This is a genomic window from Nocardia exalbida NBRC 100660 (assembly GCF_000308575.1).
GTDB lineage: Bacteria > Actinomycetota > Actinomycetes > Mycobacteriales > Mycobacteriaceae > Nocardia > Nocardia exalbida.
The window spans coordinates 57,255-170,253 of the sequence record NZ_BAFZ01000165.1; the positions used below are offsets into that span (position 1 = coordinate 57,255).

109 protein-coding genes and 2 pseudogenes (1 of these 111 running past the window's edge) are annotated in these 112,999 nt (G+C 68.5%); 45 read left to right on the top strand and 66 right to left on the bottom strand.

The features are described from left to right. Positions 1–72 carry the 5' portion of a TetR/AcrR family transcriptional regulator gene (locus ON29_RS32920; protein ID WP_040872341.1) on the bottom strand. It extends 591 nt beyond the left edge of the window, so only the first 72 of its 663 coding nucleotides appear in the window; it begins with the start codon at positions 70–72; its stop codon lies beyond the left edge, outside the window. 109 nt (positions 73–181) lie between these two features. Between ON29_RS32920 and ON29_RS37940 the strand changes: the two are divergent. Both ON29_RS37940 and ON29_RS37410 read left to right on the top strand, forming a co-directional pair. Further along, positions 182–526: pseudogene (locus tag ON29_RS37940) on the top strand (LppA family lipoprotein); the annotation flags it as partial. Positions 527–570: 44 nt separating this feature from the next. Then, entirely contained in the window at positions 571–756 is a 186-nt protein-coding gene (locus tag ON29_RS37410; RefSeq protein WP_245549315.1) for a hypothetical protein, read from the top strand. 128 nt (positions 757–884) lie between these two features. Here ON29_RS37410 and ON29_RS32925 read toward each other — a convergent pair whose 3' ends face one another. Next, positions 885–1,820 (bottom strand): GlxA family transcriptional regulator, encoded by a 936-nt coding sequence (locus ON29_RS32925; protein WP_040872158.1) that lies wholly within the window; start codon positions 1,818–1,820, stop codon positions 885–887. A 71-nt stretch (positions 1,821–1,891) separates the two neighbouring features. Between ON29_RS32925 and ON29_RS32930 the strand changes: the two genes are divergently transcribed. Then, positions 1,892–2,227 carry a cupin domain-containing protein gene (locus tag ON29_RS32930; RefSeq protein ID WP_040872161.1) on the top strand — a complete coding sequence of 112 codons (336 nt, stop codon included), beginning with the start codon at positions 1,892–1,894 and terminating at the stop codon, positions 2,225–2,227. Here the strand turns inward: ON29_RS32930 and helR are convergent. The 6 genes from helR to ON29_RS32960 form a co-directional block, all read right to left on the bottom strand. Further along, positions 2,212–4,419 (bottom strand): RNA polymerase recycling motor ATPase HelR, encoded by a 2,208-nt coding sequence (gene helR, locus ON29_RS32935; RefSeq protein WP_217999378.1) that lies wholly within the window; start codon positions 4,417–4,419, stop codon positions 2,212–2,214. The genes ON29_RS32930 and helR overlap by 16 nt on opposite strands. A 120-nt stretch (positions 4,420–4,539) precedes the next feature. Beyond that, positions 4,540–5,523: a glycine betaine ABC transporter substrate-binding protein gene (locus tag ON29_RS32940; RefSeq protein WP_040872162.1), complete on the bottom strand. Its 984-nt coding sequence runs from the start codon at positions 5,521–5,523 to the stop codon at positions 4,540–4,542. After that, complete coding sequence (locus ON29_RS32945) at positions 5,520–6,257, bottom strand: ABC transporter permease (protein ID WP_040872164.1); 738 nt, start codon at positions 6,255–6,257, stop codon at positions 5,520–5,522. The genes ON29_RS32940 and ON29_RS32945 overlap by 4 nt, the downstream gene beginning before the upstream one ends. Then, a complete protein-coding gene (locus tag ON29_RS32950) occupies positions 6,254–7,537 on the bottom strand; it encodes an ATP-binding cassette domain-containing protein (RefSeq protein ID WP_040872165.1) in 1,284 nt (427 codons plus the stop codon). The genes ON29_RS32945 and ON29_RS32950 overlap by 4 nt, the downstream gene beginning before the upstream one ends. Next, positions 7,534–8,178 (bottom strand): ABC transporter permease, encoded by a 645-nt coding sequence (locus tag ON29_RS32955; protein WP_040872167.1) that lies wholly within the window; start codon positions 8,176–8,178, stop codon positions 7,534–7,536. The genes ON29_RS32950 and ON29_RS32955 overlap by 4 nt, the downstream gene beginning before the upstream one ends. Before the next feature lie 466 nt (positions 8,179–8,644). Next, positions 8,645–9,211, bottom strand: a complete 567-nt coding sequence (locus ON29_RS32960) for a TetR/AcrR family transcriptional regulator (protein ID WP_040872168.1) — start codon at positions 9,209–9,211, stop codon at positions 8,645–8,647. Positions 9,212–9,302: 91 nt separating this feature from the next. On the opposite strand from ON29_RS32960, the gene ON29_RS32965 reads away from it, so the two are divergent. Beyond that, complete coding sequence (locus ON29_RS32965) at positions 9,303–10,241, top strand: SDR family NAD(P)-dependent oxidoreductase (RefSeq protein ID WP_040872170.1); 939 nt, start codon at positions 9,303–9,305, stop codon at positions 10,239–10,241. Positions 10,242–10,271: 30 nt separating this feature from the next. Here the strand turns inward: ON29_RS32965 and ON29_RS32970 are convergent, their stop codons facing one another. Both ON29_RS32970 and ON29_RS32975 read right to left on the bottom strand, forming a co-directional pair. Further along, entirely contained in the window at positions 10,272–12,047 is a 1,776-nt protein-coding gene (locus ON29_RS32970; RefSeq protein ID WP_245549317.1) for a hypothetical protein, read from the bottom strand. Positions 12,048–12,225: 178 nt separating this feature from the next. Continuing rightward, positions 12,226–12,579: a YrdB family protein gene (locus tag ON29_RS32975; RefSeq protein WP_040872171.1), complete on the bottom strand. Its 354-nt coding sequence runs from the start codon at positions 12,577–12,579 to the stop codon at positions 12,226–12,228. A 475-nt stretch (positions 12,580–13,054) separates the two neighbouring features. Between ON29_RS32975 and ON29_RS32980 the strand changes: the two genes are divergently transcribed. Continuing rightward, positions 13,055–13,750 (top strand): NAD(P)-dependent oxidoreductase, encoded by a 696-nt coding sequence (locus tag ON29_RS32980; RefSeq protein WP_040872173.1) that lies wholly within the window; start codon positions 13,055–13,057, stop codon positions 13,748–13,750. Continuing rightward, entirely contained in the window at positions 13,747–14,106 is a 360-nt protein-coding gene (locus ON29_RS32985; RefSeq protein WP_157173001.1) for a hypothetical protein, read from the top strand. The genes ON29_RS32980 and ON29_RS32985 overlap by 4 nt, the downstream gene beginning before the upstream one ends. 169 nt (positions 14,107–14,275) lie before the next feature. Here the strand turns inward: ON29_RS32985 and ON29_RS32990 are convergent, their stop codons facing one another. The 6 genes from ON29_RS32990 to ON29_RS33015 form a co-directional block, all read right to left on the bottom strand. After that, positions 14,276–15,127 carry a class I SAM-dependent methyltransferase gene (locus tag ON29_RS32990; RefSeq protein ID WP_040872177.1) on the bottom strand — a complete coding sequence of 284 codons (852 nt, stop codon included), beginning with the start codon at positions 15,125–15,127 and terminating at the stop codon, positions 14,276–14,278. A 4-nt stretch (positions 15,128–15,131) separates the two neighbouring features. Next, positions 15,132–15,473: a glyoxalase gene (locus tag ON29_RS32995; protein ID WP_040872179.1), complete on the bottom strand. Its 342-nt coding sequence runs from the start codon at positions 15,471–15,473 to the stop codon at positions 15,132–15,134. Further along, positions 15,470–15,643, bottom strand: a complete 174-nt coding sequence (locus ON29_RS33000) for a ribbon-helix-helix domain-containing protein (RefSeq protein WP_040872181.1) — start codon at positions 15,641–15,643, stop codon at positions 15,470–15,472. Before ON29_RS33000 ends, ON29_RS32995 begins: the two co-directional genes overlap by 4 nt. A 128-nt stretch (positions 15,644–15,771) precedes the next feature. Then, the gene (locus ON29_RS33005) at positions 15,772–17,247 is read right to left on the bottom strand and encodes a purine-cytosine permease family protein (protein WP_040872346.1); all 1,476 of its coding nucleotides are present in this window, start codon (positions 17,245–17,247) and stop codon (positions 15,772–15,774) included. 307 nt (positions 17,248–17,554) lie between these two features. Further along, a complete protein-coding gene (locus tag ON29_RS33010; protein WP_051175882.1) occupies positions 17,555–20,008 on the bottom strand; it encodes an FHA domain-containing protein in 2,454 nt (817 codons plus the stop codon). A gap of 630 nt (positions 20,009–20,638) precedes the next feature. After that, positions 20,639–20,938 carry a hypothetical protein gene (locus ON29_RS33015; RefSeq protein WP_051175883.1) on the bottom strand — a complete coding sequence of 100 codons (300 nt, stop codon included), beginning with the start codon at positions 20,936–20,938 and terminating at the stop codon, positions 20,639–20,641. A 393-nt stretch (positions 20,939–21,331) separates the two neighbouring features. On the opposite strand from ON29_RS33015, the gene ON29_RS33020 reads away from it, so the two are divergent. Beyond that, positions 21,332–22,954, top strand: a complete 1,623-nt coding sequence (locus ON29_RS33020; protein ID WP_040872182.1) for an ABC-F family ATP-binding cassette domain-containing protein — start codon at positions 21,332–21,334, stop codon at positions 22,952–22,954. A gap of 120 nt (positions 22,955–23,074) precedes the next feature. Here the strand turns inward: ON29_RS33020 and ON29_RS33025 are convergent, their stop codons facing one another. Then, on the bottom strand, positions 23,075–25,786 hold the full coding sequence (locus ON29_RS33025; protein ID WP_040872184.1) for an ATP-binding protein: 2,712 nt from the start codon (positions 25,784–25,786) through the stop codon (positions 23,075–23,077). A gap of 145 nt (positions 25,787–25,931) precedes the next feature. Next, the gene (locus ON29_RS33030) at positions 25,932–26,417 is read right to left on the bottom strand and encodes an HAD domain-containing protein (protein ID WP_217999374.1); all 486 of its coding nucleotides are present in this window, start codon (positions 26,415–26,417) and stop codon (positions 25,932–25,934) included. Positions 26,418–26,699: 282 nt separating this feature from the next. On the opposite strand from ON29_RS33030, the gene ON29_RS33040 reads away from it, so the two are divergent. Together ON29_RS33040 and ON29_RS33045 are read left to right on the top strand one after the other, a co-directional pair. After that, entirely contained in the window at positions 26,700–27,269 is a 570-nt protein-coding gene (locus ON29_RS33040) for an RNA polymerase sigma factor (RefSeq protein WP_040872190.1), read from the top strand. Beyond that, positions 27,259–27,621 (top strand): hypothetical protein, encoded by a 363-nt coding sequence (locus tag ON29_RS33045; protein WP_217999375.1) that lies wholly within the window; start codon positions 27,259–27,261, stop codon positions 27,619–27,621. Before ON29_RS33040 ends, ON29_RS33045 begins: the two co-directional genes overlap by 11 nt. A gap of 224 nt (positions 27,622–27,845) precedes the next feature. Here ON29_RS33045 and ON29_RS33050 read toward each other — a convergent pair whose 3' ends face one another. The 16 genes from ON29_RS33050 to ON29_RS33125 all read right to left on the bottom strand — a co-directional run bounded on the left by ON29_RS33050 (position 27,846) and on the right by ON29_RS33125 (position 44,079). Next, positions 27,846–28,124 carry an ANTAR domain-containing protein gene (locus tag ON29_RS33050; RefSeq protein ID WP_245549319.1) on the bottom strand — a complete coding sequence of 93 codons (279 nt, stop codon included), beginning with the start codon at positions 28,122–28,124 and terminating at the stop codon, positions 27,846–27,848. A 75-nt stretch (positions 28,125–28,199) separates the two neighbouring features. Continuing rightward, positions 28,200–28,628, bottom strand: coding sequence for an ANTAR domain-containing protein (locus tag ON29_RS33055; RefSeq protein ID WP_051175885.1), 429 nt, complete (start codon positions 28,626–28,628; stop codon positions 28,200–28,202). 65 nt (positions 28,629–28,693) lie between these two features. Continuing rightward, the gene (locus ON29_RS33060) at positions 28,694–29,695 is read right to left on the bottom strand and encodes an alpha/beta hydrolase (RefSeq protein WP_083864239.1); all 1,002 of its coding nucleotides are present in this window, start codon (positions 29,693–29,695) and stop codon (positions 28,694–28,696) included. A 570-nt stretch (positions 29,696–30,265) separates the two neighbouring features. Beyond that, the gene (locus tag ON29_RS33065; RefSeq protein ID WP_051175886.1) at positions 30,266–30,832 is read right to left on the bottom strand and encodes an LLM class flavin-dependent oxidoreductase; all 567 of its coding nucleotides are present in this window, start codon (positions 30,830–30,832) and stop codon (positions 30,266–30,268) included. Between the two features lie 24 nt (positions 30,833–30,856). Continuing rightward, entirely contained in the window at positions 30,857–31,138 is a 282-nt protein-coding gene (locus ON29_RS33070) for a hypothetical protein (protein WP_040872193.1), read from the bottom strand. A gap of 479 nt (positions 31,139–31,617) precedes the next feature. After that, the gene (locus tag ON29_RS33075) at positions 31,618–32,934 is read right to left on the bottom strand and encodes a UDP-glucose dehydrogenase family protein (protein ID WP_040872195.1); all 1,317 of its coding nucleotides are present in this window, start codon (positions 32,932–32,934) and stop codon (positions 31,618–31,620) included. Further along, positions 32,927–33,877, bottom strand: a complete 951-nt coding sequence (locus tag ON29_RS33080) for a glycosyltransferase family 9 protein (protein ID WP_040872197.1) — start codon at positions 33,875–33,877, stop codon at positions 32,927–32,929. Before ON29_RS33080 ends, ON29_RS33075 begins: the two co-directional genes overlap by 8 nt. Continuing rightward, positions 33,868–34,557: an SDR family oxidoreductase gene (locus ON29_RS33085; protein ID WP_040872199.1), complete on the bottom strand. Its 690-nt coding sequence runs from the start codon at positions 34,555–34,557 to the stop codon at positions 33,868–33,870. The genes ON29_RS33080 and ON29_RS33085 overlap by 10 nt, the downstream gene beginning before the upstream one ends. Positions 34,558–34,575: 18 nt before the next feature. Beyond that, on the bottom strand, positions 34,576–35,958 hold the full coding sequence (gene rfaE2 / locus ON29_RS33090; protein ID WP_040872200.1) for a D-glycero-beta-D-manno-heptose 1-phosphate adenylyltransferase: 1,383 nt from the start codon (positions 35,956–35,958) through the stop codon (positions 34,576–34,578). Continuing rightward, positions 35,955–36,518, bottom strand: coding sequence for a D-sedoheptulose-7-phosphate isomerase (locus ON29_RS33095; protein WP_040872202.1), 564 nt, complete (start codon positions 36,516–36,518; stop codon positions 35,955–35,957). Before ON29_RS33095 ends, rfaE2 begins: the two co-directional genes overlap by 4 nt. After that, entirely contained in the window at positions 36,515–37,558 is a 1,044-nt protein-coding gene (locus ON29_RS33100; RefSeq protein ID WP_040872204.1) for a glycosyltransferase family 9 protein, read from the bottom strand. Before ON29_RS33100 ends, ON29_RS33095 begins: the two co-directional genes overlap by 4 nt. Then, positions 37,555–39,054: an HAD-IIIA family hydrolase gene (locus tag ON29_RS33105; protein ID WP_040872207.1), complete on the bottom strand. Its 1,500-nt coding sequence runs from the start codon at positions 39,052–39,054 to the stop codon at positions 37,555–37,557. Before ON29_RS33105 ends, ON29_RS33100 begins: the two co-directional genes overlap by 4 nt. Then, entirely contained in the window at positions 39,051–40,673 is a 1,623-nt protein-coding gene (locus tag ON29_RS33110) for a carbamoyltransferase family protein (RefSeq protein ID WP_040872209.1), read from the bottom strand. The genes ON29_RS33105 and ON29_RS33110 overlap by 4 nt, the downstream gene beginning before the upstream one ends. 103 nt (positions 40,674–40,776) lie before the next feature. Then, positions 40,777–41,751 (bottom strand): UDP-glucuronic acid decarboxylase family protein, encoded by a 975-nt coding sequence (locus ON29_RS33115; RefSeq protein WP_040872210.1) that lies wholly within the window; start codon positions 41,749–41,751, stop codon positions 40,777–40,779. 8 nt (positions 41,752–41,759) lie between these two features. After that, positions 41,760–43,070 carry a glycosyltransferase gene (locus ON29_RS33120; protein WP_063825399.1) on the bottom strand — a complete coding sequence of 437 codons (1,311 nt, stop codon included), beginning with the start codon at positions 43,068–43,070 and terminating at the stop codon, positions 41,760–41,762. A gap of 31 nt (positions 43,071–43,101) precedes the next feature. Then, on the bottom strand, positions 43,102–44,079 hold the full coding sequence (locus ON29_RS33125) for a glycosyltransferase (protein WP_040872212.1): 978 nt from the start codon (positions 44,077–44,079) through the stop codon (positions 43,102–43,104). A gap of 161 nt (positions 44,080–44,240) precedes the next feature. Here ON29_RS33125 and ON29_RS33130 point away from each other — a divergent pair, with 161 nt between their 5' ends. The 3 genes from ON29_RS33130 (at position 44,241) to ON29_RS33140 (ending at position 47,810) form a co-directional block, all read left to right on the top strand. Next, positions 44,241–45,632: an aldehyde dehydrogenase family protein gene (locus ON29_RS33130; RefSeq protein ID WP_083864246.1), complete on the top strand. Its 1,392-nt coding sequence runs from the start codon at positions 44,241–44,243 to the stop codon at positions 45,630–45,632. Positions 45,633–45,982: 350 nt separating this feature from the next. Continuing rightward, on the top strand, positions 45,983–46,909 hold the full coding sequence (locus ON29_RS33135) for a glycosyltransferase family 2 protein (RefSeq protein ID WP_217999376.1): 927 nt from the start codon (positions 45,983–45,985) through the stop codon (positions 46,907–46,909). A gap of 4 nt (positions 46,910–46,913) precedes the next feature. Then, positions 46,914–47,810, top strand: a complete 897-nt coding sequence (locus ON29_RS33140; protein ID WP_040872214.1) for a glycosyltransferase family 2 protein — start codon at positions 46,914–46,916, stop codon at positions 47,808–47,810. Positions 47,811–47,829: 19 nt separating this feature from the next. Here ON29_RS33140 and ON29_RS33145 read toward each other — a convergent pair whose 3' ends face one another. Continuing rightward, positions 47,830–48,486, bottom strand: coding sequence for a hypothetical protein (locus ON29_RS33145; protein WP_040872216.1), 657 nt, complete (start codon positions 48,484–48,486; stop codon positions 47,830–47,832). A 697-nt stretch (positions 48,487–49,183) separates the two neighbouring features. On the opposite strand from ON29_RS33145, the gene ON29_RS34220 reads away from it, so the two are divergent. After that, positions 49,184–49,732: an SLATT domain-containing protein gene (locus tag ON29_RS34220; protein ID WP_051175887.1), complete on the top strand. Its 549-nt coding sequence runs from the start codon at positions 49,184–49,186 to the stop codon at positions 49,730–49,732. Positions 49,733–49,844: 112 nt separating this feature from the next. Continuing rightward, positions 49,845–51,089, top strand: coding sequence for a TIGR03618 family F420-dependent PPOX class oxidoreductase (locus tag ON29_RS33155; RefSeq protein ID WP_040872218.1), 1,245 nt, complete (start codon positions 49,845–49,847; stop codon positions 51,087–51,089). A gap of 192 nt (positions 51,090–51,281) precedes the next feature. Here the strand turns inward: ON29_RS33155 and ON29_RS33160 are convergent, their stop codons facing one another. Further along, entirely contained in the window at positions 51,282–52,574 is a 1,293-nt protein-coding gene (locus ON29_RS33160) for an oxygenase MpaB family protein (RefSeq protein WP_051175888.1), read from the bottom strand. A gap of 263 nt (positions 52,575–52,837) precedes the next feature. Between ON29_RS33160 and ON29_RS33165 the strand changes: the two genes are divergently transcribed. Next, positions 52,838–53,515, top strand: coding sequence for a TetR/AcrR family transcriptional regulator (locus ON29_RS33165; RefSeq protein WP_083864240.1), 678 nt, complete (start codon positions 52,838–52,840; stop codon positions 53,513–53,515). On the opposite strand, the gene ON29_RS33170 is transcribed toward ON29_RS33165, so the two are convergent. Both ON29_RS33170 and ON29_RS33175 read right to left on the bottom strand, forming a co-directional pair. Then, complete coding sequence (locus ON29_RS33170) at positions 53,516–55,063, bottom strand: subtype B tannase (protein ID WP_083864247.1); 1,548 nt, start codon at positions 55,061–55,063, stop codon at positions 53,516–53,518. It lies immediately after the preceding gene. Between the two features lie 32 nt (positions 55,064–55,095). Further along, the gene (locus ON29_RS33175) at positions 55,096–55,455 is read right to left on the bottom strand and encodes a DUF2218 domain-containing protein (RefSeq protein ID WP_040872220.1); all 360 of its coding nucleotides are present in this window, start codon (positions 55,453–55,455) and stop codon (positions 55,096–55,098) included. Positions 55,456–55,805: 350 nt separating this feature from the next. Here ON29_RS33175 and ON29_RS33180 point away from each other — a divergent pair, with 350 nt between their 5' ends. Further along, a complete protein-coding gene (locus tag ON29_RS33180; RefSeq protein WP_040872221.1) occupies positions 55,806–56,249 on the top strand; it encodes a pyridoxamine 5'-phosphate oxidase family protein in 444 nt (147 codons plus the stop codon). Positions 56,250–56,277: 28 nt separating this feature from the next. Here the strand turns inward: ON29_RS33180 and ON29_RS33185 are convergent, their stop codons facing one another. Beyond that, positions 56,278–56,505, bottom strand: a complete 228-nt coding sequence (locus ON29_RS33185) for a hypothetical protein (RefSeq protein ID WP_040872223.1) — start codon at positions 56,503–56,505, stop codon at positions 56,278–56,280. A gap of 445 nt (positions 56,506–56,950) precedes the next feature. On the opposite strand from ON29_RS33185, the gene ON29_RS33190 reads away from it, so the two are divergent. Beyond that, positions 56,951–57,385 (top strand): RICIN domain-containing protein, encoded by a 435-nt coding sequence (locus ON29_RS33190; RefSeq protein ID WP_157173002.1) that lies wholly within the window; start codon positions 56,951–56,953, stop codon positions 57,383–57,385. A 30-nt stretch (positions 57,386–57,415) separates the two neighbouring features. On the opposite strand, the gene ON29_RS33195 is transcribed toward ON29_RS33190, so the two are convergent. Next, on the bottom strand, positions 57,416–58,018 hold the full coding sequence (locus ON29_RS33195) for a TetR/AcrR family transcriptional regulator (RefSeq protein WP_040872227.1): 603 nt from the start codon (positions 58,016–58,018) through the stop codon (positions 57,416–57,418). Positions 58,019–58,148: 130 nt separating this feature from the next. Here ON29_RS33195 and ON29_RS33200 point away from each other — a divergent pair, with 130 nt between their 5' ends. The 3 genes from ON29_RS33200 (at position 58,149) to ON29_RS33210 (ending at position 61,321) form a co-directional block, all read left to right on the top strand. Continuing rightward, positions 58,149–58,601 (top strand): anti-sigma factor antagonist, encoded by a 453-nt coding sequence (locus ON29_RS33200; protein ID WP_051175889.1) that lies wholly within the window; start codon positions 58,149–58,151, stop codon positions 58,599–58,601. A 233-nt stretch (positions 58,602–58,834) separates the two neighbouring features. Continuing rightward, positions 58,835–59,740 carry a cyclase family protein gene (locus ON29_RS33205; RefSeq protein ID WP_040872229.1) on the top strand — a complete coding sequence of 302 codons (906 nt, stop codon included), beginning with the start codon at positions 58,835–58,837 and terminating at the stop codon, positions 59,738–59,740. A 51-nt stretch (positions 59,741–59,791) separates the two neighbouring features. Next, entirely contained in the window at positions 59,792–61,321 is a 1,530-nt protein-coding gene (locus ON29_RS33210; RefSeq protein ID WP_051175890.1) for a long-chain-fatty-acid--CoA ligase, read from the top strand. A 98-nt stretch (positions 61,322–61,419) separates the two neighbouring features. Here the strand turns inward: ON29_RS33210 and ON29_RS33215 are convergent, their stop codons facing one another. The 6 genes from ON29_RS33215 to ON29_RS33240 all read right to left on the bottom strand — a co-directional run bounded on the left by ON29_RS33215 (position 61,420) and on the right by ON29_RS33240 (position 67,316). Continuing rightward, the gene (locus ON29_RS33215) at positions 61,420–62,787 is read right to left on the bottom strand and encodes a phosphotransferase (RefSeq protein WP_040872231.1); all 1,368 of its coding nucleotides are present in this window, start codon (positions 62,785–62,787) and stop codon (positions 61,420–61,422) included. Next, positions 62,778–63,962: an acyl-CoA dehydrogenase family protein gene (locus tag ON29_RS33220; RefSeq protein WP_174371889.1), complete on the bottom strand. Its 1,185-nt coding sequence runs from the start codon at positions 63,960–63,962 to the stop codon at positions 62,778–62,780. Before ON29_RS33220 ends, ON29_RS33215 begins: the two co-directional genes overlap by 10 nt. Continuing rightward, positions 63,959–64,351: a nuclear transport factor 2 family protein gene (locus tag ON29_RS33225; RefSeq protein WP_040872232.1), complete on the bottom strand. Its 393-nt coding sequence runs from the start codon at positions 64,349–64,351 to the stop codon at positions 63,959–63,961. The genes ON29_RS33220 and ON29_RS33225 overlap by 4 nt, the downstream gene beginning before the upstream one ends. 34 nt (positions 64,352–64,385) lie before the next feature. Beyond that, positions 64,386–65,303: a hydroxymethylglutaryl-CoA lyase gene (locus ON29_RS33230; RefSeq protein ID WP_040872235.1), complete on the bottom strand. Its 918-nt coding sequence runs from the start codon at positions 65,301–65,303 to the stop codon at positions 64,386–64,388. Continuing rightward, positions 65,300–66,556, bottom strand: a complete 1,257-nt coding sequence (locus ON29_RS33235) for a CaiB/BaiF CoA transferase family protein (RefSeq protein WP_040872237.1) — start codon at positions 66,554–66,556, stop codon at positions 65,300–65,302. The genes ON29_RS33230 and ON29_RS33235 overlap by 4 nt, the downstream gene beginning before the upstream one ends. A gap of 127 nt (positions 66,557–66,683) precedes the next feature. Further along, positions 66,684–67,316, bottom strand: coding sequence for a TetR/AcrR family transcriptional regulator (locus ON29_RS33240; protein WP_040872239.1), 633 nt, complete (start codon positions 67,314–67,316; stop codon positions 66,684–66,686). A 107-nt stretch (positions 67,317–67,423) separates the two neighbouring features. Between ON29_RS33240 and ON29_RS33245 the strand changes: the two genes are divergently transcribed. The 5 genes and pseudogenes from ON29_RS33245 to ON29_RS33265 all read left to right on the top strand — a co-directional run bounded on the left by ON29_RS33245 (position 67,424) and on the right by ON29_RS33265 (position 71,354). Continuing rightward, positions 67,424–67,990 (top strand): VOC family protein, encoded by a 567-nt coding sequence (locus tag ON29_RS33245; protein WP_040872241.1) that lies wholly within the window; start codon positions 67,424–67,426, stop codon positions 67,988–67,990. An 18-nt stretch (positions 67,991–68,008) separates the two neighbouring features. Then, a complete protein-coding gene (locus tag ON29_RS33250) occupies positions 68,009–68,650 on the top strand; it encodes a carboxymuconolactone decarboxylase family protein (protein ID WP_040872243.1) in 642 nt (213 codons plus the stop codon). Positions 68,651–68,743: 93 nt separating this feature from the next. Further along, a pseudogene (locus ON29_RS35285) lies at positions 68,744–69,031 on the top strand (SDR family oxidoreductase); the annotation flags it as partial. A 422-nt stretch (positions 69,032–69,453) separates the two neighbouring features. Then, positions 69,454–70,284: a DUF1684 domain-containing protein gene (locus ON29_RS33260; protein WP_040872244.1), complete on the top strand. Its 831-nt coding sequence runs from the start codon at positions 69,454–69,456 to the stop codon at positions 70,282–70,284. Beyond that, positions 70,281–71,354: an LLM class flavin-dependent oxidoreductase gene (locus ON29_RS33265; RefSeq protein WP_051175893.1), complete on the top strand. Its 1,074-nt coding sequence runs from the start codon at positions 70,281–70,283 to the stop codon at positions 71,352–71,354. The genes ON29_RS33260 and ON29_RS33265 overlap by 4 nt, the downstream gene beginning before the upstream one ends. A gap of 5 nt (positions 71,355–71,359) precedes the next feature. Here the strand turns inward: ON29_RS33265 and ON29_RS33270 are convergent, their stop codons facing one another. The 3 genes from ON29_RS33270 to ON29_RS33280 all read right to left on the bottom strand — a co-directional run bounded on the left by ON29_RS33270 (position 71,360) and on the right by ON29_RS33280 (position 73,618). Then, on the bottom strand, positions 71,360–72,421 hold the full coding sequence (locus tag ON29_RS33270) for an alpha/beta hydrolase (protein WP_373283954.1): 1,062 nt from the start codon (positions 72,419–72,421) through the stop codon (positions 71,360–71,362). Between the two features lie 171 nt (positions 72,422–72,592). Next, entirely contained in the window at positions 72,593–73,078 is a 486-nt protein-coding gene (locus tag ON29_RS33275; RefSeq protein ID WP_040872246.1) for a DUF2505 domain-containing protein, read from the bottom strand. A 333-nt stretch (positions 73,079–73,411) separates the two neighbouring features. After that, a complete protein-coding gene (locus tag ON29_RS33280) occupies positions 73,412–73,618 on the bottom strand; it encodes a hypothetical protein (protein WP_040872248.1) in 207 nt (68 codons plus the stop codon). A 143-nt stretch (positions 73,619–73,761) separates the two neighbouring features. Between ON29_RS33280 and ON29_RS33285 the strand changes: the two genes are divergently transcribed. After that, positions 73,762–74,433 (top strand): cyclase family protein, encoded by a 672-nt coding sequence (locus tag ON29_RS33285; protein WP_040872250.1) that lies wholly within the window; start codon positions 73,762–73,764, stop codon positions 74,431–74,433. Between the two features lie 55 nt (positions 74,434–74,488). On the opposite strand, the gene ON29_RS33290 is transcribed toward ON29_RS33285, so the two are convergent. Next, a complete protein-coding gene (locus ON29_RS33290; protein ID WP_040872252.1) occupies positions 74,489–75,355 on the bottom strand; it encodes a crotonase/enoyl-CoA hydratase family protein in 867 nt (288 codons plus the stop codon). 238 nt (positions 75,356–75,593) lie between these two features. Here ON29_RS33290 and ON29_RS33295 point away from each other — a divergent pair, with 238 nt between their 5' ends. Beyond that, on the top strand, positions 75,594–76,355 hold the full coding sequence (locus tag ON29_RS33295; RefSeq protein WP_040872253.1) for a 3-hydroxyacyl-CoA dehydrogenase: 762 nt from the start codon (positions 75,594–75,596) through the stop codon (positions 76,353–76,355). Between the two features lie 56 nt (positions 76,356–76,411). On the opposite strand, the gene ON29_RS33300 is transcribed toward ON29_RS33295, so the two are convergent. Continuing rightward, on the bottom strand, positions 76,412–77,380 hold the full coding sequence (locus tag ON29_RS33300) for a hypothetical protein (protein WP_157173003.1): 969 nt from the start codon (positions 77,378–77,380) through the stop codon (positions 76,412–76,414). A gap of 75 nt (positions 77,381–77,455) precedes the next feature. Beyond that, positions 77,456–78,217: a bestrophin-like domain gene (locus tag ON29_RS33305; protein WP_040872257.1), complete on the bottom strand. Its 762-nt coding sequence runs from the start codon at positions 78,215–78,217 to the stop codon at positions 77,456–77,458. Positions 78,218–78,929: 712 nt separating this feature from the next. Here ON29_RS33305 and ON29_RS33310 point away from each other — a divergent pair. The 5 genes from ON29_RS33310 to ON29_RS33330 all read left to right on the top strand — a co-directional run bounded on the left by ON29_RS33310 (position 78,930) and on the right by ON29_RS33330 (position 84,970). Continuing rightward, complete coding sequence (locus tag ON29_RS33310) at positions 78,930–80,045, top strand: hypothetical protein (RefSeq protein ID WP_040872259.1); 1,116 nt, start codon at positions 78,930–78,932, stop codon at positions 80,043–80,045. Positions 80,046–80,403: 358 nt separating this feature from the next. Further along, a complete protein-coding gene (locus ON29_RS33315) occupies positions 80,404–81,675 on the top strand; it encodes a cytochrome P450 family protein (RefSeq protein ID WP_040872261.1) in 1,272 nt (423 codons plus the stop codon). A 168-nt stretch (positions 81,676–81,843) separates the two neighbouring features. Beyond that, positions 81,844–83,277, top strand: coding sequence for a hypothetical protein (locus tag ON29_RS33320; RefSeq protein ID WP_040872263.1), 1,434 nt, complete (start codon positions 81,844–81,846; stop codon positions 83,275–83,277). A 132-nt stretch (positions 83,278–83,409) separates the two neighbouring features. Continuing rightward, complete coding sequence (locus tag ON29_RS33325; protein WP_040872265.1) at positions 83,410–84,285, top strand: DUF4231 domain-containing protein; 876 nt, start codon at positions 83,410–83,412, stop codon at positions 84,283–84,285. 301 nt (positions 84,286–84,586) lie between these two features. Next, positions 84,587–84,970 carry a VOC family protein gene (locus ON29_RS33330; protein ID WP_040872267.1) on the top strand — a complete coding sequence of 128 codons (384 nt, stop codon included), beginning with the start codon at positions 84,587–84,589 and terminating at the stop codon, positions 84,968–84,970. 132 nt (positions 84,971–85,102) lie between these two features. On the opposite strand, the gene ON29_RS33335 is transcribed toward ON29_RS33330, so the two are convergent. The 3 genes from ON29_RS33335 to ON29_RS33345 form a co-directional block, all read right to left on the bottom strand. Then, entirely contained in the window at positions 85,103–85,543 is a 441-nt protein-coding gene (locus tag ON29_RS33335; protein ID WP_040872269.1) for a hypothetical protein, read from the bottom strand. Positions 85,544–85,669: 126 nt separating this feature from the next. Continuing rightward, positions 85,670–87,229, bottom strand: a complete 1,560-nt coding sequence (locus tag ON29_RS33340) for a serine hydrolase (RefSeq protein WP_051175894.1) — start codon at positions 87,227–87,229, stop codon at positions 85,670–85,672. 139 nt (positions 87,230–87,368) lie between these two features. Next, complete coding sequence (locus ON29_RS33345) at positions 87,369–89,090, bottom strand: FAD-dependent oxidoreductase (RefSeq protein ID WP_040872273.1); 1,722 nt, start codon at positions 89,088–89,090, stop codon at positions 87,369–87,371. Between the two features lie 186 nt (positions 89,091–89,276). Between ON29_RS33345 and ON29_RS33350 the strand changes: the two genes are divergently transcribed. Beyond that, entirely contained in the window at positions 89,277–89,972 is a 696-nt protein-coding gene (locus ON29_RS33350; protein ID WP_040872377.1) for a TetR/AcrR family transcriptional regulator, read from the top strand. Positions 89,973–90,108: 136 nt separating this feature from the next. After that, positions 90,109–91,017 (top strand): NAD(P)H-dependent flavin oxidoreductase, encoded by a 909-nt coding sequence (locus ON29_RS33355; protein ID WP_083864250.1) that lies wholly within the window; start codon positions 90,109–90,111, stop codon positions 91,015–91,017. Between the two features lie 5 nt (positions 91,018–91,022). Here ON29_RS33355 and ON29_RS33360 read toward each other — a convergent pair whose 3' ends face one another. The 5 genes from ON29_RS33360 to ON29_RS33380 all read right to left on the bottom strand — a co-directional run bounded on the left by ON29_RS33360 (position 91,023) and on the right by ON29_RS33380 (position 95,040). Further along, positions 91,023–91,217: a hypothetical protein gene (locus ON29_RS33360; protein ID WP_040872275.1), complete on the bottom strand. Its 195-nt coding sequence runs from the start codon at positions 91,215–91,217 to the stop codon at positions 91,023–91,025. 35 nt (positions 91,218–91,252) lie between these two features. Next, positions 91,253–92,572: a glycoside hydrolase family 1 protein gene (locus ON29_RS33365; protein WP_040872277.1), complete on the bottom strand. Its 1,320-nt coding sequence runs from the start codon at positions 92,570–92,572 to the stop codon at positions 91,253–91,255. Positions 92,573–92,886: 314 nt separating this feature from the next. After that, positions 92,887–93,372 carry a MarR family winged helix-turn-helix transcriptional regulator gene (locus ON29_RS33370; protein WP_051175896.1) on the bottom strand — a complete coding sequence of 162 codons (486 nt, stop codon included), beginning with the start codon at positions 93,370–93,372 and terminating at the stop codon, positions 92,887–92,889. Positions 93,373–93,448: 76 nt separating this feature from the next. Then, positions 93,449–94,144, bottom strand: a complete 696-nt coding sequence (locus ON29_RS33375; RefSeq protein ID WP_040872281.1) for an NAD(P)-dependent oxidoreductase — start codon at positions 94,142–94,144, stop codon at positions 93,449–93,451. 62 nt (positions 94,145–94,206) lie between these two features. After that, positions 94,207–95,040 (bottom strand): NAD(P)H-binding protein, encoded by an 834-nt coding sequence (locus tag ON29_RS33380; RefSeq protein WP_040872283.1) that lies wholly within the window; start codon positions 95,038–95,040, stop codon positions 94,207–94,209. Positions 95,041–95,214: 174 nt separating this feature from the next. Here ON29_RS33380 and ON29_RS33385 point away from each other — a divergent pair, with 174 nt between their 5' ends. The 11 genes from ON29_RS33385 to ON29_RS33435 all read left to right on the top strand — a co-directional run bounded on the left by ON29_RS33385 (position 95,215) and on the right by ON29_RS33435 (position 106,322). Next, on the top strand, positions 95,215–95,697 hold the full coding sequence (locus ON29_RS33385; RefSeq protein WP_051175897.1) for a nitroreductase family deazaflavin-dependent oxidoreductase: 483 nt from the start codon (positions 95,215–95,217) through the stop codon (positions 95,695–95,697). A gap of 58 nt (positions 95,698–95,755) precedes the next feature. Next, positions 95,756–98,056 carry a molybdopterin guanine dinucleotide-containing S/N-oxide reductase gene (locus ON29_RS33390; protein WP_040872383.1) on the top strand — a complete coding sequence of 767 codons (2,301 nt, stop codon included), beginning with the start codon at positions 95,756–95,758 and terminating at the stop codon, positions 98,054–98,056. A gap of 110 nt (positions 98,057–98,166) precedes the next feature. Further along, the gene (locus ON29_RS33395; RefSeq protein ID WP_040872284.1) at positions 98,167–99,132 is read left to right on the top strand and encodes a LysR family transcriptional regulator; all 966 of its coding nucleotides are present in this window, start codon (positions 98,167–98,169) and stop codon (positions 99,130–99,132) included. A gap of 29 nt (positions 99,133–99,161) precedes the next feature. Then, positions 99,162–99,824 (top strand): transcriptional repressor LexA, encoded by a 663-nt coding sequence (gene lexA, locus ON29_RS33400; protein ID WP_040872286.1) that lies wholly within the window; start codon positions 99,162–99,164, stop codon positions 99,822–99,824. Positions 99,825–99,896: 72 nt separating this feature from the next. Continuing rightward, positions 99,897–100,805: an NAD-dependent protein deacetylase gene (locus ON29_RS33405; RefSeq protein WP_051175898.1), complete on the top strand. Its 909-nt coding sequence runs from the start codon at positions 99,897–99,899 to the stop codon at positions 100,803–100,805. A 192-nt stretch (positions 100,806–100,997) separates the two neighbouring features. Then, a complete protein-coding gene (locus ON29_RS33410) occupies positions 100,998–101,840 on the top strand; it encodes an ABC transporter permease (protein ID WP_040872288.1) in 843 nt (280 codons plus the stop codon). Beyond that, the gene (locus ON29_RS33415; RefSeq protein WP_040872290.1) at positions 101,841–102,569 is read left to right on the top strand and encodes an ABC transporter ATP-binding protein; all 729 of its coding nucleotides are present in this window, start codon (positions 101,841–101,843) and stop codon (positions 102,567–102,569) included. It begins immediately after the preceding gene. Next, on the top strand, positions 102,566–104,158 hold the full coding sequence (locus ON29_RS33420; protein ID WP_040872292.1) for an FAD-dependent oxidoreductase: 1,593 nt from the start codon (positions 102,566–102,568) through the stop codon (positions 104,156–104,158). The genes ON29_RS33415 and ON29_RS33420 overlap by 4 nt, the downstream gene beginning before the upstream one ends. After that, positions 104,155–104,496 carry a 4Fe-4S dicluster domain-containing protein gene (locus tag ON29_RS33425; protein ID WP_040872387.1) on the top strand — a complete coding sequence of 114 codons (342 nt, stop codon included), beginning with the start codon at positions 104,155–104,157 and terminating at the stop codon, positions 104,494–104,496. Before ON29_RS33420 ends, ON29_RS33425 begins: the two co-directional genes overlap by 4 nt. A gap of 16 nt (positions 104,497–104,512) precedes the next feature. Beyond that, positions 104,513–105,514, top strand: a complete 1,002-nt coding sequence (locus ON29_RS33430; RefSeq protein ID WP_040872293.1) for an ABC transporter substrate-binding protein — start codon at positions 104,513–104,515, stop codon at positions 105,512–105,514. 40 nt (positions 105,515–105,554) lie between these two features. Further along, on the top strand, positions 105,555–106,322 hold the full coding sequence (locus ON29_RS33435; RefSeq protein WP_174371890.1) for a 2-phosphosulfolactate phosphatase: 768 nt from the start codon (positions 105,555–105,557) through the stop codon (positions 106,320–106,322). A 20-nt stretch (positions 106,323–106,342) separates the two neighbouring features. Here ON29_RS33435 and ON29_RS33440 read toward each other — a convergent pair whose 3' ends face one another. From ON29_RS33440 to thrS, 6 genes are all read right to left on the bottom strand, one after another. After that, entirely contained in the window at positions 106,343–106,960 is a 618-nt protein-coding gene (locus ON29_RS33440) for a TetR/AcrR family transcriptional regulator (RefSeq protein WP_040872295.1), read from the bottom strand. 83 nt (positions 106,961–107,043) lie between these two features. Continuing rightward, the gene (locus ON29_RS33445) at positions 107,044–108,552 is read right to left on the bottom strand and encodes a flavin-containing monooxygenase (protein WP_040872297.1); all 1,509 of its coding nucleotides are present in this window, start codon (positions 108,550–108,552) and stop codon (positions 107,044–107,046) included. After that, positions 108,549–109,406, bottom strand: a complete 858-nt coding sequence (locus ON29_RS33450) for an SDR family NAD(P)-dependent oxidoreductase (RefSeq protein WP_040872299.1) — start codon at positions 109,404–109,406, stop codon at positions 108,549–108,551. The genes ON29_RS33445 and ON29_RS33450 overlap by 4 nt, the downstream gene beginning before the upstream one ends. Further along, complete coding sequence (locus ON29_RS33455; RefSeq protein ID WP_040872301.1) at positions 109,390–110,295, bottom strand: alpha/beta fold hydrolase; 906 nt, start codon at positions 110,293–110,295, stop codon at positions 109,390–109,392. Before ON29_RS33455 ends, ON29_RS33450 begins: the two co-directional genes overlap by 17 nt. Further along, positions 110,292–111,635: a cytochrome P450 gene (locus tag ON29_RS33460; protein ID WP_040872303.1), complete on the bottom strand. Its 1,344-nt coding sequence runs from the start codon at positions 111,633–111,635 to the stop codon at positions 110,292–110,294. Before ON29_RS33460 ends, ON29_RS33455 begins: the two co-directional genes overlap by 4 nt. Positions 111,636–111,740: 105 nt before the next feature. Beyond that, positions 111,741–112,961, bottom strand: coding sequence for a threonine--tRNA ligase (gene thrS / locus ON29_RS33465; RefSeq protein WP_040872305.1), 1,221 nt, complete (start codon positions 112,959–112,961; stop codon positions 111,741–111,743). Positions 112,962–112,999: the final 38 nt, after the last annotated feature.

A 112,999-nucleotide genomic window follows, 5' to 3' on the forward strand; every position in this document is an offset into this window, starting at 1 on the left:
CCCGACCTGGAGGATGCGTTCCAGCGCGGCGTCCATGATCCTCTCGTCGACGCCGTCGCTGCCCTCGGTCATGATGCAAAGGTACAAAGATTGTTTCATTGTGTCAATGGATCGCGAGATAACACGATTGCGGGGAAAGCGCGCTCACGATGTGTGGCCGCGGGGATGGCGGGAGGCGACGATGACCGGACGGCGCGGGCCTGCCGCCGCACTGCGCTGGTCCGCCGCACTCGCGGTGGTGGTTTCGACGGGCGGATGCGCCACCCTGCTCGGTGAACCCGCGCCGCCGCCGTCCGCCGAGGAGATCGCCATGGCGACAGCCGAATTGGCCGCCTTGCCGCCTTCGGAAGTAGCGGAGCAGCAGGTGGCGGCGGTGGTCGAGCAGATCGCCGCCGCTGCCTCGGCGATCGAACCGGCGCTGCGGTGGACCCGCGGCGAGGAGCGAGCCCTCGGCCCTTGTTACGGCCCGTATGAGCACACCGGCGGCAGGCGCGTCGTCCTGCCGCGCTACCGAGCCGACGGCTCGCTGCCCGAGGGAGTCAGGAGACGGCCCGCGACCTGGCCGCGTCGGTGGGTGCGCCGGACATGCTGCCCGGCGGTAGTTTCTCGCCGGACCGGCACGTCACGTTCGAGGGTGCCGATGGTGCCAAGTGGGACAGCAACACCGAGCTGTCGGTGTTCGCGGACACCCGGTCGATGACGATCACCGCGACCGTGGGCTGCCGGCTGCCCGCGAGCGAGCGCCCGGCTGGGTAACGCTGCCACCGCGTCGTCTGCGATGCCGGGAACCGCTCCAGCGCAACTCTTCCGGCCGCACACTCCGCGCGCCGACCGCGTCTACCGGCAGTCTGTGCTGACCGAGCGGTGTGCACGTCGACGGGGTGCTACGGGCTTCGGAACGCTCGCCGGTAGGCGCCCGGGGTGGTGCCCACCTGGGCACGGAAGCGGCGGCGCAGATTCACCGCCGAGGTGAGGCCGACGCGTGCCGCGATCGCCTCCACCGGCAGGTCGGTTTCCTCGAGCAGGAGGCGCGCCTCGGCCACCCGGCGCGACAGCAGCCATGCGCCGGGGCTCGTGCCGAGCTGATCGGCGAAGCGCCGGGCCAGCGTGCGGGGCGAGACGCTGAGGCGCGCGGCCAGATCGCCCACCGACAGCGGTGTTGCCAGGCGCGCTCCGGCCCATTCGAGGAGGCCGTCCAGCGCGTCGGCGGGCGGTGGGGGCGGCGCGTACTGTACCTGGCCGCCTTCGCGGTGCGGGGGCATCACCATATGCCGCGCGATGAGCGCGGCGTGGGCGGCGCCGTGGTCGCGCCGGACCAAGTGCAGGCACAGGTCGATACCCGCGCCCGCACCGGCGCTGGTAGCGACATCGCCGTGGTCCACGTAGAGCACATCCGGTTCCACGCGAACCTCGGGAAACTCCCGTGCCAGCTGGGCGGCACGGGCCCAGTGCGTTGTCGCCGAACGCCCGTCCAGCAGCCCCGTGCGGGCCAGCGCGAACACCCCGGAGCAGATCGTGACGAGCCGCGCCCCACGAGCGTGCGCCCGCAGCAGCGCGCGGCGCACGCGGTCGGGCAGCGGTGCGTCCACCGGTGCCCAGCCGGGGATGAGCACGGTGTCCGCGGAGGCCAGTGCCGAGAGTCCCCGCGACACCGACAGCGCGTAGCCGGAGGTCGTCGCGACCGGGCCCGGTGTCTCCGCGCACACCTCGAACTCGTAGTACTGCGGCACACCGGCCCGCTCGGTCCCGAATACTTCGGCGGCGCAGCCGAGTTCGAACGTCGACTGCACCGGACGCACCAGGGCCACCACACGATGCATGGCACAAAAGTACCCTGTGATGACCGACCGGACACTTACCCTGTGTCGCCGCGCGCGGCACCGTGGGAGGCATGCACCCCGAGATCCTCGCCCAGGAGGGCTACACCTCCGTCTCCGTCACCGAATCCCCGGTCCGCGAACTCTTCCCCGGCATCCGGCTACGTCACCTCTGGAAAGGCCCCTCCGGAGCGCAGGCCAACGTGCTGGAGATGGACCCGGGTACCTCGTGGCCGCGCCGCGATGTCCACGAGCCCGGCCCGGAGGAGGTCTACGTGGTCGCGGGCACGTTCAACGACGGCGCACGCGACTACCCGGCCGGGACCTTTCTGCACGCCCCGGCCGGGTCCTGGCATGTGCCCGCGACCACGACCGGCTGCACGCTGTTCGTCTTCTACCCGGAAGGGTAGGAGTGCGAGAGGTCGTGGTCGCGGCCGCCCGCCGCACCGTATTCGGCCAGCCCGGTCAGGGCCTGCGGCAATGGACCCCGGTGCAGGACGCCGAGACGCTGGGTGGCGCGGGTGAGGGCGACGTAGAGCTCGGCCGCGCCGCGTGGTCCTTCGGCGAGGATCCGTTCCGGTTCCACGACCAGGACGGCGTCGTACTCCAGGCCTTTGGTCTCCGACGCCGCCACCGCGCCCGGTACATCCGGCGGCCCGATCACGACACTGGTACCTTCGCGACCGGCTTCCGCGCGGACGAAATCCTCGATGGCCGTGACAGATTCGTGCTCGGTGACCCGCCTGGACCACGGCTGGACGCCGCACGCGCGAACCGACTCCGGTGGTCGCACCCCGGGCGCGAACTCGGTGAGCAGCGCGGCGGCGACGGACATGATCTCGGCCGGGGTGCGGTAGTTCACCGACAGCGACCGATAGACCCAGCGGCCGGGCACATACGGCTCGAGCATCGTGTGCCACGAGGTCGCTCCGGCGACCGACCGGCGTTGGGCGAGGTCGCCGACCACCGTGAAGGAGTGGCCGGGGCAGCGCCGCATCAGCACTCGCCAGTCCATTTCGGACAGTTCCTGGGCCTCGTCGACCACGACGTGCCGGTAGGTCCAGTCCCGGTCCGCGGCGGCGCGTTCGGCGAGTTCGCGAGTGTCGCGCTCGAGGAAGCGATCGGCCAGATCGTGCCCGTAGAGCATGTCCTGGGCCAGCAGGTGGTCCTCGTCGTCCATCAGGTCCTCACGGCTGACGAGGAGGTCCAGCACCCCGGCGGCGTACGCGGCCTCGGCCTGCTGTTCCCGCTCCGCCGCGCGGTCGTCCGACTTGTCGCGGCCGAGCAGATCGACCAACTCGTCGAGCAGCGGCACGTCCGACACCGTCCAGGCATCGCCGTCGGCGCGCCACAGAGCATCGTCGGCACCCGCCGCCGCCAACCGCTCCGGGGACTCGTACAGCTGCGCCAACAGAGTTTCCGGCGTCAGGATCGGCCAGAGTTCGTCGAGTGCGGCGGTGAACTGGTCGTTGTCCGCGAGCTCGGCGATGAGGTCGACGCGCAGGTTCTCCCATGCATCGCGCTCCTCGCGGGTCAGCCAGCCTCGGCCGATCCGGGCTATCGCTCGTTCGGTGAGCACCCAGGTGACGATGTCGCGGAACACCGCGCGGGCCTCGTTGTGCGGCTGTCCGCTCGCGCGTGCCTCCTCCCTGGCCCACTCCGCGGTCTCGGCGTCGATGCGCATCGTGACGTCGGTCAGTTCGATCGGCAGCGGCTGCTCCGGCAGTCGCTGCCGATCGGCCACCGCTGCCGCGAGCACGTCCAGGATCCGCAGCGAGCCTTTGAGCCGGGCGGCCTCCGGGGTGTCCTCGGCGGTGACGCGCAAGCCGGGCACCAGGTCGCCGGTGGTCGTGAACACGACGTTCGTCTCGCCCAGCGACGGTAGAACGCGGCTGATGTGATCGAGGAACGCCGGGTTGGGGCCGACCACGAGCACACCGTTGCGTTCCATCCGCTCCCGCTGGGTGTAGAGCAGGTACGCGACGCGGTGCAGGGCCACCACCGTCTTCCCGGTACCGGGGCCGCCCTCGATCACCAGCACGCCGGGGTGGTCGAGCCGGATGATCTCGTCCTGCTCGGCCTGGATCGTCGCCACGATGTCGCGCATGCCGGTACCGCGCGGCGCGTCGACCGCCGCGAGCAACGCCGCGTCGCCTCGCTCGCCACCACCGGGGCGGCCGAGCACCTCGTCGGTGAAATCGACCACTGCGCGCCCGCGAGTATGGAACTGGCGGCGTCTGCGCATGTTCTCCGGGCTGGCGGCGGTAGCGACGTAGAACGCGCGCGCGGCCGGGGCCCGCCAGTCGAGCAGCAGCGGTTCGTACTCGTTCTCCTCGTCGAAAATGCCGATCCGGCCGATGTAGGAGTGTTCGCCCGAGAGGGTGTCCAACCGGCCGAAACACAGCCCGTCGTCCGCCACGTCCAGCCGCTTCGCCTCCTTGGCCAGCGCGCGCACCTCGACATCACGTTCCATGGGTGTGCCGCCGGTTCCTCGCAACGCCGCGGCGTAGCGACCTTTCACCCGCGCGCGCTCGGCGTCGAGCCGCGTGTAGAGCCCGGCCACGTAGTCGCGCTCGGACCGCAATTCGTCTTCGTACCGAATTTCGCTACTCCCATTTCCGCAGGTTCTGGCCACGGGCAGCGATTCTGCGGCATGACCCGGGTCTTGCCGCAAGCCCCCGGGTGCGCTATAGATTGGGAGTGGAAAGAGGTTGACCGCCTTCTACCGGATCAGCTTCTCGCTCTTCAGCCAGTCGTAAGCGACGTCGGCCGGATCCTCACCATCGATGTCGACGCGGCCGTTGAGGTCCTGCATCAGTTCGTCGGTGAGGTGCTCGGAAATCGTTCCGAGCAGCGTGCGTAATTGCGGGTAGCGATCGATGATCGCGCCGCGCACGACCGCTGTGCCGCTGTAGGGCAGGAAGAACTTCTCGTCGTCGTCGAGCACGACCAGATTCAGGTTCTTCACCCGGCCGTCGGTGGTGTAGATCATGCCGAAATTGCACGGGGCGCTCTTGGCCGTGGCCGTGTAGACGACACCGGCGTCCATCCGTGTGACGTTGCCGGACGGCACGCCGTTCGGATCGTTGTAGGGAATCCCGTACTTCCGCAGCATCGGAATGAAACCGTCCGAGCGGCTGAAGAATTCGTCGTCGACGCAGAACGTTCGATCGGGGACGGGGAGCGCCGCCACATCCGACAGCGACCGGACCTTCAGGCGTTCGGCGGTCGGCGTCGACGCGCCGAACGCGTAGGTGTCGTTGAACTCGGCGGGCGGCAGCCACTCCAGGTCGTGGTCGCGCTTCTCGATGTCGTGGACGCGCTGCCAGAGCTCGTGCGGGTCCGAGATCGTCTCGGTCTGGTTGTGGTAGTTGACCCAGCCGGTGCCGGTGTACTCCCAGAGCACGTCGGCGTCACCGTTGAGCTGGGCCTGCCGAGACGAGGCGGAACCCGGCGCCCCGGTCAGGTCGGTGACGCCCGCGCCCGCCGCGGCCAGGTAGGTCGCGGTGATCTTGCCCAGCAACACGCCCTCGGTGAAGCTCTTCGAGGTGACGACCAGCTTCGCCCCGTCCAGCGGCCGCGCACCGTCCGGCAGACGCGCGTCGTGGAAGGTTCCCGACGAGCTCACCAGGCCGCAACCGGCGAGCATCGCGGCTACGACGAGCGCGGACAGCACCGTGACCACTCGTGCTCGTGGTGATCTCATGAGATACCCCGTGGGGTCGCGGCCAGTTCCACCAGTCTGCCGAGCCAGTCGATGAGCAAGGCCAGGAGCCCGACCAGAACCGCGCCGGAGACGAGCAGTTTCGGCAGGAAGAGGGTGACCCCGGTCGTGATCAGCGTGCCGAGGCTGGTCGCGCCGATGAACGTGCTCAGCGTCGCGGTGCCGACCAGGATCACCAGCGCGGTGCGCACCCCGTTGAGGATCACCGGCACCGCGAGCGGTAGCTCGACCTGGAACAGGGTCCGCGAAGCGGAATAACCGATGCCCCGCGACGCCTCGATCGTGCGCTGATCGACCTGCCGAAGCCCGACGATCGTGTTCTGCAGGATCGGCAGCACCGCGTACACGACCAGACCGACGATCGCGGTGCGGAATCCGGTGCCCAGCCAGAAGGTGAACAAGACGAGCAGGCCGACGGCAGGTGCGGCCTGGCCGACATTGGCGATGTTGACGGCGATGGGCTCGAGCCGCTGAACCGCGGGCCGGGTCAGCGCGATGCCCAGCGGGATCGCGACGACCACCACGATCACCGTGGCCACCACGGTCAGCTTCACGTGCTGAAGGATCGTGGTCTGGAGGTTGGCCCAGTCGAGGGACGCCTGCTCCGTCGGCGTGAACGTCGTCGAGCGATACCAGATGACGTATCCGACACCGATGACGAGGATGATGATCGGTTCGAACCACACGTCGAGCGGGACGCGGCGCAGGCGGCTCATGACTGCCCGGCCGATCCGGGTTCGTCGTCGGCGGCGACCACCGGGGTCGGCGCCGGGTCGGTTCCGTCGACGTAGGTCGTGTAGGAGAGGTCCTCCTCGTCGGCGCGCCCCTCGGCCAGCTTGTTCCGGATCACCTCCGTGACCGTGCCGATCCCCAGCGAGCCGAGGACCGCGCCGCGACCGTCGGTGACGAGCGCGGCGCCCTGGCTGGTGGCGAGCATGGCGTCGAGCGCGTCGTTGAGGGTCGAGGATCGTGCGACGACGGGCAATCGCCGATCGAGGTAGTCGGAGACCTCCGGTTTGGTCGCCAGCTCGCCGAGCGAGGGCCACGACCGCGGCCTTCCGGCCTCGTCGACGACGACGACCCAGGTCTGTCCGGCGGCCTTCGCGCGCTCGATCACGCTGTGGGCCTGCTCGCCGACGCGAGCGGTGATCACCTCGTCGTAGGCGACGTCGCGCACCCGGGACACGGTCAGATACGCCAGCTTCGCGCCGGAGCCCACGAACTCCTCCACGAACGGCGTTGCCGGATCGGTGAGGATCTCCTCGGGGCTCGCGTACTGCTCGACGTGACCTCCCTCGGACAGGATGAGCACCTTGTCGCCGAGCTTGGTCGCCTCCTCGAAGTCGTGGGTGACCAGCACGATGGTCTTACCGAGTTCGTGCTGGATCGCGATCAGGCTGTCCTGCAGGCGAACCCGGGTGATCGGGTCGACCGCGCCGAAGGGCTCGTCCATGAGCAGCACCGGCGGGTCCGCCGCGAGCGCGCGCGCGACGCCGACCCGCTGCTGTTGGCCGCCGGACATGTCCTTCGGCAGGCGGTCGGCGAAGGTGCCCGGGTCGAGACCGACCAGATCGAGCAGGTACTCGGTGCGTTCGGCGATCCGCTTCTTGTCCCATCCCAGCACCCGCGGGATGGCGCCGACGTTCTTGGCGACCGTCCAATGGGGGAACAGGCCACCGGACTGGATCACATACCCGATCGATTGCCGCAGTTTGTCGGGATCCTCCCTGGTGACGTCGCGACCGCCGATGAAGATCCGGCCGTCGGTCGGCTCGATCAGCCGGTTGATCATCTTGAGGGTGGTCGTCTTGCCGCACCCGGACGGGCCGACGAACGCGACGATCTCGCCCGCCTCGATCTCGAGGTCGAGACGCTCCACCGCCGGCTTCTGCTGGCCCTTGTAGCGCTTGACGACCGAGTCCAGCCGGATGGACGCACCGGTGACGTTGCGCTCCGGCGCGGGCGGTGCGGGCTGACTGGTCACATCGTCGGTCATGACAGTCCCTTTGCGATCGTGAGGCGTCCGAGCAGGACGAGGAGCGCGTCGAACACCAGCGCGATGAGGACGATGAGGATGGTGCCGGTCAGCGCCATCTCCAGGGCGTTCGCGCCGCCGAGGCGGGAAAGGCCGTTGAAGATCAGCGATCCGAGGCCCGGTCCGAGGACATAGGCGACGATGGCGGCGACACCCACGATCATCTGGGTGGACACCCTGATGCCGGTGAGGATCACCGGCCAGGCGATCGGCAATTCGACGGTCAGCAGAATGCGCCATCGCGAGAAGCCGATCCCGCGCGCGGATTCGACGACCGAGGCGGGCACCGACCGCAAACCCACGATCGCGTTGCCGATCACCGGCAACGCCGCGAAGAACGCGAGCATCACGAAGGACGGGACCACGCCCAGTCCGAAGGGGACCAGCAGGATCGCCAGCAGTGCCAGCGAGGGGATCGTCAGCGCCACCCGGCTGGAGGTCAGCGAAAGCGCGGACAACAGCGGGAGCCGATATACGGCCACCGCGACGAGGACGGCGACGACCGTTCCGACCAAGACCGTCTGGAACGCCAGGGAGGCATGCTGATATGTGAGGAACGCAAGAACTTCGCCCCGCCCTCGGATGTAGTTCCATAGATTCACGGGATTCCCATCGTCAGCCGAAGATCAGGCGGTACCTGTCTGCGATCGGTCGTCCGGGGCGCGAGCCGTCAAAGAGTAATCGATGCCGCGCGTTCGACTGCCGACGGCGCGCGGAGGGCGAATCGCCGGATAACACGGTCATTCATCACAGAGCCTTTCGCTCGAACCCGACGATCGGCTCAGAGAAAACCACGCTCACCCCGGCCCTGCCAGCGTTACGGTCACCCGGATCGAAATACGCGACCTCAGCGAGAATCCATGCAGGGGGATTCGGGTGCGGCTGCCGGGGGTGGTGGGCCGAAGGCGTGGCGGGAAACCCCGGCCTGCGGATTCCAGGCGGGGGAGAGAGCCGCCGATGCGGTGGCGTTGCTCGCTCCATTCGACGCAGGAGCGGGAGAGACCCGCCGACTCGGGTCGGAACCTGTGGCGGAGTGAGCACCCGGTGTTGCCCGGGTGCGGTCGGGGCTCAGGGGCGGGGACGTAAGCCGTCTACCAGCAGGTCGAGCAGGCGGCCCGCCTGTTCCCGGCGTTCCGCGTTCTCGGTGGCGAGCGAGACGCCGCTGAGGCCGACGAGCACGTCCTCGGGTGCGACGTCCGACCGCAGCGTTCCGGCCGACGCTCCGGCTCGGAGCAGGGTGGCGACCGCGGCGGTCAGGCGGTCGCGGCTTTCGGAGAACGGGTTGCCACCGGAGGCGATGAGTGCGCGCAGGGCGTCGCCCATCCCGCGTTTGGCGGTCATGTAGTCGACGAAGCGGTCCATCCACGTGCGCAACGCCTGGTCCGGCGGGAGAGCGGTCGAGAGATCGTCGACCGAATCGCACAGCCGAGCGAGTTCGTTGCGGTAGGCGGCGTCGATGAGCGCCTCGCGGGTGGGGAAGTGGCGGTACAGCGTGCCGATGCCGACGCCCGCTTCTCTGGCGATGGCTTCGAGCGTGACCTCCGGCCCCTCGTGGGAGAACGCGCGCACGGCGACCTCGAGCAACCGGTCTCGGTTGCGTCGTGCGTCGGCGCGCAGCGGGCGTGCGGATGTCATCGAGTCCTCCAAGGAACAAAGCGGAGGCTCCTCCGGTTACAGGGAGTACCGGAGTGCCCTCCGGTTCGAGTCTACCGAGATGGGACCTGTCATGACCGACCGAATCATCACCCCGTTCACCGCCGAATCGACCGCCGCCGAGGTGATCGCGGGGATCGACCTCACCGGGCGGCGGGCCGTCGTCACCGGCGGCTCATCCGGAATCGGTATCGAGACCGCGCGCGCGTTGGCCGGGGCCGGTGCCGAGGTGACCCTCGCGGTCCGCAACCTCGAGGCGGGACGACGCACCGCGGCCGACATCGCCGGCACCACCGGTAACGAGCGGGTGCTGGTCGCTTCGCTCGATCTGTCCGATCAGGCGTCCGTCGCGGCGTTCGTGGCCGGATGGGATGGGCCGCTGCACATGCTGATCAACAACGCCGGTGTGATGGCCGCGCCGCTGACGCGCACACCGCAGGGCTGGGAGATGCAGTTCGCCACCAACCACCTCGGCCACTTCGCGCTGGCCACCGGCCTGCACGGGGCCCTGGCCGCGGCGGGCGGTGCGCGCGTCGTGTCGGTGAGTTCCAGTGCGCATCATCGGTCACCGGTCGTCTTCGACGACATCCACTTCGAGCGCCGCCCCTATGATCCGTGGTCGGCCTACGGGCAGTCCAAGACGGCCAACGTGCTGTTCGCCGTGGAAGCGACCCGTCGATGGGCCGAAGACGGCATCACGGTCAACGCGCTGATGCCCGGCGGAATCCGCACCAATCTGCAGCGCCACGTGTCCGACGAGGAACTCGCGCAGCTCCGAGCTGCCGCGGGCGGGGCGCGCATGATGTGGAAGACGCCGGAGCAGGGCGCGGCCACATCCGTTCTGGTCGCGACGTCGCCCTTGCTCGATGGTGTCGGGGGGCGCTACTTCGAGGATTGCGGCGAAGCCGAGGTCGGCGTGCTCAGCGCCCGCAACGGGGTCGCCGCGTACGCGCTCGATCCCGACGCCGCCGCCCGGCTGTGGCGGGTATCGAGCGAGATGCCGGCCGCCTGAGGGCGCGCCGAATTCTGCGGGCATCGGGGATCAGGGACGGTCGACGCGTTCGAGGGCGAAGCGGGCCAGATTGGTGGAGATGATCTCCGGTTGTCCGCCGGATTGTCTCGCGGCGGCGGTGAGCACGTCGATGTGGTGGTAGCCGGGGGCGGTCACCGTCTCGCCGTGACCACGCGCCCCGGCCGCGACGACCACCCCGGCGCCGCCGATCAGGTTGATGGTGGGATTGGCGAAGATGCCGCCGGGGTGCGTGCGGTGGCGCGTGAGCTCGGGTGCCTGCGACTGGAAGACGTCGAACGCCAGTCTCATCGGGAAATACCACTCGGTGAAGTCCAGCGGTTGCGCCGCCAGGCTGCGCGAGAGATCCGCGATGTCGGTGACCTCATGGGTGGCGTCGGTGAACGCTACGCCGTGGCGGTCGGCCGCGCCCGCGGCCACGGCCGGGTCGTCGTAGTCGCGCCAGGTGTAGAGCGGGCCGTTCGGCTGATCCGGGATGGCTTTGCGATCCGGGCCGAACAACATGCCGGTGAGCCCCCGCAGCGCCGGGACGGCGGCGACGTCACCGGGAAGCGGGAAGTCCTTGTCCACTACGGTGCCGCCGTCGAAGAAGCCGAATCCGGCTTGCAGCAGTGCCAGCGGCTGAGAGTTGGCGTCGAGGAACGCTCCGAGCGCGGCGGCGTTGGTGATGCGGAAGTCGCGCACCGAGGGCGAACCGGTGGCGGCGGACGCCGCATTCCGCGACACCAGGACGCGGTAGGTGGCCTCCTGGTTGAGGCTGCTGGGAACGTAAGTCGCCAGGTCGGATTCGGTGTCGGGCGCGAGATACGCGGCCAGTCCCGCGATGCCGAGCAGGTTCATCGTCTCCGGATTGATGACCGCGGGCAGGGCCAGTACGCGGGGAATCACACCGCCGTCGAGCGCGGCCTCGGCCGCGGCGGAGCCGATGCCGCCGACCGAGAGGTCGAGGATGTCGGGGATGCCGTTGAGGGCGGACAGCGAGGTGTCTATCGAGGAGTCGAGGGCGAAATAACCGGCGCACTGGTCGGCGCCCGCGGCACCGCCGAAATCCCATTCGGCGAAGAACGCGGTGAGCACTCCGCCGAGGGAATGGCCACCGCACAGCGTCTTTCGCTTGCGCGACGCCGGATCCGGCAGTTCGGCGGTGAGCAGGTCGTATTGGTCCTGCACCGTTTGCGCCACGCCGACCCGACCGAGCCATCCGAGCTGCTCGTTCGGCACCACGCCGCCGAAGCGGCGGCCGTCGATATCGGCGCCGCGATAGTAGTAATCGATCGCGAGGTGCACGTCGCGCGCTGCGAGACCGGCGCGTATGCCGAGATGGTCCTCCAGGCAGTTGGAGCGGCGATCCAACGCCCAGAACTCCAGATGCCTGCCCTGCTTCGCCGCCGCGGCAACGGTATTGCGCGCGACGCTGTCGAACGCGCCCGCGCCTTCGAAGATCCCCGGTTGCGCCACCAGAACGGCGTCGGCGTCCGCCGAGCGGGCCGGCCCCACGGCATCCCGGTAGCGCAGATACGACAGCCGGTCGCAGGCGGCTGGATGCGGCCCGACCGACTCCGGCAAGGGAATTCGCAGAGTGACAACGGATTCCGCCACCGATGTGATCGGCGATGAGGACGCGACCGCTGTCTCGGTACGTTCCGGCTCGTTCGGCTGCGCCGTCGCACTGGGCGCCGCGATCGCGACGACCAGCGCGGTGGTCACCATGCCGGATTCCAGGAAACGCAGAACACCGTCACGATGTCTGCCGGACCGATCGTGGCTCGTCAACGATTGTGCCGACATCGACGACCTCTCGTCATGACAGCGGAGCAGCTGTATCACCGGCACATTCCGTGTCGGCGCGATGAAACATAGGGCGACCCCCACCGGCTGTCAACGCCGGTCGAAGCGCCTACGAAACCTCACAAAACGCTGACGGTCAGCTCTGTGGCACAACCCATATGCGTCGAGGCCTTCGGGACTACACCTGATTCCACGCGAGGCGCAGTGCGCCGTTGACGAGATAGCAGGCGAACAGGATCGCGGCCGACGGCAGGGACGTGGCGCCGTAGAGCGCCACCGCACCGGCGCCGAACCACGCCAGTTCGAAGAGCGCCCGAGCTGGGCCGTGCAGCGGGAAGGTGGCATTGCTCCCGCCGCCGGCCGCGAACAGCCCCCACAGCACCCCCAGGAGCACCGGCGCGCCGATACCTGCCGCCACCTTGATCGGCCACTGCGCACTCGCGGTGAAACCCCAGTATCCGGCACTCGCCAGCACGCTCAGTTCCAAGAAGAACATCAGGACCGCATTGAGCGCTTTGACAGTGCTGAACATAGCTACCTCCAGTGACTACCGCTCTTTATAGAGAGCAATGCTCTCATTTGATAGGCGGCAGGTCAAGCGGCGGCCGTGTCCACCGCCCCTACCGGGGTGGATTCGGGACGCACTGGTCCATGCCGACACGATGAGCGCTAGGGGTTGCCCGGGCTGTCCAACCAGCCTGTGTCGGACGCCGCACCGATCCCCGCCCGGTCATCCGGAATTGTGCGGCTACCGCGCCGATCGCCCTTCGCCGCCGCTGTGCGGAGGGAGCGCCGGTGGCGCACGTCATACGACCGCCCTGTTACGGGGGCGCTGTCGCACGCGTCTAGTGGTCGTCCAGTTACTCGGAAAGGCCGACGTGTAGCCAGTAGAGGTGGGCCGGAGGTACATGGCCCGCCGACGAACTAGTGGCGCAGACGCTCGGCGCGCTGCCCGCAGCTTCCTGGACGTTTGCAATAAGCGTGGAAACCAGGAAAGGACAGTCGTCATGCGTATCACGGTCTTCGGAGCCAATGGTCCCACCGGCCGCCTGCTCACCGGACAGGCGCTGGCCGCCGGGCATCAGGTCACCGCGGTCACCCGGCAGCCGAATTCCTTTCCGCTGCGGCATGATCGGCTCGAGGTGGCCGGTGCCGACGTGCTCGATCCGGTGGCCGTCGACGCCGTGGTGGCCGGGCGGGACGCGGTGCTGTCGACGCTCGGAGTGCCCGCCGGGAAAGAACCGATCACCACCTATTCGCGCGGTGTGGCCAATATCGTCGCCGCGATGGATCGGCACCGGGTACGCCGGCTGGCTGTCGTCAGCTCGAGTGGGGTCGAGCCGCACTCGTACTCCGACGGGGGGTTCCTCTTCAACCGGATACTGCTGCCCTACGTGACGCGGGTGCTGGGCAAGACGCTGTACGACGACATGCGGCGGATGGAAGCGCTGGTCCGCGCCAGCGATCTGGACTGGACGATCGTGCGCCCGAGCGGGCTCTACCACCTGCCCTCGGTCACCGACTACACCATCGTGGACGGCCACGCCGACAGCAGGTTCACCGCCCGTGCGGACCTGGCCGCGAGCATGCTGGCCCTGCTGGACGACGACCGTCACCTCCGGGCCACCGTCAGCGTCGTCACCACCGACGACAATCCCACCTTGTTCCAGTGGATCCGCGGCGAAGCACTCGCCAACAGATGAATCATGGGAGCGTCATGATGGTCGGCGCGTCCAACTGCGCCATCCACCCGAATGGCGATGTGGGCTGCGACCTTTCGCCCGGCCATACGCTGTGGGGCATCGTCCCGATCTCCGATGTCGCGATCGACATCCCATTCCTTCCCGCGCATCCGACCTTCGGATCGGCGGGCGCACACGGTCGTCCGGGCAGCCGGTGGATCACCGACGTGCCGCGTCCGGAGGGAAAGGTGTACCAGGGCACCCGCGTCAGTTACGCGGGCGTCACCTGCATCGGGGGACTGCCGAAAGGCACCGGCATAACCTGTGTCGCCAAGGGGCACAGCTTGACCGACGGGGCGCAAGTCGAGATCAGCTGAGCACAGCACCCGTTGGCGAACTCGAACCGCGCGGCGGAATTCGAGGCTGTCGCTCGTGCGGGACACAGCGGTGTTCGCGCCGGATCGGAGTTCGAGAACTCATCGGGAGCTGTGAAATGCCGACTCGAACTCCGATCCGATGCTGTTCATCGGGGCCGGTCGGTGCCGATCAGGTCGTCGCGATGACGATCTGCTCCGATTCGGCCGGCCGCAGGCCGTCGGTCCGGTCGGCGAAGTAGCGGGTGGTCAGCTCGGCGGACGAGATGTGCCGGGCGGCGGCGAATCCGGCGTCTTCGGCCAGCTTCACCAATTCCTCGGGCCGGAAGAAGCTGAGGAACGGGGTGCCGGACCGGCGGGCGCCCTCTTCGGCGAACCGGCGTAGTCGCTGCTCGTCGGCGTCGACGGATTCGAGTGGCAGCAGGAACGTCGTGGCCAGGGTGGAACCCGCCGCGAGCTGCGAAAGTTGCCGCAGCGTCGCGACGTTCGCCTCGCGGGTGAGGTACATCGAGACGCCGGCGGAGGCGACCAGGGCCGGGCGAGTGGGGTCGAAGCCGGCCTCGATCAGCCGCCGCCACCACGCGTCCACCTCGAAATCGACCGGTACCAGCCGCAGCCACGGCGGGATGTCGAAACCGAGTTCGGTGAGACGCTGCCGTTTCCACGCCTGCGGTCCGGGCTGATCGACCTCGAAGACGGTGAACCGTGCGGCGAGGTCGGGCCTGCGCTGGGCGAAGGTGTCCAGCCCCGCGCCGAGCACGACGTACTGATCCACGCCGCGTTCGGCTTGCTCGGCGAGGAGATCCTCCAGAAAGCGGGCGCGGGACACGATGCCCGCGCGCATCGGTGCGGTGGTCCGCTGATCCATGTCCGGCCGGTGCCGCCAGCCCTCCTCGGGCGCGGCCAGGCGCAGGCCGGTGAGATCGTCGAACACGTGCGGGGGCGGGTCGTCCAGGACGTGCAGGGCACGCCACAGTGCCACCCGGACGGCGGTGCTGTCCGGCGTGAGCGTCTCGTGTGCCATTGCCTCACTCCTCGCCCGGCGCCTGCAGGCTCCACAGTCGCCCGTCCGGGTCGCGGACGGTCATCTCCTGGGTGCCGTAGTGGGTCGGTTCGAAGCCGGTGACAATCTCGACGCCGTCGCCCGGAGATTCCCGCGAACTCGGAACCTTCAGCACCAGTTGGGTGCGCGATTGCTGCGTCGGCGGGACCTCGGCGACGAAGACGTACGGGCCGTCGCCGTTGCGGAACTGGCCGGAATGGTGATCGGTCTCGAACTCTATGGCGAAACCCAACCCCTGCAAGAACTTCGCCATCCTGCCCCAGTTGTGGGTCTCCAGGAATACGGCCTCGATGCCCTCGGTCGTCATTGTCGATCCTCTCCAGACGGTGACTGCGGGTGCTCGTCGGCGAGGTAGGCGCGCAGCGCGTCGGTGACCAGCGCCGACAACGACATCTCCGACTCGATCGCCCGGTACTTGAGCTGCTTGATCAGCTCGACCGGCAGATAGACGTTGAACTGCTTCACTTCCTCGCCCATGCAGCGATGCTAGCAAGTTAGCATGCTAGCAACAACTCGGTCGACCGGTCACGCAGCGCCGGGGACGCTGCTGTCGCGCGACGGTCAGGCCTGGACCCGGAGTGACGAAGGCTCGACGACAGTCGCGTCTACACACCGACACGGACCGGCTCGGTTTCCCGGCTCTCGCCGAGGGGCGGCTCGGCGACCGGACGCACTCGATGCAGCGCCGCGTATCCCAGCGCGGCAAGGACAAGGGCGACGAAGATACCGAGGTTGCTGCTGCCCAAGCCGCTCGCTCGGGCCGCGGGGGTGAACAGATATCCGAGAAGTGGGCCGATGTGCGGATCGGGAGAAGTGATCAGGCCGAACCCGACGATCACGGCCACACAGAGGCTGCCGATTCCTGCCCGGTTCACCCCGCCGTAGCCGCCGGCCGGACTGAACAGCGCTGCCCGGTCGTAGCCGACGCGGCGGCGCTGCCAGAGGTCGACCACGAAGATCCCGGACCAGGCGGCCATGACGACCGCCGTGGTGGTCAGAAATGCTTGGAACGGGGCGAAGAAGCCAGGAGCGGCGAAAACGACATATCCGCCTGCGCAGGCGATCAGAACCGCGTCGATCAGCACGGTGTAGTGCCGAGGCATCCGCACGCCCAAGGTCTGTAGCGCGAGCCCCGAGGAGTAGAGGCCGATGGTGGAGCCGGACACGAAGCCGACCAGCGCCAGGATCAGGTACGGCACCAGGAACCACGTGGGCAGATGGGCCGACAAGGCGCTGATCGGATCGGTCTCGGCCAGTGCCGCGACTTCCGGATCGCCCGCGGCCAGCAGCGTCCCGAATCCCATCAGCACTACCGCGGGTGCGGTGCCGCCGAAGGTGACCCATCCCACCAGCGCGCGTTTGCTGGTCTCGCGAGGCAGGTACCTGGTGTAGTCGGCCGCGCAGTTGACCCAGCTGAGACCGAGCAAACTGGCGATCAGCAGGACTCCGCCCGCGAATGTGCCCAGGTTGCCGTGGCCGTGGGTGGCGAACGAGATCCGGGGCAGAGTCAGCGCGATGTAGACGATGGTGAGGGCGGTGAAGGTCAGCGCGAACCACTTCTGGATCCGCAGAATCACGTGACAGCCGTAGATTCCGAGCACCGTGCTCACCAGGATGACGGTGAGGAGAGTGACGACCATCAGCGGCCTGGTATCCGCCGCCGGGGCGAGTCGACGCATCACGGTGCGAGCGGCGAGCGTCGCCAGGACGGCCGAGAACGTCTCCCATCCGACCAGCGCCAGATAACTGATCGCGGTCGGGACCTTGTTGCCATGGAATCCGAACGCCGCCCGACCGGCCACCATGGTCGCCGCCCCGCCCTGCTGTCCGGCCAGCGACACCAGAGCCAGCAGCAGGAAGGAAAGGACCGCACCGATCGCCGCGGCCAGGGCGGCCAGATGCCAGTCGAGTCCGAGCGCCGTCACGTACGGACCGAACGAAACCAAGAGCACATTGCAGCTGGTACCGGCCCACGGCCAGAAAAGGGTCCTGGGTTTGCCCCGGCGCTCTTCCTCGGCGACCCATTCGGTGCCCTTGCGCTCGAAAGACCAGTCGGAAGGTTTCGCCGAAGCCGCCACCATGTCGATATCCATTCGTCGAGGGCGGCGAACGAGCCGTTCACGCGCACCTGGATAACGTGCCGTTATATAACGGCTCAGTGTAGGCGTGAGACTACCGGTGCGGAACCTTCATTGACGTGACAACTTATTCGGCCGTGCGGAAGCCGGTGAGCTGCTGTGAAATGAGCCAAGGTGAAGGTGGCATCCAATCGGAGGGCAACTCCACTCACGTGCAGGAAGAACTCGCGCGCTCATATGACCTGTATGACGAGCCAATAACTGACGGTTTAGTGACGCCCGTATCGAGCCTCGAACGACTGCCGCGAGGTCAAAGCCCCGCGCGCCGTGCGCCCCGCCGCCGCGGGCGCAACTGGTACAGGCGGTACCAGGCCAGGGCGAGGAAGGCGACCCCCAGGCCGGCCACGACTCCCATATCGAGGAGCCAGGTGCCGAGGGTGTGCTTCCATAGCGGGTCGGGTGGGCCCGTATGCGGTGAGAGGGTGTCGAGGTCGAGAGTGGCGGCTCCCGCGCCGAACCCCCAGCGGGACGGCGCGATGTAGGCCAGTTGCTCCAGAACGGGTGTGCCGGGGAGTCGCACCAGCCCGCCCGTGAGTACCAGTTGCGCCATCGAGAGCACGATCAGCAGCGGCAGCGTCTTCTCCGAGGTGTTCACCGCCACCGACACCAGCAAGCCCAGAGCCAGTGACGCGATGCCGAGCAGCGCCATCGCGAGGATCAGCTCCAGCTCGACGGAGGTGAAAAGCCCTTTCGGCGGCATGCTCACGCCGATGGTGCCGACCAGCACCAGCACCGCCGCCTGCAAGGTGGTGATCACTCCCAGGACCAGCAGTTTCGACATCAGATATACGCCCGCCGACAAACCCGCGGCGCGTTCTCTGCGGTAGATCGTCTGCTCCTTGACGATCTCGCGAATCGAGTTGCCGGTGCCGACGAAGCAGGCGGCGAAGGCCAAGACCATGAGCTTGGTCGGGGCATCGACGTTGGTTCCCGGCGCCCCGATGAACCCCTCGCCCGATGGCACCGCGGCGATCAGGCCGCCCAGCAGTACGGGCATCACACCGAGTAGTGCCAGATAGCTGCGATCCGAGGCGATCACCGCCAGATATCGCCTGCACAACGTACTGAGCTGGCTGAACTTGGACTGTGGCGCGGGCGGTGGGGCAGGTGCGTGCACTTCCGCGGGACCGACGTCGTCGGCCGGTGCGACCGCCGCGTACTGCTCGAAGCGTGGCGAAGCCCGGAATTCACCGGCCCAGTCGCGCTCCTCATCGCGGTCGAATGCCTGGAAGACCTCGGCCCAGGTGCGCTTCCCGAACTGCTGCAAACCCTCGGCGGGTGGTCCGTAGTAGGCCAGTTTGCCGCCGGGCACCAAGACCAGCAGACGGTCACAGGAATCGAGGTTCGCCACGCTGTGGGTGACGACGATGACCGTCCGTCCGTCGTGTGCCAGTTCGGACAGCATCTCCATGACCGTCTTGTCCAGACCGGGGTCCAGACCGGAGGTCGGTTCGTCGAGGAACAGCAGCGACGGTTTGGTCAGCAACTCCAGCGCGACGCTCACCCGTTTGCGCTGACCGCCCGAGAGCTTGTCGATGCGGGTGTCCGCGTGCCGTGCCAGGCCCAGTTCTTCGAGCACTTCGTCGACCCGCTGCTCGCGCTCCTCACGTCCCGTGTCACCGGGGAAGCGCAGCTCGGCAGCGTAGAGCAGCGCGCGCCGCGTCGGAAGCTGGTTGTGCAGGATGTCCTCCTGCGGGACCAGTCCGATCCGGTGCCGGAGCTCGTCGTAATCGGTGTACAGGTCGCGTCCGTCGTAGCGGACCGTCCCTTCCGTCGCGGGCCGCAATCCGGTGACCGCGCCGAGCAGAGTGGACTTGCCCGCCCCGCTGGGCCCGATGACGCCGACGAGCGAGCGTTGCGGGATGGGGAACCCCACCCCGTCCAGGAGCACTTTGCCTTCCGGTGTCCGTACCGTGAGGTTCTGCACCGAAACCGACACCTCACCGGTGTCGACGGACTCGCGCAGCTCGTCGCCGACCAGCCGGAACGTGGTATGCCCCAGACCGATCGAATCGAAGTCGGCGAGGTCGGCGGTATCGACTCGGGAGCCGTTGACGTAGGTGCCGTTATGGCTGCCGAGGTCGACGATCTGGTATTTACCCGGGCCGATCGTGCGCAGCTCGGCGTGATGGCGGGAGACCATGAGGTCGGGCGTGACGATGTCGTTGTCGGTGGCCCGTCCGATCCGGAGCGTGGGTTCGGTGATCCGGACGACCGCGGTGGGGTGGGCGGTCGGAGGCGAAACCCGCCGGGGGAGGCCCGGAAGGAACTTCGTGACCGTGGCTTCGTCATCGAGGTCGTAGCCGGGATCGGCGACGAGCATCGTGTCTCCACCGGCCTCTCCACCGGACTCGGGGGCGGGCCGCCCGTCTTGTCCTTCCAAGGAACAGGCCAATTGCTCGCCGTCGACGGCGTGACCCAGCTGGAACGTCTCGTCGTGGTCGATCACCATCTCCTCGACGCGGTGACCGTCGAAAAAGGTTCCGTTCAGACTGCCCGCGTCCTCGATTTTCCAACCTTCCGCATCCCGTTCCAGAACGGCATGCAAGGAAGATACGCGCGGATCGGTGACGACGACGTCGGCCTCTGGATCCCGGCCGACGTTATATGCGCCCCCGGCACGTAGCCGATAGACGCGTTCCCTGGTATGCACCACGAGAACCGGTGCATCGGGAAATTCGGTGGAGGACGATTCATCCGCCATATTGCGAGTATACGACCGGGCCGTACCACCACCGCAAGAGTTGTTCATCGCCGAGGCGTCAGGGCGAGATCGGCCGCATCGGGCATCGTCGGCGCTACCGAGCAATCCCATCGAACCCAGTTCGAACAGCGCATACCCACCGGACGGGCCGAAGAGCTACCGCCTCCGTGCCCGTGTGAACCCGGCGGACGATCTGGCGGGTTTCCGTCGGTCGGTGTTATTCGGCGAAGATTGATCACGCGGGTCTGAAATACCGACGGGCGCTGGAAGATACGGCTTCGCTGCGAAAGATGGAAGCGAACTCGAACCATCGGGAATTTTCGGAACATTGTGCTGCGAGCGGTTCTGCTGCGATAACTCGTCCTGTCGGATGCTTCGAAAGAGGTATCACGCCGCGTATGTCCCTCGAATTCGTCGACGCGCCACCCGCTGGCGCTGATCGACAATTTTCGGGTCGATCAACGAATTCGTGCTTTTGGGGGCGCTTCGGTCTCGGCCGGATCGATCTCCGGTAAGCACCGTCTCGAGCAAAATCCTTGCGGAGGTGTCTGATTCAGCCGGATCGAGATCAGATCCCGTGGCAGTCGGATGCCCGCTGTCGCCGTCACGGTACCAAGTTGGGCAGGCCCTTCATGCGGGTGTCGGTGTCACCGTGCGATCAGCCGGCGAATGGGGGCAGGGCCGCGAATTCTCCATGCGCAACAGTGCGGGCTGAGCATCCAGCCACACCACGAAAGCTTCGATCAGGCAGCCGTTCTCGGCGCTTCGCTCGGCCAGGCGACGACGCAGAGTGGTCAGATCCTCGAGCGGTGCGGGCAGGTCGGGGACGAGGCCGAAGTACGTCACGTTCACCATGTCACCGGTCCGGGGATCGCGCCAGGTCGCGTTGTCGACCTGCTGCATCCGGCCGGTGTCGAACGAAATGGGCACCGGGTCAGAGTATCCGCGACCGGCAGGTACGGGCGCGCGAGCCGGTGATAAGGTGGCCGCGTGCTCATCGAGGTCGACAGACTGTAGCCGCCTCTTCGAAGGCGGCGTCTCCGGGTCGGGCGTTCATCACTCCGATGAACCGCCGAGTCGCGCGTATGCGTATCGCGCGGACACCCTTGTGCGCACCCTCACCATGTCGTCGACAGGTCGTGGAATCGGCCTCGGCGCACGGTGCCCGTCGCCCAGCCTTCGAAGATCTCATCGCGCGGTAATCGTCCGCGGGCCTGACGTCTCCGAGTTCCACGGTGATCGCCGCTGCCCGCTGCCGCGTGCGCAGCCCGCAACCCGGGCTTCGAACGCAAAGCTTCCCTCAGGGCACAAGGAGAACCACACATGCCTTCATCCACGCATTCGCCGATCACGCTGCACGATCTGTCGTTCGAATGGCCCGACGGCGGCGTCGCGCTCGCGCGGCTCAACGGCGTCTTCGGCGCCGGACGAACGGGACTGGTCGGTCGCAACGGCGCGGGCAAGTCCACCCTGCTGCGCCTGATCGCGGGGATCCTGACGCCCACCTCGGGCCACATCGAGGTCGCGGGCGAAGTCGGCTACCTACCCCAGACGCTGACCCTCGGCCACGGCACCACCCTCGCCGAACTGCTCGGCATCGCGGGCACGCTTGCCGCATTACGCGCGATCGAATCCGGAGACACCGACGAACGGCACTTCGAGGAGGTGGGCGACGACTGGGACATCGAAGCGCGCGCCGACGAGGCGCTGCACGAGATCGGCTTCACCGCAGCGGATCTCGACCGGCGTGTCGACGAGATCTCCGGCGGGCAAGCCGTGCTCGCGGCCGTCACCGGGCTGCGGATCCGCCGCACTCCGATCACGCTGCTCGATGAACCGACGAACAATCTGGACCGGGCCACGCGCGCGCAACTGGGCGCGTTCGTCGACACTTGGCCGGGGACCCTCGTCGTGGTCAGCCACGACCTCGAACTGCTCGAACGCATGGACAGCACCGCCGAACTACACGCGGCGGCGATGGAAGTGTTCGGTGGCCCCTACAGTGCTTGGAAACAACAACTCGAACAGCGACAGTCCGCGGCCGCGCAGGCGGCCCGGACCGCCGAACAGGCACTGAAGACCGAAAAACGGCAGCGGATCGAAGCCGAGACCAAACTCGCGCGCCGCGAGCGCACCGCACGAGCGACGCAGCAGCACGGCGGCATCCCGCGCATCCTGGCTGGCAACCGGGCCAGTCGAGCACAGGCATCGGCGGGCGCGATGCGCACCGGTCTCGACGCGAAAGTCCGAACCGCTCAGCAACTTCTCGATGACGCCGCCTCTCGCGTCCGCCGCGAGGAACACATCCACCTCGACCTGCCCGACCCGGACGTGCCACGCGGCAGGCGCATCGCCGAACTACACGACGGCGACCACACCCTCGTCATCCAGGGCCCCGAGCGGGTCGCGCTGGTGGGACCCAACGGCGCCGGGAAATCGACGTTGATCGAGAACCTGCTGGGCATCAGGATTCACGCGCCAGGGCACGTGACGGGCGCCCTGTTCACCGACCGCGTCGGCTACCTGCCGCAACGCCTGGACGGACTCGTCGAGTACGCAGGCGCGGTGGACAACGTGCACGCCGTCGCCACCACCACCCCACCGGCTACCATCCGCAATCAGCTGGCCCGGCTGCTGCTGCGGGGCGACAGCGTGGACCGGCCGGTGTCGACGCTCTCGGGTGGTGAACGCTTCCGCGTCTCGCTGGCCCGGCTGCTGCTGGCCGACCCACCCGCCCAACTGCTGATTCTCGACGAGCCCACCAACAACCTCGATATCGCCAGCGTCGAGCAGCTCATCGAGGCGCTCGCCGGCTACCGGGGCGCGGTCCTCGTCGTCAGCCACGACCATCCGTTCCTGGCGCGAATCGGCATCGACACCATCGTCGAACTCGGAACGGACGGCCATCTGCGGCGGCACGGGACGCTCGAGGAACTCACCCACTGACGAACCGGCGCGGCCACCATGCGCGATACGCGTCGCGCACCACCCATTGGGCGACCGGCATGGTGGCCGCCGCGGCACCGGAATTCGCCACTGTTGCGGTCCGGGACGTTATCGGAGGGGTTATGCGGTGGCGTCGTCTCCGGCCGGTAGGAGTCCGGCGAGATCGGTTCGTGAGCTGACTCCGAGCTTGGGGAAGATCCGGTGCAGGTGGGTGCTGACGGTGCGATGCGACAGATACAGCCGCTGCCCGATCTCGCGGTTGGTCAGGCCCTGAGCCGCCAACCGCGCGATGCTCAGCTCGTGCGGGGTGAGCTGCTCGCGGGCGTCCGGGCTCCGGTTGGGGCTCGATTCGCCGGCGCCGCGCAGTTCGAGGCGGGCTCGTTCGCTCCAGGCGGCGAACCCGAGAGCGTCGAAAGTCTCTCTGGCCGTGCGCAAATGGGTCCGGGATTCGACGACCCGGCGCTGCCGCCGCAGCCATTCACCGTAGGAAAGGTGCAGTCGCGCGCGTTCGGCAGGCCAGCCGCTCAGGTCCGCCGCCAGCGCACCGGTGAAATGCTCTTCGGCGGTGTCCGTCGCGAGCAGGGCCTGTGCGTAGCGCAATCCGATGTGCAGGGCGGGTGCGGGTGTGGCCGCAGCCGCGGGTTCCAGTTCGCGCACCAGCTCCCGGAGGGCGTCGGCCTGCCCGGCCCGGATCGCGGCATCGGTGAGTTCGGTGAGGAAATACGCGCGCAGGGCCGGCGAGTGGGACGGATCGCCGGGGTCGTGCATCCGGCGGAGATCGGCGAAGGCGTCGTCGAATCGTCCCTCACCGAGGGCCGCGATCCCGCGAGCGAGCTGCACGGTGGCAAGTACCGGCCGTGCGCCGGAGGCGAGGCCGATCCGTTCGGCGTCCGCGCCGAGGGCGGCGGCGTGCGGATATTCGCCGTGCAGTGCGGCGATCTCGGCTTGCACGGCGACGGCCAGTCCGTGCATGAAGGGTTGCCCGGTCTCGTGGGCGAAGGTCGCGGCTTCGGCCGCGACGGGTGCCGCGGTGGCGAGGTCGCCGAGCCGGGTCAGGCTCCAGGCCCGCACCGTGAGCGCGCGTGGCAGCAGTCCCAGCTTGCCCGCCGTGCGCAGGCCGGGTGCGGCCGCGGTGGAGAAGTGGGCGGCGAGGTCGAACGCGCCCACCTGGAGGGCCGCGCTGCCCAGGAAACGATCGGTCTCGGGGTCGCGGCCGGTGCCGGAGGCCAGTGCGCGCAGGTGGTGGTGAACGCGTTCGCCGCGTTCGAAGGGGGCCACATACGCGGCGACGGCGACCAATCGCGGGTCGTCCTCGGGAATGGGGAGTTCGTCGGCGACGGCGAGGAGCGCGCGACGGGTGGCGAGGCCGGGTTCGGACCAGAAGCACCGCATGGCCGCACCCCACAGAATCCGCATCGCCGCGTCGGCGTGGCCGTCGGCGGCGACGGCTGCTGCCAGCGCCGCCAACTCGGCGATGCGCGAGGGATCTTCGCGTACTCCGTCGTCGAATCCGCTGAGCAACCAGGCCGCGGTGGCGTGGTGGCGGGGTGTCGAGGGGAGTGCGCGCGCGGCGTGGACGAGTCGCTCGGCGGTGGCGCGGCGGCCGGAGTCGACGGCGAGTTCGGCCGCGCGCAGCAGACGGTCCGCTTGCCGGTCGGGGTGGTCGGTCAGGGCGGCAGCCCGCTCCAGCGCCGCGATCGCGCCGGTGCGGTGGCGGGCGCGTTCGGCGACGTCTTCCAGTTCGAGGGCCACCCGTTCGTCCGGACCCACCGTGGCCGCGGCGCGCTGCCAGGTGCGCCGGTCCGGCCGTTCGATGGTGTCGGCGAGCGCGTGGTGCGCGCGCCGGCGTTCGTCGGCCGTCGCTGTGGCGGCGATGGCCGATCGCATCAGCGGGTGCCGGAAGGTCATCGTGGCGGTGCCGAGTTCGATCAGCCGGGCCTCGACCGCGGGCGTGAGGATCGCGGGCTCGGCCGTGGATCCGAGCAGAACGCCTGTGGCGGTGAGCGTTTCCGCGAGGGAGTCGCTGTCGTTGAGCGCGGCGACGAGTAACGCGGATCGGGTCGGAGCGGGAAGTGTGGCGCCGCGTGCGGTGAAAGCGCGTTCGAGCCGTTCGGTCAGCGGCAGGGCCGCGCCGGGTTCCTGGAGGTCACCGGCCACCGTGGGCAGCTCGGTGAGCGCGAGCGGGTTGCCGTGGGCCGCGGCCAGCAGTCGCCGACGGCTCGGCGCGGACAGCTCGGGTGCGGCGTGGTCGAGCAGTGCCGCCGCGTGATCGTCGGGCAACGGCTCGAGTGGCGTGAGGGTCAGCTCCGCGTCGGCGAGCGGTGAGTGGTAGCCGTCGCGGAGCGTGGCGATCATGGCGATCGGTTCGGTGTCGATGCGGCGGGCGACGAAGGCGAGGACCTCGACGCAGGCGTGATCGAGCCAGTGCACGTCTTCGGCGACGATCAGCAGCGGCCGCTCGACCGCCGCGTCGGCCAGCAGTGTCAGCGCGGCGAGCCCGACCAGGTAGGTGCTCGGCTCCGCCTCGGCGTCCGACAGGCCCAATGCGGTTGTCAGCGCCTCGTATTGACGTGGGGGCAAGGCGTCGAACCCGTGGCGCAGCGGGTACAGCAGGCGGTGCAATCCGGCGTAGGCGTAGTTCTGTTCGGCTTCGACGCCCGCCGTCCGCAGCACCCGCAGCCCCGCGATGGCCGCGGCGGCGACCGTCTCGTCCACGAGCGCCGACTTTCCGATGCCGGCCTCCCCCCGCAGGAGGATACCGCTGCGTTCGGCGGGACCGTCGACGAGTGCGCGCAGGTCCTTCAGCTCGGTGTCTCGGCCGAACAGCGGCATGACGCGGCACTCCTTCTCCGGGTCGCCCGCCGGATGCGGGCCCTGCCGAGACCCTACCCACGCGGGTGAACCCGAGCCCGTGGAGCGGATGGTGCCATGTGGTGGCCGGGATGACCCGCCTGCGCTGGTCGATCACCCCGGACAGCTACGGTGAGGTCCGTAGCCAATCGGTGAGCGCTGTGAAGTCCGTATCGAGCAGACCCAGAACGCCGTCGACACGATGCAGCAGGGCGCGGCCGTGGTGGTTGCCGCAGACCCAGGCCGAATCCTGCTCCCTGATCTCGTCATCGATCCAGATGAACGAGCGTCCGGCGGCCGAGGTGACCACAGCTCTGGTCTTCCAGTGCAACTCGTCGTCGAAATAGTCGCCTCCGGGATAGTCGGGCAACGCCACCACCGGCAGCTGCGGCAGACCGAGGATCGGCGCGAGCACGCGGTTGGCGTCCTCGCCCCAGCCGGTGGCCCACCTCAGTTCACAGTCCAGTGCCAGCAGCCGGTCGCCGACGCTTCGGGTCAGCCCGGACAGGAGCGGATTCGATGGCTGCTGCCATGCTGACCAGTCCACCTCGCTCACCGATGGAGCGGCGGTGCCGTAGGGGAGCAATGTCCCGTCGACGTCCAAGAACAACAACGGTCGAGTCGAACCACCGGCCACGGCGACAATTCTGCGCACCGCAGCGCAGTGACGGCAACCAGGTCGGGAGCAACTCCCGGCAGTTGCTCGAACCTGCCGCATCGGCTGTGCTGACATTCGCGGTGAATCCTTTGGTGATGTCCGGCCCTCTCATACTTGTGCCGGCCACCAGGTCGGCGCGAATCGAGGAGGTTGTCATGATCATTGCCGCCATCGCAGTGGCGACCGTGCTGGTGGGCTGGTGCAGCGTTACCGTGCTTCGGCGTTGGAGCCGCTCGCGTGACTGACCACACCTGGCCGGACGAGCGTTTGATCGCCGCGGCGCGCGAAGGTGACGCCACGGCGATCGCCGCACTGGTATCCGGTTCGTACCCGCATGTGCGCCGGTTCGCTCACACACTGTGCGCTTCCGCCGAAGACGCGGAGGACGCCGCACAAGAAGCGCTGATCATCCTCTATCGCAAGATCGGGACGTTGCGGGCCTCCGGTGCGCTGGCGTCGTGGATGTTCCGCATCGTCCGCAACGAGTGCGTACGGCAGTGGCGCATGGTGACAAGGCAATTCGACCTGATGCCCGATTCCTTCGTGGTGTCGGCCGAGGACGCGGCCGTGCAGCGACTCGAAACCGCCCAGGTGGCGGCGGTGATCGCCGCGCTGCCCGCCGACCAGCGGCGGGTGCTGATCATGCGAGACGTTCAGGGGTACAGCGGCCGGATGGTCGCGGGCATGCTCGGCCTGAGTGTCGCGGCGATGAAGTCACGGCTGCACCGTGCCCGGGCAACGGTGCAGCACCAGCTGCGGAATACACCGCACCCGACTCCGGAAAGGAGCGGACAGAATGACCGATGAGCAGAACTTCGCCAGCGCCTCGGTGCCCCGGCATCTGGTACGCGGCGTCGTGGGATTCGGCGCGCTGATCGGCGCGATCGCGTTGCTGCCGGTATTCGGGATGTTCGCATTGCTGCTGGCACCGGTGGGTCTGCTCGCACTGCGCGGGTGCCCGACCTGCTGGGCGATCGGGCTGATGCAAACCATCTCGCGCGGCCGGCTGCAACGTTCGTGCGCCGACGGTCGGTGTCGCCTGACCGGTGCCGATCAGCTCCGGTCCGGACACGGCACCCGGGCGCCTGATCATGTGGTGCCAGCGGTCGGCGGCGATGTGCGACGAGCGTCACACTCGGAAGATCAAGGCGTCATGTAACGCTGGGCGCCGCTGTAACGAATAACAGCCGGGTACAGATGTTTTGGTCACCACTGGGGGTGACCGGTACCCACTGTCGGATACGCGCGCTGCCGCCGGACCAAGCACAACTTTCCCCCTGCCCGGCGGCAGCGCCCGCCGGCGCGAGTCGTCACATCCCGCTTGCTGAGCGGGCCGGGCTGGTCTTCGGCGGCTACCGACCTTCGACGGGCCGGGGACGGTTGTCAGTGGTGCGGCTGGTGGGTGGTGGCTCTGAACAGCACCCGATCCAAGGATTCGCGTAGCGCGTCCATGTCTCGAGGTGCGCCGATCTCGGGGAGTTCCTCGACAACCGCGGCCGCGATGTCGCGGAGTTTGACGTTGGTGTCCTGGGAGGCGATTCGCAGGATCGCGAAGGCGTGGTCGGCGTCGACGCTGTAGACCAGCATCACCGCACCCTTCGCCTGCTCGATCACCTGTCGCGCGGCGGCGACCACTGCCTCATCGACCCCGTCAGGCGGCATGTTTCCCACTCCCGGCATCTACCCCGTCTTCCGGCATCGAAACGAGCCCGGGACGATTCCCGCGGCGGTCGCAGTTCAGGGTTCGCGGACAGTCAGCAGCAGGTGATCGAAACGAGTGCGGGTGCGGGTGTCGGCGCCACCGAAGGCGGCCAAGCCTGCGACGAGTCTTTCGGCCAGCACGCGAAGTTTGGTATCGGTCTCCTGCGAGCGCCACCGCAACACCGCGAAGGCCTGCTCGGCGTTGATGCCGTAGATGGCGCTCAACGCGCCCTTGGCCTGTTCGATCACCTCGCGCGCGGCCACCATCTCCGGCAACTGCTCGTCGATGGTCTCCTGGCGCTCGGCGGCCACGGGGTCGGTGACGTCGATGTAGAACCCCGCGGTGCCCACCAACGCGCCGACGGAGTCGTGTAGCTGGTCGCCGACCACGAGCACATGGTGCATCACCCCGGCGGTGTCGATGATGCGGTGCCTGCTCGAGAACGGCAACCCGGTCTTGACCACCGTCTCTCACACGCGAAGGACCCGGCGGTGCTGCTTCCGGACCGCTGTCCCGCTGACCGCCGCCCTCAGTGCGCGCCGAGCGTATCGAGGATCATCGGACGCGCCGTCGCGAGCGCTTGCTGCCAGTAGGGCCAGGTGTGCGTTCCATCGAGGATGTCGATGCGGGCGGTGATGCCGAGTTCCGCGAGCCGATCGCGGAACATCTGGGCGGAAGTGATCGTCATCGTCTCGAGCCCCATCGCGTTGACGGTGTTCCCGAATCCGAACGGCACATCGAGCGGGCCGGGCAGGCCATTGCCGCTCGAGACGTAGATCGGCAGTCCGCGCAGCAATTCCGCCTGTTCGGTGGCATCATTGCGGCTCCAGGCGGGGTCCCCGGCCGGGCCCCACATGTCGTCGACGTTGAAGTTGCCCTCATCCCACATGGCGGCGCGCATCGCTTCGTTCCAGAGCGGGAATGTCGGGTGCAGGAATCCGGAGAAGGATCCGGCGAACTTGAACTGATTGCGGTGGAAGGCGGCCAGCGTCAGCGCGGCGTTGCCGCCCATGGAGGCGCCGACGATGGCGTTGTTGGTGCGCGACACGCCGTATCCCTGCAAATAGGCAGGCAGTTCCTTGGTGAGGAAGGTTTCCCATTTGTACGTCGCCGCTTGACCATTGGTGCTACTGGATCGGTACCAGTCGGTGTAGAAGCTCGAGTGGCCACCGACCGGGAACACCACTGTGACGTTGTCGTCCGCGAACTGGCGCAGCGCGTCGGTATCGGTGGTCCACTGACTGTGATCGGCCGGTGCACGCAGGCCGTCGAGCACATAGAGCGCCGCGCTCCCGCCGCGGGCCGCCCACTGGACCTGGACTTTGATCGGCCCCATGCTGGATGGCACGGATAGCTCCGTGAATCCGCCCACCGGTGCGCGCGCAATCGGTGCGTGGATCGGCGCGGCTGTCGCCACGGTCGCCCCGATCGACGACATGAGCACGGCTGTCGCCATGACAGCGCCGGTCTTTCTCAGCCGACCACGAACAACCCGCTGCTTCCCAGATCGCGCTGCCGAGCCCACCCGCATCCCTCCTCTTTCTTCCGGTTCGATGACCGGAGAATTCCGATTCGTTCGTCGTCGAGAGCATGTCGTTCCCTGCGCGTTCGCGGCCCACCGTGCTCGGGATCGGGAAGATCATCCTAGGTCGCGCCGCAGCGGCTCCGGAGCGCCGAACTTGTCAGGTCTGGGAAAACCGGTCCTGACGACTTGTCCGGGTGACGCGGGCGGACTGCCGGCTCCGGGCCGCCGCGGACCGGGGCGAGGGATGCGGATCACCGGCCGGGAACCATCGCTGAACGTACATTTGCCAGATGGTAGCCGGAATGTCCGCTTCGCGGCCCGGCCTGCGGCACCGATCAGGTATGCGGCGTGTCACCGGCCGATCTCGGTCGAGTCGCCTCGTCCACCGGCCCGGCCGGGACCCCGCCCAGGCACTCACCGCCGCCTCGGTGCCGCGGATCCGGTCACGAGACGCTGTGTGCTCATCCTTCTTCGGCTGTCCGCGTCCACCGCAGCCGTGCCACGATCATTTCCGCCACGGTCCAACCCCTCGTGAGATCGAATCGTTCGGCGAATTCCGACATTCGGCCGTGCTGTTCATCGGCCGCCCCCGGGGCCAGGTTGACCACGATCCGCGTTCACTCCTCGATCTTCGAGTTGCCGGACCTGTTCGACCGACAGATCGGCCGAGCCCCAGCGGGTGTACTCGAGCGCGGCCGGGTCACGGCCCGCTTCGGCGGCCGCCTTGCGTGCCAGGTCGATTTGCAGATCACGCTCGGTGTCGTCGAGCATGCCACCCGCGAAGTAGCCGTCGCCCCGTCGACCGGCGCGGCGTGCGGCAGCGCGGCTCGACCCGCCGGGGCCGCCCGGCCACAGCAGCCGCAGCACGTCGATCGCCTCGTCGGCGCGGCGACCGCGGGTGCGGAAGTCCACCCCCATCGCCCGCGCCTCGCCCGGCAGGGCGCCGAGTCCGACGGTGAGCAGCCGCATGCGTCCGGCGGACAAGACGTCGATGGTGGCCAAGCGTTTGGCCAGCACTACCGGGTGGCGGTAAGGCAGCAACAGGACACCGGTACCGAGCAGCAGCCGTCGTGTGGCCGCGGCGACGAAGCTCAGACAGTCCAGCGGATCGAAGTCAGGCGTATCTGCGGTACGCGCCCTCACATGACGCGCTCGCCTCGTCGCATATCACCTGGTGTGGCCGCCTTTCGCGGTCATGCGCAGCCCCCAGATCTCCAAGGTCGCCGCAACGCCCAGGTATTGCAGGTAGGCGGCGATCACCAGCCATGCGCCGTAGTCGTGCAACCATGCCCGTAACGGCAGCAGCGCCACGAGGCCCAGGCAGATCATCAGGGCGCCTAAGGCCAGCGCCGGGATTCTCAGCGGCGCGAGTTGCTCGTCGAAGCCGCGTGCGGACCGCGCCGGGTCCGCGGTGGCGCTCCGGCTCGATCGGGCGGCGGGGGGGAACACCGGTACCGGCCGTTTCGAATGGGTCGGACATGGACGCTGGGATAGCCATAACGTTCTCCGGGCCGACACTCCGATCGACCGAGGTAGCGATTCGATATGGAACAGGACGCTCGATCTCCGTTACCGGCGGCCGAGTCGTCGCGTGAGGCGGGTACTACAGCCGCTCTTCGACGTTCATGAGGCTAACTATCGGTTACCGACAGTGTGGCGGTAATACCGGTTCCAGGAAAGGCCGGTCCTGCTCCGGCGCGACGAGCGATCCGGCGTGACCGAATCGTGACCTTTCGCCGAAACGTCGCCGTGACCTCGGGCAGGACTCGTCCGGCCGGTGCGGCCTGCACAGGATCGGCAAGCCCAGGGAGGCGACGGGGGTTACCGAACCGATATCTGGCGCCGCGAAGGAGCCCGGCGGTGTGCTCGCGAAAGCGCCCGGACTCGTGGGCCGTCCGGGTCGCAGGAGCAGCGTGCCGACGCGCCGTTCAGATCCGGCCGCCTCGGAGAGACACGCCGGTGCCGAGCAAGGTGAAGCCGGTGCCGCTCAGCAGGTGCTCGTCGAGCAGGTTGCGGGTGTCCACGACGACGGGCCGGTCGACGACGGTCGCGATTTTCGCCCAGTCGAGCGAACGGAACTCGGGCCACTCGGTGAGGATTACGAGCGCACCGGCGTCCTTGGCCACCAGATACGGGTCGTCCACCACCCGAACGCCGTCGAGGCCGGGGGTGCCCGCCGGGACACACGGATCGTAGGCGGTGACGGTGGCGTCGTGCCTCGTGAGCTGCCGTGCGACCGCGAGGGCGGGGGAGTCGCGCAGGTCTCCCGTCCCGGCTTTGAACGCGAGGCCGAGCACGCCGATTCGCGTCCCCGACAGCGAGCCCTCGACCGTGCCGGTGACCGCGCGGCGGATCTTGCGCAGCACCATCGCCTGCTGACGGTCGTTGGCGCGCAGAGCGTCACGGATGACGGCGAAGTCCACCCCGGATGCCTCCGCGGCCCGCAGGAGCGCGCGCGTGTCCTTGGGCAGGCACGATCCGCCCCAACCGGGGCCCGGCGCGAGAAAGGCCGGACCGATCCGGTCGTCCATTCCCATCGCGCCGGTGACCTTCCTGATATCGGCGCCGACCCGTTCGCACAGTTCGGCCAAGGTGTTCACGAACGAGAGCTTGACCGCGAGAAAGGCGTTGCTGGCGTACTTGGCCAGTTCCGCGCTGGCCGGGCCCGATCGCAGTACCGGCGCGCCCGTCGCGGCGTACAGTGCCGCGACGCGGTCGGCCGCCTCCCGGTCCTCGTCGGCCGCACCGACGAGGATGCGGTCGGGGCGCAGGAAATCCTCGACCGCGTGGCCCTCCCGGAGGAATTCGGGGTTGCTGACAACCGGCGTGCCCGCGAGACCGAACCGGGCGGGGATCCGTGCGGCCGTCCCCACCGGGACGGTGGACTTGGTGACCAGCACGCAGTCCGGCGACAGGACGGTGGACAACGTCTCGAGCGCCTCCTCGATCACCCCCAGGTCGGCCGTTCCGCTGGTGCCCGTCGGCGTGGGCAGGCACAGCAGAACCACTTCGCATCGGTGCAACTCGCCGGGGTTCGGCGTGAAGACGAGCCGGTTCTCCGAAAGCCCTTCCCGAACCAGTTCCGGCAAGCCCGGCTCGGCGATCGAGACGGTGCCCGCGCGAAGTTCCGCGATTTTGGACCGGTCGTTGTCGACACAGACCACATGGTGTCCCCAGTGGGCGAGGCAGGCGGCACTGGTGAGCCCCACGTAACCGGCACCCACCACACCGACGCGACTACCCATGGCGCACCTTCTCGCCGAGCAGCCCGGCCGCGGCGGCGAGCACATGCTCGGGTCGCAGCATGAGCAGCCCGGGATCCGGATGGCCGGAACGCGGATCGCCCACGGCCCCGGCCCACAGCGGCACATGGTGTTTCGCGGCGGCGGGCGGTCCCCAGCGGTGCGGCGGCGTGGGGCCGAACAGCAGCACCGACGGGGTGCCGAAGGCGGTGGCGAGATGCCCTACGCCGGTGTCGCCGCACACGACCAGTGCCGCGCCGGCCACCAGCGCGGCGAGTTGAGCCAGGCCGGTGCGTCCCGCGTACACCGCCGAGGGCGGTAGTCCGGCTTGTTCGGCGACGGCGTTCGCCAACGGGATCTCGCCGCGCGTACCGGTGATCACCACGCGGTGGCCGTCGGCGCCGAGTTCCCGCGCCACTCGGGCGAAGCGTTCGGACGGCCAGCGACGTGCGGGATAGGCCGCGCCGGGATGCAGCACGACCACGTTCGACTCGGGGGCGGGCTCCGGTGGCACGGGCAGCAGCAGGGCGGTGGGATCGGCGTCGATGCGTCCGAATCGCAGCAGCCGGCACCAGCGATCCACCTCGTGCATGTCGTCGTGCCACTCGGGGCCGGGCAGATCGGGGAAATCCGGATGGTGGTGGGTCAGCATGGTGCCGGGACGTGCCGCCGAGAGGTCCCGGATGCTTTCCGGCCCACTGCCGTGCAAATTCACCGCCAGCTTCGGCGGCGCGCCGTGCCATCGGAGCGCACCCAGTCCCGCGGTCGGCAGCAGTTCGTCCACCGCGTCGATGAGACCGACCAGATCGCGGAGCGCTTCCGGCGCGGCGAGTACCACCCGGTCGTCCGGGTAGGCGTTTCTCAGCCCGCGCAGGGCGGGCACGATGGTGAGGAGGTCACCGAGCCCGAGTGCGCGGAGCACGAGAATGGGGTGGCTCAGGGCCACGATCCCTCTTCCGAGGCGCACACGACCATCTCCCTGACCTCGCAGCCCGGCGGCTGCCGCAGCGCGAAGATCACCGCGTCGGCGACATCCCGGGGCCGGTTGAGTTTCGCGTCGGGCGGCGGCTTGTACTGATCGTCGCGGTCGTCGAAGAACGCGGTGTGCATTCCACCCGGGATCAGCAAGGTCACCCCGACGCTGCCGGCTGTTTCGGCGGCGAGCGCCCGGGTGAAGCCGACGACACCGAATTTCGAGGCGCAATAGGCGGTCGCGTCACCGACGGCCTTGATTCCCAGGGTGGAAGCGCAGGTCACCACCGTGCCCTGGCTCTCACGAAGGGACGGAAGGGCGGCGCGGATGACGGCGGCTGTGCCGAGCAGGTTGACCTGGACCACGTACTCCCACTTCTTCGTGGGCACCTTGTCCAGGGGACCGCACGCGTCGATTCCCGCGGCGGTGAACACGCCGTCGATCCGGCCACCGGCGCGTTCGACGAGTTCGCGCACGGCTTGTTCGGCGGCGAAGGTGTCGGCGAGATCGGCACACACGAAGTCGACGGGCGTCTCCGGCTCCACCCGGTCGATCACGTAGGGGCGGCCCCCGTTCTCGCGGACAGCGGCGGTGACCGCCGCGCCGAGCCCGGAAGCGCCACCGGTGATCAAGACATTGCCGAGGGTTCGCATCGCGCTCCTTACGTCGTGTCAGCCGCGGGCCTGGGTCGCGGCGACCAGTTGTGTTGTCGAGTAACCGCGAACGGTCGGAATCAGCGCGATCTCGCCGCCGTAACCGCGGACCACCGCGGCTTCGGGGAGGTCGACGCCGGTGTAGTCGCCGCCCTTGACCCACACATCGGGGCGAAGGCGGTCCAGCAGTGCGCTCGGTGCGGATTCGTCGAACACGACGACGGCGTCCACCGAGGACAGGGCGATGAGCAGCCGGGCACGATCGCGCGCGGGGACGATCGGGCGGTGCGGACCTTTCAGACGCCGCACCGACGCATCGGAGTTGAGGCAGACCACCAGCGCATCGCCCATGGCGCGAGCCCGGCGCAGCAGGCTCACATGGCCGGGGTGCAGCAGGTCGAAACAGCCGCCGGTGGCAACGAGCCTGCCGCCCGCCGCCCGCACTCGCGCCGCCACCTCGAACGCCGACCCGCCCGTTTCGGTGGTGTCCGACTCCGCGGCAGCGGTGCTGTCGCAGATGGACAACGTGGCAGCGCCGCCCGCCGCGACGAACCCGGCCGCCGCGTCCACGGCGTGCGATACCGCCTCGGCCACCGTGGACCCGTGGCACAGTGCGGCCGTCGCGGCCGAGGCGAATCGGTCGCCTGCGCCGCAAGTGTCGGTACCGGCGTGCCCGGCGATCCGTATCTCGGCGGGCACCGGCACCACGGTGAGACGCTTCCCGTTGGCCAGCACCGCCCCGCCCGAACCGGTGGTGACCGCGACCGAATCCGCGGCCCACTCGTCACGGAGTACTTTCGCCAATTCGTCGGCTTCGACATAGCCCGGTGCGAACTGGCGCGCCTCCTTCAGATTCGGCGTAACCAGAGAGGCACCCGGCGTCGGGGCGGGGCCGCGGGGGTGCGGATCCCACACCACCGGTACCGACCGGGCCAGTTCGGTCAGCGTGTGCCGGATCTGCGGATGCGCGGCGACACCTCGGCCGTAGTCGGCGACGAGGATCGCGCCGGCCGCCCGCAGGGTCGTGGCGACCGAAGCGGTGAGCTGGCCGCCATCCGCCGTCCCGTCACCGGTGTCCAGCCGAAGCAGGGACTGACCGGCGGCGCGGATGCGGGTCTTGCGTACCGTCTCGCCCCGCAGCGGCATCGTGACGACTCGAACGTCCCGGCCCAGCAGCCGCGCGAGGGTGTGGCCGTCCCGGTCGTCGGTGGTCGCGGTGATGAGGGAGACCTCCGCGACCGACTGTGCGGCCAGCGCCGCGGCCAGACCGGCGCCGCCGGGACGTACCCACCGGCGTTCGACGTCCACCACGGGCACCGGCGCTTCGGGGGACAACCGGTCGGCGACGCCCTCGATGTCGACGTCGAGAATACTGTCGCCGACCACGACCAACGGCTTCACGTCGGTACCCCCAGCGCGTCGTCGAGTGCCGAGCACAGGGCATGCACCAAGACCAGATGCACTTCCTGCACGGTGGCGGTGGTGGCCGCCTCCACGGCCACGGCGTCATCGCACAGTGCCGCGAGCGGATTGGGCGCGGGGCCGGTCATGGCCCACGTGGTGACGCCGATGTCGTGTGCCGCCTTCGCCGCGGCCACCACGTTGGGGCTGGTGCCACTCGTGGACAGCAGGATGAGCACGTCGTCGGGCCTGCCGTGCGCGCGAACCTGCCGCGCGAACAGTTCGATTCCGCCGTAGTCGTTCACGATCGCGGTGCCCGCCGAAGTGTCGGCGTGCAGGGCGATCGCCGAGAACGGGCGCCGCTCGTTGCGGAAGCGGCCGACCAGTTCCCCGGTCAGGTGCTGGGCTTCGGCCGCGCTGCCACCGTTGCCGCACGCGAGCAACCTGCCACCGTTGTCGAGCACGGTCGCCAGTTCCCGTCCCCACCTGCGGATATTCGGTGCGAAGCGACTGGTGCGCTCCAGTGCCGCGGCCAAAGCCGCGAAATGCTCCTCGATCACCGCGCACCTCCTGTCCGCAGACGCTCACGCCTGCCCGCACCGAGTTCTTCCGCCACCGTGACGACCTGCTCCGGGGTGATCGAATCGAGGCACGGGTGCCCTGGCACCGGGCACTCGCGCGCCCTGCTGCCGCGGCAAGGGGCGCGTTGGTCACCGAGCATGACCACCGGCACGCCGTAGGGAGCCCACCGCTCGGCGGGCACGACCGGTGCGAAGAGCGAGACCACGGGCGTCCCGACGGCCGCGGCGAGGTGCGCGGGCCCGGTATTGGGCGCCACCACCACGCTCGCGTCGCGGAGCACGGCGGCGAGCTCGGGCAGCGTGGTGGCTCCGCCGAGGTCGATGGCGTGCCTACCGGCGACCGTGTGGGTGAGCGGTCGGTCGGATCGGTCGCCGGTCACGATCACCCGGTGTCCGGCGCCGGTCAGCGCGGCGACGATGGCCGCGGAACGGGAGGACGACGGCTGCCGCGCCGGGACCGACGCGGCCGGGTGGACCACCACGTAGCCGGGTTCGCCGGTGAGACCACCGACCTTCGGCAGCGGTTGCCGAACGGCGAGTTTCCCGTCGTCGCCGGGCGGCAGCCGGAAACCCGCCGCCTGCGCGAGCGACAGCGCGCGTTCCGCTTCGGGCGGATCGCCGTGGACGCGATGACGCAGGTCCAGCAGCGAACCGGGGTAGTCCTCGGAGATGGCGCCGATACAGGGGACTCCGGCCATCCTGAGCAGGAGCGCCAGCGGCAGCGGCGACTGGTGGAAAGAGGTGAGAATCAACGCCAGATCGACCTCGAGAGCGCGTATCCGCTCGATGAAGGCGGTGGTGTCCGCCGAGGTGACCGGGGGTGGCTCCGGGTCGATCCAGGGAGCGCACCAGTTCGAGACCTGGTGCACACCGGGCAAGAGGTCACCGGCGGCGCGGCCGCGAGGTCCGGTCAGCAGTGTCACCGAATCGACGTGCGCGGCCACCGCGCGCACGCACGGACCGGCCAGCAGCACATCGCCGAAGTTGTCCATGCGTGCTACCAGCGCCCGGCCTGTCATCGCACGCCCGCCATCGCCAGCCGTACGGCTTCGGCCAGGTCTTGCGCCACGGTCGCGTCGCGACGCGCGCGACGCACCTCTTCGGGGCGAGTTCTCGCGGTGGGCACCAGGATCGCGCGTGCGCCCGCGCTCATCGCGGCGGTGACGTCCGCGCCGGTGTCGCCGATGACCACGCATCTGCCGACGTCGACGCCGAGGTCCGCGGCGGCCTGCCGAATCAAGCCGGGCTCGGGTTTGCGGCATTCGCAGCCGTCGCCCTCACCGTGCACGCACACCTGCCAGGTCGCGAACGGTCCGAGCAACTCCTCGACCCGGGAGTTGACCGCGGCGAGCTGTTCGGGACTGATCAGCCCTCGCGCGACACCGGACTGGTTGCTCACGACACCGAGCTGGACGCCGGCCGCGCGCAGCTTCCGCAGTGCGTCGACCGCCCCCGGCACCGGTTGCACTCGGCCGGGATCGGCGAGGTAGGGGATATCGATGATGAGGGTGTCGTCCCGGTCGAACAACAACGCCAAGGGCGAGGTGTGGGTCGCGTTCCGGTGGCGCAGCTCACCGCGCAGTCGGTGCCAGCACGCGGCCGGTGGTATGAGCGCGCTGGTCACCGTCATCCGGCCGATCTCCGCCGGTGTGCGGGGCCCCGGCGCGATCCGGCGCGCGGCGAACGCGCCGGTCAGCGCCGTCCACGCCGCAGCGAGCAGGATGGCGGACCGGTGCCGGCCCGCGACGCCGAGCGCCATGGCCGCCGCGCCCGCGGCCGTGGTGAGCGCGTGGCGGGGCAGCAGTCCCTGGTCTTCGCCGATGCGCCGGCGCCACCGAGCGCCGTACTTGCGCCGCAGCAAGGCGTTGTCGGCGTTTCCACGTTGCGCTCGCACACTCGCCATGGGTCCCGATTCGCGGACCGGGTGGCGCGTGAGCCGGTTTCCGGACGCGATGGCGAACCCCGCGAGGAAAACCCGAAGCGCGAGGTCGGCGTCCTCGCGAAAGGCCCTCGGGAACCGCTCGTCGAAGCCGCCGACCGTGACCAGCGCGGACCTGCGGTAGGCCATGTCCGCGGTGATCCACCGCGCCGTGGCCAGCCGTGCCGTCGCGCGTTCCGCGTCGGTCGGTCGCCGGTGCTTCGGCAGCGGAACCTCGATGCGGGCCGTGGACGCCGCGGTGTGCTGGTCCAGATCGCGCAGGTCGTCGGCCAGGCGGGCGGGCCAGTCCGGCGCGGTGATCACGTCGTCGTCGAGGAAGGCGATCCACGTGCCCGCCGCGTGCCGCCACCCCGCGTTCCGCGCCGCGGCGGGTCCGCGGCCACCCGACCGGATGACCCGCGCCGGAGGCGCTGTCTCGGGCAGCGTCAGCTCCCCGCCCCGTGGCCGATCGTCCACCACGATGATTTCCCGTGGCTTCGGACCCGACGCTGCGGCGAGCGACTCGAGCAGCAGCCGAAGGCTTTCCCGGCCGGTAGTCGGGATCACGATGCTGTAGTCCACGGTGTGCGCGTTCATGAGCGACGGACCACGAACGAGCCGAGGGCGAGCAGATCGATCGGGGCGGATCCGAAGCACTCGAGGGCGTCGCGGGGCGAGTCGACCATCGGCCTGCCCGCGGTGTTCAAGCTCGTGTTGATCACCACGGGCAACCCCGTGCGCTTGTCGAACTCCGACAGCATCCGCGCCAGGACCGGGTTGTCCGCGGGATCGACGGTTTGCACCCGGGCGGTGCCGTCCACATGCGTCACGGCCGGGATCCGCTCCCGCCAAGCCGGATCCACGTCGTGGACGAAAAGCATGTAGGGGCTGGGCAACGGTCCGCGTCCGAAGATCTCGGACGCTCGATCGGTGAGCACCATCGGTGCGAGCGGCCGGAACTGTTCGCGCCCCTTCACCTCGTTGAGGCGTTCGAGATTCGCCGACCGGCCGGGATGCGCCAGCAGCGAGCGGTGCCCGAGGGCGCGCGGGCCGAATTCAGCCCGGCCCTGGAACCAGGCCACCACCTGGTCGTCCGCGAGCGCTTGCGCCACTTCGGCCGCGATGTCCTCGGATCTGGTGTATTTGACCTTTGCGGTACGGAGAACGGTCTCCAGTTGCTGGTCGGTCCACTCGCGGCCGAGAGCGGCCCCCCGCATCGGGGTGGCACGCTCACCGAATTCGGCCGCCAATTGCAGTGCGGCGCCCAGCGCGGTGCCCGCGTCACCGGCTGCCGGCTGCACCCAGATCCGTTGGTAGGGGCCTTCGGCGTGCAGCCGGCTGTTGGCCACGCAGTTCAGCGCGACGCCACCGGCCAGCGTGAGGTTCTGCTGTCCGGTCTGGCGATGCAGCCAGGAGCTCAGTTCCAGCAACACGTCCTCTAATCGCCGCTGGACACTCGCGGCGAGGTCGGCATGGTCCCGGCCGAGCGCACCGCCGGTCACGGCGGGAGCGAATTCCTCCCAGTCCACCTGTTCGGTGTGGAAACCGCCGTCCCGGACGGAATACAGCAGTTCGCGGAATCGGTCGAGGAAGCGGGGCGTGCCGTAGGAGGCGAGAGCCATCACCTTGTATTCGTCGCTCGACCGGGTGAATCCGAGGTGCTCGGTGAGGTCCTCGTACATCAGCCCGAGTGAGTGCGGCAACCGCTGTGACGCCAATTCGACGAATTTGCCGTCCCGGTATTCTCCGGCGAGATAGGAATGGCTTTCGCCGCGCCCGTCGGCCACCAGGACCGCTGAGTCGCCGAAAGGGGCCGCGAGAGCCGCGGACGCGGCATGGGCCAGATGATGTCGCACGAAGCGCACGATCGAGGGATCCAGGCCGGGTAAGGCGGCGGCGAGGAATGCGGGCGCACGGAACGCGTAGTCCGTCCGGGTCGGTTCGCTGTTCTGATCGAGACCGCCGAGCGAATGATCGACCAGATTCGGGTCATAGGAATAGCCCACCGCGTCGAGCTGCTCGGGACGTAATCCCGCGCGCTCCAGGCACCACGTGGCCGCTTGCTCGGGCACCTCCCACGCCGAGAACGGCACCGGCCGCTTGCCGTGTTTGCGCCGGGTGAACCGCTCCTCCTCGGCCGCCGCGACGATTTCTCCGTCGACGATCAGGGCGGCAGCAGGGTCGTGGAACACCGCGTTGATTCCGAGAATGCGCACGGGCCGCCTTTCTGTTGGAGACGCGGGACCTGTCGGTCTGCCCGCTGACATATGGGTGGCGCTACCCGCTGAAGTCACCACTAAACCGATTCATGCACGACGGCTATCGTCGCAGCAACTTCTCAGCAGACTCGCTCTCGCGCCCCGCGAACCAGTCGATCGTGCGGCGCAGTCCCTCCGCTCTGCCGACCGACGGCTCCCAGCCCAGTGCCCGGCGGGCCAGCGTGATGTCCGGGCAGCGCCGCTTCGGATCATCGATCGCGCCCTCGACATAGGTCAGCACCGATCGGCTGCCGGTTACCGAGCGGATCTCGTCGGCGAGGCGGCGCACGGAGATCTCGTGCGGATTGCCGATGTTGACCGGTCCCGGGTGGTCGGTGGCCGCCAGCGCCAGCAGGCCGCGCACCGTGTCGTCGATGTAGCACAGGGAGCGGGTCTGCTCGCCGGTTCCGGCGATGGTGAGCGGTGCGTCCGACAACGCCTGTGCGATGAATGTGGGCACCATCCGGCCGTCGTCGGCACGCATGCGGGGACCATAGGTGTTGAAGATTCGGGCGATTCCGGTATCGAGGCCCCGTTCCCGGCGGTGTGCCATGGTCAACGCTTCGGCATACCGTTTCGCCTCGTCGTAGACGCTGCGCGGACCGACCGGATTGACGTGTCCCCAGTATTGCTCGGGCTGCGGGTGCACAGTCGGGTCGCCGTAGACCTCGCTCGTCGACGCGAGGACGAATCGCGCGTCGTTCCGCTCGGCCAGGTCGAGGGCGTTGGCAGTGCCGAGTGATCCGGCGCGCAGTGTCTCGATCGGCAGCCGAAGGTAGTCCGGAGGCGACGCGGCCGACGCGAGGTGGAAGACGACGTCGAAAAAGCCCAGCGCCGGCCACCGCTCGGTGACGTCGTGCTGGATGAGGTCGAACTCGGGACGGTCCAGCAGCCGGGCGACATCGTCCACCGTGGAGGTGGCGAAGTTGTCCAGCGCGACCACGGCCGTGCCCGCGTCCAGCAGCTGTTCGCACAGGTGCGATCCGACGAATCCGCAACCGCCGGTGACCAAGGCGCGTTCGTATTGTCCGGACATGGTGTCGCCTACCCGTGGCCGTTCGCGGGAATGCTGTGATCAATCGAGGATCCCCCGGTGGCAAGCTCGTCGCTGTCCCCGGCGTGGCCGACCGCGCGGCCGTCGGTGGGCCCGCTTTCGTTCTGCGCCCGTACGGTCGCGGCGGCCACCCGCCGGTACGCGTGCAGGGTCTCGGTGGCGATCCGATCCCACGAGTAGCGCGCTTCGACGCGTTCGCGCCCGGCGCGACCGTAGTTCTGCCTGATCGCAGGCGTGGCGAGAAGTTCACCGACCGCGTCGGCCAGCTTCGCCGGTTCCCGGGGTGGGATCAGCCTGCCGGTCACCCCGTCGACGACGGTGTCGATGAGACCTCCGACCGCGGTCGCGACCACGGGAACCCCGCAAGCCATCGCTTCCAGCGGTGTGATGCCGAAGGGTTCGTACCACGGCGTGCACACGACCACGTCCGCCGACCTCAGTAGCGGGGCCATCCGAGTCCGCGGCACCTGGCCCAGCAGATGGAGCCGGTCGCGCACACCGAGTTCCGCCGCCAGCGCGAGCAGCCGCCTGCCTTCGGGGTCATCGGCCACGTCGCCGTCGTCCGGGCCGCCCACCAAGATCAACTCGGTGTCGGGCAAACTGGTGAGTGCGGTGATCGCGGTGTCGAAACCTTTGCGCGGCACCAATCTGCCCACACTGACCATCCGGTGCCCGGCCGGCCGCGGTGCGCTCGGTCCGTCGGGCGTGAACTGGACGAGATCTACGCCGCACGGAATCACCGACGTCCGCGACCGTGGCACACCCATCCTGGCCAATTCGAAGATCTCGTCGGTGCAGGTGGCGATGATGCGGTCGGTCTGCGCGGCGATCAATCGTTCGAGGCGCACCCGGTCGGCCGGGCTGGTGTCGTTCGCCCCCTGATGGCGGCGTTTCACCACCCCCAGCGCGTGGAAGGTCTGCACCACCGGCAGGGTGGCGGGGCGAGCGGCTCGCAGGGCGGCCAGGCCGGACATCCAGAAATGCGCGTGCACCACGTCTGGGCGCTGATGCCGCCAGTGCGCGCGCAGAAACGCGCCGAAATCGCCCATGTGCGGTAGCAATTCGTCCTTCGGCAGGGGATGGGCGGGCCCGGCCGGTACGCGGATCACGCGATAGCCCTGTTCGGTGGTCACAGTGTGCGGCGCCTGCGTCTCCTCCCGGCGCGTGTAGACGGTGACCTCGTGCCCCTGTCGGCACAGGGCCGCGGACAGTTCCGCCACATGAACGTTCTGCCCGCCGGCATCGACCCCGCCCAGCGCGGCGAGTGGGCTGGCGTGCTCGGACACCATCGCGATCTTCATGATTCCGCCTTCTGTCTCCGGGACACTGCCTTCATCGGGTGACCTCGGCGAGGAGGGAATCCCACCGGCGCAGGAAGACCTCGAGGCCGTAATGTTCCAGCGCGAACTGCCGTCCCGACTTGCCCGCGAGCGCCGCCAGATCGGGTTCGTGGAGGAATTCGTGGAACTTCGCGGTGAGCGCCGCGACGTCGGAAGAGAGGGCACCGGCTTCCGGGGGCACCGCGCGGACGGCCTCGGTGGTGGCGAGGGCGACCACCGGCATGGCCAGGTGCATGGCCTCCAGGAGTGACAATCCGAGGGAGGTCCACCGCGCGGTGTGCAGATACACCCTCCTGCGCGCCATTTCCGGATGCAGCACCGACTGCCGCAGATCACCGATGCCGCGGATCGGGTGGACGGTGGGCCGGTCGGCGGTGAAGGCGTCGGCTCCGATCCCGTACACATCGACCGGTCCCGCCATCGCGAAGTCCGGCAGCAGATCGCTTCCGGTGATCCTTCCGCGCCGCATCGGTTCGTTGATCAGGGCCACGCCGTGCGGCAGTTCGCCGGTGTACAGCGCGCCGGGGTCAACGATGCCGTGCGGCACAACCCGGGTGGGCGCGTGTCCGCTGTCCCACATCAGGTTGTTGAAATGCGTGACGTGCACGATCGGGATGTCGGTGCGATCCGCCAGCGGATGCCTGCTGGTAGCCGCGCTGGGACGCGGCGTGTTGTGCTCGACGTAGACCGCCGGAATGTCGGCGCCGGGACGGCGCCCGAGCCATCGCTCGGTGAGGTCGATTTCCTCTGGGCGCTGGAGAACGACCACGTCCGGCTCGGTGTCGCGCAACGCCGTCGCGGGCACCTCCTCGGCGAAGGGCCAGTCGCGGCCGCACCGTCCGCGCCCCCACGGGCCACCGCCGTCCACCACCGGCATCAGGTATCGGTGCGGCCCTCGGACGAACGATGTCGTCCATGAGCCGTGCACGTGCCACAGCAGCACGGTCAGCCGTTCGGTGATTGCGGCCATGCCGGTAGCTCTTGCCTATAACTCCCGCGACCAAACCTGGTTTCCGCACCTGTTAGCAATCTGTCAGCTATCGACGTGCGGGTGCCGCCGCTTCCCGGCCGCTGACGCGGACGGCGGTGCCGACGAGTTTGAACAGCGGGTGCCAGGCAATGGCTCGCGGTATGAGCGCAGCGAACGCTGTCACGTTTCCCACCGAGAATCGGGCGACCGCGATGATCGAGATACTCGATCCCGCCACCGGTGCCACCGTCGGCCATGTGCCTATGACCGGCCTCGCGGAGATCGATCGGCAGGTCGAGCTGGCCGATCGGGTCCAGCCGGCGTGGGCGCGCACCGCGCCGGCGGAGCGGGCCGCCGCACTGCGTGCCGGTGCCGCCTTGCTGCGCGAGTGTGCCCACGAGCTGGCCGAACTCAACCGTGTCGAAACAGGACGCCCGTTGTCCGAAGGCGAACAAGGTGTGCTGACCGGTGCCGCGACGTTGGAACAGTATGCCGAGCTGGGGCCACTGCACCGGGGGAAGACCCTGCAAGGAGACTTCGAGGCGACCGACCTCATGGTGTGGGAGCCGTGCGGCGTCGTCGTCGCGCTGACGCCGTGGAACGACCCGGTCGCGGTGTCCTGCGGCTTGCTCGGCGCGGCGCTGGCCACGGGGAACACGGTCGTCTACAAGCCGAGCGAACGCGCACCGCATACCGGCGGTCTGCTCGGCGAATTGCTCGCCCGTGCGCTTCCCGAGGGGGTGCTGCAGACGGTTCAAGGTGATGGGAGGGTCGGCGCGCTGCTCGCCGCGCGCACCGATGTGGACGTCGTCGCGCACGTCGGCAGCACGTCCACGGGGCGGTCGATCGCGAAGAGTGTGGCGGCTACCGGCGCCAAGGCATTGCTGGAGAACGGCGGCAACGACGCGCTCGTCGTCGACGCCGGGGTGGATCCTGTCTGGGCCGCCGGGCAGGCGGCGCTCGGCGCGTTCGCGAACTCCGGCCAGATCTGCGTGTCCGTCGAAAGGATCTTCGTGCACCGGGATGTCGCGCAGGCGTTTCTGGCGGCGCTGGTCGCCGAAGCCGAGTCCTGGAAGACGGCGCCGTTGGTCGACCGGCGTCATCGCGATCAGGTCCACGCCCACGTGCGCGACGCGGTGGACCTCGGGGCCGATCTGCTGACCGGCGGAGCGGTGCCCGACGGCGCCGGTGCGCACTATCCGGCAACCGTGCTGGCACACTGCGATTCGAACATGCGCATCATGCGGGAGGAGACCTTCGGTCCGGTCGCGCCGGTGCGGCGGGTGGACACGTTCGAGCAGGGCATCGCGGAGGCCGCCACCGACGACTACGGGCTCGCGGCGACCGTACTCACTGCATCGATGGCCCATGCCCAGCACGCCTGGCGAGAATTGCCGGTCGGCACGGTGAAGATCAACGCTGTGTTCGGTGGGGCGCCCGGCGGAGCGGCGCATCCCCGGCGGGCCAGCGGATCCGGCTTCGGTTATGGACCCGAATTGCTGGACGAGATGACGCAGACGAAGGTCGTGCACCTGCGCCCGGCGCCCCACTAGAAGATGTTCTACGGTGCGGTCACCGAGCGGAGGGACCACTCGCGCGGCGGATTGACCTGCGGTGCAGCGGGTACGCGCGGACACATGCGGGTACTTGCCTCGACGCGCTGGTCACCACGCGCTCGCACGGTTCGGCGCCGGGACTGTGAGCGGGTGTCCCGGTCTCGGCAGTCGACCCCACCGCGGGCGGAGGGAAGGTCACCACGCAGGCGAGGGCATCCGACCGGCCCGCGCTGGTCTGCGCCGAGCGATCCGCCGCCGCAGGCGCGTCCGACCAGCGGTGGCACCGGTGTCCGGCGCAGCCGGCAAGCGAACGCGCGCGTCGACGGGGGTTCCCGGCGGTCGACGCCTTGACCAGGGACCTGCTCGACGCTGCTCGCGGGGCCGTCGGCGTGAGCGCGTTGCCCGTGGCGAAGACCACCGTCGTCATCGCCACGCGTAACCGCGCGTCCGAATTGGCCCGCACCTTGACCGAGTTGCGCGCACTGCGCCCCTGTCCGGCGATCGTGGTGCTGGACAACGCTTCCGACGACAACACCGCGGACGAGGCGAAGGCGTTCGCGGGGGTGAAAGTCATACGACTGTCCCGCAATCTCGGTGCGGCGGCGCGCAATCTCGGCGTAGCGATCGCCCGCACGCCGTACGTCGCCTTCAGTGACGACGACTCGTGGTGGGCCGATGACGCGCTCTGCGAAGCCGAGCGGGTGCTGGACGCCTATCCACGGCTCGGCCTGGTGGCCGGACGCACGCTCATCGGCGACGATCACCGTGACGACCCCGTCAACGACCTGATGGCGGCCAGCCCGCTCGGGCATCCCCTCGGGCTGCCGGGGCCACGGGTCCTCGGGTTCCTGGCCTGTGCGGCGATCGTCCGGAAGGAGGCGTACCTGCAGGCCGCCGGGTTCAGCGCGCTTCTGCATTTCGGCGCCGAAGAACGGTTGCTGTCACTCGATATGGCGGCGTGCGGCTGGGATCTCTGTTATGTCGCGCGAGTGCGCGCCCACCATCACCCGTCGGCGCGGCGCCCACCGCACGCGTGGCGCGAATCGGCCGAACTGCGCAACAACGCGTTGATCGTCTGGATGCGGCGGCCGCTACGGCGCTGCGCGGCCGAATCGGTCGGCCTGCTGGGCCGAGCGGTGCGTGACCCGGGGATGCTGCGCGCGGTCGCCGGGATCTTTCGCCGCCTGCCGCGAGCGTTGGCGCAGCGCCGCCGGCTGCCGCCTGAGGTAGAGCGCCGGGCCAGGGCGCTGGAACTCGCCCACGGAAGGAAGTGACCGCATGGTTACCGAGCGCATGACGGTCGTCGTCATCACCCGCGACCGGCGCGAACAACTGCTGGACACCCTCGCGCACATGACTACGCTGGCCGACGCGGCGCCTATCGTCCTCGTCGACAACGGGTCCACGGACGGCACGGCCGACGCGGTCGCCGCGGCGTTCCCTGATTTGAAACTCATTCGCGCAACGGAGAATATGGGCGCGGTGGCCAGAAACATCGCGGTGGAGCGGGTGATCACGCCGTACGTGGCGTTCTGCGACGACGACACTCGATGGCAGCCGGGCGCTTTGACCCGCGCCGCCGATCTGCTCGACCGGTACCCCGGCCTCGGTTCGGTGACCGGCCGATGCCTGGTCGAGCCCGATCTGCACGAGGACCCGATCACGCCGGAGCTGCGCTATTCGCCGGTTCCGGGGCCCGACTGGCTGCCGGGGCCCGCTCTGCTGGGCGTGATGGCAGGCCTATCTGCCTTCCGGGTCAGTGCGTTCCGGGAAGTCGGCGGCTTCTCCCGGCGCTTGTGGTTCGGCGGCGAAGAGGAACTGCTCGCGCTCGACCTCGCGGCACACGGCTGGTGGATGTGCTGGGTGGAGGACATGCTGATCCACCACGCGCCATCGCAAATGCGTGATCCGACCCATCGTCGTCGACTCGGTATCCGGAACACCTTGTGGACGCTGTGGTTGCGCCGCCCGGCCCGTAGTGCCGCTCGGCGCACCGGCGTTGTGCTCAGCTCGGCCCCGGCCGATCTCACCACGGCTGCGGCCGTTTTCGAGACGCTGCGTGGCCTGCCTTGGGTGCTGCGCGAACGAAGAGTCCTGCCGCCGCGCGTGGAGGCCGGTCTCGTGCTGCTGGAAGACTCCCAGCGCCGCTCCACCGCACGCCGTTATGTGGGCTGACGATCATCGGGCCGGGCCGTCAGTTCCCGGCGCCACCCCACGGCAACCGCAGAGATGTGACCGGGCGGTTGTATACCCACTGAGCGACGGCGGTGACGGCCGAGCCGAGCGAGGTGACACCGGCGAGCAATGGCCAATGGGTGAGTCCGGCGGTGTCGTAGGAGACCTGCCGGATTCCCGGCGCGATGAGGCTGCCATTGCCGAAGGCCCAGCTCGTCACCATTCCGATCTGCCCACCCAGGTCGGTGGTGCGGGCGAGCATGGCGCGTAACTCGGGGGCCTTGCTGTTGATGTAGAGCACCGTGAGCAGGACGAGGGCGGCGGTGGTCACCGTGGAGACCGTCGCCGCGTGCGACAGGATGTCGGTGCGGAGCCGCAGATTCGCCGCCACCAAGCAGATGGTGAGGACGATCGCGCCGGCGGAAAGTATCGCCAGGGTGCCACTGATACGCGCCATGGGCGGTTGCGAGGACGACCAGGTGTTCAGGTACGAGGTGGTCGCGGTGATCCGGCCGAAGGCATTGGCACTGGCCTTGCCGTCGGCGCCTGCGGCCCTGAGCCACGGCTGGAACAGCAGGATCAGCGTGACGACGCTGCCGCCCCCGGCGCTCAGATAGCCCCAGTGGCCGTGGAAAGACGACAGGTCCGCGCGGAAACCGGCGAGCCGTCCCGGCACAGTGCTCGGTACTCGTTCGAGCCGAGCGTCTCTCGCTGACCACGGGGTTGGCTGCACTTCGCTCCGAAATCAAGGTGGATCGGTGTCGAGAACCGAGGCGGATACGGCGGTCCCCGACCGCGGTCGTCCGGACGGACGACGCGGCAGAGGGGGTATCCGGACAGTAAGAGGCGCAGTACGTTCGGTGAATGATTGCGATCAGCGCGATCCGATGTCCGGCGCCGAGATGCCGTGCTCGCGCGTCCTCTCGCTGTGTTCGAGGAAACGCGAGCCCGAGCGGGTGAGGCCACGGCCGAAGCCGCGCCCCCGGGCTGCACCGGGCAGCGGCGGATCGACGCTACGGGAATCCTTTCACCGACTCGCTGCCAGAAGCTTCGCGCCCGTGCCTATCTGGGCACGCACACGCGCATTGATGATCGAAAGCACGGGCGAGGCAGTCCTTTGGAATGCCGACAACCTTCCCCGTCCGACCGCGCAGTGGACGCGGACGCCCGGAGGTCGGGGAAGAACTGAAACCCGTTGCGGCGCAGCGCCCCACCTGCGATCGAGAAGGCCGGCGACTCGCCGGAGTCCGCAACGCCGATCGATCGGCCGGACGAACAGCCGAAAGATGATTCCGAGGAGGTAGGGGAGATACAGTACGGCCGTGACAGAGCACCGATCGCCCATCGGCGGGGATCGCTCGCAGGACCTCGGAGTGCCGCCTTCGCTGGACCTCCGATCCGCCGACTGGTCGAGTTCCGATGAGACCCTTGCCCGGTTGTTCCAACGTGTCGAGGCGTATGCCATAGACGCGCGCGATTGGTACTCGAGGGACAGCCTAACGAAGCGGCGAACCAGCCTGGCCCTCACCGCGACGACGCTCGTTCTGGGCCTACTCGGAATATTGGTGCCCTTACTGACCACCGCCGGAGTGCACGCCATCGACCCGAGCTGGGGATACGTCCTGCTCGCTTGCGCGGCCGGAGGCGCCGGATTCGACCGCTTCTTCGGCGTCTCCACCGCGTGGATGCGCGACCTCCGCAGCGCGCAGTCGATCAACGCGATGTTGTGCGACTTCCAACTGGAATGGGCATCCGTCTCGCGGGCCGCCGCCAATTCGAACGGGGAGATAGACCGCCGGATGGGACTGCTGAGGGATTTCTCCTATCGGGTCAACGAGGTGATCGCCCACGAAACGGACAGCTGGGCGGGCCAATCGCAACCCTCGGTCACCGCGCGGATGGGCAAATTTGATCGGAGGTAGACCCCGGCGACGGGGGCGAGCGGCAGCAGCGGTCTCCCATACTGAACCAGCTGATCAGCTGAGATGTACTGGCCGGGTGACATAAATGAACTTGTCGGTTAAATTTCAGTCCATGAGGCATGTAGTGATCGCGGGTGGGACCGACGGGATCGGCCGGGCTGTCGCGCTCGACCGCCTGGCCGCCGGGGACGTTGTCGTGGTGATCGGGCGAGACCCGGTGAAAGGCAAGGACCTTCTCGCCGCCGCCGAGGCGCTCGGTGCGGCCGACCGCGCGCACTTCGTGCCGGCGGATCTGAGTTCGATCGCGGCGACTCGCGCCGCGATCGACGCTATCCGCGCCCGGATCAGCACAGTGGATGCCCTGGTGCTGTGCGCTCGGCACTACCGGTCCGATCGGCTGGTGACCGCGGAAGGCTTCGAATACACCTTCGCGCTGTTCTACCTGAGCCGGTTCGTGCTCAGCTACGAACTCGGCGATCTGATGAGCACCGCCGCGAACCCGGTCATCGTGAATGTGGCCGGTCCGGGCAGCGGCACCGGTGAGATCCGCTGGGACGACCTCGGCCACGAGCGTGATTACCACGGGATGCACGCTCTCGCCCAGGGCGGACAGCTCAACGACCTGCTCGGCATCGAGTTCGCGCGCCGGCCGGTATCGGCCCGGGTGCGCTATGTACTGCTGCATCCGGGGGTGGTGAACACCGCCCTGTCCGGAGACTACGACGCCGAGATGGCGGCCCGGATCGAAACGCTGCGCCGCGCCGCGCAACCGATCGACGTGGCGATCGGCCCGATCCTCGCAGTGCTGGACGATCCGCCGGCCGAGGCACTGACCGCGATCGTCCAGGGACAACCTGTGGACGTCCACGGACCCGCGTTCGATACCGCGGCGGCCGCGAGACTGTACGACGAGACGACGAAGTTGCTCGGCCGGCTGCAACCGGCGTCGCTCGGCGTTTCCCCGGCCAGGTTGCGGCAGGTCCTCGACTCACCGGTATTCGGCATCGTGTCCACCGTCCAGCCCGACGGCAGCCCCCATCAGTCGGTGGTGTGGATACTCCGCGACGGCGACGACGTACTCTTCGCGGTAGCAGCCGGTAGCCGCAAGGAGCGCAACCTGCGCCGTGACCCTCGCGTCAGCGTGCTGGTCACCCCGCCCGAACAGCCCTACACCTACGCCGCGATCCGCGGCACCGCCACCCTGGTCGAAGGCGGCTCGGAAGTGCGAGATCGCCTGGCGCTCAAATACACCGGGATGACCTACGCCGAGCACAACCCCGAAGCCGCGGCCGCCTACGGCGACATCCCGATCGTCACCGTCCGGGTGACTCCAGACCGGGTCGTCGGAAGGCTCTGAGCCGGAAGCGCAAACCCTTGTGCTTGGGCTCGACGGAAGTCAGTACCCCGTCCCGGCGGCCGGGCCCATTCCACACTTCGACGATTTCTGCGGTGCTCATAACTGCTTTCGGTGTCGGTGGACACGACGGTGGCGCATCGGTCCGGGGTCGGCGCGGACGCGGCGGCGCGCAGGGCGCGACCGCCGCGAAGGTCATCGGCGTAGTGCCCCGCTGGCGTCGAAAGCCGCTTCGCGGCCCTGCATCTGGGCGCGGTACCAGTTCTCGCGGTGCCAGAGCATGAGCTTCTCGTGCGCCCGCGCGAAGGGCGGGAAGGTTCTGCGCAAGATCTCCATCGCCGTGATGAGGGGGAAACGCAGGAGGGGAATGCCGATCCAGGGAAACGCCGGGGGCATGGTGTACCGGCGCCGGGTCCACGGAGCCATGTACATCGCGGAGTACACGGAATTGATGCGGAAGTTGTACGCCTCACGCAGTCGCGTGAGCCCGCGGTGCTCGTCGCGCGGCGCGAACGCCACCGGGTAGGACTCGATCAACTCCGCGCCGTGCCTACCGGCGTCGTAGGAGCGGGACGCGATGGTCATGGCGAGAACACGCAGCGAGTCGAGGACCGTTTCCGGGTACCAGCGCAGCCGCACGCCGAGCAGGTATCCCATGTACTTCTGGAAATGCAGCAGCGCACGGATTTCCGAGGGGGTGGTCTGGTAGCCGAGCGCCCACAATCCGAGGCCGGGGGTGACGCTGCCGCCCAGGAGGGTCAGCATCTGGTAGGTCTGGCCGATCGGCAGGCCCCACCTGTCCATGTCCCACTCCGGATGACCCGCGACCTTCGCGCGGATCGAGACATGCATGATGCGCACCTTCAGTGCCGTGGCACGTCCCGCCGAGCCCGGAGTCAGCAGTGCGCGCGGCTCGGAGACATCGATCCAGAAGCGGGTGGTCTCCAGGAAGCGGCGCAGCGCGCTGTCCCCGGCGTAACCGCCGGCCAGCGACAGCGGGGTCGCGATGGCGGCCTCGGTGTACATCTCCAGTGTTTCCGCGCCGGCGAAGCTGAACAGCATCGTGCCCCACCGTCGCCAGATCGCCGCGCCTTGCTCGACCAGTTCGGGCACCACCCACTCGGGCACCGTCTCGAATTCCTCGAACAGCGCGCGCATCGACTCCGGCGCGTCCGGTACGGCGTCGATGCCTGCGGCGAGGGCGGTTTCCAGCATCCGTCGTCCGGCCTGGGGGCCTGCCGCGCCGTGCATCACCTCCGCGACGAACCGTTCCGCGACCGGATCGCCGGTGAACAAGTCCTCGCACAACGCGACTGCTTGCGCGTCGGTGGGAAACAGCTCTTTCCCGGTGACTTTCACGAACAGACGCTCGAAGCGCCGAACCTTGGGGGACCGGCGCGCTTCCCAGTACCGGAACGCGGTCGGGCACTTCACCGACGGCTGTTGCGCGACGGCATCCGCGCCCGCGGGCGGTACTTCCACTGACATGGGTGACTTCTCCTCCGCAGTCCCTTACTCGGGCGGCCTCGTCGCCACCCCACGTCGGCGACCATACCATTGGGTATAGTTATCGGTACCTTTTTGAATGGAGGAATCGGGTCCGTGCGGAATGATCGCGAAAGGAACTCGGTGACCGGCAGATACGGCACCATCGCCAGGCGGGTGCGGTGGACAGTCACCGCCCTGAAGTGGCCCCGTGACGGGGGCACCTACCATCGAGTGGTGATTTCCACCGACATGGGTCCGCACCGATGACAGCCGACCGGCCACCGGCCGGCGACAGCATCGGGCCCCCCGACGTGGACACCACGAACTCCGCACCGCGGCGCTCCCGGAAAGCGGCGGCGCAGCAACGCGGCCGCAGCCGCGCTCCGCGGCTTTCGTACGAGGCATGGGTAGACGGCGCTCTGGCACTGCTCGCCCGAGAAGGTGTCTCCGCCATCAAGATTCCCCGGCTGTGCCAGGAACTCGGTGTCACCAAAGGCAGTTTCTACTGGCATTTCGACGATATCGAACAGCTCATGGAGGCGATGGCCGACCGTTGGAGCGCGCTGCAAACCGAGATCATTCGCGCGCTCGGCGCGATCGAGTCCGTTCCGGTCGAGCAGCGCATCGCCAACATGGCCGCCAATCTCATCGACCAAGGCACCTGGGCCACCGAAGCCACCGTGCGCGAATGGGCGCGAAGCGATGAGAAGGTGGCAGCGACGGTGCGCGCCTTGGATCAACAGATCTTCGAAACGGTGCAGAAAGCGATGCTGGAACTGGGCTTCGCACCGGAGGAAGCACGGCTGCGCGCCGGTGCGATGGTGTACTTGGGCATCGGCTTCATCCACGGCCGCGGCAGCCTGCCCACGCCGACCGCCGAGCAGGCCCGGGCGATTCTCGGCCTGTTGACCATTCCCGCCCCGAAAGAGAATCGGGCGTAGCTAACGGGCGTAGCCGGTGATGCCGCGAATCCAGGCGATGAAGTCTCCGGCGTCTTCGTTGCTGCCGTGGCCCGCGTCCCAATACATGGCGGCGTTCACGTCCGCGCCGAGATTCTCCAGCTTGGCGGCGAGGTTGCCGACGACGGTGAGGGAGGTGTCGGAGTCTTTGGTGCCGACGCGAATCCACCAGTGCTGGGCGCGGCCGGGATTGCCCCGGCCGAGGAAGTACATGGGGTTCATCAACTCGATCTTGTCCGGCAGGTCGCTGTCGAGCCGCGCGTTCGCATCGCCGGTGGCGCGGCGCAGGCTGTAGAGGGTGAAGTGGCGCGCTCTGGTGGTGCCGTTGCCGAATTCGTTGTTCTCGCCCGAGGACAGGTCGAAAGCGTCGAAGGCGGGCACGTTCTTCTTGCGCGTGCCGACGTGGGTGAGGTAATCGGCCCACGTGAAGGTCGCGGTGTCGTTATCGAAACGCAGCCAGGGGTTCGCGGCCAGATAGGCGCCGCGCTCGGCGTCCGGCAGTGCCTTCAGGTACTTGCCCGCCGCCGGTTGCAGGTAGGTGCGCAGTAGATGGTCGGCGTAGTTGTCGGCGGTGAGCGCTCCGGACCCGTTGCGCCCGCGGAGATTCAGCGACGCTTGATAGGCCGGAAAGGCTGTCGCGAGTTCCCGCGACACCGTCTGGTCGACCTGTTCACCGGACTGCGGCGGGTTGGCGCCCCAGTTCCATTCGTAGGCCATGTCGGCGTGCTCGAGGTCGGTGATCGGGCAGTAGTCGGCGCTGGCGAAGATGGCGTCGGAGGCGTCGGCCGCGCCGAGTTCGGTGAGGTAGGAGTGGTAGCGGTCGCTGTCCCCCGAGGCGCCCAGCAGCGCCGACATCGCGCCGCCCGCGCTCACGCCGGTGGAGATGATCCAGTCGGTGTTGCCGGGCACCCGCCCGCTGTTGTGCCGCAGATATCGCACCGCCGCCTTCAGATCCACGATCGCCGCCGGAGCGACCCCGTAGTAGACGCCGTCGGAGCCGACCAGATCGCGCCCTCGCGCGCCCGGCTCGACGACCACATAACCGGCGGCCAGCGCGAGGTCGGGGTTGCTGGTGCGATTCGCGGCGTCGTCGAACCCGCCCGATCCGGCCGGCGCCGCGCCGCTGGGCGGGGCCGCGCCGGACGGCAGGCCACCGAGCGTGCCGCCGGACTTGATCACCGAGGACGACATGTATCCGCCGATGTTGTTGCTGAGCAGGATCGGTGCCCTGCTCGCGTCGACGGTGCTGCCGTCGATCTGGACCGGGACGCTGACGGTCAGGCTCTGGTACTGCTCGTCCACCGGTTTCGCGACGTAGACGATGCCCTTGTACTGGTGGTAGGTGATCCGTCGCTCGCCATCGGCGGTGGCGACCGACTTGGCTTCGATGCTGTACTTCTCGGGGTCGAAGCGCAGGGCGTCCGATTCGGCCGACTCGGTGTCCTGCTCCTGTCGCGAGTCGCACCCCGAGGCCACCAGTGGGGCCGCGGTCACCGCGGCCAGTGCCGCCAGCATCGTTCTGCGTCGCACGAACATTCCTTTCGGATCAGAGAACCGGGTCTTCACCAGGGCGTGTCACCGAGGTCGCCGCTCGGATCGGTAGATTCGACGGCGGCGGGATCGTGCTGCCACGTCACGCTCAGCTGGTCGCGCTCGCCGAACCGGACCAGGTGCCTCGCGAGCACGTCCTCGAGGCGCGGCAGGTCCTCGGCGGCCGCCTCGAGCCGCAGATGCAGTTCGCCTTCCTGCGCGGTGACCGTCGCGCGACCGGAGTCCAAGTCGATCCAGCCCGACGAGGACTGCGCCGACCACTCGCCGCCGTTGCGCCGCCCGAGATGCGACACCAACTGCTTGCCGTACCGCTCCGGCCGATCGGTGCGAACCACCGCCCGGGACGCGGTGGACGAGCCGCCCGCGGTCACGACGCGGCCCGCGAGGGGGATCCGGCGTGCGAGACAACATGGGCATCCAGAATCTGCGAGACCATGACGGCACCAGCCTTCGGATTGCTCTACATTTGCGTGAATCTGTCGCCCTGGGAAACGCGACACATCGATGGGGCATCGGGCAGCGTCGACGCAGCGACGACATGGTCAGCACTACCCGGGGCCGCTGCCGTTCACACACCCCGTCGACCTCAACAGCGAACCCTCAGCACACGCTGCGACCGCGCTGTACGACCAGCCGCCGGTTTGCCCCGGTACTCCATCGGGCAGGCGGCCCGCGCCGTGTTCCGGGCCACCGCGCCGACCCGACTACGTAGACTTCCGGCGTGACCGATCTCGCGGACTTCGCCCGGCTGATCACCGGCGACCACGGACTCTGTGTCGTCTCCACCCTGCGAGCCGACCGCACGGTTCAATCGTCCGTGGTCAACGCCGGTGTTTTGCGACACCCGGCGACCGGTGCGGACGTGGTGGGCATGGTGGTGCGCGGCGACGCCCGCAAATTGGACAATCTGCGTGCCCGGCCGCGTGCCACGGTCGTGGTTCGCGTCGGTTGGGAATGGTCCGCTGTCGAGGGGTCGGTGTGGATCGCCGGTCCCGACGACCCGGCCCCCGACGTCGATGCCGAGCGGTTGCGGCTTCTGCTGCGTGAGGTGTTCACCGCGGCCGGTGGCGTGCACGAGGATTGGGACGAGTACGACAGAGTGATGGCCGCAGAGCGCCGGGCAGTGGTCATGGTCCTGCCGGACCGGGTCTACGGCAACGGCTGATTATTACTCGCGCAGTCTCGGCGGGACGCTACGCGTGGGGCGCGACGTCCAAGACGTACTCGAGGTCCCTGATTTCGTCGGCGATCTGCGGTGAGCAGGAGATGACGACGCGATCCGCGCCGCAGAGCTCGACGACCTCGGCGTCGTCGGTTCGCAGCCAGTCGAGAAACTTCCCACGCACACCTCTCGGTGTCGCACTCTCGCCGCGCAGGGAGGGGTCGAGGCGGACGAGGTAGGTGCGGTGTAGCACCGGCATGGCGCTCTCCTTCGATCGTCCGGGCGGTAGCCGAGGTGCGGCGCTTCGCGCCGCGTTCGGGTGCTCGTGCACGTGCGATGGTCGCTGTGCGAGCGTCATACCCGGCTTGGGCGACCGCACGCGATATCGAGGGATATTCGCGGCGGAATTCGCCGGGGTCGAATCAGAGCAGGACAGCGGCTTGCGGTTCCGCTCACCGGTGCGGGTCCGCGGCGCGCAAGGGTGGTGGCCAGGCATGCGACGAGTGCCGGTGGCTGCGCAGGATCCGCAGAGGCGTCCGGCGAACTCCGGTCTGTTGAGGCGGTTCACCGGTTCCGGGACGGGTAGTTCGGTATCAACCGCAATCCTCGAGATCGGCGCCCGGCCACCACGGTCGGGTTCCGTCGGGGCGGTTGCTGTCGGCAGCGGTATGTGGGTTGTGTTCACATGGCGAGGACGACGGATCATGGCTGAGTTGAGCGAGGGTGTGTATCGGATCGTCAACGTCGGCACGGGTTATGTGCTGGCGCTCGACAGCGCTGACCAGGTCACGGTAGTGGGGGAGGTAAGTGTGGAGGATGGCTGGCAGCACTGGCTGTTGTCGAGCGCGCCGGAGTTCGGCGGAGGGATCTGGTACATCACCAACGGGCGCACCGGGACCCGGCTGGGCCTCGGTGACGGTCTGGTGTCGGAGGGGGTTCATGTCGAATGCAGCGGGACGCCGATGGGATGGCAGATCAGCACCGATGAAGTCCATCCCGCCTGCTACCGCATCGCCGTTTGGCCCGCCGCCGAGTTCGTTCTGGCTCTGCCGGGCCTCGAGATCGGCACCGAGCAGATCGGGTTGACGCGCTACGCGGCCACCAGCGATATCCAGCAGTGGCGGTTCCATCGCCCGTGAACAGGTCCGATATACGGACGGTCCGCGTCGCTATGGCTCGACCGGGCGGTGCTGTTCGATGAGCATTCGCGCCATGAGCGCGGCGCGGCGGGCGGCCAGCAGATCTCCCTCGGCGGCGGAGATGATCGAGCCCTTCATGAGGATGTGCCAGGACCGGGCGAAATCGTCGGGGTCACACAATCCCGCCGCCTCGGCCCGGCCGCGCACGATGGCCCGGATATTGTCCAGGTATCCGATGCTGGCCTGCCCGGCCGGATGCGCGGCGCCCAGCTCCAGCAGCACGTTGATGAACGAGCAGCCGTCGAAATCCTCGCGCTTCTGGAACCAGTCGTGGAAAACGTCGAAAATCGCCAGCAACTGTTCTTCGGGTGTGTTGCCACGCGCACGAGACTGGGTTTCGACCAGGCCGAGCGTCCACAGCTGCTCGCGCCGCTGCAACACGGCGAGCACGAGATCGTCCTTGGACGGAAAATGCCTGTACAGCGTTGCCTTGGCCACACCGGACAGCGCGATCACTTCGTCGGTGCCCACCGCTCGGATACCGCGACGCGTGAACAACGCGTAGGCGGTGCTGAGGATTCGCTCGCGCGCGGGCGCGGCGGGTGCGACGTGTGAAAGGTTCGGCGTTTCCATCTCCCTGTCACCATAGCGCTGTACAGACCGGCCTGTCTCTGTTAGTAAAGAAAGACAGGTCTGTCTTGAGGATGCAGGGTGGGCCCGACTTTCGAGCGCCCTAGGCGCGAAACGAATCGAGTGTGCCCATATGAGCACAGCACTGCACGGTCTCAGCAATCCCACCCGACAACCGGCCGATGAACCGGAAGACACTCTCCCCGGCCTGAACGCGACCGTCGAACGTCGGGGCAACGCGGCCATCGTCCATGTTCACGGCGAGGTCGACGCCTACACTCTCCCGACGTGGCGCAGACTGCTGCGGGAGGTTGTCACAGCAACCGCGGCGCCGGGCCCCATCGTGATCGACACCGGCGGCCTCGGCTTCATGGCCTGCCGTTCCATGCTGGCCTTGGCCGAGGAGGCCGAGGCATGCGGGCTCCGGGATATTCGGCTGTGCGTGGTCGGCAGCCCATTGGTGGTGACCCGCATCGTGGCCCTCCTCGACCTCGACGTTCTCCAGCCCATCTACGCCTGCGTCGAGGACGCCCTGGCCGGCTCCGTGCCGAGCGGGGGCTCCTTGGGAGGCCGGGTCGCGGGATAGCGCGGGAGCCGGATCATGCTGAGTCCCGGCGGGCCGATGGCCCGCCGGGACTCAGCGCGATAGGGGCCGATAGCTACGAGGCGTCGACGCCGCTAGACCCCGTCCCGGCCCGGCGGTGACGGATCGAGGCTTGACAGGCGACGTGTCAGCAATCACACTTTGCGAGGAAAGTTGACATGACTGTCACGTCATCATCAGTGAGTCAGGAGGCACCGGTGCCTGCAGTTCCCGATATGCGCGCGCTCGGGCGAGAAGTGAGCAACTGGGGTCGCTGGGGAAGCGACGACGAGCGGGGGACCACGAATCTCATCACGCCCGATCGCGTGGTGGCCGCGGCCGGATTGATCCGGTCGGGCCAGGTCTTCCACCTGGGTATTCCACTCGACTCGGACGGCCCGCAACCGGGGGGAGCGCGGATCAACCCGATCCGGCTGATGTCGGAGAACGGGCAGGAACAGGTACTGCCGGGCGGGTTCAAGTGGGCCGACGATTACGTGTTCATGCCCCTGCAGGCAGGTTCGCAGTACGACTCGCTCGCTCACGTGCATTACGACGACCAGCTCTACAACGGCCACTCCGGCTCCGGTGTCACGGTCAAGGGCGCGGACAAATGCGGCATCCACACCCAGGCGGCGGGCATCGCCGGGCGCGGCGTCCTGCTCGACGTGGCGCGGGTGCGCGGCGTGGACTGGCTCGAGGCGGGCACCGCGATCGGCCCCGATGAGCTGGCCGCGGTCGCCGACGCCCAAGGGGTCACGGTCGGCTCGGGTGACATCCTGCTGATCAGGACCGGATGGCGGAAGAAGTTCCTCGCCGATCGCGATGCCGCCACGTTCATGGCAGGGGAGCCGGGTCTGAGCCTGAGCTGCGCCACTTGGCTGCGCGAGCGTGACGTCGCGGTGGTCGGCTCGGACAACTGGGCGGTCGAAGTGATGCCGGGTGAGAACCCCGGCGGCGCGTTCGAACTGCACATGGTCCTGATCCGGGATATGGGACTGACGCTGGCGGAGATGCTCGATTTCGAGGATCTCGCCGAGGCCTGTGCCGCGGACGGCCACTACGACTTCTTCTACGCCGGGCCGCCGTTGCAGTTCACCCGAGGCGTCGGATCACCGATCAACCCGCTCGCGATCAAATGAGGCAAGTGATGGCTGTCGTGTGGACGCCCGGATCGGCAAAAGGTGATGTGAATGTTGGTCGGTGACATCATCGAGTACGGCGCGCGCAAGCATCCGGACCGGATCGCGCTTCGATTCGAGGACGAGCAGATCGGTTACCGGCAGTTGTGCGATCGCAGCCGCCGCCTGGCGAACGCTCTGCTGCGAGTCGCCGCGCCGGGGGACCGGGTGGCGATCCTCTCCGGCAACTGCACGGAGTATTTCGACTGCTATTACGGCGTGCCCATGGCCGGGATGGTGTTGACGATCCTCAACTACCGGTCGCACCCGGAGCAGGTGGCCGCACTGCTGGAGCATTCCGGCGCGGGCGTGTTGATCGTCGCCGCGGAGTTCGCCGATGTGGTCGAGCGGATTCGCGATCGCATACCCACCGTGCACACCGTGGTCTCCATCGGCGCGGCCGATGGTCTCCAGGAATGGGACGAATTCGTCGGTGCCGCAGACGCTTCGGTTCCGGCGGTGCGGCCGGAAGCGGACGATACCGCCTGGCTGGTGTACACGAGCGGGACGACCGGAACCCCCAAGGGGGTGATGATCAGTCATCGCAACTTGCTCGCCGGAATCACCTCCTCCGCGTTGCACTGGGAGCTGCCGGAAGACACGGTGTTCCTGTTCTGCTTCCCGCTGTGCCACGTCGGCGGTTATGTCACGGTGCTCAACCATCTGCTCGGCGCGACCGTCGGGTTCCTGCGCGCCTACGACAACGCCACCTTCCTGCGGCTGGTCGGCGAATGGCAGGTCACCCAGACAGGTCTGGCCCCGACGATGATCAGCTTCCTGCTCCGGGATCCGCAACTGGAGACCCACGCGCTGAAATCGTTGCAGGCCATCGGCTACGGCTCCGCGCCGATTCCGGCGGCTGTGCTGCGGGAAGGGTTGGAGCGTTTCGGCTGCGACTTCTACCAGGGCATGGGAATGACCGAACTGTCCGGCAATATCCTGCACTTGGACTTCGCGGCGCATCGCCGCGCGGCCGCGGGCGAGACCGGACTGCTCGCGTCGGCGGGTAAGCCCATGCGGCTGGCGGATCTGCGCATCGTGGACGACGACTTCGACGATGTTCCCGCCGGGGTGGTGGGGGAGATGGTCGTCCGCGGCGATCAGGTGAGCGCCGGCTACTGGAACGATCCGGACGCGACCGCGGATGCCTTCACCGACGGCTGGTTCCACACCGGTGATCTGGTGCGGCAGGACGACGAGGGCTTCGTCTACATCGTGGACCGGAAGAAGGACCTCATCATCAGCGGCGGCGAGAACGTCGCTTCGCTGATGGTCGAGCAGGCGCTGTACCGCAATCCCGCCGTCGCGGAAGCGGCCGCCATCGGTGTTCGTGACGACACCTGGGGCGAGGTGGTCTGCGCGGTCGTGGTGCTGCGCGACGGCGCCGTCGCGGACGCATCGGACATCGTCGCGAGCTGCCGGGAGCACCTGGGCGGCTTCCAGGTGCCACGCCGCGTCGAATTCGTGGAAGCCCTGCCGAAGAATGTGACCGGCAAGATCCTCAAACGCGAACTGCGCGAGCGTTTCTCGAAAGCAAGGTGACTCGCGGGCGCGATGAATGCGCCACCGACGCGACCCGGCCACGACTGCGAAGTCGTGGCCGGGTCGTGGTGTCGTGGCGGTTGGATGATGGAGCGCAGTCAACCGAGGTGTTTCGGATTCGCCACCCGCAGGCGCGACAGCACGGCGGCCGAGACCGTCCGGCGGACTTCGTCGTCCGCGTACGCCAGTGCGCCCGCGCGCAGTTTCTCGGCCAGTTCCCGCTCGGACGAGCAGTGCAGCGCGTCCAGCAGTTCGGCCACTCGGGCCTCGGTACCCGCCTCTTGGAGTTCACGTCCGCAAATTCGTAGCAGCGACATGCAGATTCGCAGCAGATAGCGCTGCCGCTCTCGGTCTTCGGTCAGGGCCGGGGCGATGTCCTCGGCCAACGTCCCGGCCACGAGATCGAGTATCTCGGCGACGCCGGGGCGGTCGTGCAGGGTGGACCGGGTGGGCTGCGGCGGGGTGACGGATGCGGTCGTGTCGAGGAGATCGAGCGCATCGAGGAGGTCGTATTCGGATTCGCAGACCCGCCGTCCGATCGCCGCCAGCTCGAGTGATCGCTCCGCGCCGCCGAGGTGACGCTCCGCTTGGAACCTGCTCAGGATCAACCACTTCAGCGTTCCGAAGACTTCCCACCAACGCAGTTCGGTCCGCGCCGGACGGTCGCCGGTGGCGCGCTGGTATCCGTCGAGTAGCTGTTCGCGGGTGCCGAGGCCGCCGACCGGCGCAGGCGCACCGAAGCGCCAGGCGCGGACGCAGAGCCAGCCGAGGTCCTCGATCGGGTTGCCGAGGTGGGCGAGTTCCCAGTCGAGGACACCGCGGATACCGCTGGGGTCGATCAGCAGGTTGCCGAGCCGGAAGTCGCCGTGCACCAGGCGGGCCGCCCGGCTCGGCGGGCGATGTTCGCGCAGCCACCGCAGGCCCGCTTCCACGGCCGGGCGGGGTTCGCGGAGGTCGAGATAGATGCGTTCGATGGCGTCCAACGGATCCGCGTCGTCGAGGTCGGTGAGCGAATCGAGGGGAGTGCGATGGATCAGACCGAGCACGTACCCGAAGTCTTCGGCGAGATGGGTTCGCGCCTCCGCGAATTCCGGGTCCCGCTGGATCTTCCGGGGTAGCGACTCGCCGTCGATCAGATTCATCAACAGATACGGAGCGTCGATGCCCGGCGCGGTGTCGTCACAGGCGAGGACTTCGGGTACCGGGACTCCTGCCGCCGCCGCGGCCCGCAGGCAGGCCGCCTCGGCGCGCATCCGGCCGATATCGCCGTGCCCGGGTGGATCGCGGCGCAACACGGCCGCGAGCTGTTTCCCGGTGCGGTCGGTGGCTGCGACCGCGTACACCTCGCGGCTCGCGCCGCCGGTGAGTCTGCGCATCTCGGCGGCGACGAGCGCGGTGCCGGTGGCCTCGCTCAGGACCGCGCGGACGCCGTCGGCGAGCGTCGGCGGCGGGATGGTCACAGCCACGGTGCGGCTCCGGGATCGCGCAGCAGCCGCCGCGCGGCCGACATGCGGTGGACCTCGTCGGGCCCGTCGTACACGCGAGCGTATCTGGCCTGCCGGTACATGCGTTCCAGCGGCGTATCGGCGGTCAGGCCGAGTGCGCCGTGCACCTGGATGGCGCGATCGATGACGTCGTGCAGCATGCGGGCGCCCCAGAACTTCACCAGCCCGACCCGTACGCGGTAGTCGGCTCCGGCGTCCATCGCGCGCGCGGCGTCGAGGGTCATCAGCCGCGCGGCGTGGATCTGGGCGGCGGACTCGGCGATGTAGCGGTGGATCTCGCCCTTCTCCGCCAGCAACGACCCATGGGCGAAGCGGGTGTTCGCGCGGGCGCACATCAGCTCGTAGGCGCGCTGTGCCTGGCCCAGCCAGCGCATGCAGTGGAAGATCCGGCCCGCGCCGAGGCGGTCCTGCGCCACCACGAATCCCCTCCCGCGTTCTCCGAGCAGGTCGGCCGCGGGCACCCGGACATCGGTGAGCCGGACTTCGTAATGATCGCTGGGGTCGTGTCCCATCGTCGGGATGGCGCGCACGATCTCGAAACCCGGTGTGTCGGTCGGCACGATGATCGCGCTGATGCGCTCGTGCCTGGGCGCGCTGTCGGGCTCGGTGCGCGCGAACACGGTGCAGAACGCCGCCTGCTCGGCTGCCGTGGTGAACCACTTGTGCCCGTTGATGATCCAGCTGTCGCCGTCGAGTTCGGCCCGGGTTTCGATCAGGGTCGGGTCGGAACCAGCGACATCCGGTTCGGTCAGCCCGACCGAGGGCAGGATCTCCCCGGCCACCATCGGCCCGATCCACCGGCGGCGCTGCTCGTCGGTGCCGTGCCGGTGCAGCATGAGGGTGTCCTGCATGGACACCGAGCCGACGGCCAGCTGGCCGAATTCGGAACGGCCGATGATCTCGTTGAGATAGACGAAATCGAGGAACGGCAGGCCCCCGCCCCCGACCTCGGCCGGATGGCCCAGCGCCCAGAGACCGAGTTCCTTCGCCCGCTCGCGCAGCCCGGCCAGCACCGCCCGCGCGGTGTCGCCCTCCACGGCCAAGGTCGGCTCCTGGGGGATGACCTCGTCGTCGATGAACGTGCGCAGCCGCGAGGCCGTTTCGGCCACCCTGCCCGCGGGAAGGTCGTAGGTCATGCCCGACTCTCCCGGCTGGAGGTGGACGCCTCGCGCAGCGGCCGCGTCGCGGCCGAGTCGACGTATTCGTCGATTCGGGTGATGCGCGCGTCCCGGACGCGGACGAACAGGCTCGCCGGAACCTCGAGCGCGCCGAATCCCGGCAGGTGACCACGCAGGACATGTTGCTGGGCGAAGCCGTCGGGGAGCGGATAGCGGCGGATGTCCTCGTAGCGCAGATTCTCGACGGTGCGCGACAACCAGCGCAGCACCCGCAGATTCTCGGCGACGGTCTGCTCGGTGCCGTCGTCGTTGTGCCAGATCCGGGCATCGGGCGCGTACAGGTCGGTCAATGCCGTCACGTCGCCCGCGCTGACGGCGGCGAAGAAGCGTTCGGCCAGATCATTCATCGGATGTCCTCTTCTTCGAGCACGGTCTGCGCGGTCATCGCCCGAGCGGAGCGGGTGCGGGCGTCAGGCGTCCGCCGGCGCGCAGCAGGTTGCTGTCGGCCGGTTTGCCGAGCAGGCGGGAGAAAAGTCTCGCGGCGTCGAGGGTCGCGTCGAGGTCGACGCCGGTGGCGATGCCGCTGTCTTCGAACAGGTAGACCAGTTCCTCGGTGGCGATGTTCCCGCTGGCGGCGGGGGCGAACGGGCAGCCGCCGAAACCGCCCGCCGAGGCGTCGAACCGGCGGATCCCGTGCAGGTATCCGGCCCACGCGTTGGCCGAGCTCTGGCCGCGGGTGTTGTGCAGGTGCAGGCCGACGTCGACGCCGGGCGCCGCGGCACGGACCAGGTCGACCACCGCACCGGTGCGCCGCGGCGTGGCGGTGCCGACCGTATCGGCGATCGAAAGGCTGTCGGCGCCCGCGGCGATCGCGCGGGCGGCGATGGCCGCGACTCGCTCCGGCGGGGTCGGTCCGTCGAACGGGCAGTCGAAAGCGATGGCGACGATCACCTCCAGCTCACCGCCCGCGCCGTGTACCAGCTCGGCGATGGGCGCGATGAGCGCGATCGAATCCTCGGTATCGCGACCGACATTCGCCCGGCTGTGACCGTCCGACGCCGAGACCACGTACTCGAGCCGCGTCATTCCCGCGGCGAGCGCGCGCCGAACCCCGCCCATTCCGGCGACCAGCGCGGAGAAGGCCACCTCCGGCCACCGATCCAGCTGGGCGGCGATGCGCTCGGCATCGGCGAGTGCCGGAACCGCGCGGGGCGAGACGAACGAGGTGACCTCGATGCGGCCCACGCCGGTCGCGACGAGCGCCTGGGTCAGCTCGAGCTTCGCCTCGGTCGGGAGGGGCGCCTCGATCTGCAAGCCGTCGCGCGGTCCCACCTCACGAATATCGACCCGCGCACTCACGCGATCGTGCCTTGGGTGCGGAGCGTGGCGAGCCGATCCTGGTCGTAGCCGAGGAGTTCGGTGAGGACCTCGTCGGTGTGCGTGCCCGGGCGGCTCGGCCCGCCCCACCGCACGCCACCGGGTGTGTCGCTGAGCTTGGGTACCACTCCGACTCCTTTCACCGGTTCCGGATCGAACCCGTCGTCGGCTGGCCCCACCGAGGGGTCACGATGGTCGACGAAGATCTCTCGCGCGGCGAACTGCGGATCGGTCATCACCTCGGCGACGGTGTTGACCGGACCGGCGACCACACCGAATTCGGTCAGCAGCTCGATGAGATCGGTGGCCGTGTACCCCGCCGCCCACTGCGCGATCATCTCGTCGAGTTCGTCCTGACGTTCGCCGCGCGCGGTGTGATTGGCGTAACGGGGGTCGGATGCCAGCTCGGGCCGGCCCATCGCGGCCGCCAGCCGCCCGAACACCGTGTCCTGGTTGGCCGCGATGATCACCCACAACCCGTCCTGGGAGCGATACAGATTCGACGGCGCGATCCGGTCGAGCCGGGTGCCCGAGGGCTGCCGCACGTGTCCAGTCTTGTGATAGTCGGGAACGGTCGATTCCTGGATGGCGAGGGACGACTCGGTCAGTGCCGCGTCGACGATCTGTCCGCGCCCGGTGCGTTCCCGCACCAGCAGCGCCGCGAGAACACCTTGGCAGGCGAAGAGGCCTGCGAGACTGTCGCCGAGCGACAGCGCGATTCGCGGCGGGGCCTGCCCGGGGAATCCGTTGAGGTATCGCAGGCCGCTGATGCCCTCGGCGACCGAGGCGTAACCCGGCCGCGACGCGTAGGGGCCGGTTTGCCCGTATCCCGACACCCGCGCGAGCACCAACCCCGGGCAGGCCGCGGACAGCACGTCGTAGCCGAGCCCCCAGCGTTCCAACGTGCCGGGACGGAAGCTCTCCACCACCACGTCCGCGGTGCGCACCAGTTCCAGGAACACCTCGCGCCCCGCCTCGGTGCGCAGGTCGAGGCTCACGCACCGTTTGTTGCGCGCGTGCACCGACCAGAAGTACTGATGCCCGCCCGCCGCCTGGCCCCATTCCCGGAGGGGATCCGGGCGGTCGGGGGCTTCGATCTTGATGACATCGGCGCCCAGATCACCGAGGAGCCTGCCGCAGTACGGACCGGCGATCAACGTCCCGAGTTCCAGCACGCGGTACCCGTCGAGCGCGCCAGGGGGTGCCTGCGCGTGCGCGCCGGGCTGTGCGTCCATTGTCATGATGGCTTGCCTCCTCGGGGAAATGGCGACGCGGCGGGAGCTGCCGCAGCGGGCGACACCTCGGTAGGCTCGCCGGATTCCGCACGCGGGTAAGGGGTTCGTCGATACGACCCGTCGGTGGTCAGTGCCCTCGATCGAGCCCGAGCGCGCCGACGCACATCTGATCGAGGGTCTCCAGCAGCGCCTCTTCGTTCGCGTCGTCACCCTGGATCAACCACAGGTACAGGGTGTGATCGACCATCGCGGCCATCGCACGGGCCGCCAGCTCCGGGTCGAGGTTCGCGCGTACCAAGCCGTCGGACTGCCAGCGGGCGATGGCACGCGAGGTCCGGTCGATCAGCTGGCGGCGATGCTCGTGACGCAGCAGGCGGAAATCGTCGTTGATGGTCGCGACCTGTTCGATGATCGCCATCATCAGCGCGTTGCGCCGGTATGCCCGGTAGTACGACCGGTTCGAGGCGATCAATTTCTCGGCGGGGGACAGATCCGTCTCCGCGGGTTCGCGGCGGTGCATATCCTCGAAGAGCCGATTGCTCAATTCGCCGAAGACGTCTTCCTTCGATTCGAAATAGCGATAGAACGTTCCGTAGGAGACCCCGGCCTCTTGAGCGATCTGCTCCACCCGAGCGTCCAGGAAACCGACTGTCTCGAAGACCTTTCGCGCCGCGTCCAGCAGCGCGTCACGCGTCTTTCGGCCCCGCGGGGTGAGCGTGTCCACCGGGGCGGGGGAGCTATTGACAGATGACTTCGCCACGGGACAGACTATTCACCAAGATGACATGACTGTCAAGTCATCTTTGTCGGTCGTCAGTGACCGAAAGCTCGAGACGGCGACCATTGTCGCTCATCGGAAGGATTGCCATGAACGCTTCCAATTCGAAATTCGAACTGCGCGGAATCAATCACCTGGCCCTGGTGTGCTCCGATATGCGCCGGACGATCGATTTCTACTCCGGAACGCTGGGTATGCCCCTGATCAAGACCATCGAGCTGCCCGGCGATCTGGGACAGCACTTCTTCTTCGACTGCGGCAACGGCAACACCCTTGCCTTCTTCTGGCTGGCCGACGCTCCCGATCCCGTTCCCGGCGTATCGGCGCCCAGGGGCCTGCCCGACGCCGGTGAACTCGTCAGCGCGGTGGGTTCGATGAACCACGTCGCCTTCGCCGTCCCGCCGGAGCTGTTCGACGAGTACTACCGGCGGTTGCAAGCCGAGGGGATCCAGGTCAGCCGCGTGCTCAACCACGACGACAGCCGGGCCGGGGTGTCGCGAGAGGTTCATCCCGGAACTTTCGTCCGGTCGTTCTACTTCCGGGATCCCGACGGAGCGCTACTCGAATTCGCGTGCTGGACGCGGACATTCACGGACGCGGATGTGTCGCACGAGCCGAAGACCGCCGCCGACCGCCGCGTTCCCGCGTCGCACTGAGCCGAAAGGAACCCCGCCATGCCCCGACTGCGCGAAGTGCCTCGCGCCGAAGTCACCGACGAGAAGATCCTGTTCTTCTACGACCGGCTGTTCGGCCCCGACAAGGACCCCGCCGTCGATCACGGCACGATCCATGCCACACCCGGCGACTGGTGGACGGTGTTCGCGCAATCGCCGGAGGTGTTCCGGCACGCCGTGCGCGGTTTCGGCGTCTACCGCAACGCGACCCTCGATCCGGCATTGCGCGAATTGGGCCAGAGCCGGGCCGGTTACGCCCGCGGCAGTCAATTCGTCTTCTCCCAGCACTGCAAGCAGATGCGCTCGCTCGGCGTCCCCGAAGCGAAGATCGCGGCGATCCCGCACTGGCAGATCAGCGCCTGCTTCTCTGTGCTCGAACGGGCCGTGCTCGCCTACACCGACGCGCTCGTCTACGACGGTGGACGCGTGTCGGACGAGGTGTTCGCGGTGTTGCAAGCCGAACTCACCGATCAGGAGATCCTCGAGCTCACCTACATCACCACCCTCTACGACATGCATGCCACCATCTGCCGTGCGCTGCGTCTGGAATACGACGACCGGCCCGAACCGGTGGAGGAAGTGCGACTGCCCGAAGGCGTGCAGGCCCGCGACCTTTCCGCGGATCTGTCGGGTACCGGCTAGGCGGAGGGCGACTCGGTGCGGGGCTGTTTCCTTCGGCTTCGCGCCGGTGTTGTCGGCTCGATCGGCGCGGAATAAGCTGCGGGCTCCTACGGGGCCGCGAAGGCGGCGTTGGCGGCATGGTCGGCGGGGTTGTCGGCGCAGCTGGCGCCGCGAGGCGTCACGGTGAACACGGTCGCGCCGGGGTATATCGCGGACACCGATTTCTTCCAGGGGCAGCTGAGCGAGCAACGACGCGCGCAGTCGATCGACTCCACACACGACAAACGCGCGGGCGATCCGGACGATGTCACCGGGTTGATCGAATTCCTGGCGTCGCCGCACGCCCGGCACATCACGGGCCAGACGCTACATGTCAACGGCGGTGCGCACACGACCAGATGATCGCCGGCATACGGGCGGCTGGTTCTGCCGCCCAGGTCCCACGGTGGTGCTGAACCATTGCTGCCGTGCGACTCTCGGTGCGGATCGACGAGACCCCACATGTTCGGCCCGAACCGATCAGCCGATCCCAGCGCTGCGTGAGAATGCCGTCGCGCGGAGTACCCGTGGCGGTGCGCACCGGCCCCGGCTGCGCACCGGGCCGGTGCACAGCGGTTGTGTTCGCGCTGATCGCAATCCTGTGCGCGGGCGCGAGTACCCGATTGAATCGGGTATCACCGGCGTTCTTCGCTGCCTGAGAGGAGCCGCCGACGCCTCGACCGGAGACGTGTCGGCCTCGGACTGCCGAGAGCGGCGCGACCGAGGCGCCGGTCTTCGGCAGCGCCGACCCGGGAACAGGCAGAGCCTCAGACCAGGAGCACCACATGACAGCGCAGGCCACCGCCGCAACTCCGACCGACGCCTTCGTCGCCGACTGGCAGGACTGGCACCGCACGCAGGATTCGAGACTTGCCGATCCGCACGGATTCCTGGCCATCACCGCGCTGCACTGGCTCACCGAAGAGCCACAACGATTCCCCGACGCGCCGGGCGCTTGGTCCACCGGCGCCGATGGCGTCACAGTGGTTCTCGACGACGGTGACGAGCTGGTGGTCGACGGGGTATCGGTGCGCGGTCGGCATGTCTTCGGCGCCATCCCCGAACGCGGTGGCCTGAACGCCGTGTGGGGTGACGCGGTGATCGAGGTGGCCAAGCGCGGCGGATACGACATCGTTCGCCCGCGGCATCCGGACAACCCGCTGCGCACGGCATTTCACGGCACCCCCGCCTACGCGCCGCACCCGAAGTGGGTGGTCACCGGCCGCTATGTCGCCTTCCCCGAGCCGCGTCCGACCACGGTCGGCGCCGCTGTCGAAGGACTCGAACACGTTTATGACGCGCCGGGCCGGGTGGAGTTCGAGCTGGACGGCCGGGCGCTGCGCCTGACCGCGTTCCCCGGCAAGGATCCCGGCAGCCTGACCGTCCTGTTCACCGACGAGACCTCGGGGGTCACCACTTACGCCGCCAATCGCGTCCTGCACCTGTCCCCGCCCGGCGAGGACGGATCGGTGCAGCTGGACTTCAACCGATCCGCGAACCTGCCGTGCGCCTACACCGACCTGGCGACCTGCCCGTTGCCGCCGGCGGAGAACCGCCTGCCGGTCGCGATCGAAGCGGGTGCGAAGCTCCCGTACGAGCGCGGCGGAACCCGATGAGCGACAGAACACTCGGGATCAGGACGTTGTCGTTCCTGACGCCGGGGAACTACCCCGACGACGATCCCTACTCGGGGCTAGAGGACACGCTGCGGCTGTTCGAGTACGGCGAGAGCCTCGGCTTCGACGGTGCGTGGATCCGGCAGCGTCATCTCGAGCACGGCGTCGGGTCGGCCGCGGTGTTCCTGGCCGCCGCGAGTCAGCGCACCAGCCGAATCCAATTGGGCACGGCCGTGATTCCCATCGGTTACGAGAGCCCGTTCCGGCTGGCCGAGGATCTGTCACTGGCCGATGTGCTGTCGAGGGGCCGGTTGCAAGCCGGCTTCAGCGCGGGCACCCCGCCGCATGCCGACTTGATCGGCGACCTGGTCTTCGACGGAGACTGGCGCTCCTACGATCTGTCCTACGGACGGATCACCCGGCTGATCGAGAACCTGCGCGGTGACTTTCTCGGTGACGCGGGCACGGTGATCCACTCGCCGGGCAACACCCAGCGTCCCCGGTTGCAGCCGCACAATCCCGGCTTGATCGATCGGCTCTGGTACGGCGGGGCGAGCACCCGGTCGGTCCGCTGGGCGGGGGAGAGCGGGCTGAACCTGCTGACGGGAAACATCGTCTTCGGCGACCGCAGCGACGATTTCGCCACCACCCAATTGAGCTTGCTCGGCGAGTATCGCCGACTGGTGGATCCGGCCCGGCCCGCCCGGGTCGCGGTAGGGCGGGTGATCGTCCCGTTCGACAGCGCCGACCGCGCGACTCGCGAGCGGTACCGGCAGTACGCGGCGAGCAGGTACGAGCGCACCCTGGCGCCACAGGGGGAGCGGCGTGTCCTGTTCGCCCCGGACCTGGTCGGCCCCGCCGAGGAGATCATCGACCGGCTGCGGGCCGATCCGGTGCTCGCGCAGACGTCGGAGCTGCGGCTGGAGCTGCCCTACGAGTTCCGCCGCGCCGACTATGAACAGATCTTGCACGACACCGTGGAGCTGATCGCCCCGGCCCTGGGGCATCGGCCCGCGCCGATCCGCTCCGGCGCCGAGCACGACACCGGTGAAGTGGCCGCGCCCGCTTGATCGCTTCAGGCCGTGCCGAGCGCGGCGGCGAACCCGGGCCACGAGCTGTGCAGGTCTTCCTGCCAGTACGACCAGGAATGGGTGCCGTTGCCGCGCAGCTCGAAGGTGGCGGGAATGGCCAGTTGATCCAGCCTTTCACGCAGCTGACGGGTGCAGCGTTCGGCGAATGTTTCCAGGGCGCCGCCGATGAGGAGTTGGTCGATCAGCTTGCCGGGGCTGTGCCCGATCCCGGCACTGTCGAGGGTGTCGTACGGACCGGGCGCGCCGGTCCCGCTCGCGACATAGATCGCGGTACCGCGCAACTCGTCCGCGTGCAGATACGGGTCGTTGGCCGCCCACGCGGGATCGGTCGGCGGACCCCACATGTTCACCACGTTGCCGCGGCGCCCGCCCACCACCGCGCTCACGATCACTTGACCCTGCGGATCGCTGGTGCGCACACACCCGGAATACGAGCCGATGGCCCGATACAACCCCGGTGCGGCCAAGGCCAGCTGGAACACCGACGTGCCCGCCATCGATATGCCCGCGATCGCGTTCGCTCCGTTGCCCCCGAACTCCGCGTCCACGATCGGCGGCAGTTCCCGAGTCAGGAACGTGGCCCACCGCTGCCGTCCCAGCATCGGATCATCCGCACGCCAGTCCGTGAAATAGGAGCTGGCGCCGCCGAACGGGATCACCACGTTGACCTGCTTGTCCCGGAAGAACTCCACCACATCCGTGCGGCTGAGCCAGTTCCCGTCAGCCCCGCCGTCGATCCCGTTCAGCAGGTACAAGGTGGGCGCAGGAACCGATCTGTCGGCGGCAGGCAGGACGCGGACGGTCACCTCGTTCGCCATCGCGGCGGAGTGGACCGACAGCTCGACCAACCGTCCCGGGCCCGGCGTCGTATCGGCGATATGCGGTCGATCGGGGGGCATGCCGATCGGCGACGGGAGTTCCGGTTGGGCGCTGACCGGTCCGGCCGCACCGGTCGCGAACCCGAGGACGACGATGCTCAGCGCCGCCACCAGCCGCGCGCTCCGCGCCGCGCCACGGGGGTAGGACGGCGGGGCAGGGGAATTCACACACGGCCTTCCTGAGGAGGCTGGACGAAACAGGCCCACGGTAGGCCGGGCATGTCTCGGCGGGCAAGGCGGCGTCGCGCTTGTTGGGGGGATGGCCACTGCGCCCGCGGCCTCGCTGGGAACGGCCACAAAACGCCATGGCCTGGACCGAGCCTCACGAACGCCGCGGAGTCAGTGGTCGGTGATCCAGGTGTCGGTGAACTCCGCCTCCGTGGTCAGCATGTCGAGCAGCCGGGTCACGATGGCTGCCTCGATCTTCTTGCCGAACAACGGGATACCGACTTCGGCGGCACCGGCCACCACCGCCTCGGCCGCTGTGTCGCTCTCGGTGAGCCGGACGGTGCCGCTCACCTGGGCGGGCACACCCTCGACGCGGGCCTCGAAACTGCCGCCTTCGCGGGTATAGGTCTCGGAGCGGGTGATCACCAGGCCCTCGGGCCGCACCGCGGTGATGGCGCTGGGCAGCTCCGCCGCCGGAACGGTCTGCACCATCCGCACGTGCAGGCGGTCCTCGGCGGCGTCGAACTCGACGAGCTGTGCGTCGGCCCCGCCGACCTCATCGATGCGGTCTTTCCAGTACTGCTCGTCGGCCAGCGCCGCACGAAGCGCGTCGGCCGAATGGGAGTAGGTGGCCGTATACGCCAAGGGGGTCGCCATACCGGCACACGCTACCTGCTGCCGCGCCCTTCACCGCCGGTGAACCGCCGACGCCGCCGCGCCGCAAACCCGCTGAATCGCCCTGGGAAACAAAAGGTTCGGCAGCAGTCCGCCACCAGATCGGTGTCCGTGGTCCGGTCGAGGACGAGCGCGATTGCGATCCACCGACGCCGTCGGGATCGAGTGCAGTTCGTCAGGGACTCAGGACGGTCACTTCCTCAGACACGTCGAGTCCTGGTCGACCGGCGCGATCCGCATTCGGTGATCCGGATGAGGAGCAGATGGACGACGTCGTCATCGAAAACCGGACGCGATCTCATCGCCCGACAGTCTTCAGGGGAGACGCATCAGCTGCCGGGAAAGCGTGAACAGACGGCGGGCGAGTTTGATGACCGGGATGCCCAGCGGAAGCAGGATGATCGTCACGCACAGCACCGCGCCGACGAGCCACAGCACAGCGGCGACCAGCCCCAGAACCGTGCCGAGCACGGCCGTGAGGATCCCCAGTATCGGACCGAGCAGACCCTGTAGCAGTCGCATGATGACCTTCCGGTTTCCATTCTGCGCTTCTTGGGGCCCGTGCGCATCAGCCGATTTCGACCGGCGAGTCCGAAGGCACCGTGCGTAACTCCCGTGTCGTCGCGCCTCGGACGACTGCGTGCGCTGCGCGGTACCGTCCCGGTATGAGCCGAGCGATCGTGGAGCTGTCCCATCCTGTCTCGGACGGCATGCTCATCGATCCGACCCTGCCCGCACCGCGTGTCACGACGGCGGTGGCACGTGACCGATCGCCGCTGATCGACATGAGCTACCACATCGCGCGCGTGGATATGGTCGGCCCGACGGGCACCTACATCGACGCGCCTTTCCATTTCCACGCCGATGGGGTCGACATCGCCGAGCTGCCGTTGGAGCGGTTGTTCAACGTGCCGATCGTGATGATCCGCGCGCCGGGCCGCCGCGCGGTGGGGCCGGACGTGCTGGGCGATCCCGCGCGCTTGTGGGGCAAAGCGGTGCTCGTGCACACCGGTTGGTCGGAGAAATGGGGCTCGTCCGCGTATCGAGGGCCCGGCCATCCGTTTCTGGTCGGTGAGGTCGCCGAGGCGCTGGTCGCCGCCAACGCGGCGCTGGTGGGAATCGACTCGTCCGACATCGACGACACGTCCTTGCCGACGCGGCCGTGCCACCACACGCTGCTCGGTGCGGGCATTCCGATCATCGAGCAGATGACGAATCTGAACGCGGTGCCCGACACCGGCGCCAGACTGGTCGCGCTGCCCGCGCCGGTGCGCGGGACGGGCTCGTTTCCGCTGCGCGCCGTGGCCTGGACCGAGCACGGCCCAATGGGCGACTGAGGAACCTTTCGATTCGGTATCCGTCGTCGACCGGTTGCGCACCCCGGATCGCCTTCTACCGCCGAGGATCTCGAGCCCGGAACGGTGGGACCGCCAGATCGTCGCCGAAGATGTCCGGGAGGTCGCGCTCGACGCTGTCGGGGAATCGGGCGGGCCGCTTCTCCAGGAAGGCCGTCACGCCTTCCCTGGCGTCGGCGGCGGCGCCCCGGTGGTAGATGCCGCGAGATTCGATGCGGTGAGCGATCATCGGGTGCTCGGCTCCGAGGTTGCGCCACAGCATCTGCCGCGACAGCGCCACCGACACGGGCGCGGAATGCTCGGTAACCCGGCGGGCGAGCGCGCGAGCCTCGTCGAGCAGTGCGTCCGCGGGATGCAGCGCGGAGAACAATCCCGCGTCCAGCGCTTCGCCCGCCTCGACGAGACGGCCCGAGTACACCCAGTCCAGCGCGGTCTGCATCGGCACCAGGCGGGGCAGGAACCAACTGGAACAGGACTCGGGAACGATGCCGCGGCGATTGAAGACGAACCCGATGCGGGCGTTGTCGACGGCCAGCCGGAAGTCCGCCGCGAGCGTCATGGTGATGCCGACGCCGACGGCTGGTCCGTTGACGGCGGCGATGACGGGTTTGCGGGATTCGAACATGCGCAGGACGACTCCACCACCGGTGTCCCGGAACGATTCCGCGGCGTCCGCATCGCCCGCGACGAAGGTCTCCGCACCCGCCGACAGATCCGCGCCCGCGCAGAAGGCGCGTCCGGCGCCCGTGATGATCACCGCTCGGATTCGATCGTCGCGGTCGCAGGTGTCGAAGGCCTCGATCAATTCGGTCCCCATGGCGGTGGTGAACGCGTTGAGCTGCCGCGGGCGGTCGAGGGTGATGGTGGCGATGGCGTCGGAGACGTCCAGGCGAATATCGGCCATACCGAACAGCTTGCCATCTCACCGTCATCCCTGCTCCTGCCGGGGGTTCGCACCGCCCGGGGCGGCGATAATGCCGACTCGAATGAGAATGGCTGTTTACTTAGTGCGCGGTGGACGGTTAGCCTGTCGCCGTGTGCCGATTGGTCACGACCCCTGGCTCCCCGTCCCGGGGCGGCAGCGGAAACCAGTCGGCCGGCGTTTCGCGCCGTTGTTCGGCGACCCGGAGAAGAGGAGTGGGATGGAGATCAGCAACGCGGTCGCGGCGGTGACCGGTGGTGCATCGGGACTCGGCTTGGCGACCGTGCGGGAGCTGCACGGCAAGGGCGCGAAGGTCGTGATCGTCGACCTGCCGTCGTCCTCCGGCGAGGCCGTCGCCAAGGAACTCGGCGACGGCGTGGTCTTCGCCGCGGCCGACGTCACGAACGAAGAGCAGGTCACCGCCGCTCTCGATGCCGCGCAGGAGCTGGGCGACCTGCGCATCGCGGTGAACTGCGCGGGCATCGGCAATGCCATCAAGACCGTGGGTAAGAACGGGGCATTCCCGTTGGCGGACTTCACCAAGGTGATCAACGTCAACCTGGTCGGCACCTTCAACGTGATCCGGCTTGCCGCCGAACGGATCGCCGCGACCGATCCGGTGGGCGAGGAGCGGGGCGTCATCATCAACACCGCGTCGGTGGCGGCGTTCGACGGCCAGATCGGGCAGGCGGCGTACTCGGCCTCCAAGGGCGGGATCGTAGGCCTGACCCTGCCGGTGGCGCGTGACCTCGCGGCGATCAAGATCCGGGTGGTGACCATCGCGCCGGGACTGTTCCACACGCCGCTGTTCGCCACGCTGCCCGACGAGGCCATCGCCTCCCTCGGCGCGCAGGTCCCGCACCCCTCGCGACTCGGCGACCCGGCCGAATACGCCGCGCTCGCGCGGCACATCGTGGAGAACCCGATGCTCAACGGCGAGACCATCCGCCTCGACGGCGCCATCCGGATGGCACCGCGCTGAGGTAGGTGCTGCGAAAGGGCGTGGACCGGGCGAGTGCGGCCGTACCTCTCGCTCGGTCAGCGGGTTCGTTTGGGGCCGGGTGATATACGGATACCGACGACGGTGATCACCGTGACCACCAACACCGTCATGAGCCTCATGAGATTCCATACGGCAGGGTCTCGGGGCGGTTCGGCGGCTGGCACGTCCTTCCCCCGCTGACGGCTGGGTGGGGACGAGGGCAGCGCGGCGAGGGGGCGTTCGGCCTGGAGCGGTATCTGTGTCGCGATGGCGGCCGGTGACGGAACGATACGGAATTCGGGGGCGGGCGGGCCGAGTTCGAGTGGGCTCATAGGCACCGGCGGCGGGGTGGGAAGCAGCAACAGGCAGGTCAGCAATGCGCTGCCGGAGAAGGCACTGCCGACGCCCGCGCTGCCGAGGGCCGACCCGCTCGACCCCGTACCGACGAGGCTCGATCCCGGGCCGATGAGGCTGGATCCGAGGGAGCCGAAGCCGCTGCCGGTCGCGAGCCCGAGCACGAGCAACGCGCTGCCCGTCGCGGCGCTGCCGGTGCATGCCGATTGGACGCTGCCCGTGTCGAGTTGCAGCGACTCGGCCGGACTGCTCGCCGTGATGTCCGGGTGGGCCGTCGTGTCCGACGCGCGAGATGTGCCGTCGTCGAGTTGCGCACCGCCGGTGGTGAGAAGCCCGCCACGAGCGCCACCGGTCTCGGCGCTGCCGGTTGCCGGACGACCGGCGCTGCCGGAAGGTAGCCGAACCGGCCCGAGGGCCAAAGACCCACCGCCGGTCGCGCCCTCGCGATCGAGACCCGAAGCACTGCCGGACGACGGGGTGCCTGCGTCGAGGCTGGAACCGTTGCCCGGGAAGGTGCCCACGGAGTCGGAGCCGGGGGCAGCGCCCGAACTCCCCGTCGCCAGGTCGCCGAGGGACACCGGCGGCAGCGGGTCCGCTGATGCCTCCAGCGGCGGAGCCGCGAGTGCCGCAAGGGTCAGCGGCAGCATCGCGGTGGCCAATCCTCGTGCCATCCGATGTGTTCGAGTTGCGTCACGGTTGCGTCGCATGTGCAGTCGCCTCGTCGTAGTCGAAACCGGGCCGGAAGGTCACGTGGTGTGCTGATACCGGGACAGGGCGAGTTCGAAGGCTTCCTTCGGGACCACGTTCCCACCGGAGAACGGCTCGTCGAGGTTGTAGATCGCCCGGATCACCACACCGACGATGGCGCCGAGCAGCGCGGTGGTCACGACACTGCGCTTGGTGATCTGCACACCGGAGAGGACCACGCTGAACAGCAGGAGGACCGTGCAGATCCACATGGCCAGATAGAGGAAGCCGGGAACCCGGTAGCCCGCGTCCAGCGCACGGTCGGCGCGGGCTTGGGCCACGGAGTCGAGGCTGGTCAGAGCGCTGGTACGAAGCGTGTCGACCTCGGCGTCGGCGGTGTCCACCGCGGCTACCGCGTCGCGCAGGGTGTCGAGGGTGTTCTGGGTGGATTGACTGAGATGACCGTCGTCGGCCATGACGGTCCATTCCTCGGTGCGGACTTGCTCGGTGTAGTCGCGCACCAGGCCCTGGATTCGCGTGTGGTCGGGCTCTGGCATTCCGTGCGCGGCCCAGTACGTATCGATGAGCGCCTTGGCTTCGGCGATGGTGTGGTTGCGCGCGTTGTCGTACTGCTGCCAGGCGATCACCACGATGAACGCCACCACCGCCATGAAGATCGTGTTGATCAGGTTGAGCACCAACGCGCCGACCGTGTCGTCGTCGGTCTGCCGCCAAGCCTTCGGATGTAGGCGATCCCCGGCCACGAAGACGGCCACCGCGACGAGCGCGGTGAGAGCAGGCACGAGAAATTCGAAGGCCATGCGGGGACTCCGTTCTGTCTGAGAGGTTCTCGCGACCGCCACGTCGGCGACGTTCCGCAGGCCTGTCGCACCACGGGGGTTGGTACATGGCTGTGTATCGAGCACCGCCGGGCCGGCCTCATCCGAGGTCGGAGGGTGCGCCGGTGCTCAGTTGCTCCGCGTCGGTGCGCATCTCACCCGAGCGGGATCGTCTCGGAGCTGATCGGGTGCTCAGTCCTGCGGATCGGACATGGCGTGATCCCGGGAACTCGTCGAGACGCACCTCGGGTATCGGTCAGGAGACGAGCCGGAACTGTCTCGACCCGAGCACTTCGATGGTCATGCGTGGCCCTCACCCCCGAGATGGATTCCGAGACCGTCGACGATGGAGCTGTCGAAAGTCTGCGTTCGTTCGGATCAGATCAGTGGTGCACAGCAAATCGATACGCGACACGGTGCCCGTGCGAACCGGGCGCCGTGGAAATCTTCTACCCAGCAGAACATTCTGGTCGACATCGATGGTAGACCGCGAATCCAGCTGCGTGTGGCGAAATTTCGGAGATAGGTCATGGCAGTGCGCACGGCCGGAGACGTCCCCGGCTTCTCCATAGCGTGGGAACATGAGGGATGCGCGACCGGAGCGGGGCCGTGTACGCTTTGCGCAGCTACCGATCGGCGTAACAGGACTGCCCTGGGTCGCGAAACCCGCGTCCGGACAACAGAAGAGCCACAGATGACCAGATTCGCGCATTATGTCGGCACCCTGCCTGCCGAACTGATGACGGGTGATCGTGCCGTCATGCAATGGTTTGCCGACCACAGCGAGGGAAGGCCGGTCACGGCGGTGCCTTGCGACCTCGATCCGGATTGGATCTTCGACTACCTTCGTACGCGCAAGCAGCACGCCGACGTCTTCGAGATCGTGCGGGCGGGCGAGTACACCGACTACAGCGATTTCCCCAGCTACGGTGTGCGGCCCGGGTGCACGCTGGAGCCGCGGCACGTCTCGATGGACCGCGTCGAGCGCATCGGCCAGGTCGTGGAGGCTTTCGAGGCGCTGCGCGGCGAGCGGCCCGAGCTGGCCGGGACGAAAGTGCAGATAAGTCAGCCGAACCCGCTGGACCTCGCGATGTTCGTCTTCGCGGGTGCCGCGGTCTCCGCTGGGCTCCCGGTCGGGCCTGCGGTGCGTGGTTCCGGGTTCGTGGTCGGTGCGCTGCGGCAGCTACCGGTGTTCACCGAAGCCGTCTTGCAGGAGATGACCCAGGTCGTCGAGCGGTACGGCGACCGCGTCGTCTTTCAGGTGGAGTCGCCCATCGCGCTGCTGAGCATGGTCAAAGCCGAGCAACTACGTTCGCAATGGGCGCTGGCGCCGCTCGTCGCGCGACAGCTCGCCGGTTTTCTCGGGCGGGTGCGCGAGGTCGGAGCGGAAGCGATCGTGCACCTGTGCTACGGCGACTATCAGCACAAGAGTCTGCTGACTCCGCGCAGTCTCACCCCGGCGGTGAAGTTGCTGCGCCGTACCGCACGGTTGCTGAACAAACAGGGGACGCCACTACCCCCGGTGCACATCCCGTGCGCTTACGGTGCCGAACCGGCACCGCTGGACCCGCGGTTCTACGCACCGCTGCGCAAGCTCGACGCCGAGTGGAGAGTGATCGCCGGTGTCGTCTCCCCGGACTCCCGCGAGGACAGCGCCCGCGCGCTCGCTCTCTTCGAAGAGGCGGCCGGACGCGCGGCCTACGGTGTTGCCACCGCCTGCGGCCTCGGCAGATGCACCGTCGACGACGCCGGACAGGCGGTCGCTACCACGGTCTCGTTGACCGGCGTCGGTGACGAACGCCAACCGTAATCCGCCCGGCGGTAGCCGGCGGCCGGTGACCGCGGGCGGCGTGCCACGTCCTCCGCGCGTCGAGGACGAACTCGGGCAGGCCCGCGACCACCGTGCGCTCGGATGCCGACCAGCGTCTCCGCCGAGGTATCGCTGTCGGAACCGTCGAATTGCGTTGTCGCGAACCCGCTCTCACGTGTTCGCCGGTGCCGCCTTCGTCGGCGCCACGACCGGAGCGTTGCTATGTTGCTAGCGTAGGCGGGTCGCCGAGCTCTGGACAACAGGTCTCGGCAGGCACGTGCACCCGCTCACTGACCACGATCGTCGAATTGCTGTTCCATAACCTGGAGTCACGTTCTTGACCACACCACAGTCCCCGATGGCCGCGCCGCACCCCACTGGAACCGGAGCGTGCCCCGTCCAGCACGGATCCCCCACGGACACGGACGCGCCGCGCGTCGAGCTGTTCACCAAGGAGTTCGTCGCGGACCCGCATCTCGCGTACCGGGAGATGCGCCGTAAGCACGGCTCGCTGGTCCCGATCGAGTTGGCGCCCGGTGTGCCTGCCACCCTGGTGATCGGCTACCAGACGGCGGTGCGCATCCTCAGCGATCCCGACCATTTCCCCGCCGATCCCCGCACGTGGCAGAAGACCATCCCCTCGGACTCGCCCGTGCGGCCGATGATGGAGTGGTATCCGGCCGCGCGGTACAGCACCGGCCTCGCGCATGACCGCTATCGGCATGCCTCCGTCGACGCCATCGACGGGATCGATTTGTTCGACGTGCCGACTACGGTCGAGAAGCTCGCTGTCCCGCTGATCAATTCCTTCTGCGAAGCCGGGTTCGCCGACCTGGTGACCCAGTACGCGTTTCCGCTCGTTCTCGACGTCCTCAACGAGATGGTCGGTTGCCCGGCCGAGATCGGCGAGCGGGTCGCGACCGGCATGGCCGCCCGCTTCGACACCGTCCGGGGCCCCGAGGGCATGAAAATGGTCAAGGAAGCGTTGATGCAGCTCATCCGGCTCAAGCGCCGGGAACCCGGCGACGACGTCACCTCACGGCTGGCGCACCACACGACCGACCTCGACGACATCGAGATCTTCGCCCAGCTCATGAGCTTCTACGGTGCCGGTTTCGAAGCGCAGCGCAATCTGATCACCAACGCGGTACTGCTGATGATCACCGACGACCGGTTCCGCTTCGGCGACGTCCTCGGACGCAACCTGTCCACCACCGACGCTCTCGACGAGGTCTTGTTCAACGACCCGCCGATGGCGAACTTCTGCACGACGTATCCGCGGCAGCCGATCATGGTCGACGGTGTTTGGCTGCCCGCGGATCAGCCGGTCGTCATCAGCCTCGCGGGCTGCAACAACGACCCGGAGATCCGCGGGACCGACGAACCCGGCGGCAGCCGGATCGGCAACCGCTCCCATCTGGCATGGAGCGCGGGCCCGCACGCCTGCCCGGCCAAATCCGTCGCGTACATGACAGTGCAGAACGCCATCGATCAGCTGTTCGACGCCCTGCCCGAAATCCAATTGGCCAGGCCCAAGAACGAACTGCAATGGCGGCCGGGCCCGTTCCACCGGGCTCTGACGGCTTTGCCGGTCGCATTCCCCAAGTCCGCGCCGGTGCGCATCGGGTAGGACGGGTCACGGCCGGCCACCGAACGCCGACCCCACCTGAGATGACAACGATGTGCCCGGGCTGTTCCTGGTCCATACTGGTGCGGCGACGGAAGCGGTCGACGATACACCGGGTGCGGACGTCGGTGTGGATGTTCGTCGGCACAGGGGCGGGACGGTGCGCCAGCGATGGTCAGCGGAATGGGCGGCAGCGAGTTGTACGCTCGCGTGCGGGACGAGGAATCCGCGTCGTTCCGTTCGGCAGGCGGTAACGCCGTCCGATTCGTGGCCTCGATAGCGGCCTTGGTCGTGGTGTGGGCGCGTGGGCCGCAGTTGCTGGCGCTCTGGGTCCCCGTAGTGGAGTTGTCGACATGGCGGCAGCTGGTGTTGTTTCCGCTGGCGGTGCTGGGGGTGGGGGCGTTCGCCGCCGGCGCGGAGACCGTCACCGACGCATCGCAAGGGCTGCGGGCCAGATCCATCCGGCGGCGTGTGGACCGCGATCCCGATCAGATCGCGATGCTGGTCCCGCCGCTGGAGACGCACCGGGCCACGGTGCAGCGGATCCGCGGCCACGGGCGGGCAACGGTGCGGCGCCTGCTCTGGATCGCGGTACCGGTCGCGCTGGGCATCGGGGTACTGGCGGCCGGGGTGACGGTCGAGGACCCCGACGGGACGCGGCGTCCCGCGCCGGAACTGGAGCCTGCCGTCCTCGGCCTGGCGTTCCTGTCGGCGGCGGTGCTGCTGGTGTCGGTGGTGCTGCGGTGGCGGCGGTGGAGTGCGAGCCGCGCGGTCGAGAAGTGGTCCCAGGACCCCGCCTACAGCGCCAGGATCAGCCGGGTCGGCCCGGATCCCACGTCGTCCCCGGCCGCGGATATCCCGGCGCTCACCGTGAAGTTCATCGCCCCGCCGCGGCGTCAGGGAAGCCTTCGGCAGGTCTCGACGCAGTCCAACGTGATCGGCGCGAAGCCGGTCCGGATCGCCTATCTCCGCCTGTTCGACAATCGAGCGCGCGCACGCGAGTTCCTGCGTGGCGCGTGGCGCGAGTTCGGGTATGTGCATCTCCTGCGCAGCGCCGCGTCGGTGAGCCCGCAAGAGGTTCGGAAAGTGCGCAGGGACAACGCCTTCCGTACCATGTTCGTAGCATCACCGCGCATGCTGCGCGAGGAACTGGCGAAATTCTCGGCCGAACCGTTGCCGCCGGGGCGCAGGCGTTTGCTAGGGGTGACCGATCTGGCGGTCCGGGTCCGCGATCCCGCGGGCAGCTACCCTGTGCGTCCGATCCTCTGTCACGTCAGCTTCTGGCAGGCGGCGGTGGACATGCTGTTGTCCCGGGTCGACTACGTCGTGCTGGATCTGGCCGGGTATGTGCCCGCCAACGCGGGAACACGCTTCGAATTGCAACGCGTGATCGACCGCTTTCCCATCGCCGAGGTCATCTTCATCTGCGACAGTCAGAGCGATCGGGCATTCCTGAAGGCGCAGGTGCTGTATCACTGGTCGCGGATGGGCAGCGGATCACCGAATTCCGGCGCGACTCCGCGAACCGCTCGCATCGCTGTGACCGACGGTCATCGGGCCACTACCCGGTATCTGATGGCAGATCTACAGGTTCGCCGTGGATGACGCGGCATCGGTCGCGGAACATGGATCCGCAGCTGGGAAAGTTCGCAATTCCCGAGCAGCGCAAATGGATTCGAGCGGCACCGGTTGCCTGTTACGCTTCGGCCATGTCGGTTCGAACGCGCCTCGCGGCCCGTGCGGCACGGTGACGACTACCCCGGGCTGTTCCAGTCCGCGGACTCGGCGTCGCTGTACGGCCAGAAGTTCTATCTCCGCGCCTACGGAGCTCGGCTCTGGCTGGCGGTGCTGGCGGCGGCGTGCGCGGCGTTCACCGTGCGCGTCGGCTCCGCGCGCACGGATGTAGCGGCCATCCTGACCGCCATGGCCTTCGTCGGAATCCTCGCCGTCGACGTGGGTGTGCTGCGCGGCCGTCCGGGTAAGTCCTGGTACGAAGGTCGCGCGCTCGCCGAGTCGGTGAAGACCTTGACCTGGAAGTACGCGGTGCGGGGTGCGCCGTTCGTCGGGACGCTGTCCCCGGCCGAGGCCGATCGGATGCTGATCGAGCGCATCATGCTGCTACGCCAGGACATCTCGGCGCTCGCCCTGCGGCCGACCACCGCGCCGACCATCACCGACCGCATGCGGCAGTTGCGTTCGGCTCCGTTCGACGAACGGCGCCGCGTCTATCTGGACGATCGCATCAGGGAACAACAACGGTGGTACGCGGCCAAATCCGGCTACCACCAGCGCAGATCGCAGGTATACGGCACGCTGGCACTCGTTTTCGAGGTGGCGGGTGTGGCCGGCGCGCTGGCGAAGGCGTTCAACGCGGTCGCTTTCGACCTCGCAGGCATTTTCGCGGCCGCCGTCGCGGGTCTGGCCGCTTGGTCGTCGGCCCGCCAGCACAGCACCGGCGCCGCTGCCTATGCCGTCGCCTCGAACGAACTGAGCATCGTCGCCGAAGTGCTGGAACAGAACAGCACCGAAGCAGCCTGGGCGGACGCCGTATCCGACGCCGAGGAAGCGATCAGTCGCGAACATACTATGTGGCGAGCTTCGCACGGCGAATAGCACCCGCGACCGGCAGCCGTCTTTCATCGGACGTCCGATGGTCCGGCGTGGCTGCCGGATTTGACCGGGGACAGTGCTTATCATGATCACGCTGTGTGACGTGGCGGCGTTGCACGGCGAACGGGGAAGCGGCCCGTCCGGCGGAAGCGTGACGCCGGGCGGGCCGTTGCATTCGGTCGGTCCGTGCCGGATCGTGCGGTCGAATCCAGGAGGCAAGGGGTGAGCTTGCCTGTGCTGCCGCGTTTGTCGCCGGTCGGGGCGGGTAGGCATCGACGAATGGCGTAGGTCAGGAGGTCGGAGTATGACATCGAACAATGCCGTCGGACAGTTGCGCAGCGTGGTGCTGGACTGCCCCGAACCGCGAAAACTCGCGGGGTTCTACCGGGACCTGCTCGGGGGAGACCTGCTCGAGGACGATGACGACGACTGGGTGGTGCTGGTCGAGAACTCGGGCAGGCGCATCGCGTTTCAGACGGCGCCGCAGTACAAACCGCCGCGTTTCCCGGACCCCGAGGCGTCGCAGCAGGTGCATTTCGACGTGTTGGTGGACGACATCGAGCAGGCCGAACCGGCGGCGCTCGCCTTGGGAGCGACACTCGTGCAAGGCGAAACCGACGGAGCGTTCCGTGTTTACGCCGACCCGGTGGGGCACACGTTCTGCCTGGTATGGCTCCCGGACGAGTAAAGAGCCGGACAGGCCGGGCACCCGACCCGGCCTGTCACTTTTGCGGCGATCACGCGAAATGCGACGAATGCCCTGCGTGGGGATCGGCCGGGTCGTGGCGGGTGCCTGCCGATCGACCTCGAACGCCGCCTCTCATTCGGGCGGTGGCGGTCGACGGATGTCGTCGGCCACCGATCCGCCCGCGACGTCGGCGGCGACACCGATCTGCTCCTCGTAGGGAAGGCCGACCGGCACACGGTCGCCGTCGGAGGTGATGTCTTTCAGCCTGTGGTCGTCGTCCTCGAGTCTCCCGCCTGCCTCCGTCTCGGGGACACGGTTCGGATCGACGTCCGGCTCCTCCTCGGCGAGCCGGTCCCCGATCGGTCGCGGATGAGCTTGCTCCCACGGTGTCACGCCGTACTTCGTGACGCCGCTCCAGTGCTCCGGTGGGTCCATTCCGGCCTCCAGCGGGTCGGAATGCAGTCGGTCCTCATCGAGATCCTCGGCGCTGTTGAGCGCCGCCGGATCGGATTCGACCGAGTCGGGTGCCCCCGTGTCCTGCGGCGGGTCATAGGTCTCGTGCGGTTCGGTCATCTCTGCCTCCTCTCCTGCATTCAGCGACTTCCCGGAACTGCCGGTAGCAAACCCTCGGAGAGGGGTCCAACAGCGCCCGGCGAGGGGCACACACCCTGGCCGCGGGCTTACGGCGGCGAAGTCGAGTCACCTACGGGTGAACACGCCGAGGTGTTCGACGTCGTAGTACTCGAGGGTGAGCTTGCCGTCCTCGAAGGTCGCCCGGGAGACCGAGCCGTGGTTGGCGTTTTCGCCGGCCGGTGTGAAAACGAAAGTGTCACCGTCCCAGTGCTTCAGTGGAAAGGTCATATTGTTCGGGCCCAGGCCGAGGGTCAGGGAATTACCGGTGGCGGCGACCGTCGCCGGGCCGTAGTAGGGATTGTCGTAGGTGCCCGTATACGAGGCGGACGGTCGAGCGGGAGCGGGGGCGGCGGGCGGCTGCTTGCCTGCCAGCGCCCCTGCCGGGGCGCCCAGCGGCTGGAATGCTGTTCGATAGAGCGAGCGCCAGTCCTGCTGGATCTTCCCGAACTGGACCAGGTCGGCGAACTCCGCGTTCAGCGTTTCCGGCACGCCGATCGGTGCCGCGTTGGTGAGTGTCACGATGCCGACGTCGGCGGAGGGAATCAAGGTGAACGCCGTGCCCGCACCGAGGCCGAACGCCCCCGAGTGACCGAGTACGACCCGCCCCGAGGGGGAATCGCCGACGTTGAAGCCGAATCCGTAGAACCCGGCGCGCGCGTCGGGCGTCTTCGGCGGCGCCGACACCGCCTGCGGGGAGATGGCGGGCAGGAGATCCTCCGGTGGCACCAGGACGGAGCCACCCGCGGAGCCGTTCGCGAGCACCATCGTCATCCATTTGGCCAGGTCGGCGACCGAGGAACTGACCCCTCCCGCCGGAGACTGAGCGTCCGGCTGACGCTGGGGATTGGCCGGCGCGTACTTCCCGTCGACCAGAACGTGCCCCTCGGCCCGGTTCGCGCGAGCCGCGAAGTCGGCGAAGCGGGAGCTGGTCGATGTCATGCCGAGCGGGCGGTAGATCGTCTGTTCGGACAAGGTCTCCCAGTCGGTTCCCGCCGCCGTGGCCACGGCGACAGCGGCCGCGGTCAGCCCGAAATTCGTGTATTCGTAGGAGTCCCGGAAGGCGCCCAGCGGCAGCAGCCGGAGCCGGTCGAGAATCTGTCCGCGGTCGTAGCCGAGGTCCTCCAGCAGGTCACCCGCGTGATCGGGCAGTCCGGAGCGGTGCGCGTACAGGTCGCCGACCGTGACGTGCTCGGTGACGTAGGGATCGGCGAGCGCGAAGGACGGCAGCAGCCGGTGTACCGGAGTGTCCCATTCGACACCCCCCGCGGCGATCCGGCGAGCCACGACCGTCGCGCCGACCGGCTTGGACAGCGACGCGAGCTGGAAGACCGTATCCGGGTCGACCTTCTCCTCGGTCACGACGTCACGGACGCCGAAGCCCCTGCTGTACACCACCTTTCCACCGTGCACGACGGCAACCGCCATGCCGGGAATACCCGAAGAGGTGAGCAGGCTCTCCGCGAGGTCGTCCAGTTCGCCCACGGCATCATCGATCCGTCCGTCCGGTATCGGCACACCGGCGAACCGGTCGGGCAGCACCGTGGAACCGGACGGTGCTCCCGCCTCGGTGGAGTTGGCCTCGTCGCCGCCACACCCGGTGAGGGCGAGAAGGACGGCCGCCGCCATCGCCGTGGGAACGAGCCATCCGCGCCATCGTGTGCTCACCGGTCGCCTCCTGGCTGCCGTAGCGACAAAAGACCAGATAAAGGCTAGTTGAGTAGAGATAGCTGCGTGGCGTGTTCTGCCGTCAGGTCCGGCCGCTGACCTACCCGGCGGCGGGCGCCTCCCGGATCTGCACGATCGGAAGCACCAGAGCCGCGGGGGAACTCGCCGGAACGACCGGGTTCACCGGTGCGATGGGAGCGATACGCTGGTATCCCGTGCCCACCAGGGGTCGGGTGTCCACCTCACCCTTGTTGGGCCAGTACGCAGCCGCGCGTTCGGCCTGCGCGGTGATCGTCAGCGACGGGTTGACGCCCAGATTGGCCGAGACCGCCGCGCCGTCGACCACGCTGAGCGTGGGGTAGCCGTAGACGCGGTGATAGGCGTCGATCACGCCGTGCTCGGCGTCGGCTCCGATCACGGCTCCGCCCAGGAAATGCGCCGTCAGCGGGATGTTGAAGATCTCGCCCCAGCTGCCGCCCGCGATGCCGCCGATCTTCTCCGCGACCCGCCTGGTGACGTCGTTGCCCACCGGGATCCAGGTCGGATTGGGCTCGCCGTGGCCCTGTCTGCTGGTGAGCTTGCGGCCGAACAGGCCGCGCTTGGTGTAGGTGGTGATCGAATTGTCCAGGTGCTGCATGACCAGGGAGATGATGGTCCGTTCGCTCCAGTTCCTGGTGCTCAGGAAGCTGAGCAGGTTCATCGGATGCCGCAGCACCAAGCCCAGGAAGCGCAGCCAGCGCGGAATGCGCCCACCGCCGTCCACCATGAGCGTCTGGAGCAGGCCCATGGCGTTGGAGCCCTTGCCGTAGCGGACCGGCTCGATGTGCGTGTCCGGGGTGGGATGAATGGACGAGGTGATCGCGACGCCCTTGGTGAAGTCGACGCCGGGGCGCACCTTCTTGGTGGCCGCGCCGACGATCGATTCCGAGTTGGTGCGCGTCAGCATGCCGAGCCGATCGGACAGGTCCGGCAATACCTTTTTGTCGCGCATGGCGAACAGCAGCTTCTGCGTGCCGCGCGTGCCCGCGGCGAGCACGACGTGCGAAGCGGTGAGCGTCCGCGGCTGCTTGCGAAGCCACGCGCCGGTGCGGGCGGTGGACACGTCCCAGGTGCCGTCGGGATGCGGACGCAGCTCGGTGACCGTCGTCATCGGAATGATCTCCGCACCGGCCTTTTCCGCCAGGTAGAGGTAGTTCTTCACCAAGGTGTTCTTGGCACCGTACTTGCAGCCCACCATGCAGTCGCCGCATTCGACGCACCCGGTGCGCTCGGGGCCGACGCCGCCGAAGTACGGATCCGGTACCGTCTTGCCCGGCTCGCCGAAGAACACGCCGACGGGAGTCTGCACGAACGTGTCGCCGACGCCCATATCGTCGGCGACGGCCTTGAAGACCTCGTCGGCGGGCGTCATGTGCGGATTGCGCACGACGCCGAGCATCTGCTGCGCACGCTCGTAGTAGGGAGTCAGCTCGTCGCGCCAATCGGTGATGTCACGCCACTGCGCGTCGCGGAAGAACGGCTCCGGCGGCACGTACAGGGTGTTCGCGTAATTCAGCGAACCGCCCCCGACGCCCGCGCCGCCGAGGATGAGGACATTGCGCAGCGGATGGATGCGCTGGATTCCGTAGCAGCCGAGCGCGGGCGCCCACAGGAACTTCTTCAGCTCCCAGCTGGTCTCGGGCAACTCGTCGTCGGCGAAGCGCCTGCCCGCCTCCAGTACGCCGACCTTGTAACCCTTCTCCACCAGCCGGAGCGCGGTGACGCTGCCGCCGAACCCCGAACCGACGATCAGCACGTCGAAATCCGTCGTCCGCTGGTCCATGTGGAACTCCTCGATCGTGTCGCCAGTGACTCGGCTAACACTACTCTCCGGTAAGTAACGGTCCGCAACTCGGCTGGAAACGGCGGATCGCTGCGGTAACGCGGTTTGCCAGCTGTTGCCCGGCCCGTTTTCAGAGCGATGCTCTCATTAGTTGACAACGCTCTCTGAATGGCGCATGGTTTGGTCATGCCGACGACACCGCGTGCCCGAGCCAGGGCCCAGACCATGAACGACATCGTCCGGATCGGGCGCGAACACCTGGCGACCGACGGCGCCGCAGCCCTGTCGCTGCGTGCGGTGGCGCGTGACCTCGGCGTGGTCTCCTCGGCGGTGTACCGATATGTCCGCAGTCGCGACGAGTTGCTGACCCTGCTCGTCGTGGACGGTTACAACGCGCTCGGCGACGCGGTCGACGGCGCGCTGGCGGCCGAGGCCGATCCGATCGACGGATTGCGGGCACTCGGGCGAACGGTACGGTGCTGGGCGCTGGCCGAACCCGCCCGCTACGGGTTGCTGTTCGGCACGCCGGTCCCCGGTTACGACGCACCGGCTGCCGAGACCATCGCGCCGGGCACCCGCGTGATCGCCACGATGCTGACCCTCTTCGCTCGGGCGTACGGTGCGGGCGAACTCGTGGCCCCGGCGGGGGAGCCTCGAATATCCACCGCTCTCGCGGGCAGTTTCACGCGGATTCGCGACCAGTTCCAGCTGGAGGTGCCCGATTGGCTGATCGTCCGCGGCGTGACGTTCTGGGTCGGTCTGTTCGGGGCGGTGAGCGCGGACGTCTTCGACATGTACGGCGCCGACACCTTCGCCGACCGGGAGGAATTGTTCGAACTGCAACTCGACGGGCTGTTGGACATGCTCGGTCACCGGCCGTGAGCCACACCCGCGACGGGGGAGTCCGCGATCGGTCGTGGCGGCGTGTGCTGCGATGGGAGGCGTGACTTCCTCCGAACAGCCCCCGGCACCCGATATCAGTGCGGTGACGGCATGGGCGCGCCGGATCGGTGCGCGGATGCCACTGGTCAACGCGCCGATGGGTGGCGTAGCGGGCGGCCGGCTCGCCGCGGCGGTGACCGCGGCCGGTGGAGTGGGCATGATCGGGATGGGCAGCGCCGGATCGGTCGCGGCGCTGGAGCGGGAACTGCCGCACGTCCGGGGCCTGGACGGGCCGTTCGGCATCGGTCTCGTCGATTGGGTCGTCGCGCGGGAGCCGCGGCTGCTGGAGGCCGCGATCGAGGCTCGTCCCGCCCTGATCTCGGTGAGCTTCGGCGTGGACCTGGATTGGGCGGCTCGCGTCGCGGACGCGGGAATCGTCCCGGCCACCCAGGTCTACAGCGGGCAGGACGCGCGGCGTGCGCAAGACGCGGGCATCGGCGTCCTCGTGGCCCGCGGCGTGGAGGGCGGCGGACACGGCGCCGTCAACGCGCCGCTGCTGCCGCTGCTGGAGGAGGTGCTGGCCGTGGCGACGGTTCCGGTGCTCGCGGCGGGCGGCATCGGGGCACCGGGGGATCTCGCCGCCGTACTCCGAGCGGGGGCCAGTGGCGCATGGCTCGGTACTTGTCTGGCGGCGTGCTCGGAATCGCTGCTGCCGGATGCGGGCCGCCGAGCCCTGCTCGACGCGCGCGGTACCGACACCGTGCTCACCCGCGCCTACGACGTGGGGATGGAATTGCCGTGGCCGGTGCGGTTTCCCGCGCGAGTGCTGCGCACCGGATTCACCGACCGATGGACCGGTAGGGAGGAGGAACTCGCCATGGATCCGGCGGCCAAGCACGCGCTCACCGCCGCGCTCGCCGTGAACGATCCGGCCGTCGCGCCGATCGACGCGGGCTCGAGCGTCGATCTGGTCACCTCCGTGGAACCGGCCGCTCGAGTGCTGGAGCGGCTGTGGTCAGGAGCGACGGGATCAATCGCGGGCTGAGCGTTTCAGTCCTCGCTGCTGGTCCGCTCGCCGAGATAGTGGAGCAGCGTGGGATCGGAGGAGGTCAGCCGATCGACTTCCTCACCGCCGGTGCATTGGTAGAGCGCGACGGTGACCGAACCGGATCGGCGCCCGGCGACCCGCCAGACCCCGCCCGCGTCGGTCCAGCGCCGGAGTACCGCGACGGGATCGTCGGTCATCGCCTACCTCCACTCGCGGACATGCGGCTTCGATCTCACCGCGGCACGGTGACCGGGTCGGAGCAGCTCGCCGGTCCGTCCACGAAAGAGCAATCCTTCGGCGCGCGGGTCGGCCGGTACCCGGGCGCGACGCCGCCGGCTCGGGTGATGTCCGTGTAGGCGGCCACCGCGTCCGTGGGCTTGCGCGTCAGTGCCTGGTCAGTGCGGACGTCGACCGTGTACAGGCCGAAACGTGGTGTGTAGGAACCCCACTCGTAGTTGTCGGTGAGGCTCCAGTAGTTGTAGCCGATCAGGTCGATGCCGTCGGCCTTGGCGCGCTGCAGCCAGTAGACGGTGTCGCGGAGGGAATCGGCGCGGCCGTATCCGTCCGCCCGTGGCAGGCCGTTCTCGGTGGGCATTCCGTTCTCGACGATGTAGAGCGGCTTGCCGGGGAACTGGCGCGCATAGTGCTGCAGCGCGTAATAGATGCCTTCCGGCTGCAACGGATTCTTCCACAATTCGGTGAGATTCCCCGTGGTAATGAGGCTGTCGGGGGAGAGGCCGTAGTAGTAATCGATGCCGATGTAGTCGAGCTTCGCGCCGATCCTGTCCACCAGTGGCTTGTTCACCACGTCCTCGGCGGCCGGGATGTAGGCGACATTGCTGGTCACCATCGCGTCCGGCTGAACTCGGTGAATGAACTCGTAGATGCTGTTGTGCGCCTCGGCGATCCGGTCCTGCATCGCGGCCGCGGCGGCGGGCGGCAATCCGCCGTTGCGCAGTTCGTTCACCACGTAGAAGGTCGGCTCGTTGAATGTGACCCACAACGGCTTGTACTCGGCGTAGCGATCGACCACCGTGCGTGCGTTGGCAAGCCAGTCCTCGACGATTCCCGCGTTGTTCCAGCCCCCGCGGTCGACCGCCCAACCTGGATAGACCCAGTGGTCGATGGTGATCATGGGGCGCATACCCGCGGCCGTGATCGCGGCGACGACGTCGTCGTAGAACCGCAATCCCTCGGGGTCCCACTTGCCCGGCTCCGGCTGGAGCCGAGCCCACTCGATGCCGATGCGATACACCTTCACGCCCAGGCCCGCCGCGAGGGCGATGTCCGAGCGGTAGCGCGAATAGAAGTCGATCGAATCCTGGTACGGGTCCGACGTCTTGCCGGACGCCACGTAACGGGACCAGTTGCTGTCCGGGGCATGGCCTTCCGACTGGTACCCCGACGCGGCGACGCCCCAGAGGAAGTCCGGGCCCATCGGCGTGACCACGGCGGGTGGCGCTGGCCGAGCCGCCGCCGGAGCGGCGACTCCGAGCAAGGCGGTGGCGACAGCCGCGAGGGCGGCCGAGACGCGGCGGGGGTGGGAACGCATCGAACTCCTGTTCCGAAAGGGGCGACGGGCGCTCGTGGACCTCCGGCGCAGGGATGGGGTGGGGGCCACGGGGGACAGGGTAACTGGTCGCTTGTCCGTTTTCAGGAAGACGAGGAGGGGTGGGCGGGCGAAACGAACTCTCTGACTTGCTCGGACGGCTACGTAGGGACGGGCACGCAGCCTCTTGGGCTTGAAAAATATAGATACGTAGATATGCGCATTTAACTATGTAATTACCATCGTAGCAAACAGGCATTCAACTCACGTCAACATCAAAAAACCAACAAGGAGCAGGGGAGGGCCGGAGATTCCGGTCAGGCGAGCTCGTCGGCCGAGTCGTGGCCGGCGGCGGCGCTACGTCGGAGGAATTCCGCGATCAGCTCGAGTTCGGCATCCGTGTAGCCCTCGCAGATGGCGTCCATCCGGCCGTTCATTCCACTGAATATCCGGTAGAGCTCGGGATTTCGGTCGTGGAGTGCACGCACGGTGACGGCGCGCCGGTCGGCGCCCTCGGGATCACGCTCGCGGATCACCCATCCGCCACGCTGGAGGCGGTCCAGGATGCCGGTCAACGTCGCCGGGTGCAGACCGGCACGCGCCGCCAACGCAGTCGGCGTCAGCGGCCCGTGTCGGTTGATCAGATCCAGGCAGGTCCAGTCGACGTCCTTCAGTTCCACCTTGTTGCCGAAGCGGCGGTTGAGCACGGACAGCTGGGTGTTCAGATCGCGTAGCGCCTCTTTGACGGACGTGACCAACCGCCGGTGTCGCCGGGGCGCGGCCGGATCGACTACGGAACTCATCCAAGTCACCTTCACGATTCTTTGTATGGATTCCGTATTATACGCACCGCCAACTGGAATGGGCGCCGCCGTGCGCTCAGTGCTTGCCGAGCGCCTCGGTGCGGATCAGTCGCAGCAGGCTGGGATTATTCGAGGTGGTGACGACGCTGACGATCCTCTGGACATATCGGTCGTCGTCGATGAGCTGGAGCAGGCAGGCGGCCAGGTCCGCTCGGGAGGTGAACCGGCCCTCGGCGTGTCCTTCCGCGACTGTGTAGTCGGTGACGAGCGCGGAGGTGTACAGGCCACTCGGGCGCACGACCGTCCAGTCGAGTTCGGTTTCTGTGAGCAGGGTTTCCATCGCACGCATATCGTCGTAGAGCGTTTTGCCCATGACCTGCGTGAGGTAGGGCTGCAAGACGCGATTGAACAGAAAGCCCGCATCCGCGTGTGGTTTGGGGTCGACGGCGCTGGACGAGACGACAGCGATACGGCGTACCGCGTGCTTGCGCATGGCGGCGACGATATTGGCGACCCCGGCCGAATACGTCGTGATCGGTTGCTTGCTGTAGGGCACACCGAGTGTCGACAGCACCGCGTCGCCGCCCGCGATCGCGCTCTCGACGGAGTCTGCCGTATGGACGTCACCCTCGAACGTCGTGAGCCGGTCGTGTTCGAGCGGGAAATCGTGTGGCTTGCGAGTGACGGCGACGACGTCATGACCGGCCGCGAGAGCCTGAGTGGTCAGCAAGCGGCCGGTGGGACCGTTCGCCCCGAAGACGATGAGACGCATGGATGTTCCTTCTGGGTTGGTGCGAGCCGCGGAAAGCGGCACCGGAGGCGGGGGAGGGGGCGTCACGACCACTCCGCCCGGTGATCGGCGGCCCATGTCGCGAACGAGCGTGCCGGACGGCCGAGAATCGCGTCCACCTCGTGAGTGACGATGGGCGTTCGGTCGAGTTCACGAGCGTAGCGGTCCATGAGCGCGAGCACGAAGCGCTCGTCGAGACCTTGCCCGATCATCGCGCGCGTGGCTGTTTCGACCGGAACCTGCTGAAATCGAAGGGGTTTGCCGATCGCGTCGCCGATGACGGCGACCATCCGCTCCAGGGTCACGGCCTCGGGACCGGTGATGGTTATGCGGCGGCCGAGGAGGCTGTCGTCCCACATGGCCCGGGCGATGACGTCCGCGACATCCTGTTCGTGGATGACCGCCTCGGCGAAAGACGCATACGGGCCGAAGACGGTGTCACCAGCGGCCACTTGCTTTCGCCACATCGCCGATGTGTTCATGGCGAACGAACTCGGTCGTACGCTCACCCACGGCAGTCCGCTCGCGACGACCGCCCGCTCGACCTCCGTGTTGCGGTCACCGTTGAATCGGGAGGGCTGATGAGCGGGTTCGTCGTCGGCGTTGCAGGCGGACATGACGACCACCCGGCCGACACCGCATGTCGCGGCGAGCCGGACCAGTTCGCCGACGTGATCCTTGCTGGCCCGCGGGTGGACGAACAGGGCATCGACCCCCTGCAAGGCATCGTTCACCTCGTCGAACGCCACGACTTCCACATCTTCGGGAAAGTCGGCGACGGCCTGTCGAGAGACAGCGCGGACTCTCGTTCCGGCGGATAGCAGAGCGCTGACGAGGGGGCGGCCGATGGTGCCGGTGGCGCCGGTGATCAGGTACATGACAACTCCTATCTAACTCATATCGTATGAAGGAGATATTACATGCTGCGCCGTGCCGATCAATATGAGTTTCGTAATTTATGACTGAACCCGATCGTGCACGGACCTCGGTACGAGGTGTTAGATCTAGAGCGCCTGCCAAGTCGCGAGTTCGCTACGGAAAGGTGTCCCGATATGGTCTCGAATCCGGTGCCGGCCTTGGCTCGACGGCTGGCCCAGCGGCGCTGGGTCATGCGGTCGGCGCCGGTCGTGCTGCGGGTCGAACGCTTGATCCGGCGGGCGAGCGGCGGCCGAAAAGGCGTCCTGGATCTGGCGGGGCTGCCGTCGGTCGAGGTCACCGTGCCGGGGCGGAAGACGGGGATCCCGCGCACCACATCGTTGCTCTACGTGCCGCACGGTGCGGACTTCATCGTCCTCGGTTCGAACTGGGGCGGTCCGAAGCATCCGGCCTGGTCGGCGAATCTGCGTGCGGCGCAAACCGCCTCGGTCCGGCACAAGGGCGAGCAGTTCCTGGCCACCGTGCGCGAGATCACGGGCGTGGAGCGCAAGCGCGTCTGGGATCTGGCGGTCGAGTTCTGGCCCGGTTACGCCATGGAGTACGAACTGTCCGGCGGCCGGGTGTTCCGGATCTTCGAGCTACGCCGCGTATCCGACTGACGGTGGCATCGGAAACGAGTGGCGGTCAGGTGTTCGGGTGGCCGGTTACGGTGGGGCGGTGACCACGCATCTGACCCACTGGGGCGCGTTCGAGGCGGACAGCGATGGGGAACGGCTCACAGCGGTCCGGCCGTGGCATGGTGACCCGGAGCCGGTGCCGCTGATCGACAATGTCGCTTCGGCGCAGCATCATCCGACGCGTATCGATCGGCCGCATGTTCGTCGGGGCTGGCTGGAGAACGGGCCGGGCCCAGGTGCGCGGGGCTCGGAGTCTTTCGTCCCGGTGTCGTGGGAGCGCGCGTTGGACCTGCTGGCCGGCGAGCTCGGCCGGGTGTACCAGGAGCATGGAGCGCAGGCGGTGTACGGCGGCTCGTACGGCTGGGCCAGCGCCGGGCGTTTCCATCACGCGCAGAGTCAATTGCACCGCTTCTTGAACTGTCTCGGCGGCTACGTCCGGCACGTGAACAGCTACAGCCTGGGTACCTCGACGGTGTTCCTGCCGTATGTCATCGGTGATATCGGATGGGTGACGCAACAGGCGACGGCGAAGACGGTCTTGGCCGGACATTCCGAGCTCGTGGTGGCTTTCGGTGGTTTGTCGCCGAAGAACGCGGCCGTGTCGCCGGGCGGGGTCTCGCGCCACAACATGCGCGGCTGGATCGCGGCGGCGCGGGCGCGGGGTTGCCGTTTCGTGTCGATCAGTCCGCTGCGCGACGACACCCCGCGGGAGAGCGAAGCGGAGTGGATCGCGCCGCGGCCGGGTACCGACGTGGCGATGATGCTGGCGCTCGCCCAAGTGCTGGACGCGGAGGGTTTGGCGGACGAACAGTTCCTGCGCGAGTACACGGTGGGCTTCGACCGCTTCGCGGAGTACCTGCGCGGTGCGGTGGACGGAGTGGTCAAGGATCCGGAGTGGGCCGCGGCCATCACCGGTGTGCCTGCCGGCCGTATCCGGACGCTGGCCCGCGCGATGGCTGCCGCGCGAACCCTGGTGACGGTGAGTTGGTCGCTGCAGCGGGCGCGCCATGGTGAGCAGCCGCTGTGGGCGGGTGTGGCGCTCGCGGCGATGCTGGGGCAGATCGGGCTTCCCGGAGGCGGGTTCGGGCACGGGTACGGCTCGGCCGCCGGTGTCGGGGAGCCTGCGCGGGTGCCCGCGCCGCGACTTCCGCAGGGGCGCAACGGTGTGGACGCCTTCATTCCGGTCGCTCGGATCGCGGACATGCTGCTCGAGCCGGGCGCACCCTTCCGCTACAACGGCCGGGAGCTGGTGTATCCGGAAGTGCGGTTGGTGTACTGGTGCGGCGGCAATCCGTTCCATCACCATCAGGACCTGGCTCGGCTGCGTACGGCGTTCGGTCGTCCGGACACGGTGGTTGTGCACGATGCGTTCTGGACTGCCACCGCGCGGCACGCCGATATCGTGCTCCCGGCGACGATGTCGATCGAGCGTGACGACTACGGCGTGGGGGAAGGTGACCGTTCGTTCTTCCCGATGAAGGCGCTGACTCGCCCGTATGGGCAGGCGCGCGACGACTATTCGATCTTCGCCGAGACGGCCGATCGGCTCGGGGTCGGGAAGGAATTCACCGAGGGGCGTTCGGCGGTCGAGTGGCTGCGGCATCTGTATGAGCAATGGCGTGCCGAGCAGTCGCGCGTGGGGCACGGGCTGCCGGATTTCGACGCGTTCTGGGCCGGTGAGGTTCTCGAGCTTCCGGTTCCGGACCCGAATCAGGTGTTGGCCGCTGACTTTCGCGCTGATCCGGATCGGCATCCGCTGAGCACGCCCAGCGGGAAGATCGAGATCTTCTCCGCGACCATCGATCGCTTCGGGTACGCCGATTGCCCGGGGCATCCGGTGTGGTTGGAGCCGGAGGAGTGGCTCGGTGGTGCGGCGGCGGCGCGGTTTCCCTTGCAGTTGGTGGCGAATCAGCCGCGGACCAAGCTGCACAGCCAGCTCGACGTTGGTGCCTACAGCCGGTCGGTGAAGATCTCCGGGCGTGAACCGATCCGGATGCATCCTTCGGACGCCGAACCGCGTGGTCTGCGTGCCGGTGAGATCGTGCGGGTGTTCAACGAGCGGGGCAGTTGCCTGGCCGGTCTGGTGGTCGACGACGGGGTGCGGGCCGGTGTCGCGCAGTTGTCCACCGGAGCGTGGTACGACCCCGACCCGGCGGATCCGACGTTCTGCCGGCACGGTAATCCGAACGTGCTCATCGCCGATCGTCCCTCTTCGACGCTCAGCCAGGGGTGCGCCGGGCAGCTCACGCTGGTGGAGGTGGAGCGTTATGCGGGCCCGATCACGGAGGTGGAGGTGATGCGGCCGCCGCACACGGATCGGATGAACATCGAATGGTTGTAGGCTCTGTCGGTCGATCGTGGTTGCGCGTCCATGTGAGCAGTGATGACGGTCGATGTCGGATTTGGGATTCGGCATGGGGGACAACGTAAGGTTGTCACTGGAGGTGTCGGGTGGAGCTGGATCTCGTGGCGGTGCGCGCGTTCGTCGTGGTGGTGGAGGAGCAGCAGTTCGGTCACGCGGCCGCGGTGCTGGGGATCAGCCAGCAGGCGGTGTCCAAGCGCATCGCGAAGCTCGAGTCGCAGCTGGGAACGGAGCTGTTCGACCGTGGGCGCGGCGGCAGTGTGCCGACGGCGGCCGGTACTCGGTTGCTGCCGTACGCGCGTTCCTTGCTCGCCGGCTCCGAGGCCGCGGTGCGGGCGGTGCGCGAGGTGGTGCGGCCGTTGCGGGTCGCGGTGCTGGGGAAACGGATGGCCGCGACCGATTTGATGGAGTTCTATCTCGCGCGTCATCCGCACCGCGACACCGAGATCGTCATCTCGAATATGATCACGACCTCGCGGGAAGCGTTGCGCGGCGGCATCGTCGACGCGGCTCTCGCGCGCGCGTCCGGCGGCCCGGTGGCTCTGCCCGACTGTATCGTCGCCGCTCCCGCGTATTTGGAGCCGTTGTATCTGCTGGTGGGTAAGGATCATCCGTTCGCGGGCCGGTCGACGATCGCGTTACGGGAACTCGCCGGGCAGCCGGTGTGGGTGCCGGGTGCGGCCGTGCCGTCGGAGTGGGCCGACTTCTATCGAGATCTCAGCGCGTTCAGCGGGATTCCGGTCGACACCAGGGGTCCGCTGGTGGGTATGGCCGAGATCGTCGAACGTATCGCGGACTCGTCGTCGTTGACGACGTTCAGCGGCGACGGGGGCCAGACGCCGTGGCATCCGAACGTGCGGCGCCTGATGATCGTCGATCCGACCCCCGCCTATCCGCTGGCGTTGTTGTGGTCGGCGGGCAACCGGCATCCTGGACTGCGGCATTTGGCCGAGCACGTCGCGGACAACTACAACCGGGATACCGCCGCCGCGTGCTGGGTTCCCGATTCCGATCGGGTGCTGTTCGGCGTGCCCGGTGCGGTGGCCCGGCGGTAGTGTCCGCTCGTGCCTCTACCATTCCCCGGGTGACCGGATACGACCCGCTCGACGCGTTCGAGCATCTCGACACCTCGACGTTACCGCCGCGGCAGCAGCGGATTCTCGCCACGATTCGGGACTGGGTTGTCCGGCACGGGTATCCGCCGAACACGCGTGAGATCGGTGACGCGGTGGGTCTGCGGTCGGCGTCGTCGGTGTCGAAGCATCTGAAGAGCCTGGAGGAGCGTGGTTTCCTGCGCCGCAGCCGGACGGTGTCGCGGCCGATCGACGTGCGGATGTTTCTGCACGCGCCCGCGCGGCGGGAGATCGCGGAGGATTCGGTGGCGGTACCGGTGGTCGGTGACATCGCGGCGGGCGCTCCGATCCTGGCCGAGGAGCACGGCGAGGACATGATGACGTTGCCGCGTGAGCTGGTCGGGCGCGGCACGGTGTTCGGGCTGCGAGTGCGCGGCGATTCGATGATCGATGCGGCCATCTGCGATGGCGACCTGGTGGTGGTGCGCAAGCAGCACGAGGCGCATTCCGGCGAGATCGTGGCGGCGATGATCGATGGGGAGGCGACGGTGAAGGTGTACCGGCGGCGCAACGGTCATGTGTACCTGGAGCCGCGCAATCCGGCCTACGAGGTGATCGATGGCGACGAAGCGGTCGTGCTCGGCAAGGTCGTGTCGGTGATGCGGCGCGTCTGACCTCGGCCGACTCTTCCCCGCGCGGGGCGGCCGTTCGGCCGTTGCCGTGGCGGTCGCCGTACCCTGAACGGCATGTCGGAGTTTGCGCGGACGCCTCTGGGCGCCGGGTTCGAGCAGCTGGTGCGGTTGCTCGATGGGCGCCGGGTCGTCGCGTTGACCGGCGCCGGGATCTCGACCGACAGCGGGATCCCGGACTATCGTGGTCCGTCCTCGCCGCCGCGCAACCCGATGACCTACCAGCAGTTCGTCGGTGATCCGGTGTTCCGGCAGCGGTACTGGGCGCGCAACCACGTCGGCTGGCGGCGCATGGACGGGTCGCGCCCCAATCCCGGGCATCGCGCGCTGGCACGGCTGGAGCGCATGGGCGTGGTCACCGGGCTGATCACCCAGAATGTGGATCTGCTGCACACGAAGGCGGGGCATCGGCGGGTGATCGATCTGCACGGCACCTACGCGCGGGTGCGTTGCCTGAGCTGCGCGTCGCTGGTCTCGCGGATGTCGCTGGCCGACCGGTTGGAGGCGGCCAATCCGGGCTTCGCGGAGGCCGCGACGACCGATGGGCTCGAGGTCGCGCCCGACGCGGACGCGGTGGTCGGCGACACCGGGAGCTTCCGGATGGTGGATTGCGCGCGCTGTGGCGGCATGCTGAAGCCCGATATCGTCTATTTCGGGGAGAACGTGCCGAAGGAGCGGGTCGCCGCGGCGTATGAGCTGGTCGAGGCCGCGGACGCGGTGCTGGTGGCCGGGTCGTCGTTGACGGTGATGTCCGGGCTGCGTTTCGTGCGCTACGCCGCGAGGCGGGGTTGTCCCGTCGTCATCGTGAATCGGGGCCGCACGCGCGGTGACGAACTGGCTGCGCTCCGGCTGGACGCCGGGTGCTCCACGGTTCTGCCTGTCCTGGCCGAGCGCCTGAGCGAAACGGGTGTTCGGGTGACGGCTGCGCACCACTCGGCCGGGCTGGACGAATCCGTCCAGCGATGACTCGACGGTCTGTTCGTCCCGGGCAAATCCGGGTCCGAGCATCCAGCCGCCGAGGCGGATACGTGTCTTTCCTGCTGAGGGCGGTGGCCGCGCCGGGCGCGTGTTCAGGATCGCGCTGATCGCAACCATTCTGTGAACCGTCGGCGGCCCTTACTGTTCCGGACAGTACTTCTCGTGTGAGGACCGTGTCCGATGACATTGCAGTTGGATCCGACCACATCGGCGCCACCTTCTTCCCCTGCCGAGGCGACCGGCGACAGCCCGGCTCCGTTCACCCGCAGGCTGCTCGGCCTGGTCCGGGTGTCCTCCGGATTGATTCTGGCGGGGGTCATCTGGCAGTTGGGCGCCCGATCGTGGCTCGGCGCGACGACTCCGGCGCCGACCGAGGTGCTCGAGGCGGGGTGGGAGCTGATCCGGTCGGGTGAGTTGTGGCAGCATCTGGCCGCTTCCGGTCGCCGGGTGGCGGTGGGGCTGGCGATCGGCATCGGCATCGGCCTGGTGTGCGGTGTGGCGGCCGGACTGTTCCGGATCGCCGAGGATCTGGTCAACGGCCCGTTGCAGGCATTGCGGATGCTGCCGACGTTGGCGCTGGTGCCGGTGTTCATCATCTGGTTCGGCATCGGGGATTCGTTCAAGATCGCGTTGATCATCGTCGCGCCCATCTTCCCGATCTACTTGAACGTGCTGGCCGGGATCCGCGGCGTGGACCGGCGGCTGGTGGAAGCGGCGGAATCGCTTGGCCTCAATCGGTTCGAGCTGACCACGAAGATCATCCTGCCCGGCGCGTTGCCGCAGATCTTCGTCGGACTGCGGCAGGCGCTGGGCGTCGGCTGGCTCACCCTGGTGGTCGCGGAGATGCAGACCACGCCGGTGGGGCTTGGCTTCCTGATGAACGATGCCAAGGAGTTCTTGCGGACCGACCAGATCTTTCTGGTCCTGGTGATCTACGCGGTCCTCGGGTTGCTCACCGATCTGTTCGTGCGCGTGCTGGAACACCGGTTCCTGTCCTGGCGTACCGGCTATGAGGGGAAATAGATGACCGCCACGATCGGGGCCGGTGTGCGCATTCGCGGGGCGGCGCGCGCGTTCGCCGGACGCACGGTGCTGCGCGAGGTCGACTTGGATATCGCGCCGGGGGAATTCGTCGCGCTGCTCGGCGCCAGCGGCTCGGGCAAGAGCACGCTGCTGCGCGGGATCGGCGGGCTGGATCGCGGGTTCGGCGGGTCGTTCGAGGTGCCCGGGTCGAAGGCGATCGTGTTCCAGGAGCATCGGTTGATTCCCTGGATCAGCGTGTGGCGCAACGTCGTTCTCGGCGTCGAGGGAGCTTCCAAGGCGCGGGCGCTGACGGCGCTGGAGGAAGTGGGGCTCACCGCGAAGGCCGATGTGTGGCCCGCAACGCTGTCCGGCGGTGAAGCCCAACGTGTGGCGCTGGCCAGGGCGCTGGTCCGCAATCCGGAACTGTTGCTGCTCGACGAGCCGTTCGGCGCCCTGGACGCGCTGACCCGGTTGAAAGTACAAGCCCTCGTGGCTCGCCTGTGGACGCTGCACCGTCAGTCGGTGCTGCTGGTGACCCACGATGTGGAAGAGGCGCTGCTACTGGCCGATCGCGCGCTTGTTTTGCGCGACGGCCGCATCGCCGAATCCTTCGACATCACCGTCGCCCGCCCGCGTTCGGTGGTCGACCCAGATTTCTCCGCACTCCGGCGCCGGTTGCTGCTCGCACTCGGCGTGAATCCCGACGCACCGACAGGAGCAGACGCATGAGTGAACCGTTGCAGATCAGCACGGACGTCTTGGTGATCGGCGGCGGGCCCGCGGCCTGCTGGGCCGCGATCCACGCCAGGGAAGCGGGCGCGGAGGTGACGTTGGTGGACAAGGGCTACTGCGGGGCCAGCGGCGCTACCGCCCCCGCCGGGACCGGCGTGTGGTACGTGGCGCCGGAGGCGACCGCGCGGGCGAACGCGAAAGCCAGCCGGGAGGCGCTGGGCGGGCATCTGGCCGATCACTACTGGATGGACCGGGTGCTCGATCAGACCTACGCGAACATGGATCGGCTCGCGGTGGAGGGTCGGTACCCGTTCCCCGTGGACCCCGGTACCGGGGCGCAAATCCGTACCGGCGTGCAGGGCCCGGAGTACATGCGCCGGATGCGGGCGTGGGTGAAACGGATCGGGGTGCGCATCCTCGACCACTCGCCGGCGCTGGAATTGCTGGTCGACGCCGACGGAGTGGTGCGCGGCGCGGCGGGCTACCAGCGCCAGGCCGATCGGGACTATCGCGTGGTCGCCGGTGCGGTGGTGCTCGCGAGCGGGGGCTGCGCGTTCCTGTCCCGGGCGCTGGGCACCAACGTCGACACCGGTGACGGCGCGCTGATGGCGGCCGAGGTGGGCGCCCGATTCTCGGGCATGGAATTCTCCAACGCGTACGCGATCGTGCCGAAGGGTTCGACGATCACCAAGACCGCCTACTACGGGTATGCGACCTTCTTCCACGAGGACGGGCGGGTACTCGAGGGCGCGGGCTCGACCAAGGGCCGTTCGGTGATCGCGCGGACCCTGCTGCGGGAGAAGGTGTTCGCCCAGCTCGATCGTGCCGATGCGACGGTTCAGGCGCAAATGCGGCTGGGGCAGCCGAATTTCTTCCTGCAGTTCGATCGGCGCGGCATCGACCCGTTCACCGACCGGTTCGAGGTGGACCTGCTCGCCGAGGGCACCGTCCGCGGCACCGGCGGCATCGATGTCGTCGACGACGACTGCGCCACCACGGTGCCGGGCCTGTACGCCGCGGGTGACGCGGCGACCAGGGAACGGATCTGCGGCGGATTCACCGGTGGCGGCAGCCACAACTCGGCGTGGGCGATGTCGTCGGGCAGTTGGGCAGGGCGCGGAGCGGCGACGTTCGCGTTGCGATCGGGCGGTCCTCGGAGTGCCGATCTGCGTGGCGCCGGGCGCACCGGGTTGCGGCCGGAGCACGGTGGGTCGGTACGGGCCGCGGACGTGGTCGAGGCCGCGCAGCGGGAGCTGATCCCGTTCGAGAAGAATTACCTGCGCCATGGTGACCGGATCCGGCCCGCGCTCGCGAACCTGGACGGTGTGTGGGAGCACGCCGCGCGCGGTCTGGGCGGCGAGACCGGAGACGAGCGAGTGCGGGCGCGGCAGGCCGCCGCCATCACCGCTGTGGGACGGTTGATGTATCGGTCGACGCTGGCGCGCACGGAGACGCGCGGGATGAGCAAACGCGCCGATCACCCGGATCTGGATCCGCGGCAGCACCACCACATCCTGTCCGGCGGTTTGGACGAGGTGTGGACGGCGACGGCCGCGGCGAGCGGCGCCTCGGCGGTGGCGGCATGATCGAGATCCTGCGCGCGGGTGACTGCATCGCCTGTGACAAATGCGTGGACGTGTGCCCCACGAATGTCTTCGATCGCACCGACGGCGGAATCCCCGTCATCGCGCGGCAATCCGATTGCCAGACCTGCTTCATGTGCGAGGCGTACTGCCCCACGGACGCGCTGTATGTCGACCCGGAGGCGACTCCGCTGGCCGATCCCGGCGCGGTCGGCGAGGACCACATCGGCCGCTACCGCAAGGAGCTGGGGTGGGGTCGCGGCCGCACACCCGGCAGTCTCGTCGCGGTGGGGCCGCGTCTGCCGCACGGCGCTCCGCCGCCGCGGCTGTCCGAACTCTGAACGACGAAAGCGAATCATGCGCGTATTCAAGCTGATCGTGCCCGCTCTGGTGTCGGCGCTGTTGCTGGCCGTCACCGGCTGCGGGGCCGACGACGCGGGCTCGGCGACCCGCGCCGAGATCAAGACCCTCCGTATCGGCACCATCGGCACCGGTAACGTGCTCACCGGGCCGGTCGGGTTCGCCCACCAGCGCGGGGCCCTGCTGCCCGCGCTGAAGCCGCTGGGTGTGGACGACATCGAGGTCTACAGCTTCCCCAACGGTCCCGACCTGAACCAGGCGCTGGTCGGTGGCCGCCTCGACGTCGCCACCTACGGGGACACGCCCGCTCTGGTCGCGCGCGGCAGTGGATTGACAACGCGGCTGCTGGCCATCGCGGCGGTGAATTACAACGCCGGTGTGGTGGCCAAGGATCCGGCGATCCGGACGCTGAAAGATCTGGCGGGCAGGAAGATCGGCGTGCAATCCGGTTCGTACATCGATCGCTACCTGCAGGGTGCGCTGAAGGCCGAGGGCATTCAGGCGCAGCTGGTGCATCTGCTGGCCACCGACGCGGAGGCCCCGCTCAACGGCGGTGATATCGCGGCGGTCGCGCTGCCGGATGTGAACCCGTCGTCGTTCTTCCGATCGTTTCTGGCCAAGGGTTTCCACCAGGTCGACTCGATTCACGACAACCATCCCGATCTCGCGGGCACCAGCTCCTCGGTCAGCAGCCAGGAGTTCCTGGACAGCCATCCGGAATTCGGTGGCGCATGGCAGTCGGTCCTGGTCGAAGCCAACCGGTACGCGAAGCAGCATTGGGACGACTACGTGAACTACGAGGTCGCGCAGTCGAAGTCACCGGAGGCGGTGGTGCGGGCGACCGCACGCCCGAGCTACATCCCGGACGAGATCTTCGCGCCGCTGGGCATCCGGTTGCTGACGGGGACCAAACAGTTCCTGGTGGAGCAGAAGAAGATTCGGGAAGATTTCAGTTTGGAGGAATGGTTCTACCGGCCGGATCGGCCCAAGCAGGGCTGAGCCGGAGAGAGCGCGCGCCACGGATCGGGAGGGGACGAGTATGCCGCAGATCGCCGAGTGGGCGCGGCAACGGTCGTGGGGCGTTCGGCTGGAGTGGGGATCGGCCGGTGCGATGGCGCTCGGGCCCGGCAGCGCGTGCGTAGTGGTGGTCGACGTTCTGTCGTTCACGACATCGGTGTCGGTCGCTGTCGAAGCAGGGACGCAGGTGCTGCCCTACCCGTGGCGCGACGATGCTGCCGCGGAGTTCGCCGCGCGGCAGGGCGCGGCGCTGGCGGTGGGGCGGCGGGCGGTGTCCGAGCAGCAGCCGTGGTCGCTGTCTCCGGCGGCGTTGCGGCGTGCGCCGGTGGCCGGGCGGCTCGTGCTGCCCTCACCGAACGGTTCGGCCATCGCCGCGGCGGTCCGCGGTGTGCCGGTGGTGGCGGCGTGCCTGCGCAACGCGGGCGCGGTCGCTCGCTGGATCGCGGGGCAGGGGTGGGGCACCGCGCGGGAGCCGGTCGCGGTGATCGCCGCAGGCGAGCAGTGGCCCGGCGCGCAGTTGCGGCTCGCGGTCGAGGATTGGCTGGGTGCGGGGGCGGTCGCCGCGGCGCTGGCGCGTAACGGAGCGGGGCCGCTGTCGGCGGAGGCGCATGCCGCCGCGGTGACGTACGACGCGATCGCCGACGTCGTGGCGCTGATTCGCGATTGCGCCTCCGGCCGGGAACTGACCGAGGGCGGGTTCGCGCAAGATGTCGCGGTGGCCACGGAACTCGACTGCAGCGCGGTGGTGCCGGTGTCGACCGGCGGAGCATTCGTCGACGCCGCCCGGTGAAGCGGTGATCGCGGCCAGCGCTAGGTGTGCGGTCCGATCAGGGCGATCGCGGATTCGACCGCCACCTCGACCATGCCGCCGATGTCGCCGCCGTCTTCCACGGTGGTGGCGATGAGTTCCCGGAAGCCGCCGAACAGGATGGTGGCCACCTGCCGGGACGGCGGGCGCAGTCCGGCGGCCGCGAATTCCGGTGTGTCGGTGAGTTTCTGGATGAGGGCGATGAACGTTTCGCCGACCTCGCGTTGCAGGTGACGGGTGTCCTCGCCGAGGGCGGGGACGACGCGGATCCAGCTGAGGGTGATGGAGGGATCGTCCTGTGCGGTGCGTATCCACGCCTCGATGGCGTGGCGCACCTGCGTGCGCCACGGCATGTGCGGGTCGACCGCGGCCTCGATCTGCTGGATCGTCTCCTTGTTGCGCTCGGTCAGCAGGGTGATGAAACAGTCCTGTTTGCTGGTGAAGTGCTCGTAGAAGGTGCGGCGCGAGGTGCGGGCGTGGCGGACCACGTCGGCGACGGTGGAGTCCTGGTATCCGCGTTCGCGCACGGCGACGGCCATGGCGTCGAGCAGGCGGCGGCGAAACCCGGAATCCGAGCCGTTGTCGGCGGAGGTGCGGGGTACGGGCTCGGCGCGGGTCACGAGAATCAGGTTAGTTTCTCCGCTCGGGTCGCCGCGCCCGGCCCGAGCCGCACGGCGGGCGGGTGTCGCGCACCGGCGCGCGGTCAGGCCGTCACCTCCCCGGAATCGTGCCCCTGCGCCACGGCACGGGCATCGTGGGCGGGTGCGTCCGCGCCGGTGAAGCGGATGGTGCCGTCGTCGATGCGGCCGTAGCGCAGGGTGAGCACGTCGTGGCCGTAGCTCATCCCCAGCCGCCACGGGGCCCGGGAGCCCGCCTTGGGGAAGCGGTCGATGTCGCGCAGCACGTAGCCGGCCGGGAAGTCCAGCAGTGGCTCGGGGGCCACGGCGGGGTCCGGCCACGGGGTGGTCTGCCGGTAGCCGCCCTCGTCCATGTGGCGCAGCAACCGGCAGACGAACTCGCTGACCAGATCGGCTTTCAGTGTCCAGGACGCGTTGGTGTAGCCGATGGTGAAGGCGAAGTTCGGAACTCCGCTGAGCATCATCCCCTTGTAGGCCATGGTCTGTGGCAGCGCGACCTCGTGTCCGTCCACCGCGAGCCGGATGCCGCCGAGTGCGAGCAGTCGCAGTCCGGTCGCGGTCACCACCACGTCGGCGTCGAGTTCGCGCCCGGAGGCCAGGCGCAGCCCGGTCGCGGTGAACGTGTCGATGCGATCGGTGACCACCGTGGCGCGGCCGTCGCGGATCGCGCGGAACAGATCCCCGTCCGGCACCAGGCACAGCCGCTGATCCCACGGCTGGTAGGAGGGTTTGAAGTGGGTGTCGACGTCGTAGCCGTCGGGCAGTTGCTTGACGGTCAGATCGCGGATGAACTTGCGCATCTGCCGGGGACGCCGCCTGCTGAACTGGTAGATCAGTGCGCTGATCAGCACGTTCTTCCAGCGGACGACCGTATATGCGCGCCGCGGACCCAGCAGTCGCCGCAGCCGGTCGGCGACGGTGTCGCGGGCGGGGACGGGCAGGATGTAGGTCGGTGACCGTTGCAGCATCGTCACCTGGGCGGCGGTGCGGGCCAGGGCCGGGACCAGGGTCACGGCGGTGGCGCCGCTGCCGATGACGACCACCCGCTTGCCCGCACAGTCCAGGTCCTGGGGCCAGTGCTGTGGATGCACCAGTCGGCCACCGAATTCCTCGACGCCGGCGAATTGCGGTGTGTAGCCCTCGTCGTAACGGTAGTAACCGCTGCATACGAGCAGGAAATCGCAGGTGATCACGCTTGTGGCGCCGTCGTGTTCGGCCAGCACGGTCCAGCGGGACTCGGCGCTGGACCAGGACGCTTCGGTCACCCGATGCCCGTAGCGGATGAATCGGTCGATGCCGGCGTCGGCGGCGGCGTCGCGGATGTAGCGCAGGATGGCGGGACCGTCGGCGATGGCCTCGGCTTGCGTCCACGGGCGGAACCGGTATCCGAGGGTGTGCATGTCGGAGTCCGAGCGCACGCCGGGGTAGCGGAACAGATCCCAGGTGCCGCCGAGGTCGTCGCGTGCCTCGAGGATCGCGTAGCTGCGGGCGGGGAACGCCGCCTGCAGGTGGTGGGCCGCGCCGATGCCGGACAGGCCCGCACCGACGATCAGGACGTCGAGGTGTTCGCTCATGCCGGTGCTCCCGTGGTGTCGCGGGTGCGCAGGCGGCGTTCGAGCAACGCGACCACACCGTAGTAGTGGGTGGGTGTCACCCGCGCCAAGAGGTCGAACAGATAGGCGTCGGGTCCGACGAGGATGCGGGACTTGCCGTGTTCGACGCCGCGGCGGATGATTTCGGCCGCCTTCTCCGGCGTGGTGAGGGTCAGCGCCTCGAATTCCGCCGCCATCTGCTCGTGCGTGCGGCCCCGGCCCTCGGGGTCCTTGCGGACTCGGGCGTTGCGCGCGATGTTGGTGCTGATGCCGCCGGGGTGGACGTTCACCGCGGACACGCCGGTGCCGCGCAGTTCCTGGCGCAGGGCGTCGGTGAACCCGCGCACCGCGAATTTCGCCGCGCAGTAGGCGCTTTGGTTGGGCATGCCGAGCAGCCCGAACACGCTCGAGGTGTTGACGATGATGCCGTGATCCTGCTCGACGAGGATGGGCAGGAAGGCGCGCGTGCCGTTGACGACTCCGTCGAAGTTGATCCGCCGCAGCCATTCGTCGTCCTCGGGGACGGCGTCGAGCACCGAGGAGGAGACCGCGACACCGGCGTTGTTGAACACCGCGGCGAGCGGCGCGGGCAGCCAGTCGCGGACTTCGTCGGCGAAGGCGAGCTGGTCGGCGGCGTCGCGCACGTCCAGGACCCGGGTCAGTACCGGGCCGGTGAGCGCGGCGGCGGTTTCCTTCAGCCCGGCTCGGTCGATATCGGCGATCGCTACGGGAGAGCCTGTGGCCGACAGCGATCGGGCGAGGCTGCGGCCGATGCCGGAGGCCGCGCCGGTGATCATCACCGGGCGGCCCGACAGTAGCCTACGGGTGCGGGGCATCGATGCTCCTGGTTTCGGAGGTGCGGATGTGTTCGTGGATGAGGTCGGCGAGAGTCGGCCACACCGCCGCGGGCAGGTCGTGGCCCGTCCCCGCCAGGGTGCGCAGGCGAGCGCCGGAGATCGCGCGAGCGGTCGCGGTGGCGCCGGTCGGTGCGACCATCAGGTCGCGGTCACCGTGCACGACCAGTGTCGGGGCGGTAACCGCGCGCAGTTCACCGGTCCGGTCGCCGGATTTCAGGATGCCCGCCAGTTGACGGCCGACGCCCGCGGCGGGGGCGGGATCCCGGTCCCAGGTCTTGGCCGCCGTCGCGCGCACCGCGGACTCGTCGAACGGGTATGCGGCCGACCGGATGTGCCGGTACATGCGCACGGCCCGGTCGATGTGCTCGTCGCGGGTGCGGGCGGGTCTGCCGAGCATCAATCGCCAGGTCGACCACGCCGGGCGCCCGACGCGCGCGGCGCCGGTGGTGGACATGATCGAGGTCAGGGAACCGACCCGGGCGCGATGGCGGGCGGCGACGGTCTGGGCGATCATGCCGCCCATCGACATGCCGACCAGATGCGCTCGGGGCAGTTCGAGCGCGTCGAGCAGGCCCACGGTGTCGGCGGCCAGATCGGCCAGCGTGTATTGGTCGCGGTGCCAGCGCCGGGCCAGCAGATCGACCGGGCCCGGTGGCGGGAAGTCGCCGTGCGTGGAGCGGCCCGCGTCGCGATTGTCGAAACGGATGACGTGGTAGCCGCGCGCCACCAGGAGCTCGCACAACCCGTCGGGCCAGTCGTGGAGTTGTTGGCCGAGCCCGGCGACCAGCAGAAGCGGGATCCCGCCCGCGCCGTACTGCTCGTAGGCGAGGGTGACGCCGCCGCCGACATCGGCGAGTCGCTCGCTCATGCCGTCGCCCCGGCGGCGTGGTCGAGCGCTGGGACACCGGGGCGCGGGGTGCGGCGGTGCACCACGGCGCGGCCCTTCTTGGCCGGGGCGAGGGCGACGCCGCGGAAGTGCGGGCGTTCGTCGCGGGCGTCGGTCGGTTCCAGCGTGAAATCCCGCAGCAGGGTGCGCAGTACGACGTTCATCTCCATCATGGCGAACGCGGCGCCGATGCACCGGCGGCTGCCGCCGCCGAACGGGATCCAGCTGAATGTGCCGGGCCGCACGCCGAGGAAACGATCGGGGTCGAAGGCGCGGGCATTCGGGAACAGCTGCTCGTTGTCGTGCATCAGCCGGATGCTGACCAGGACCTTCTGTCCTTTCGGCAGCGTCCACCGGCCCAGTGGCAACGTATCGGCCCGGACCTGGCGAATGGTGGCGTCGATGACCGGGCGCACGCGCTGCACCTCGAGCAGGGTCGCCTCGCGCAGTTGCGAGCCGCCGGCATCGGCTTCGGCGACCAAGCGGCGCAGGACCTCCGGGTGCCTGCGCAGCCGCTCGATCGTCCACGACAATGTCGTCGCCGTCGTCTCGTGCCCAGCGGTGAGCAGGGTCAGCAATTCGTCGGCGATCTCACTGCGCGACATGGCGGAGCCGTCGTCGTAGCGCGCCTGCAGCATCATCGCCAGCACGTCGTCGCGGTCGTCGATTCCGTCGCGGTGCGCGCGGTCGATGAGCAGGCCCACGATTTCGTCGTAGCGGCGGCGGTAGGCCGCGAACCGGGACCAGGGGCCGAATCTGCCCAGCGCCCCCTTGGGCACCGGGAACGCGGCAAGGGCGGATCCGATGAAAACGAGTTTGGGCAGCAACTGGCGTAGTTGCTCGAACTCGGCTCCCTCGGCGCCGAAGACCGCCCGCAGGATCACGTTCAGCGTGATCCGCATCATCGAGTCCATCGTCGCGAACTCGCGGCCGACGGGCCACGACCGCATCTCGCGGACGGCTTCGGCTTCGATCAGCGAGTCGTATACGGCGAGTCGGCGGCCGTGGAAGGGCGGGGTGAGCAGTTTGCGCTGTGCGCGGTGTTCGGTGCCGGTCAGCGCGAACAACGATCCGGGCCCGAGGAACTCGCCGAGGTTGACGTCGACGTTGTCGACGACGTCGGTGCTCGCGGTGAACAGCGCTTTGATCTCGGCGGGGTCGGCGATCACCACCGATCGCCCGAACCTGGGCATCTGGATGGTGAAGGCCGACCCGTAGCGCTCGTGCATGCGCCGCCAGGTGCGGGTGCGTCCGGTCAGGATTTGCAGACTCTGCACGATCGGTGGGGTAGTGGGTCCTTCTGGCAGTCGCACAGCGGGCATATGCCCACCTCCTCGCGTGGTACTTCGATGTACCAGTCGTACGGTACGCGCGTGTACCAGGCTGTGACAAGGCTTACACCGAAACAATCGCAGCGCGCGGCCCGGTCACGCCACGTCCCACAGTTCGGCGCTGTACACCGCGAGCAGGGCTCCGATGCGGTCGAGCGCCTCCGCGGCCGACATCCGGGCCAGTCGGCGCCCGTCGCGCAGGCGCAGCGCCACCTCACCCGCGGCGGCCTCCTCGGCGCCGATGATCGCCTGATACGGCACGAGGCGGTGATCGCGGATGCGAGCCCCGAGACTGCCGCGATCCGGCGGCGAGACCACCACGCGCAACCCACGGTCGCGGCAGCGGCGCTCGAAGCGCGCGGCCGCGGCCCGCTGGTCCTGGCTCACCGGCAACACCACCAGCTGGGCCGGTGCCAGCCAGGCGGGAAACCGCCCTCCGTGACACTCGATCAGATGCGCCACGGCCCGCTCGACGCTGCCGATGATGCTGCGGTGCACCATGACCGGCCGGTGTGCCGCGCCGTCGGCGCCGGTGTAATGCAGGTCGAACTGTTCGGGTTGATGGAAATCGACCTGCACGGTCGACAGGGTGGACTCCCGTCCCGCGCTGTCGCGCACCTGGATGTCGATTTTCGGGCCGTAGAACGCTGCTTCGCCTTCCACCGCGTCGTAGCTCAGCCCGGAGTCCTCCAGGACGCCGGTGAGCAACGCGATCGAACGTTCCCACATCCGCGGTGCCGCCACGTATTTCCCGCCGCGCCGGGGCAGCGACAACCGGTAGCGGACGGGACGGATGTCCAGCGCGGCGTAGGCGTTACCGATCAGCGCCAGCGCCGCGGCGACCTCGGCGGCGGCTTGCTCGCCGGTGCAGAAGATATGCGCGTCGTTGAGCTGGATGCCGCGTACCCGGGTCAATCCGCCCAGCACGCCGGACAGTTCGGAGCGGTACATGCCACCGAGTTCGGCGATCCGCAACGGCAGTTCGCGATAGCTGTGGGCTCGGGAGCGGAACAGCAGCGCGTGGTGCGGGCACAGGCTCGGGCGCAGCACCACTTCTTCCCCGCCGAGGTCCATCGGGGGGAACATGTCATCGCGGTAATGCCGCCAGTGCCCGGAGATCTCGTAGAGCTCGCGTTTACCGAGCACCGGCGAATACACGTGGCGGTAGCCCGCGCGGTGTTCGGCGGTGCGGATGTAGTCCTCCAGGGCTTGGCGCACGGCAGCGCCGTCCGGCAGCCAGAACGGCAGGCCCGCGCCGATCAGCGGGTCGGTATCGAACAGATTCAGCGCACGGCCGAGGGTGCGATGGTCGGGCATGGTGGTCTCCTCGTCGACAGCGGGCGAGTGACCACGAG

What these genes read in the sequence shown, in the direction of transcription:
- ON29_RS33005 (WP_040872346.1), bottom strand. Translation starts at nt 17,247, where the DNA reads ATGGTGGCGGCTTCGGCGAAACCTTCCGACTGGTCTTTCGAGCGCAAG.
- ON29_RS33405 (WP_051175898.1), top strand. Translation starts at nt 99,897, where the DNA reads ATGTCGGAGTTTGCGCGGACGCCTCTGGGCGCCGGGTTCGAGCAGCTG.
- ON29_RS33415 (WP_040872290.1), top strand. Translation starts at nt 101,841, where the DNA reads ATGACCGCCACGATCGGGGCCGGTGTGCGCATTCGCGGGGCGGCGCGC.
- ON29_RS33360 (WP_040872275.1), bottom strand. Translation starts at nt 91,217, where the DNA reads ATGACCGACGATCCCGTCGCGGTACTCCGGCGCTGGACCGACGCGGGC.
- ON29_RS32940 (WP_040872162.1), bottom strand. Translation starts at nt 5,523, where the DNA reads ATGAGATCACCACGAGCACGAGTGGTCACGGTGCTGTCCGCGCTCGTC.
- ON29_RS33430 (WP_040872293.1), top strand. Translation starts at nt 104,513, where the DNA reads ATGCGCGTATTCAAGCTGATCGTGCCCGCTCTGGTGTCGGCGCTGTTG.
- ON29_RS33350 (WP_040872377.1), top strand. Translation starts at nt 89,277, where the DNA reads ATGCCGACGACACCGCGTGCCCGAGCCAGGGCCCAGACCATGAACGAC.
- ON29_RS33220 (WP_174371889.1), bottom strand. Translation starts at nt 63,962, where the DNA reads ATGACCTACGACCTTCCCGCGGGCAGGGTGGCCGAAACGGCCTCGCGG.
- ON29_RS33345 (WP_040872273.1), bottom strand. Translation starts at nt 89,090, where the DNA reads ATGGACCAGCGGACGACGGATTTCGACGTGCTGATCGTCGGTTCGGGG.
- thrS (WP_040872305.1), bottom strand. Translation starts at nt 112,961, where the DNA reads ATGCCCGACCATCGCACCCTCGGCCGTGCGCTGAATCTGTTCGATACC.
- ON29_RS32945 (WP_040872164.1), bottom strand. Translation starts at nt 6,257, where the DNA reads ATGAGCCGCCTGCGCCGCGTCCCGCTCGACGTGTGGTTCGAACCGATC.
- ON29_RS32925 (WP_040872158.1), bottom strand. Translation starts at nt 1,820, where the DNA reads ATGCATCGTGTGGTGGCCCTGGTGCGTCCGGTGCAGTCGACGTTCGAA.
- ON29_RS33335 (WP_040872269.1), bottom strand. Translation starts at nt 85,543, where the DNA reads ATGACCGAACCGCACGAGACCTATGACCCGCCGCAGGACACGGGGGCA.
- ON29_RS33000 (WP_040872181.1), bottom strand. Translation starts at nt 15,643, where the DNA reads ATGGGCGAGGAAGTGAAGCAGTTCAACGTCTATCTGCCGGTCGAGCTG.
- ON29_RS33020 (WP_040872182.1), top strand. Translation starts at nt 21,332, where the DNA reads ATGCCTTCATCCACGCATTCGCCGATCACGCTGCACGATCTGTCGTTC.
- ON29_RS33245 (WP_040872241.1), top strand. Translation starts at nt 67,424, where the DNA reads ATGAACGCTTCCAATTCGAAATTCGAACTGCGCGGAATCAATCACCTG.
- ON29_RS33455 (WP_040872301.1), bottom strand. Translation starts at nt 110,295, where the DNA reads ATGAGCGAGCGACTCGCCGATGTCGGCGGCGGCGTCACCCTCGCCTAC.
- ON29_RS33330 (WP_040872267.1), top strand. Translation starts at nt 84,587, where the DNA reads ATGACATCGAACAATGCCGTCGGACAGTTGCGCAGCGTGGTGCTGGAC.
- ON29_RS33200 (WP_051175889.1), top strand. Translation starts at nt 58,149, where the DNA reads ATGAGCACAGCACTGCACGGTCTCAGCAATCCCACCCGACAACCGGCC.
- ON29_RS33295 (WP_040872253.1), top strand. Translation starts at nt 75,594, where the DNA reads ATGGAGATCAGCAACGCGGTCGCGGCGGTGACCGGTGGTGCATCGGGA.
- ON29_RS33460 (WP_040872303.1), bottom strand. Translation starts at nt 111,635, where the DNA reads ATGCCCGCTGTGCGACTGCCAGAAGGACCCACTACCCCACCGATCGTG.
- ON29_RS33120 (WP_063825399.1), bottom strand. Translation starts at nt 43,070, where the DNA reads ATGAAGATCGCGATGGTGTCCGAGCACGCCAGCCCACTCGCCGCGCTG.
- ON29_RS33185 (WP_040872223.1), bottom strand. Translation starts at nt 56,505, where the DNA reads ATGCCGGTGCTACACCGCACCTACCTCGTCCGCCTCGACCCCTCCCTG.
- ON29_RS33285 (WP_040872250.1), top strand. Translation starts at nt 73,762, where the DNA reads ATGAGCCGAGCGATCGTGGAGCTGTCCCATCCTGTCTCGGACGGCATG.
- ON29_RS33370 (WP_051175896.1), bottom strand. Translation starts at nt 93,372, where the DNA reads ATGAGTTCCGTAGTCGATCCGGCCGCGCCCCGGCGACACCGGCGGTTG.
- ON29_RS33155 (WP_040872218.1), top strand. Translation starts at nt 49,845, where the DNA reads ATGAGGCATGTAGTGATCGCGGGTGGGACCGACGGGATCGGCCGGGCT.
- ON29_RS33205 (WP_040872229.1), top strand. Translation starts at nt 58,835, where the DNA reads ATGCGCGCGCTCGGGCGAGAAGTGAGCAACTGGGGTCGCTGGGGAAGC.
- ON29_RS32985 (WP_157173001.1), top strand. Translation starts at nt 13,747, where the DNA reads ATGAATCATGGGAGCGTCATGATGGTCGGCGCGTCCAACTGCGCCATC.
- ON29_RS33265 (WP_051175893.1), top strand. Translation starts at nt 70,281, where the DNA reads ATGAGCGACAGAACACTCGGGATCAGGACGTTGTCGTTCCTGACGCCG.
- ON29_RS33235 (WP_040872237.1), bottom strand. Translation starts at nt 66,556, where the DNA reads ATGGACGCACAGCCCGGCGCGCACGCGCAGGCACCCCCTGGCGCGCTC.
- ON29_RS33280 (WP_040872248.1), bottom strand. Translation starts at nt 73,618, where the DNA reads ATGCGACTGCTACAGGGTCTGCTCGGTCCGATACTGGGGATCCTCACG.
- ON29_RS33085 (WP_040872199.1), bottom strand. Translation starts at nt 34,557, where the DNA reads ATGCGAACCCTCGGCAATGTCTTGATCACCGGTGGCGCTTCCGGGCTC.
- ON29_RS32975 (WP_040872171.1), bottom strand. Translation starts at nt 12,579, where the DNA reads ATGTTCAGCACTGTCAAAGCGCTCAATGCGGTCCTGATGTTCTTCTTG.
- ON29_RS33075 (WP_040872195.1), bottom strand. Translation starts at nt 32,934, where the DNA reads ATGGGTAGTCGCGTCGGTGTGGTGGGTGCCGGTTACGTGGGGCTCACC.
- ON29_RS33210 (WP_051175890.1), top strand. Translation starts at nt 59,792, where the DNA reads ATGTTGGTCGGTGACATCATCGAGTACGGCGCGCGCAAGCATCCGGAC.
- ON29_RS32950 (WP_040872165.1), bottom strand. Translation starts at nt 7,537, where the DNA reads ATGACCGACGATGTGACCAGTCAGCCCGCACCGCCCGCGCCGGAGCGC.
- ON29_RS33380 (WP_040872283.1), bottom strand. Translation starts at nt 95,040, where the DNA reads ATGTACCTGATCACCGGCGCCACCGGCACCATCGGCCGCCCCCTCGTC.
- ON29_RS33250 (WP_040872243.1), top strand. Translation starts at nt 68,009, where the DNA reads ATGCCCCGACTGCGCGAAGTGCCTCGCGCCGAAGTCACCGACGAGAAG.
- ON29_RS33290 (WP_040872252.1), bottom strand. Translation starts at nt 75,355, where the DNA reads ATGGCCGATATTCGCCTGGACGTCTCCGACGCCATCGCCACCATCACC.
- ON29_RS32970 (WP_245549317.1), bottom strand. Translation starts at nt 12,047, where the DNA reads ATGTCGGCACAATCGTTGACGAGCCACGATCGGTCCGGCAGACATCGT.
- ON29_RS33315 (WP_040872261.1), top strand. Translation starts at nt 80,404, where the DNA reads ATGGCCGCGCCGCACCCCACTGGAACCGGAGCGTGCCCCGTCCAGCAC.
- ON29_RS33190 (WP_157173002.1), top strand. Translation starts at nt 56,951, where the DNA reads ATGGCTGAGTTGAGCGAGGGTGTGTATCGGATCGTCAACGTCGGCACG.
- ON29_RS33260 (WP_040872244.1), top strand. Translation starts at nt 69,454, where the DNA reads ATGACAGCGCAGGCCACCGCCGCAACTCCGACCGACGCCTTCGTCGCC.
- ON29_RS33010 (WP_051175882.1), bottom strand. Translation starts at nt 20,008, where the DNA reads ATGGCGGATGAATCGTCCTCCACCGAATTTCCCGATGCACCGGTTCTC.
- ON29_RS33340 (WP_051175894.1), bottom strand. Translation starts at nt 87,229, where the DNA reads ATGGCGGCGGCCGTCCTTCTCGCCCTCACCGGGTGTGGCGGCGACGAG.
- ON29_RS33420 (WP_040872292.1), top strand. Translation starts at nt 102,566, where the DNA reads ATGAGTGAACCGTTGCAGATCAGCACGGACGTCTTGGTGATCGGCGGC.
- ON29_RS33105 (WP_040872207.1), bottom strand. Translation starts at nt 39,054, where the DNA reads ATGAACGCGCACACCGTGGACTACAGCATCGTGATCCCGACTACCGGC.
- ON29_RS33365 (WP_040872277.1), bottom strand. Translation starts at nt 92,572, where the DNA reads ATGCGTTCCCACCCCCGCCGCGTCTCGGCCGCCCTCGCGGCTGTCGCC.
- ON29_RS33045 (WP_217999375.1), top strand. Translation starts at nt 27,259, where the DNA reads ATGACCGATGAGCAGAACTTCGCCAGCGCCTCGGTGCCCCGGCATCTG.
- ON29_RS33300 (WP_157173003.1), bottom strand. Translation starts at nt 77,380, where the DNA reads ATGGCACGAGGATTGGCCACCGCGATGCTGCCGCTGACCCTTGCGGCA.
- ON29_RS33385 (WP_051175897.1), top strand. Translation starts at nt 95,215, where the DNA reads ATGGTCTCGAATCCGGTGCCGGCCTTGGCTCGACGGCTGGCCCAGCGG.
- ON29_RS33435 (WP_174371890.1), top strand. Translation starts at nt 105,555, where the DNA reads ATGCCGCAGATCGCCGAGTGGGCGCGGCAACGGTCGTGGGGCGTTCGG.
- ON29_RS33100 (WP_040872204.1), bottom strand. Translation starts at nt 37,558, where the DNA reads ATGACAGGCCGGGCGCTGGTAGCACGCATGGACAACTTCGGCGATGTG.
- ON29_RS33425 (WP_040872387.1), top strand. Translation starts at nt 104,155, where the DNA reads ATGATCGAGATCCTGCGCGCGGGTGACTGCATCGCCTGTGACAAATGC.
- ON29_RS33130 (WP_083864246.1), top strand. Translation starts at nt 44,241, where the DNA reads ATGAGCGCAGCGAACGCTGTCACGTTTCCCACCGAGAATCGGGCGACC.
- ON29_RS33025 (WP_040872184.1), bottom strand. Translation starts at nt 25,786, where the DNA reads ATGCCGCTGTTCGGCCGAGACACCGAGCTGAAGGACCTGCGCGCACTC.
- ON29_RS32990 (WP_040872177.1), bottom strand. Translation starts at nt 15,127, where the DNA reads ATGGCACACGAGACGCTCACGCCGGACAGCACCGCCGTCCGGGTGGCA.
- ON29_RS33410 (WP_040872288.1), top strand. Translation starts at nt 100,998, where the DNA reads ATGACATTGCAGTTGGATCCGACCACATCGGCGCCACCTTCTTCCCCT.
- ON29_RS33275 (WP_040872246.1), bottom strand. Translation starts at nt 73,078, where the DNA reads ATGGCGACCCCCTTGGCGTATACGGCCACCTACTCCCATTCGGCCGAC.
- ON29_RS33115 (WP_040872210.1), bottom strand. Translation starts at nt 41,751, where the DNA reads ATGTCCGGACAATACGAACGCGCCTTGGTCACCGGCGGTTGCGGATTC.
- ON29_RS33450 (WP_040872299.1), bottom strand. Translation starts at nt 109,406, where the DNA reads ATGCCCCGCACCCGTAGGCTACTGTCGGGCCGCCCGGTGATGATCACC.
- ON29_RS33305 (WP_040872257.1), bottom strand. Translation starts at nt 78,217, where the DNA reads ATGGCCTTCGAATTTCTCGTGCCTGCTCTCACCGCGCTCGTCGCGGTG.
- ON29_RS33125 (WP_040872212.1), bottom strand. Translation starts at nt 44,079, where the DNA reads ATGGCCGCAATCACCGAACGGCTGACCGTGCTGCTGTGGCACGTGCAC.
- ON29_RS32995 (WP_040872179.1), bottom strand. Translation starts at nt 15,473, where the DNA reads ATGACGACCGAGGGCATCGAGGCCGTATTCCTGGAGACCCACAACTGG.
- ON29_RS32960 (WP_040872168.1), bottom strand. Translation starts at nt 9,211, where the DNA reads ATGACATCCGCACGCCCGCTGCGCGCCGACGCACGACGCAACCGAGAC.
- ON29_RS33195 (WP_040872227.1), bottom strand. Translation starts at nt 58,018, where the DNA reads ATGGAAACGCCGAACCTTTCACACGTCGCACCCGCCGCGCCCGCGCGC.
- ON29_RS33445 (WP_040872297.1), bottom strand. Translation starts at nt 108,552, where the DNA reads ATGAGCGAACACCTCGACGTCCTGATCGTCGGTGCGGGCCTGTCCGGC.
- ON29_RS33050 (WP_245549319.1), bottom strand. Translation starts at nt 28,124, where the DNA reads ATGCCGCCTGACGGGGTCGATGAGGCAGTGGTCGCCGCCGCGCGACAG.
- ON29_RS33225 (WP_040872232.1), bottom strand. Translation starts at nt 64,351, where the DNA reads ATGAATGATCTGGCCGAACGCTTCTTCGCCGCCGTCAGCGCGGGCGAC.
- ON29_RS33320 (WP_040872263.1), top strand. Translation starts at nt 81,844, where the DNA reads ATGGTCAGCGGAATGGGCGGCAGCGAGTTGTACGCTCGCGTGCGGGAC.
- ON29_RS33160 (WP_051175888.1), bottom strand. Translation starts at nt 52,574, where the DNA reads ATGTCAGTGGAAGTACCGCCCGCGGGCGCGGATGCCGTCGCGCAACAG.
- ON29_RS33140 (WP_040872214.1), top strand. Translation starts at nt 46,914, where the DNA reads ATGGTTACCGAGCGCATGACGGTCGTCGTCATCACCCGCGACCGGCGC.
- ON29_RS32980 (WP_040872173.1), top strand. Translation starts at nt 13,055, where the DNA reads ATGCGTATCACGGTCTTCGGAGCCAATGGTCCCACCGGCCGCCTGCTC.
- ON29_RS33165 (WP_083864240.1), top strand. Translation starts at nt 52,838, where the DNA reads ATGACAGCCGACCGGCCACCGGCCGGCGACAGCATCGGGCCCCCCGAC.
- ON29_RS32965 (WP_040872170.1), top strand. Translation starts at nt 9,303, where the DNA reads ATGACCGACCGAATCATCACCCCGTTCACCGCCGAATCGACCGCCGCC.
- ON29_RS33355 (WP_083864250.1), top strand. Translation starts at nt 90,109, where the DNA reads ATGCCACTGGTCAACGCGCCGATGGGTGGCGTAGCGGGCGGCCGGCTC.
- ON29_RS33375 (WP_040872281.1), bottom strand. Translation starts at nt 94,144, where the DNA reads ATGCGTCTCATCGTCTTCGGGGCGAACGGTCCCACCGGCCGCTTGCTG.
- ON29_RS33060 (WP_083864239.1), bottom strand. Translation starts at nt 29,695, where the DNA reads ATGCGGGTGGGCTCGGCAGCGCGATCTGGGAAGCAGCGGGTTGTTCGT.
- ON29_RS32930 (WP_040872161.1), top strand. Translation starts at nt 1,892, where the DNA reads ATGCACCCCGAGATCCTCGCCCAGGAGGGCTACACCTCCGTCTCCGTC.
- ON29_RS33310 (WP_040872259.1), top strand. Translation starts at nt 78,930, where the DNA reads ATGACCAGATTCGCGCATTATGTCGGCACCCTGCCTGCCGAACTGATG.